Source organism: Allocatelliglobosispora scoriae, assembly GCF_014204945.1.
Taxonomy (GTDB): Bacteria; Actinomycetota; Actinomycetes; order Mycobacteriales; family Micromonosporaceae; genus Allocatelliglobosispora; species Allocatelliglobosispora scoriae.
In genome coordinates this window covers 1,194,154-1,308,391 of record NZ_JACHMN010000001.1, presented here as the reverse complement: position 1 = coordinate 1,308,391, position 114,238 = coordinate 1,194,154, and the positions used below count along the sequence as shown (strand labels likewise).

At 70.8% G+C, this 114,238-nt stretch carries 101 protein-coding genes and 3 pseudogenes (2 of these 104 running past the window's edge); 54 read left to right on the top strand and 50 right to left on the bottom strand.

Annotated features, from left to right (window positions below; genetic code table 11):
* Positions 1-214, top strand: partial view of a family 43 glycosylhydrolase gene (locus F4553_RS05855; RefSeq protein ID WP_184833008.1) — the final stretch only. Its footprint begins 1,790 nt before the window's first position; 214 of the gene's 2,004 nt are visible here — the last part of the coding sequence; the start codon falls outside the window, past its left edge; the stop codon is at positions 212-214.
* 100 nt (positions 215-314) lie between these two features.
* Here the strand turns inward: F4553_RS05855 and F4553_RS42260 are convergent, their stop codons facing one another.
* Entirely contained in the window at positions 315-1,097 is a 783-nt protein-coding gene (locus tag F4553_RS42260; RefSeq protein WP_312875101.1) for a response regulator, read from the bottom strand.
* A 115-nt stretch (positions 1,098-1,212) separates the two neighbouring features.
* Here F4553_RS42260 and F4553_RS05845 point away from each other — a divergent pair, with 115 nt between their 5' ends.
* The 3 genes from F4553_RS05845 (at position 1,213) to F4553_RS05835 (ending at position 3,654) form a co-directional block, all read left to right on the top strand.
* On the top strand, positions 1,213-2,826 hold the full coding sequence (locus F4553_RS05845; protein WP_221469704.1) for a sensor histidine kinase: 1,614 nt from the start codon (positions 1,213-1,215) through the stop codon (positions 2,824-2,826).
* A gap of 198 nt (positions 2,827-3,024) precedes the next feature.
* Entirely contained in the window at positions 3,025-3,240 is a 216-nt protein-coding gene (locus F4553_RS05840; RefSeq protein ID WP_184833006.1) for a hypothetical protein, read from the top strand.
* A gap of 201 nt (positions 3,241-3,441) precedes the next feature.
* Positions 3,442-3,654 (top strand): hypothetical protein, encoded by a 213-nt coding sequence (locus tag F4553_RS05835; protein ID WP_184833004.1) that lies wholly within the window; start codon positions 3,442-3,444, stop codon positions 3,652-3,654.
* An 81-nt stretch (positions 3,655-3,735) separates the two neighbouring features.
* On the opposite strand, the gene F4553_RS05830 is transcribed toward F4553_RS05835, so the two are convergent.
* From F4553_RS05830 to F4553_RS05815, 4 genes are all read right to left on the bottom strand, one after another.
* Positions 3,736-5,223, bottom strand: a complete 1,488-nt coding sequence (locus F4553_RS05830) for a thrombospondin type 3 repeat-containing protein (RefSeq protein ID WP_184833002.1) — start codon at positions 5,221-5,223, stop codon at positions 3,736-3,738.
* A gap of 99 nt (positions 5,224-5,322) precedes the next feature.
* Positions 5,323-6,681 (bottom strand): helix-turn-helix transcriptional regulator, encoded by a 1,359-nt coding sequence (locus F4553_RS42255; RefSeq protein WP_184833000.1) that lies wholly within the window; start codon positions 6,679-6,681, stop codon positions 5,323-5,325.
* A gap of 258 nt (positions 6,682-6,939) precedes the next feature.
* A complete protein-coding gene (locus F4553_RS05820) occupies positions 6,940-8,037 on the bottom strand; it encodes a tetratricopeptide repeat protein (protein WP_184832998.1) in 1,098 nt (365 codons plus the stop codon).
* Positions 8,034-9,257 (bottom strand): AAA family ATPase, encoded by a 1,224-nt coding sequence (locus F4553_RS05815; RefSeq protein ID WP_184832996.1) that lies wholly within the window; start codon positions 9,255-9,257, stop codon positions 8,034-8,036. Before F4553_RS05815 ends, F4553_RS05820 begins: the two co-directional genes overlap by 4 nt.
* 115 nt (positions 9,258-9,372) lie before the next feature.
* Between F4553_RS05815 and F4553_RS05810 the strand changes: the two genes are divergently transcribed.
* Entirely contained in the window at positions 9,373-9,882 is a 510-nt protein-coding gene (locus F4553_RS05810) for a hypothetical protein (protein WP_184832994.1), read from the top strand.
* A gap of 19 nt (positions 9,883-9,901) precedes the next feature.
* Here F4553_RS05810 and F4553_RS05805 read toward each other — a convergent pair whose 3' ends face one another.
* Positions 9,902-10,561, bottom strand: a complete 660-nt coding sequence (locus F4553_RS05805; RefSeq protein ID WP_184832992.1) for an RraA family protein — start codon at positions 10,559-10,561, stop codon at positions 9,902-9,904.
* A gap of 134 nt (positions 10,562-10,695) precedes the next feature.
* Positions 10,696-11,319: a hypothetical protein gene (locus tag F4553_RS05800; protein WP_184832990.1), complete on the bottom strand. Its 624-nt coding sequence runs from the start codon at positions 11,317-11,319 to the stop codon at positions 10,696-10,698.
* Positions 11,320-11,396: 77 nt separating this feature from the next.
* Here F4553_RS05800 and F4553_RS05795 point away from each other — a divergent pair, with 77 nt between their 5' ends.
* The gene (locus tag F4553_RS05795; RefSeq protein WP_184832988.1) at positions 11,397-11,735 is read left to right on the top strand and encodes an ArsR/SmtB family transcription factor; all 339 of its coding nucleotides are present in this window, start codon (positions 11,397-11,399) and stop codon (positions 11,733-11,735) included.
* On the top strand, positions 11,732-12,208 hold the full coding sequence (locus F4553_RS05790; protein WP_184832986.1) for an SRPBCC domain-containing protein: 477 nt from the start codon (positions 11,732-11,734) through the stop codon (positions 12,206-12,208). Before F4553_RS05795 ends, F4553_RS05790 begins: the two co-directional genes overlap by 4 nt.
* Positions 12,209-12,217: 9 nt before the next feature.
* Here F4553_RS05790 and F4553_RS05785 read toward each other — a convergent pair whose 3' ends face one another.
* Entirely contained in the window at positions 12,218-13,645 is a 1,428-nt protein-coding gene (locus F4553_RS05785) for an MFS transporter (protein ID WP_184832977.1), read from the bottom strand.
* A gap of 159 nt (positions 13,646-13,804) precedes the next feature.
* On the opposite strand from F4553_RS05785, the gene F4553_RS05780 reads away from it, so the two are divergent.
* The 6 genes from F4553_RS05780 (at position 13,805) to F4553_RS05755 (ending at position 23,559) form a co-directional block, all read left to right on the top strand.
* On the top strand, positions 13,805-15,493 hold the full coding sequence (locus tag F4553_RS05780) for a DEAD/DEAH box helicase (RefSeq protein WP_184832975.1): 1,689 nt from the start codon (positions 13,805-13,807) through the stop codon (positions 15,491-15,493).
* A gap of 523 nt (positions 15,494-16,016) precedes the next feature.
* Complete coding sequence (locus F4553_RS05775; RefSeq protein WP_184832973.1) at positions 16,017-18,125, top strand: family 43 glycosylhydrolase; 2,109 nt, start codon at positions 16,017-16,019, stop codon at positions 18,123-18,125.
* 53 nt (positions 18,126-18,178) lie between these two features.
* Positions 18,179-19,555, top strand: a complete 1,377-nt coding sequence (locus F4553_RS05770) for a glycoside hydrolase family 10 protein (protein ID WP_184832971.1) — start codon at positions 18,179-18,181, stop codon at positions 19,553-19,555.
* Between the two features lie 70 nt (positions 19,556-19,625).
* Entirely contained in the window at positions 19,626-21,029 is a 1,404-nt protein-coding gene (locus F4553_RS05765) for a non-reducing end alpha-L-arabinofuranosidase family hydrolase (RefSeq protein ID WP_184832969.1), read from the top strand.
* A gap of 124 nt (positions 21,030-21,153) precedes the next feature.
* Positions 21,154-22,863 carry a cellulose binding domain-containing protein gene (locus F4553_RS05760; RefSeq protein ID WP_184832967.1) on the top strand — a complete coding sequence of 570 codons (1,710 nt, stop codon included), beginning with the start codon at positions 21,154-21,156 and terminating at the stop codon, positions 22,861-22,863.
* A gap of 156 nt (positions 22,864-23,019) precedes the next feature.
* The gene (locus F4553_RS05755; protein ID WP_184832965.1) at positions 23,020-23,559 is read left to right on the top strand and encodes a hypothetical protein; all 540 of its coding nucleotides are present in this window, start codon (positions 23,020-23,022) and stop codon (positions 23,557-23,559) included.
* A gap of 7 nt (positions 23,560-23,566) precedes the next feature.
* On the opposite strand, the gene F4553_RS05750 is transcribed toward F4553_RS05755, so the two are convergent.
* The 4 genes from F4553_RS05750 to F4553_RS05735 form a co-directional block, all read right to left on the bottom strand.
* Positions 23,567-24,628, bottom strand: a complete 1,062-nt coding sequence (locus tag F4553_RS05750; RefSeq protein WP_184832963.1) for a cobalamin-independent methionine synthase II family protein — start codon at positions 24,626-24,628, stop codon at positions 23,567-23,569.
* Positions 24,629-24,823: 195 nt separating this feature from the next.
* Positions 24,824-25,462 (bottom strand): hypothetical protein, encoded by a 639-nt coding sequence (locus tag F4553_RS05745; protein WP_184832961.1) that lies wholly within the window; start codon positions 25,460-25,462, stop codon positions 24,824-24,826.
* A 70-nt stretch (positions 25,463-25,532) separates the two neighbouring features.
* Entirely contained in the window at positions 25,533-26,444 is a 912-nt protein-coding gene (locus F4553_RS05740) for a permease prefix domain 1-containing protein (RefSeq protein WP_184832959.1), read from the bottom strand.
* Positions 26,441-26,827 carry a PadR family transcriptional regulator gene (locus F4553_RS05735; protein ID WP_312875100.1) on the bottom strand — a complete coding sequence of 129 codons (387 nt, stop codon included), beginning with the start codon at positions 26,825-26,827 and terminating at the stop codon, positions 26,441-26,443. The genes F4553_RS05740 and F4553_RS05735 overlap by 4 nt, the downstream gene beginning before the upstream one ends.
* A gap of 76 nt (positions 26,828-26,903) precedes the next feature.
* Between F4553_RS05735 and F4553_RS05730 the strand changes: the two genes are divergently transcribed.
* From F4553_RS05730 to F4553_RS05720, 3 genes are all read left to right on the top strand, one after another.
* Positions 26,904-27,875: a CPBP family intramembrane glutamic endopeptidase gene (locus F4553_RS05730; protein ID WP_184832957.1), complete on the top strand. Its 972-nt coding sequence runs from the start codon at positions 26,904-26,906 to the stop codon at positions 27,873-27,875.
* Between the two features lie 105 nt (positions 27,876-27,980).
* Positions 27,981-31,592: a GTPase gene (locus F4553_RS05725; RefSeq protein WP_184832955.1), complete on the top strand. Its 3,612-nt coding sequence runs from the start codon at positions 27,981-27,983 to the stop codon at positions 31,590-31,592.
* Complete coding sequence (locus F4553_RS05720) at positions 31,589-33,433, top strand: GTPase (RefSeq protein ID WP_184832946.1); 1,845 nt, start codon at positions 31,589-31,591, stop codon at positions 33,431-33,433. The genes F4553_RS05725 and F4553_RS05720 overlap by 4 nt, the downstream gene beginning before the upstream one ends.
* A gap of 85 nt (positions 33,434-33,518) precedes the next feature.
* On the opposite strand, the gene F4553_RS05715 is transcribed toward F4553_RS05720, so the two are convergent.
* Positions 33,519-34,472 (bottom strand): cyclase family protein, encoded by a 954-nt coding sequence (locus F4553_RS05715; RefSeq protein ID WP_246465828.1) that lies wholly within the window; start codon positions 34,470-34,472, stop codon positions 33,519-33,521.
* A 413-nt stretch (positions 34,473-34,885) separates the two neighbouring features.
* On the opposite strand from F4553_RS05715, the gene F4553_RS05710 reads away from it, so the two are divergent.
* The 3 genes from F4553_RS05710 (at position 34,886) to F4553_RS05700 (ending at position 37,287) form a co-directional block, all read left to right on the top strand.
* Positions 34,886-35,158, top strand: coding sequence for a hypothetical protein (locus F4553_RS05710; RefSeq protein ID WP_184833287.1), 273 nt, complete (start codon positions 34,886-34,888; stop codon positions 35,156-35,158).
* Positions 35,159-35,459: 301 nt separating this feature from the next.
* Positions 35,460-36,251, top strand: a complete 792-nt coding sequence (locus F4553_RS05705) for a response regulator transcription factor (protein ID WP_184833270.1) — start codon at positions 35,460-35,462, stop codon at positions 36,249-36,251.
* On the top strand, positions 36,223-37,287 hold the full coding sequence (locus tag F4553_RS05700; RefSeq protein WP_184832942.1) for a sensor histidine kinase: 1,065 nt from the start codon (positions 36,223-36,225) through the stop codon (positions 37,285-37,287). Before F4553_RS05705 ends, F4553_RS05700 begins: the two co-directional genes overlap by 29 nt.
* A gap of 135 nt (positions 37,288-37,422) precedes the next feature.
* Here F4553_RS05700 and F4553_RS05695 read toward each other — a convergent pair whose 3' ends face one another.
* Positions 37,423-37,911 (bottom strand): MarR family winged helix-turn-helix transcriptional regulator, encoded by a 489-nt coding sequence (locus F4553_RS05695; RefSeq protein ID WP_184832940.1) that lies wholly within the window; start codon positions 37,909-37,911, stop codon positions 37,423-37,425.
* A gap of 75 nt (positions 37,912-37,986) precedes the next feature.
* Between F4553_RS05695 and F4553_RS05690 the strand changes: the two genes are divergently transcribed.
* The 3 genes from F4553_RS05690 to F4553_RS05680 are packed head-to-tail and all read left to right on the top strand — an operon-like array spanning position 37,987 to position 40,188.
* On the top strand, positions 37,987-38,640 hold the full coding sequence (locus tag F4553_RS05690) for a DUF4386 domain-containing protein (protein WP_184832939.1): 654 nt from the start codon (positions 37,987-37,989) through the stop codon (positions 38,638-38,640).
* Between the two features lie 8 nt (positions 38,641-38,648).
* Positions 38,649-39,479, top strand: a complete 831-nt coding sequence (locus F4553_RS05685) for an SDR family NAD(P)-dependent oxidoreductase (protein WP_184832936.1) — start codon at positions 38,649-38,651, stop codon at positions 39,477-39,479.
* A gap of 4 nt (positions 39,480-39,483) precedes the next feature.
* Positions 39,484-40,188, top strand: a complete 705-nt coding sequence (locus tag F4553_RS05680; RefSeq protein WP_184832928.1) for a DUF998 domain-containing protein — start codon at positions 39,484-39,486, stop codon at positions 40,186-40,188.
* An 83-nt stretch (positions 40,189-40,271) separates the two neighbouring features.
* Here the strand turns inward: F4553_RS05680 and F4553_RS05675 are convergent, their stop codons facing one another.
* The 9 genes from F4553_RS05675 to F4553_RS05635 form a co-directional block, all read right to left on the bottom strand.
* A complete protein-coding gene (locus tag F4553_RS05675) occupies positions 40,272-41,711 on the bottom strand; it encodes a glycosyl hydrolase (protein WP_184832926.1) in 1,440 nt (479 codons plus the stop codon).
* A gap of 47 nt (positions 41,712-41,758) precedes the next feature.
* Positions 41,759-43,123, bottom strand: coding sequence for an extracellular catalytic domain type 1 short-chain-length polyhydroxyalkanoate depolymerase (locus F4553_RS05670; protein ID WP_184832924.1), 1,365 nt, complete (start codon positions 43,121-43,123; stop codon positions 41,759-41,761).
* On the bottom strand, positions 43,120-44,472 hold the full coding sequence (locus F4553_RS05665) for a GH1 family beta-glucosidase (protein ID WP_221469703.1): 1,353 nt from the start codon (positions 44,470-44,472) through the stop codon (positions 43,120-43,122). The genes F4553_RS05670 and F4553_RS05665 overlap by 4 nt, the downstream gene beginning before the upstream one ends.
* A 94-nt stretch (positions 44,473-44,566) precedes the next feature.
* Positions 44,567-45,994 carry a glycosyl hydrolase gene (locus tag F4553_RS05660; protein ID WP_184832921.1) on the bottom strand — a complete coding sequence of 476 codons (1,428 nt, stop codon included), beginning with the start codon at positions 45,992-45,994 and terminating at the stop codon, positions 44,567-44,569.
* A 75-nt stretch (positions 45,995-46,069) separates the two neighbouring features.
* A complete protein-coding gene (locus F4553_RS05655) occupies positions 46,070-46,972 on the bottom strand; it encodes an ROK family protein (protein WP_221469702.1) in 903 nt (300 codons plus the stop codon).
* The gene (locus tag F4553_RS05650) at positions 46,969-49,338 is read right to left on the bottom strand and encodes a glycoside hydrolase family 2 protein (protein ID WP_184832919.1); all 2,370 of its coding nucleotides are present in this window, start codon (positions 49,336-49,338) and stop codon (positions 46,969-46,971) included. Before F4553_RS05650 ends, F4553_RS05655 begins: the two co-directional genes overlap by 4 nt.
* A 137-nt stretch (positions 49,339-49,475) precedes the next feature.
* Positions 49,476-50,357, bottom strand: coding sequence for a carbohydrate ABC transporter permease (locus F4553_RS05645; protein WP_184832918.1), 882 nt, complete (start codon positions 50,355-50,357; stop codon positions 49,476-49,478).
* Positions 50,354-51,304, bottom strand: a complete 951-nt coding sequence (locus F4553_RS05640) for a carbohydrate ABC transporter permease (protein ID WP_184832916.1) — start codon at positions 51,302-51,304, stop codon at positions 50,354-50,356. The genes F4553_RS05645 and F4553_RS05640 overlap by 4 nt, the downstream gene beginning before the upstream one ends.
* 101 nt (positions 51,305-51,405) lie before the next feature.
* Positions 51,406-52,725: an ABC transporter substrate-binding protein gene (locus F4553_RS05635; protein WP_184833266.1), complete on the bottom strand. Its 1,320-nt coding sequence runs from the start codon at positions 52,723-52,725 to the stop codon at positions 51,406-51,408.
* A gap of 427 nt (positions 52,726-53,152) precedes the next feature.
* Here F4553_RS05635 and F4553_RS42865 point away from each other — a divergent pair, with 427 nt between their 5' ends.
* The 3 genes and pseudogenes from F4553_RS42865 (at position 53,153) to F4553_RS40670 (ending at position 54,215) form a co-directional block, all read left to right on the top strand.
* A complete protein-coding gene (locus tag F4553_RS42865) occupies positions 53,153-53,413 on the top strand; it encodes a hypothetical protein (protein ID WP_221469701.1) in 261 nt (86 codons plus the stop codon).
* Positions 53,410-53,472: pseudogene (locus F4553_RS43160) on the top strand (hypothetical protein); the annotation flags it as partial. The gene F4553_RS42865 and the pseudogene F4553_RS43160, both read left to right, overlap by 4 nt.
* 416 nt (positions 53,473-53,888) lie before the next feature.
* Complete coding sequence (locus F4553_RS40670) at positions 53,889-54,215, top strand: hypothetical protein (protein ID WP_246465825.1); 327 nt, start codon at positions 53,889-53,891, stop codon at positions 54,213-54,215.
* Between the two features lie 82 nt (positions 54,216-54,297).
* Here F4553_RS40670 and F4553_RS05625 read toward each other — a convergent pair whose 3' ends face one another.
* On the bottom strand, positions 54,298-54,843 hold the full coding sequence (locus F4553_RS05625; protein WP_184832914.1) for an EF-hand domain-containing protein: 546 nt from the start codon (positions 54,841-54,843) through the stop codon (positions 54,298-54,300).
* 236 nt (positions 54,844-55,079) lie between these two features.
* Between F4553_RS05625 and F4553_RS05620 the strand changes: the two genes are divergently transcribed.
* The 3 genes from F4553_RS05620 to F4553_RS05610 are packed head-to-tail and all read left to right on the top strand — an operon-like array spanning position 55,080 to position 56,694.
* Positions 55,080-55,919 (top strand): AfsR/SARP family transcriptional regulator, encoded by an 840-nt coding sequence (locus tag F4553_RS05620; RefSeq protein WP_184832912.1) that lies wholly within the window; start codon positions 55,080-55,082, stop codon positions 55,917-55,919.
* Complete coding sequence (locus F4553_RS05615; protein WP_184832910.1) at positions 55,898-56,305, top strand: MaoC family dehydratase; 408 nt, start codon at positions 55,898-55,900, stop codon at positions 56,303-56,305. The genes F4553_RS05620 and F4553_RS05615 overlap by 22 nt, the downstream gene beginning before the upstream one ends.
* A complete protein-coding gene (locus tag F4553_RS05610; RefSeq protein WP_184832908.1) occupies positions 56,302-56,694 on the top strand; it encodes a carboxymuconolactone decarboxylase family protein in 393 nt (130 codons plus the stop codon). The genes F4553_RS05615 and F4553_RS05610 overlap by 4 nt, the downstream gene beginning before the upstream one ends.
* Here F4553_RS05610 and F4553_RS05605 read toward each other — a convergent pair.
* From F4553_RS05605 to F4553_RS05570, 8 genes are read right to left on the bottom strand one after another with little or no spacing between them, the layout of a single operon-like run.
* Complete coding sequence (locus F4553_RS05605; RefSeq protein WP_184832906.1) at positions 56,684-57,652, bottom strand: zinc-binding dehydrogenase; 969 nt, start codon at positions 57,650-57,652, stop codon at positions 56,684-56,686. The two genes, F4553_RS05610 and F4553_RS05605, sit on opposite strands and share 11 nt — an antisense overlap.
* Before the next feature lie 26 nt (positions 57,653-57,678).
* A complete protein-coding gene (locus F4553_RS05600; protein WP_184832904.1) occupies positions 57,679-58,386 on the bottom strand; it encodes an SDR family oxidoreductase in 708 nt (235 codons plus the stop codon).
* Entirely contained in the window at positions 58,383-59,162 is a 780-nt protein-coding gene (locus F4553_RS05595) for a polyketide synthase (RefSeq protein ID WP_184832902.1), read from the bottom strand. The genes F4553_RS05600 and F4553_RS05595 overlap by 4 nt, the downstream gene beginning before the upstream one ends.
* Positions 59,159-59,908 (bottom strand): enoyl-CoA hydratase-related protein, encoded by a 750-nt coding sequence (locus tag F4553_RS05590; protein WP_184832900.1) that lies wholly within the window; start codon positions 59,906-59,908, stop codon positions 59,159-59,161. Before F4553_RS05590 ends, F4553_RS05595 begins: the two co-directional genes overlap by 4 nt.
* Complete coding sequence (locus F4553_RS05585) at positions 59,905-61,152, bottom strand: hydroxymethylglutaryl-CoA synthase family protein (RefSeq protein WP_184832898.1); 1,248 nt, start codon at positions 61,150-61,152, stop codon at positions 59,905-59,907. Before F4553_RS05585 ends, F4553_RS05590 begins: the two co-directional genes overlap by 4 nt.
* The gene (locus F4553_RS05580; protein WP_184832897.1) at positions 61,145-62,392 is read right to left on the bottom strand and encodes a beta-ketoacyl synthase N-terminal-like domain-containing protein; all 1,248 of its coding nucleotides are present in this window, start codon (positions 62,390-62,392) and stop codon (positions 61,145-61,147) included. The genes F4553_RS05585 and F4553_RS05580 overlap by 8 nt, the downstream gene beginning before the upstream one ends.
* A complete protein-coding gene (locus F4553_RS05575; protein WP_184832895.1) occupies positions 62,389-62,901 on the bottom strand; it encodes a phosphopantetheine-binding protein in 513 nt (170 codons plus the stop codon). The genes F4553_RS05580 and F4553_RS05575 overlap by 4 nt, the downstream gene beginning before the upstream one ends.
* Complete coding sequence (locus F4553_RS05570) at positions 62,891-64,324, bottom strand: beta-ketoacyl [acyl carrier protein] synthase domain-containing protein (RefSeq protein ID WP_184832893.1); 1,434 nt, start codon at positions 64,322-64,324, stop codon at positions 62,891-62,893. Before F4553_RS05570 ends, F4553_RS05575 begins: the two co-directional genes overlap by 11 nt.
* A 221-nt stretch (positions 64,325-64,545) precedes the next feature.
* Here F4553_RS05570 and F4553_RS05565 point away from each other — a divergent pair, with 221 nt between their 5' ends.
* From F4553_RS05565 to F4553_RS05525, 9 genes are all read left to right on the top strand, one after another.
* Entirely contained in the window at positions 64,546-64,971 is a 426-nt protein-coding gene (locus F4553_RS05565) for a CBS domain-containing protein (RefSeq protein ID WP_246466119.1), read from the top strand.
* 49 nt (positions 64,972-65,020) lie between these two features.
* A complete protein-coding gene (locus tag F4553_RS05560; protein WP_184832883.1) occupies positions 65,021-68,800 on the top strand; it encodes an FHA domain-containing protein in 3,780 nt (1,259 codons plus the stop codon).
* Between the two features lie 110 nt (positions 68,801-68,910).
* Entirely contained in the window at positions 68,911-69,309 is a 399-nt protein-coding gene (locus F4553_RS05555) for an SRPBCC family protein (protein WP_184832876.1), read from the top strand.
* A 69-nt stretch (positions 69,310-69,378) separates the two neighbouring features.
* Positions 69,379-70,266, top strand: a complete 888-nt coding sequence (locus F4553_RS05550) for a hypothetical protein (RefSeq protein ID WP_184832874.1) — start codon at positions 69,379-69,381, stop codon at positions 70,264-70,266.
* Between the two features lie 130 nt (positions 70,267-70,396).
* A complete protein-coding gene (locus tag F4553_RS05545; RefSeq protein ID WP_221469699.1) occupies positions 70,397-71,701 on the top strand; it encodes an aminotransferase class I/II-fold pyridoxal phosphate-dependent enzyme in 1,305 nt (434 codons plus the stop codon).
* Between the two features lie 117 nt (positions 71,702-71,818).
* On the top strand, positions 71,819-73,123 hold the full coding sequence (locus tag F4553_RS05540) for an FNR domain-containing protein (RefSeq protein WP_184832872.1): 1,305 nt from the start codon (positions 71,819-71,821) through the stop codon (positions 73,121-73,123).
* A 108-nt stretch (positions 73,124-73,231) separates the two neighbouring features.
* On the top strand, positions 73,232-74,137 hold the full coding sequence (locus F4553_RS05535; RefSeq protein WP_184832870.1) for an ABC transporter ATP-binding protein: 906 nt from the start codon (positions 73,232-73,234) through the stop codon (positions 74,135-74,137).
* Positions 74,134-75,087 (top strand): ABC transporter permease family protein, encoded by a 954-nt coding sequence (locus F4553_RS05530; RefSeq protein WP_184832867.1) that lies wholly within the window; start codon positions 74,134-74,136, stop codon positions 75,085-75,087. Before F4553_RS05535 ends, F4553_RS05530 begins: the two co-directional genes overlap by 4 nt.
* A 46-nt stretch (positions 75,088-75,133) precedes the next feature.
* On the top strand, positions 75,134-75,700 hold the full coding sequence (locus F4553_RS05525) for a GNAT family N-acetyltransferase (RefSeq protein WP_246465824.1): 567 nt from the start codon (positions 75,134-75,136) through the stop codon (positions 75,698-75,700).
* A gap of 9 nt (positions 75,701-75,709) precedes the next feature.
* Here F4553_RS05525 and F4553_RS05520 read toward each other — a convergent pair whose 3' ends face one another.
* The gene (locus F4553_RS05520; protein ID WP_312875099.1) at positions 75,710-76,930 is read right to left on the bottom strand and encodes an MFS transporter; all 1,221 of its coding nucleotides are present in this window, start codon (positions 76,928-76,930) and stop codon (positions 75,710-75,712) included.
* 181 nt (positions 76,931-77,111) lie between these two features.
* Here F4553_RS05520 and F4553_RS05515 point away from each other — a divergent pair, with 181 nt between their 5' ends.
* From F4553_RS05515 to F4553_RS05505, 3 genes are all read left to right on the top strand, one after another.
* A complete protein-coding gene (locus F4553_RS05515; RefSeq protein ID WP_184832863.1) occupies positions 77,112-77,549 on the top strand; it encodes a GyrI-like domain-containing protein in 438 nt (145 codons plus the stop codon).
* Between the two features lie 114 nt (positions 77,550-77,663).
* Positions 77,664-79,097: a serine/threonine-protein kinase gene (locus F4553_RS05510; RefSeq protein WP_184832861.1), complete on the top strand. Its 1,434-nt coding sequence runs from the start codon at positions 77,664-77,666 to the stop codon at positions 79,095-79,097.
* On the top strand, positions 79,094-80,293 hold the full coding sequence (locus F4553_RS05505; protein WP_184832859.1) for an acyltransferase family protein: 1,200 nt from the start codon (positions 79,094-79,096) through the stop codon (positions 80,291-80,293). Before F4553_RS05510 ends, F4553_RS05505 begins: the two co-directional genes overlap by 4 nt.
* 104 nt (positions 80,294-80,397) lie before the next feature.
* Here F4553_RS05505 and F4553_RS05500 read toward each other — a convergent pair whose 3' ends face one another.
* A complete protein-coding gene (locus F4553_RS05500) occupies positions 80,398-81,306 on the bottom strand; it encodes an alpha/beta fold hydrolase (protein ID WP_184832857.1) in 909 nt (302 codons plus the stop codon).
* 205 nt (positions 81,307-81,511) lie between these two features.
* Here F4553_RS05500 and F4553_RS05495 point away from each other — a divergent pair, with 205 nt between their 5' ends.
* Positions 81,512-82,201, top strand: a complete 690-nt coding sequence (locus F4553_RS05495) for a Clp protease N-terminal domain-containing protein (RefSeq protein ID WP_184832855.1) — start codon at positions 81,512-81,514, stop codon at positions 82,199-82,201.
* Positions 82,202-82,247: 46 nt separating this feature from the next.
* A complete protein-coding gene (locus F4553_RS05490; protein WP_184832854.1) occupies positions 82,248-82,706 on the top strand; it encodes a hypothetical protein in 459 nt (152 codons plus the stop codon).
* A gap of 45 nt (positions 82,707-82,751) precedes the next feature.
* On the opposite strand, the gene F4553_RS05485 is transcribed toward F4553_RS05490, so the two are convergent.
* Together F4553_RS05485 and F4553_RS05480 are read right to left on the bottom strand one after the other, a co-directional pair.
* Positions 82,752-83,831, bottom strand: coding sequence for a hypothetical protein (locus F4553_RS05485; protein WP_184832852.1), 1,080 nt, complete (start codon positions 83,829-83,831; stop codon positions 82,752-82,754).
* A gap of 16 nt (positions 83,832-83,847) precedes the next feature.
* Positions 83,848-84,915 carry a hypothetical protein gene (locus F4553_RS05480; RefSeq protein ID WP_184832850.1) on the bottom strand — a complete coding sequence of 356 codons (1,068 nt, stop codon included), beginning with the start codon at positions 84,913-84,915 and terminating at the stop codon, positions 83,848-83,850.
* A gap of 300 nt (positions 84,916-85,215) precedes the next feature.
* On the opposite strand from F4553_RS05480, the pseudogene F4553_RS40665 reads away from it, so the two are divergent.
* Positions 85,216-85,728, top strand: a pseudogene (locus tag F4553_RS40665) (SigE family RNA polymerase sigma factor); the annotation flags it as partial.
* Between the two features lie 1,225 nt (positions 85,729-86,953).
* On the opposite strand, the gene F4553_RS05470 reads toward F4553_RS40665, so the two are convergent.
* Positions 86,954-87,430: a macro domain-containing protein gene (locus F4553_RS05470; RefSeq protein WP_184832846.1), complete on the bottom strand. Its 477-nt coding sequence runs from the start codon at positions 87,428-87,430 to the stop codon at positions 86,954-86,956.
* 71 nt (positions 87,431-87,501) lie between these two features.
* Between F4553_RS05470 and F4553_RS42860 the strand changes: the two are divergent.
* Both F4553_RS42860 and F4553_RS05460 read left to right on the top strand, forming a co-directional pair.
* A pseudogene (locus F4553_RS42860) lies at positions 87,502-88,392 on the top strand (ATP-grasp domain-containing protein).
* 193 nt (positions 88,393-88,585) lie between these two features.
* Positions 88,586-90,481 carry an ABC transporter ATP-binding protein gene (locus F4553_RS05460; RefSeq protein WP_312875113.1) on the top strand — a complete coding sequence of 632 codons (1,896 nt, stop codon included), beginning with the start codon at positions 88,586-88,588 and terminating at the stop codon, positions 90,479-90,481.
* Here the strand turns inward: F4553_RS05460 and F4553_RS05455 are convergent.
* Positions 90,463-91,779, bottom strand: coding sequence for a TolB family protein (locus F4553_RS05455; protein WP_184832844.1), 1,317 nt, complete (start codon positions 91,777-91,779; stop codon positions 90,463-90,465). The genes F4553_RS05460 and F4553_RS05455 overlap by 19 nt on opposite strands.
* Entirely contained in the window at positions 91,776-92,291 is a 516-nt protein-coding gene (locus tag F4553_RS05450; protein WP_312875098.1) for a SigE family RNA polymerase sigma factor, read from the bottom strand. The genes F4553_RS05455 and F4553_RS05450 overlap by 4 nt, the downstream gene beginning before the upstream one ends.
* 149 nt (positions 92,292-92,440) lie before the next feature.
* On the opposite strand from F4553_RS05450, the gene F4553_RS05445 reads away from it, so the two are divergent.
* From F4553_RS05445 to F4553_RS05430, 4 genes are all read left to right on the top strand, one after another.
* Positions 92,441-93,625 (top strand): alpha/beta hydrolase family protein, encoded by a 1,185-nt coding sequence (locus tag F4553_RS05445; RefSeq protein ID WP_184832842.1) that lies wholly within the window; start codon positions 92,441-92,443, stop codon positions 93,623-93,625.
* Positions 93,626-93,692: 67 nt separating this feature from the next.
* Complete coding sequence (locus F4553_RS05440) at positions 93,693-94,880, top strand: sensor histidine kinase (RefSeq protein ID WP_184832840.1); 1,188 nt, start codon at positions 93,693-93,695, stop codon at positions 94,878-94,880.
* Positions 94,877-95,491 carry a response regulator transcription factor gene (locus F4553_RS05435; protein WP_184832838.1) on the top strand — a complete coding sequence of 205 codons (615 nt, stop codon included), beginning with the start codon at positions 94,877-94,879 and terminating at the stop codon, positions 95,489-95,491. The genes F4553_RS05440 and F4553_RS05435 overlap by 4 nt, the downstream gene beginning before the upstream one ends.
* Positions 95,492-95,705: 214 nt before the next feature.
* A complete protein-coding gene (locus F4553_RS05430) occupies positions 95,706-96,080 on the top strand; it encodes a hypothetical protein (RefSeq protein ID WP_184832836.1) in 375 nt (124 codons plus the stop codon).
* Between the two features lie 95 nt (positions 96,081-96,175).
* On the opposite strand, the gene F4553_RS05425 is transcribed toward F4553_RS05430, so the two are convergent.
* The 3 genes from F4553_RS05425 to F4553_RS05415 form a co-directional block, all read right to left on the bottom strand.
* A complete protein-coding gene (locus F4553_RS05425) occupies positions 96,176-96,637 on the bottom strand; it encodes a hypothetical protein (RefSeq protein WP_184832834.1) in 462 nt (153 codons plus the stop codon).
* Between the two features lie 70 nt (positions 96,638-96,707).
* Positions 96,708-97,916 carry a hypothetical protein gene (locus F4553_RS05420; RefSeq protein WP_184832832.1) on the bottom strand — a complete coding sequence of 403 codons (1,209 nt, stop codon included), beginning with the start codon at positions 97,914-97,916 and terminating at the stop codon, positions 96,708-96,710.
* Positions 97,913-98,749 carry an alpha/beta fold hydrolase gene (locus tag F4553_RS05415; protein WP_184832830.1) on the bottom strand — a complete coding sequence of 279 codons (837 nt, stop codon included), beginning with the start codon at positions 98,747-98,749 and terminating at the stop codon, positions 97,913-97,915. Before F4553_RS05415 ends, F4553_RS05420 begins: the two co-directional genes overlap by 4 nt.
* 111 nt (positions 98,750-98,860) lie before the next feature.
* Between F4553_RS05415 and lexA the strand changes: the two genes are divergently transcribed.
* Positions 98,861-99,505: a transcriptional repressor LexA gene (gene lexA, locus F4553_RS05410; protein WP_184833259.1), complete on the top strand. Its 645-nt coding sequence runs from the start codon at positions 98,861-98,863 to the stop codon at positions 99,503-99,505.
* Between the two features lie 89 nt (positions 99,506-99,594).
* Positions 99,595-102,678: a VWD domain-containing protein gene (locus F4553_RS05405; protein WP_184832827.1), complete on the top strand. Its 3,084-nt coding sequence runs from the start codon at positions 99,595-99,597 to the stop codon at positions 102,676-102,678.
* A 57-nt stretch (positions 102,679-102,735) separates the two neighbouring features.
* Here the strand turns inward: F4553_RS05405 and sigJ are convergent, their stop codons facing one another.
* A complete protein-coding gene (sigJ, locus tag F4553_RS05400) occupies positions 102,736-103,608 on the bottom strand; it encodes an RNA polymerase sigma factor SigJ (RefSeq protein ID WP_184832825.1) in 873 nt (290 codons plus the stop codon).
* A gap of 78 nt (positions 103,609-103,686) precedes the next feature.
* Between sigJ and F4553_RS05395 the strand changes: the two genes are divergently transcribed.
* Positions 103,687-104,115 (top strand): DUF6220 domain-containing protein, encoded by a 429-nt coding sequence (locus F4553_RS05395; RefSeq protein ID WP_184832823.1) that lies wholly within the window; start codon positions 103,687-103,689, stop codon positions 104,113-104,115.
* A gap of 9 nt (positions 104,116-104,124) precedes the next feature.
* Positions 104,125-105,192 carry a hypothetical protein gene (locus F4553_RS05390; protein ID WP_184832821.1) on the top strand — a complete coding sequence of 356 codons (1,068 nt, stop codon included), beginning with the start codon at positions 104,125-104,127 and terminating at the stop codon, positions 105,190-105,192.
* A gap of 7 nt (positions 105,193-105,199) precedes the next feature.
* Here the strand turns inward: F4553_RS05390 and F4553_RS05385 are convergent, their stop codons facing one another.
* The 3 genes from F4553_RS05385 to F4553_RS05375 all read right to left on the bottom strand — a co-directional run bounded on the left by F4553_RS05385 (position 105,200) and on the right by F4553_RS05375 (position 107,970).
* The gene (locus F4553_RS05385; RefSeq protein ID WP_184832819.1) at positions 105,200-105,619 is read right to left on the bottom strand and encodes a hypothetical protein; all 420 of its coding nucleotides are present in this window, start codon (positions 105,617-105,619) and stop codon (positions 105,200-105,202) included.
* 59 nt (positions 105,620-105,678) lie between these two features.
* Positions 105,679-106,464, bottom strand: coding sequence for an aminotransferase class IV (locus F4553_RS05380; RefSeq protein WP_184832817.1), 786 nt, complete (start codon positions 106,462-106,464; stop codon positions 105,679-105,681).
* Positions 106,465-106,551: 87 nt separating this feature from the next.
* Positions 106,552-107,970 (bottom strand): WGR domain-containing protein, encoded by a 1,419-nt coding sequence (locus tag F4553_RS05375; protein WP_184832809.1) that lies wholly within the window; start codon positions 107,968-107,970, stop codon positions 106,552-106,554.
* Positions 107,971-108,384: 414 nt separating this feature from the next.
* Here F4553_RS05375 and F4553_RS05370 point away from each other — a divergent pair, with 414 nt between their 5' ends.
* Positions 108,385-109,113 (top strand): hypothetical protein, encoded by a 729-nt coding sequence (locus F4553_RS05370; protein ID WP_184832807.1) that lies wholly within the window; start codon positions 108,385-108,387, stop codon positions 109,111-109,113.
* Between the two features lie 99 nt (positions 109,114-109,212).
* Here the strand turns inward: F4553_RS05370 and F4553_RS05365 are convergent, their stop codons facing one another.
* The 4 genes from F4553_RS05365 to F4553_RS05350 all read right to left on the bottom strand — a co-directional run.
* Positions 109,213-110,124 carry a hypothetical protein gene (locus tag F4553_RS05365; RefSeq protein ID WP_184832805.1) on the bottom strand — a complete coding sequence of 304 codons (912 nt, stop codon included), beginning with the start codon at positions 110,122-110,124 and terminating at the stop codon, positions 109,213-109,215.
* Positions 110,105-110,956 (bottom strand): glycoside hydrolase family 16 protein, encoded by an 852-nt coding sequence (locus F4553_RS05360; RefSeq protein ID WP_184832803.1) that lies wholly within the window; start codon positions 110,954-110,956, stop codon positions 110,105-110,107. The genes F4553_RS05365 and F4553_RS05360 overlap by 20 nt, the downstream gene beginning before the upstream one ends.
* Positions 110,957-110,995: 39 nt before the next feature.
* The gene (locus F4553_RS05355; RefSeq protein ID WP_246466104.1) at positions 110,996-112,867 is read right to left on the bottom strand and encodes a glycosyltransferase; all 1,872 of its coding nucleotides are present in this window, start codon (positions 112,865-112,867) and stop codon (positions 110,996-110,998) included.
* 169 nt (positions 112,868-113,036) lie between these two features.
* On the bottom strand, positions 113,037-114,238 hold the 3' portion of the coding sequence (locus tag F4553_RS05350; protein WP_184832793.1) for an RICIN domain-containing protein. It continues 646 nt past the right edge of the window; the window shows 1,202 of its 1,848 coding nt (coding positions 647-1,848); its start codon lies off the right edge, out of view — the gene reads right to left on this strand; it ends in the stop codon at positions 113,037-113,039.

Genomic DNA, 114,238 nt, shown 5'->3' with positions numbered 1-114,238 from the left:
CGACTTCCGGGTGGAGGTGTCGAGCAACGGCAGCACGTGGTCGACGGCGACCGTCCGCACGGGCTACCCGGCCCCGGCCGGGGCCGCGCCGCAGCGGATCGGGTTCGGTGCTCAGAGCGCGCGGTATCTCCGGGTGACCGGCACCAGCCTGCGCAACACCAACCCGAACGACCCGACCTACCGGATGCAGTTCGCGGAGCTGGAGGTCTACTGACAGGCCCCGATGCGGCAGTGTGCGGCCGTGGCGCCCGGCAGGGCGCCACGGCCGCCCTGTCGGCTCCGGAGGAGCTATGCCGATCCGGCGGAAGGGCGGCTCACCGTTCTTCCTGGCGTCCGGGTTCGGCACCGGCCGCGGAGGGCGGGGTGGCGGTGCTGAGGAAGAACGCGTCGATGCTCTGGACCGTGCTGAGGAAGTCGTCGAGGCTGACGGGTTTGGTGACGTAGGCGTTGGCGTGCTCGCGGTAGGCGCCGTTGATGTCGTCCGGGGCGGTGGAGGTGGTGAGGACGACGACGGGGATCGTCGAGAGGCTGGGGTCGTGCTTGAGGACGGCGAGGACCTCGCGGCCGTTCATCCGCGGCATGTTCAGGTCCAGCACGATCAGGTCGGGGCGCGGTGACGTGTCGTCGCGGAGGAACTCGAGGGCCGAAATGCCGTCGTCGGCGCGGTGGACGGTGCGGGTCATGCCGTGTTCGATGAGGGCTTCCTCGATGAGCATGGCGTCGGCGTCGTCGTCCTCGATCAGTAGCACTGTGTAGGTGTGGGTGAGGTCGGCGATCACGGGGTCGGCTCCTTCAGCGCTGGTGTGGGCAGGTCGGGCGAAGACGAGGCCGGGCCAGCGTCGGCGGGCGCCTTGGCGGGTCATGCGGCAGGCGGCGCCGATCTGGGCGTAGTTGGCCCCGGCCGCTGCGGCATCGGCGGCGGCCTGCCGGATGTGCATGCCGACGGCGGTCTGGACTTCGAACAGGACCGCGAGCCGGTCCAGAGCCTGCTGCGGGTGCGGGTCGTCAGGGTCGGCGAGCCGGTCGACGAGCTCGGTGAGGACGGCCGCGGCCCGGGTACCCGGCTCGGCAATGGCGCCTGAAGGCTCGTCGATCACGGCCACCACCTTAGGCCCACCGACCCCCAGCGACAACAACTGTTGTCGCGGGTAAGCTCCGCTGGGTTTGTGGCGAACGGCCACGAGCCCCGACTCTCTCCGCACCGGAGCCGCTGTGACACCCCGACAGGCCGCGCCAGAATCCGCTGACCGCCGGCTGCCGCGTACCGGCAGCTGGACCACCCGGCGCTGGCTCGCCGCGGGCATGACCGGCGCGCTGGTGGTGCTGATCGGGCTCTCCCTCCTGGCCGTCTGGTACTTCTCCTACGCCACCACGATCAGCAACCAGCTCAACAGCCGCAGCAACCCCGCGCTGATCGCGGCGGTCCAGCTGGAGAACTCCCTGATCAACCAGGAGACGGGGGTACGCGGGTACGCGATCACCGGGCAGGCCGACTTCCTCGAGCCCTACTCCAGCGGCCGCAGGCAGCAGGACACGGCCGTGGCGCAGCTGCGGACCCTCACCGCCGGCGATCAAGCCGCGACCGCCGATCTGGACCTGGTGATCGAGCTCGCCGAGCGGTGGCGACACGACGTCGCCCAGCCCATCGTCACCGCTCCGGCCGGCCGGCCTGTGCCGCTGCCCGCAGCCCTCACCGACACGGGGAAGCAGGAGTTCGACGCGCTGCGTGCGGCGGTGACCCTCCAGCAGGAGCACCTGCGTCAGCAGCAGGCTGCGGCGAGCGGCGACCTGCGCCAGGCCAGGGTCTTGCGGACCTGGCTGTTCACCGCGATCGGCCTGGCGATCATCGCCCTGGCGGCCCTCGTCTACCTCGGCCTGCGCCGCGGTATCAACGCTCCGTTGGAGAGCCTGTCCCGGCAGCTGCGGCTCGTCTCCGCGGGCGACTTCACCCATCCCATCGCCACCGGCGGCCCCGCGGATCTGCGATCGGTGGCAGCCGAGGTCGAGGCGATGCGTCGCAGGCTCGTCGACGAGCTCGCGGTCAGCCACGCCGCCGAGCAGGCGAAAGATGCCTATGCCGCCGATCTCGCCCGGTCCAACTCCGAGCTGGAGCAGTTCGCCTACGTCGCCTCCCACGATCTGCAGGAGCCGCTGCGGAAGGTCGCGTCCTTCTGCCAGCTGCTGCAGCGGCGGTACGCCGACCAGCTCGACGACCGTGCCAACCAGTACATCGAGTTCGCGGTCGACGGCGCGACCCGGATGCAGACCCTCATCAACGACCTGCTGGCGTTCTCCCGTGTCGGCCGCCTGCACGACGCCTACACCCCGGTCGACCTCGAACAGATCTGGCAGCACACGACGGCTGCGCTGAGCATCGCGGTCAACGATGCCGGCGCCGACCTGCGCCACGATCCGCTGCCGGTTGTCGACGGCGACCCCACCCAGCTGGGCATGCTCCTGCAGAACCTGCTCTCCAACGCCGTGAAGTTCCGGGCACCCGACCGGGTTCCCGTCGTTTCCCTGACCGTGGAGCCCGACACCGATCCCGGCATGTGGCGGTTCGTTTTCGCCGACAACGGCATCGGCATCGGCAGCGAGTACGCCGACCGGATCTTCGTCATCTTCCAGCGCCTGCACAACCGCGACGCCTATCCCGGAAACGGCATCGGCCTGGCGTTGTGCAAGAAGATCGTCGAGTACCACGGCGGCACCATCACACTCGACACCACGGCGGAAACCGGCACCCGGTTCGCCTTCACCCTGCCCCGCCACCAGGGGGCCGAGCTGCCGGAACCGGCGGTCGTCCCTGATGCCGAAGCCTCGTGAGCCCATGACCTGCTCCTTCCGGGAGGAGTAGGGGCAATGTCAAATTTATGACAACTGCCTTTTATGGTGCGTTTATGGGTGATTTGTTGAGTTGTGGCCGATGAATCACTGCTAGGGGGCCTGCGAAGGGCCAGTGACGACGACCTGTACCGACGACTGCTGCTCCATCACCACACCCCGCCGCCCCGGGAGCCCGCGGTGGACTACGCCTACCGGTGCGATCTGTGGGCGATGGCCGAGGCGGCGATCCGCGGTGAGATCGTTCGTCGTCGAGCGCCCCCGCCGGCGTGGTGGCCGATCCGGGAGGCCGGCTCCAGGCGTTCCCGGCGGCTTGTGCTTGCGGCGCTGGCCTACCTGGGCCTGCTCGTACTGCTGGCCGTGGCGGCCGCTGCGGTGGGCCGCTCGCATGTGTGACGGTCGCGTCATGGGTGTGCGACGGACTCGCGCACGTGCGTTAGTACAATGTAATGATATGGATGGATAGACTGCCCGGTGATCGTCATCGCCGCCGCGGAACTGTCGCGGCCCTGCTCAGCGGGGTCTGCCCCCACGTGAGCGCCGGAAGGCGGGAGTGCTCGTTCGCCCGATGTTCATGTCGGCGAGTTACGAATAGCCATGTCTATGTGGGGCTGGTGGCTCGTCAGTTTCGTGGCCATAGGGCTGGCGATCTTCGGGTACATCCGGATCGCGACGATGCGGGACCGCCGGAGCGAGCTGCGTCACGATGAGTTCCGTCGAGCGGGCGACGAGGAGCCCGTCGGTCCGGACGAGGCGTTCAAGCGCGGGCTCGGCAAGAATTCGTGGATGCCGCCACCCAGCGGCGGCTAGGCATGCCGTCGACGAGGTGACACGGAGGGAACCACGACGGCGGCTCCCTCCGTGTGCGGGCGGTTCAGACCCGAGCTGGTGTCAGCCGCCGTAGCAGAACAGGCAGCCGCCGGACGGAATGCTGCCGCCCGGCTGCCCCGGCTGGGGCAGGTCCGGCCGCCGCTCGGGCTGTGCCGTCGCGACCCGGTCCGGCTCGCCGAGCACCGTGAACGTGTCACCGGCGTCGGTGACCAGCATGATCACGCCGAGGTTGGGGAACTTCGGGTCGCGGTCCAGGCCCGGCGCCTGCCAGCCCTGGATGACGTTGACGGCCGCGCCGCGCAGGCGCAGCGTCTTGTCGACCTGCTCCTGGCTGATGAACGCGGGCCCGGCGTAGTCGGACTCGATGTACCCGTGGTCCTTCGGGTCGTCGTCGTCCGGGTCGCCGTGCCCGCCGGGATTGTCGCCGCTCGCGGGCTCCGGATCGATGCCCTCGGCCGGACCGTGGCTCGCGCCGCCGTGGTCACCGGTCGAGGCGCCGCCGTGGGCGGGTGGTTCGCCGCCACCGGGGCCGTCGCCGTGCGGCGGTTGGGTCACGTCCTGGCAGTTGCCGCCGCCGGCATCGCACTGCTTGATGGTCTTGACAGTGCCGGAGCCGTGCTTCGTCGTGGTGGACGTGGTGTGCGTGACCGTGGTGCTGACGACCTTGCCGGAGCTGTTCCGGTTGTACTGGGTGGTATCCGTATAGATCTGCGTGTAATTGGCGTCGCCCACCTGCGACGTCCGGGTGATCGACTCGACCTGGCCGTTCGAGTCGGTGACCATCTCGGTCATCGTCGGGTAGCCGTGGCCGTCCTTGCCGGTGATGGTGGTCTTGCCGCCGATCCCGGCACCGTTCCCATCGGTGAAGGAGGTGTCGGTCTGCCCGGCGGCGTAGGTGGCGATGCCCTTCACCCCGTTGGCATAGGCGATGAGCTGCGCGGGCAGACCGTCGGCTCCCTTGATCCCGGTCACGGTCGACGAGCCGTAGGGCTGGCCGAAGCCGGAGGAGGCGCGGGTGACGGCGAGGCTGCCGACCCGCAGGGGCGGTGTCTGTCCCACCTCGGCGGCCAGGCCGACCCCGATCGTCAGGCCCCGGCCGGGGTTGAGTCCCCACTCGGCGAGCAGCTCGGAGCTGACGCCCATGCGCGCGAGGGCGTCGGCTCGCGTGGCGTAGGCGAAGACGCCGTCGGTGGAGCGGCCGTCCTTCGCCCAGGCGGCCAGGACGTTGGCGGGGATGACGGCGAAGCCGCCCTGACCGGCCTCGAAGGACGGCAGGGTACGGGCGGCGGTGAGCTCCACCAGCAGCGCCATCCCCGGGTGGCTGCGCGCGTCGTAGGGGTCGGTGCCCGCCACGATCTCGTCTGCGTCGCAGACGCCGTCGCCGTCGGAATCGACGACGCGCCAGGCGAGGTAGCAGCCGGTGGGGTCGCACAGGCGCAGGGATTTCAGGACAGGCGCCTCCTCCGGCGCGGCCGACGCCGGGAACCCGGTCAGGGCCGTCGCCAGGAGAAGGAGGGTAGCGGTGATTGCGAGAGTTCTTCGCGACATGCCGGAGACGATCTCAACGGTTCACCGGGCACGCCCGCTCCTGTCGGGATGGCGACGCGTCGCGGTGCGAGAACCCCGGGAGTTCCCTAGGTCGACATGTCATGGACGGACCGCAGGACCCAGGGCCCCGACCAGTTCCGTGCGGTTGCGGACCCCGAGCTTGCGGAAGACGTTGCCGAGGTGGAACTCGACGGTCCTGGCCGAGACGCCGAGCAGCTGCGCGGTCTCCGGGTTGCTGAGACCGCCCGCGACCGCGCGGGCGACGCGGGTCTCGGCGGTGGTGAGTAGAGACGGTGTCGATCCGGGTGCGATCCGGTCGAGTTCGTCGGTCACCCGCGCCAGCAGTCCGGCAGCGCCCATCGACGCGTACGCCGCCGACGCGCTCTCCAGCAGCCGGAACGCGTCGGCCCGGCGGCCGAGGCGGGCGTGCTGGGAGCCGAGCAGCCACGCCATGCGGGCCCGGGACAGCCGCTCCACGGGCTGGTTCAGCCCCGCCAGAGCGGCCTCGAATCCGGCCATCGCGGAGATGTCGGCGGGATCGGAGATCCAGGCCCGCCAGGCGGGCAGGACGGGTGCGCCGGGCCAGGCGAGCGGCGGTTCCGGCAGGTCCGTCAGCAGCGCGGCGGCATCGGCGGCGCGGTCGTGCAGGGCGTAGTGGGTGGCGAGCTCCCAGCGGTGTTCGAAAACGAGCCCCGAGGTCGCGCCGACGTGGGTGGCGACGACGTTCTCCAGCACGCCCAGCCAGGCGTCCTGGTCGCCGGAGGCGAGGTGCAGCGCTGCGGCGCACTCGGTGATGTGAAAGGCGACCCAGCTCGACCCGGCGCGCGCGGCGAGGTCGCGGGTCCGCAGCAGCGCGTCGGCCGCGGCGGGCAGGTCGCCGCAGAGCGCCTCGACCTTCGCCAGCCACGACATCGCCTCCGCCTCGATATCGGTCCGCTCGGCCGCGCGGGCCAGCCGCACCGCCTCCTTCAGCTCGGTACGCCCCCGCAGCAGCCCTCCGCTCCACGCGTCGCCGAGGCCGAGCAGGGCCACCAGCCGGGCCCGCCGGGCGGGTTCGGTGTCGAGGCCGGCGATGAGGTGGGCGTAGCGGGGGCGCACCTCGTGCGGGCGCATCACGGTGAGCGTGCACGTGACGGCGCATTCGAGGAAGAGCGGATCGTCGTGCAGCCGGCGCTGCTCGATGAGCCGGATCGCGGCGTCGAGGTGCCGAGCGGCGTGGGACTGGCGCGTACGCATCGCCACCACTCCGGCGACGGTGTGGAAGAGCGCCTCCGTCTGCGCTCTCGGCGGCTCGGACCGCAGCCCGGCCAAGCGCCGCACGAGCGGTGACAGGGTGTCGGGATCGGCGGTGCGCGACAGTTCGAGGAACGCCTCGGTGGCCAGCCGGGCGGCCGCCACCGGGTCGGCCGTGTGCCGGGCGGCGCTCAGGAGCCGTTCTGCCTCGACGTCGCGGAACACGCCGCACAGCGTAGTTCTGCTCGCCCGCCATGTCGATCTACGCCCGGTCCGCTGCGCCGGCGGGGTCGCCGCCGATCGCCGGCTGGACGTCTGCTTCCCGTTCAGGACGGTTTCACCAGGGTGGTCATCGCGAGCGTCGCCCCGGCGACGACCACCGAGTAGGAGGATCTTCCTGCCGGCTCAACCTGCCTAGGAAGCTTTAGGGAGTGTCGCCTCGACCACGACGATCAGCCTCCGGCCGCGGCGAGGAGGGCGGCGTCAGCGGAGAACGAACAGCCGGAAGCGCCACCGCCGGAAGAAGCCGATGACCGCTGCGACAGCACGGCTGCGCAGTCGCGCTGCGGCGAAGATGACGCACCCGAAGGCAGGCACCGCCGCCGCCCCCGCGATCCCGGTGATGACGGGGTTCATCGCCACCGCGTGCAGGACGAGGGCGCTGGTCGGTGCCGCGACGCACCCGTAGGCGAGGATCCGTCGCTTGGCGTGACGGCTGGGAGCGGCGCGTACCAGGTGTCTCATGCCGGCCGGCAGCCGCCGGTATGCGGTCACCAGACCGATCACCTGCACTGCGGCGAGGACGGCGGCGCCCACGTGGTCTGCGAGGCTGCCCGGCCAGCGCAGCGCGAGCACTGCGGCTGCGGCCCAGGCGAAAGCGGCGTGGTCGGCGCGACGCCATACCCACACGTTCGCCGCGACGGAAGTGTTGTGCTGGAAGAGGGGGTGATGGGGGTTCGCGGCGATGACACTCGCGAGTTGCCGGCCGGCCGCGGCGAGCTTCCCCTGGGCGAGCTGGTTGACGGCCAGGTTGTGTCGGGCGATGGTGTTCTCGGGGTCCAGCGACAACGCGGTCTGCTGGCATTCGCGGGCTCTGCGGTGGTCGGCGACAGCGCTGTAGACCCGTGCCATGGTGATGTGCGCGGAGGGCTGCTCCGGTGCGAGTTCCCGGGCCCGCTTCGCCGCGTCGTGAGCCTCGCGAAGCTCCGCCGTGGTCGTGAACATGAGCAGGGAGTCGGTCAGGGTGGTGTGGGACTGCCACGCGTCGGGCGCGATCCGGACCGCCGTTCTCGCGGCGGCGACGGAGGCGTCGTACTGGAGGCTGTGGCGCAGGGCGATGGCGCGCAGGCGGTGTGCCCAGTCCATCCCGGGTTCGACCGCGATCGCGGCTTCGGCGTGGAGCAGCATCATCGAGTACCGCCCCGGCGCCATGTTCGCGCGAGCCGCCAAACACTGCGCCTCGTAGAGATCGGGCTGCTCCGCCAGTATCCGAGCGAGGATCTCCCGCGCGGCCTCCAGCCTGTCGATCTCCAGCAGGCTCTCTGCCCGTCGGAGATCGTCGATCACGGCAGCGGTGTTCACAGCAGCTTGCGTTTCTTCAGGTACGCGGCGAGGTCGTCGTACAGCCCGCCCTCGTTGGCGAAGAGCGCCACGTTTCGGCTGGTGGCGAACCACGGTGCGGTCGATGGGCGAACCTCGCGCAGCGACCTGTCGAAGTCGCGTTGCTCGATCATGCGGATCTCACCCGTGGTGATCGAGTCGTGCATGGCGTATTCGGCGGCGGTCTCGCACAGATGGGCCAGATCCGCTCCCGAGAAGTCCTCCGTCGCCCCGACGATGCGTTTCAGGTCGATGCCGGCGATGGGCCGGTCCCGCAGGTGGTAGGTGAGGACGGCCTCGCGTGCTGCGGCATCGGGCGGCAGGACCAGCACGACGCGGTCCAGCCGTCCCGGGCGGCGCAGCGCGGCGTCCACGTCCCAGGGCGCGTTCGTGGCGGCCAGGACGAACACGCCCTCGTTGTCGCCGTCCATGCCGTCGAGCTCGGCGAGCAGCTGGTTGACGAGCGTGCGCATGCCGGAGGAGTTCATCTGGGACCGCTTGTGGCCCAGCGCGTCGATCTCGTCGAGGAACAGCACGCAGGGGGCGTTGCGCCGGGCGGCTTCGAACATCTCGTGCAGGTTGCGCTCGGAGTTGCCGATCCACATGTTGAGCACGTCGACGATGGACAGGGTGATGAAACTGGCGCCCATCTCCCCGGCCACCGCCCGGGCCAGGAAGGTCTTGCCGCAGCCGGGCGGGCCGTAGAGCAGCAGGCCGCCGCGCAGGCTCTTGCCGTACATCGCCCGCAGCTTCGGGTTGCGCATCGGGGCGAGGAACGCCATCTCGAGCCGCTTCTTCACCTCGGCCATGCCGCCGACGTCGTCCAGGCGCAGCTGCGAGCGCTCCACGTCGAACGTGCGATCGGCCTCGCCGGTCTCCGGTCCGGTGGCGAACCGGGGGAGGGCGACACCGGCGAGGTCCCGCTCCAGCGCGTTCCAGTCCACGTCGGCGCCCGAGGCGGGCTGGTCGGGTGAGCCGGGGCCCGGATCGAGGTGGGCCGGTGGCGCGATCGCGGTCCTCATCAACGCCTGCGCCGCCGCGTGCTGCGGATCAACGGCGAGGACTCCCGCCGCCTCGCTGATCGCCTCGGCCGATCGGCCGGCCCGCAGGAGCATCTCGGCCAGGTGCACCCGCAACGGAAGATCGTCGGGACGGGCGCGGGCCGCCGCCCGGAGGCTGTCGATCACGGAGGGGTCGCTCATGACGTGCGATTATGCGCGACCACTGCGACAAAGCGGCAACCGGCGTCGGTCTTGACGAGGGCGGACGGGGTGCCGCACACTGCCCGCCGCGGCACCATCGAACAGGGGTTACCGAGTGAAGATCTATGTGACGTCCTACCGGGTGATCGCCAGGGTGCTCGCGGCGTATGCCGTGCTCTTCGCCGTGCTGGGTGTCGTCGTCGCCGCCATCGACCTTCCGGGCCAGGCGGTCGTGTGGGGCCTTTACGCCCTGCTGGTCGCCGGGTTCGTCGTCAGTGCCGTCCGGCTCCTCGCCGTACCGCGGCAGTCCTGGGTGAGCGTCACCCGGGAGGCGGTGACCTGGCGTACCCCCAGGAATCCGCGACGCGCGGTCGCTGCGAGCGGGAGCGTTCCGGTCGCGTCGATCGTGTCCGTCGCGGTCGTCCCCACCGAGGTGGTGCTGGTCAAGAGCCGGCCCATCCGAGCGCACGCCGTCGAGCTCGATCTTCTCGACGGCACGCGCGCCGTCCTGCCGATCTGGTCACCCGCCACGGGCACGATCCCGGCGTTGGCGAACCTGATCGGCGCGCTGCGGGCGGCCTGCCCGCCGCAGGTCACGATCAACACGGATCTCATCGGTTCCTGACGGTCTCGACTCCTGCTGCTCACGCCAGCAGGGCCAGGGATGACGGTTCGCCGCGCAGGAGCGTGTCGACGTGCTGATCGAGGTTGGTGACCTGGCTCAAGGTGGCACCGGCGGTCAGCCGTGCGACCAGTCTGCCTTCGGCGTCCTTCACCGCGGCCGCCCTGGCGAGGAGGTCGTCGACCTGATCGGGGGCGACGACGATGAGCCCCTCCTCGTCGGCGAGGACGATGTCTCCGGGGTTGACCGTCACTCCGCCGCAGGTCACCGGGGTCTGCAGGTCGCCGAGTGCCGACACGGTGCCCGCCATGGGGGTGACGAAGCGGCTGTAGACCGGAAGATCGCACCCGGATATGTACGCCATGTCGCGGTATCCGCCGTCGATGACGATGCCGCCGAGGCCCCGCACCAGCGCTCCTCGGGCGAACAGCTCTCCGGCCAGGGCGATCTCCCGTCCGCCGCCGTCCACCACGATGACATCGCCCGGTGCCGCCGTTTCGACGGCGCGCAGGACCGCGAGGAAGTCATCCCGGCAGCGGACGGTGAACGCCGTACCGCAGATCCGCCGCTGAGCGGACCTGGGGCGGATCGCCGAGCTCATCGTCCGGACGGTTTTGTCGGCGTCGCAGATCGCGGTGGTGTCGACCGCGCGGAACCGCTCGGCCAGATCCTGCATGGACATAACTCAAGATCCTTCCGCGCTGTGAATACGGACGCAATGCAGATTATGTCCGCAACGGAACACGGCGAGCGGGTGCGCGGGGTGAGGGCTCTGCGGGGTGTCACGCCGCTGCTGCGGGCGGCCGCCGCATCGGGTCAGGCGGAGGGGTGGCGCCGCTCGCTGAAAATCGCGACGAAGCAGGCCAGCATCAGCAGGCCGAAGCAGAGCGCCACGATGATGACCGTGACCATGATGCCGCCCGCCGGGCTGAGCTCCTCGGGGACGTCGGCGGCGAGTTTCGGATGCACCCAACCCGCCGGATCGGCCACGACCTCGACCGTCGGACCGACGGTGACGCCGTCGGGGACCTCCAGCAGGCCCGGCAGCACCGTGCCGTCGGGACCGGCCAGCGTGAGGACCCGGTGGTCGCCGTAGCCGGTCGCGGTCTCGTCGCTGCCCACCACGGTCGCGGTGATCCGCTCGCCGCGGGTGCTCAGCACGGCGTCCTGCACGGTGAAGGCCGGGAGCAGCAGGGCGCAGAACGACACGAGAGCGACCGCGGCGGTCCCCAGGACGGACTTCCAGCCCAGCGCCAGCGTGACCGTGATCAGCGAAGCGAGCCACGAGCCGATGGCGGCGAAGAAGAACAGATCCGGGTGGACGACGGCGAGCCTCCCCATGCTGACGACCGCCATGCCGGCTCCGAATATCGCACCCGCCAACAGCAGGTCGCGCCACCGGCTCGGCTGACGGCGGACGGGCTCCTCGACTATCACCATGCAGTCAGGTATAGACGGTCCGCGCCACCGATACTTTGCCCTTGCGCTAAGTATCGCGGCGGACAATACTTAGCCGTGTGGCACAGTATTCTGCACAGCTCGACGATGTGTTCGTGGCTCTGGCCGACCCGACCCGGCGGGGCGTCATCCGGCTGCTGGGGCGCGGTCCGACGAGCGTGGGCGACCTCGCCCGCGAGTTCCCGATGACGCTTCCGTCGTTCATGAAGCACCTGCGGACACTCGAATCCAGCGGGCTGATCCACACGGCCAAGTCCGGTCGGGTGCGGACCTGCGTGCTCGACCGCGAGCGTCTCGCCGTGGTCGACGGCTGGCTCGCGGAGCAGCGCCGGATCTGGGAGGCGCGCACCGACCGCCTCGAACACCTTCTCGCCGACCCTAAGGAGCACCAACCGTGAATCCCGAACTCGACCTGACCCTGCAGCGGCTGATCCGTGCGCCCCGCGCCGCGGTGTGGAGCGCGTGGACCGACCCGGCCCGCTTCGAGAAGTGGTGGCTCCCGGCTCCGACCCTATGCCGGGTCGACCGCTTGGAGGTGCGCCCCGGCGGTGCGCTCGTGACCCGGCTGAGCGACGACGGCACGGAGTTCGTCCCGCACCTCGACGCGTGCTTCCTCGTCGTCGACGAGCTGGAGCGGATCGTCTTCACGAACGCGATCGACAGCGCATGGCGGCCCGCGAACCCGGCCCCGGTCCCGATGACCGCCGAGATCACCATGGCCGACCACCCGGACGGCACGGACTACCGGGTCGTCGTCCGCCACGGTGATCCCGGCGCTCGCGCCCACCACGAGAAGCTCGGCTTCGAGGAGGGATGGGGCTCGGTCACCGAGCAGCTCGCCCGGATCGCCGAGAGCCAGGGCGCGCGATGACGACCGTCGTTACCGAGACCGCTCGGTGCGGCGGCCGGCCGCCACGTCGACGACGGCGACAGCGAGGGCGAGCACGACGAAACCGATCGTGACGAGCAGTCCGTGCCGGAACGCTCGTGCGAAGTCGCCCGACTCCATGATCGCGGCGAAGAAGACGGCGCCGACCGCCGCGATGCCGACCGCCGAGCCGATGCGCTGACCGGTCTGCAGCACCCCGCCCGCGCTGCCGGCACCGGCCACCGGCACCTCGGCCAGCGTCAGGGTCTGGTTCGGTGCGATCACCAGGCCGCTGCCGACACCGGCGATGAGCAGCGGCACCGCGGTGGCCCAGCCGTCGTGGCGGCCCGGCACGAGCTCCACCGCCAGCTCCATCCCGGCGAGGCCGACGATGACCAGGCCCAGGCCGATCGCGATCAGCTTGCGGCCGACGCGGGTGACGACCCGGCCGCCGAGGGACGCCGCAGCGGCCGAGCCGAGGGCGAACGGCACCGTCGCGAGGCCCGCGGCGAGCGCCGAATAGCCCAGCCCTTCCTGGAGGTAGAGGGTGAAGACGAAGAAGACCGCGGTGAAGCCGGCGAAGTAGAGCAGGCCCAGCATCGCGCCGAGCGCGTAGGACCGCCGCCGGAACAACCCCAGGTCCACGACCGGGTCGCGGGTGCGCCCGTAGCGCCGCTCCCAGAAGACGAATCCGATGAGTACGCCCACCCCGGCCACGAGGAGCAGCCATTTCCCGCGTCCGGCCCACTGCCGTTCCTGGATGAGGGGCAGGAGCACCAGCACCACGCCGACGGCGAGCAGGAGCACCCCGACGGGGTCGAAGGTCTGTCGCCGGGCGGCGGTGTCGGCGTGGCTGGGGATGAAGCGGAACGCGAGCACGATCGCGAGGACGCCGATCGGCACGTTGACGTAGAAGACCCAGCGCCAGCCCTCGGCCACCCCGAACGCCTGGATCAGCAGGCCGCCCAGGAGCGGGCCGATCGCCGTGGAGATGCCGATGGTGGCACCGAGCATCCCGAAGGCCCGGCCGCGTTCGGCACCCCGGAACAGCTGCTGGATCAGCCCGCTGATCTGCGGGTTGATCAGTCCGCCCGCCGCGCCCTGGACGAGGCGGGCCACGACGAGCCAGGTGGCGGTCTGGGCCAGCCCGGCGGCGGCGCTGGCGGCGGTGAAGAGCGTGATGCCGGCGACGAAGGCGTTGCGGCGCCCGTGCATGTCGCCGAAGCGCCCGGCGGGTACCAGGACCAGGCCGAAGACGAGCGCGTAGCCGGAGATCACCCACTGCAGGTCGCTCTCGGTGGCGTGCAGTCCGGCCCGGATGGACGGCAGCGCGACGTTGACGATGCTGACGTCGAGCAGCGCCATGAATCCGCCCACGAGGCAGACGCTGAGCGCTCGCCAGCGGCGGGGATCGGGCAGGTAGCCGCCGCCAGCACTCATGATCGGCAGCCTACCGCCGACAGGCGTGCTCTACCCCGTTTGGGCGTGACCCGGCTGGGCGGCTGCGATGATGCAGGGGTGCCTGGCCTAGGCTAGGTCGGCGCCGCCCGTCGTCCGGGTGGTCAACTGTTGTTTCTGCTGGGTAGGAGTTGGTGGCAAATGGTCCCGTCGGAAGAGGCCGTGTCCTTTACCGATGTGGGGCTGCGCTCCGAACTGGTCAAGGCGTTGACGGATCTCGGATACGAGGAGCCGACCCCGATCCAGCGTGAAGCGATACCGCCGATCCTGGCCGGTCGCGACCTGCTCGGCCAGGCGGCCACCGGGACGGGCAAGACCGCGGCGTTCGCGCTGCCCATCCTGCAGTGGCTCACCGTCGAGGACCGGGGGAGCAAACCGGCGGCGCTGGTGCTCGTTCCGACCCGGGAGCTGGCGGAGCAGGTCTCCCAGGCGTTCCACCGGTACGGCCGCGAGCTGGGTGTGCGGGTGCTGCCGATCTACGGCGGCCAGCCGATCGGACGGCAGCTGCAGGCCCTGCAGCGCGGCGTCGACGTCGTCGTCGCCACGCCGGGGCGGGCCCTCGACCACATCAGCCGCGGCACGCTCGATCTCAGCGAGATCGTGACGGTGGTGCTGGACGAGGCCGACGAGATGCTCGACATGGGTTTCGCCGAGGACATCGAGGCGATCTTCGACGAGATCAGCGACGAGCGGCAGACCGTGCTCTTCTCCGCCACCGTGCCCGCGCGCATCGGCGCCATCGCCCGCCGCTACCTGCGCGACCCGGTGCGGATCGAGATGGGCCGCCAGGAGACCCCGCGCGGGGAGGCGCCGAAGGTCCGCCAGAGCGCCTACATGGTCTCCCGGGCGCACAAGCCCGCGGCTCTGGGCCGGATCCTGGACGTCGAGTCGCCGACGGCGGCGATCGTCTTCTGCCGGACCCGCGAAGAGGTGGACCAGCTCACCGAGACTCTCAACGGCCGGGGCTACCGTGCCGAGCCGCTGCACGGCGGGATGAGCCAGGAGCAGCGCGACCGGGTGATGGGGCGGCTGCGCAGCGGCACGGCCGATCTGCTCATCGCCACCGACGTCGCCGCCCGCGGCCTCGACATCGACCTGCTGACCCACGTGGTCAACTACAACGTACCCTCGGCACCCGAGGCGTATGTGCACCGCATCGGCCGGGTCGGGCGGGCCGGCCGCGAAGGTGTGGCGATCACCCTGGCCGAGCCGCGCGAGCACCGCATGCTCAAAGCCATCGAGCAGCTCACCAAGCAGCGATTCGCGATCGAGAAGCTGCCCACGGTCGCCGACCTCCGGACGCGCCGGCTCGAGATGACCCGCGCCGCCCTGCAGGAGAGCCTGCTCGCCGGTGACCGCCTGGAGCAGTTCCGCGTCGTGATCGAGTCGCTGGGCGACGAGTTCGACATCGTCGACATCGCGCTCGCCGCGGTGAAGCTGGCGCACGAGTCCGGTGGCGGCGAGATCGACGAGCAGGAGATCCCCGACCACTCCGAGGAGATCAACCGCAGGCCGCAGCGGTCGGAGCCCGAACGGCGCGCCGGGAAGCGCGCGGGCCGCGGCGACGGCGGCGGCACCACCCGGCTGTTCTTCGGGCTGGGGCGGCGCGCGAACGTACGCCCGCAGGACCTTGTCGGCGCGATCGCCAACGAGGCGGGGCTCAGCGGGCGCAACATCGGGGCGATCGAGATCGCCGACCGTTTCTCCCTGGTCGAGGTCCCCACCGAGGCGGCCGACAAGGTCATCGACGCCCTGCGCAACAGCACCATCAAGGGCAAGCGGGTCACCGTACGCAGGGAAGGCTTCTCGGCCGCCAAGCGTCCCCGGTAGCCCGCCGGCGCATCATGGCACGCGGCGTCGGCAGAGCCGCCATCGGCATCGATTCCACGTGGGGTGGACCGAGCCCGTTGCCGTCCTCGTCTCCGCCGGCACCCCTCGCTGTCCGGGTCGGACTGCACCGCGTACCCCCGGGGGTTGAGGGTCACCGCGGCCGAGACCGCGGCGATGCGACTCCGGAGCGCGGGCGTGGATAACACCGCTGCGGACAGAACTTTCGCCGATTGCTTGTCCGACGAATTCGTCGGGAATTGTTATCTCCTGAATGGAATGCGGGTCGCCGATTCGCCGACGGTGCGGCCGACGCAATTAAATGAGCCGATTCGGCGGATGCCACTTGATAGCGGGGAAACATTCTGGCAATCTCGTCAACATTGATGGGAGCGTTCCCATAATCTCGGGCAGGCGCGTTCGAATCTCGCCACGAGACCCATTTCCCGCCGACCGCGGCGTGAAGCGGACGGGAATGTTAACGCTCACATCTCACGTTGCCGACCCGCACACCTAAGGAGCAGCCATGAAACTCCATCACGAGGCCGGGCCGGCCTCGCCGAAGCGACGTCGACGGCTGTCGCTGGTGGCGGCGCTGGTGACCGCGCTCCTCAGTGGAACGGCGCTGGTAGCGGTCGCCCAGGGCAGTGCCTCGGCGGCAACGGTGGACCCCGCCGTCTGGTACGCCATCGTCAACCGCAACAGCGGCAAAGCCCTCGACATCTGCGGATCGTCGACTGCGGACGGTGGATGCGTCCAGCAGTTCACCCGGTCGGGCGGCACGAACCAGCAGTTCCAGTTCGTGTCCTCGGGCGGCGGCTTCTATCGGATCAAGGCCCGGCATTCGGGGAAGGTGCTCGACGACTACAATTGGTCGACCGCCGACGGGGCGCCGATAAGGCAATGGACCGACGCCAACGGCAACAATCAGCAGTGGTCCCTGGCCGATTCGGCCGGCGGCTATGTGCGGTTCGTCAACCGGCACAGCGGCAAGGCCCTGGAGGTCCAGAACGCCTCCACCGCCGACGGCGGCGCGATCGTCCAGTACGCCGACTGGGGCGGCACCAATCAGCAGTGGCAGCTCGTCCCGGTCGGAACCACGCCCACCCCGACTGCCACGGCGTCGCCGCCGACCGGGTCGCCCTACGCCAATCCGGTGGTGTGGCAGGACTTCGCCGACGGCGACATCATCCGGGTCGGCGACGCGTACTACTACTCGGCCTCGACCATGCACTACTCGCCCGGCGCGCCCATCCTGCGCTCCTACGACCTGGTGCACTGGGAGTACGCGGGTCACTCGGTGCCGAGCCTGGACTTCGGCTCCAACGCCTACAACCTCAGCGGCGGGCGTGCGTACGTGAAGGGGATCTGGGCGTCGGCGTTCAACTACCGCCCCGCCAACAGCACCTACTACTGGATCGGGTGCGTGGAGTTCAACCGCAGCTACGTCTACACCGCGAGCTCCGTCGACGGCACGTGGCAGAAGCGGGCGCAGATCAACAACTGCTACTACGACGCCGGGCTGCTGATCGACGACAACGACACCATGTACGTCGCCTACGGCAACTCCACCATCAGCGTCGCGCAGCTCTCCGCCGACGGTCTCAGCCAGGTCCGTACGCAGCAGGTGTTCACCACGCCGTCCAGCGTCGGCACGCTGGAGGGCGCGCGGTTCTACAAGCGCAACGGCAGCTACTACATCTGGCTCACCCGACCCGCCAACGGGCAGTACGTGCTGAAGTCGTCCAGCCCGTTCGGGCCGTACGAGATGCAGCAGGTGCTGCTCAACCTGCCCGGCCCGATCAGCGGCGGCGGCGTACCCCACCAGGGCGGTCTGGTCCAGACGCAGAACGGCGACTGGTACTACATGGCGTTCGTCGACGCCTACCCCGGCGGGCGCGTCCCGGTCCTGGCTCCGATCACCTGGTCGGCTGCGGGCTGGCCGGTCCTGCAGACCGTCAACGGCACCTGGGGCGCCGCCTACCCGGCGCCGAACATCAGCACCACCAAGACGGTCAAGCCGATGACCGGCGCCGACACGTTCGCCGGCCCGGCACTGGGACCGCAGTGGGAGTGGAACCACAACCCGGACAACTCCAAGTGGTCCTTCAACAGCGGGCTGCGGCTGCAGACCGCCACCGTGACCAACGACCTCTACAACGCCCGCAACACCCTCACCCACCGTATCCAGGGACCGACCTCCACCGCGACGGTCGAGCTCGACCTGTCGGCGATGGCGAACGGCGACCGGGCGGGTCTGGCGATGCTGCGCGACTCGTCCGCCTGGATCGGGATCAAACGCGACAACGGCACGAACCGCGTCGCCATGACCACCGGCCTGACCATGGACGGCAGCTGGAACACCACGGGGACCGGCACCGAAGCGGCGAGCGCCGCGATCTCCGGTACCCGGGTCTGGCTGCGAGCCACCGCCGACATCCGGCCCGGGTCCGGGCGGCAGGCCCGCTTCTCCTACAGCACCGACGGCACGAACTTCACCGCACTCGGTTCCGCGCTGACGCTCACCAACGCGTGGCAGTTCTTCATGGGCTACCGGTACGCGGTCTACACCTACGCCACCCAGGCCCTCGGCGGTGCGGTCACCGTCAAGCGCTTCGAGATGACCTCTCCCTGACCCCCGGTTCCCGCCGGGACCACCGTCCGCTCCCTATCGAAAGGCACCATCCCATGAGAACCCCTAGGCGGCTGCGTGCCGTCCTGCTCCTGGTCCTCGCGACCGTGGCCGCGCTGACGGCGTCGCTGCTGCTGGCGACCACCGCCGAGGCCGCCACGACCCTGGGCGCCTCAGCGGCCCAGACCAACCGCTACTTCGGTGCCGCCGTCGCCGCGGGCAGGCTGGGCGACGCGACCTATGCCGGGATCCTGGACCGCGAGTTCACCATGATCACCCCTGAGAACGAGATGAAGTGGGACGCGACGGAGCCGTCCCAGGGCAGCTTCCGTTACACCTCCGCCGACCAGATCGTCGCCCACGCCCAGGCCCACGGGCAGCGGATGCGCGGTCATGCCCTGGTCTGGCACGCCCAGCAGCCCGGCTGGGCGCAGAACATGTCCGGCAGCGCCCTGCGCAACGCGATGGTCAACCACATCACCCAGGTCGCGACCCACTACCGGGGCAAGATCTACGCCTGGGACGTCGTCAACGAGGCCTTCGCCGACGGCGGCAGCGGCGGCCGCCGCGACTCGAACCTGCAACGCACCGGAAACGACTGGATCGAGGTCGCGTTCCGCACCGCCCGCGCCGCCGACCCCGGCGCCAAGCTCTGCTACAACGACTACAACACCGACGGCGTCAACGCCAAATCCACCGGCATCTACAACATGGTCGCCGACTTCAAGAACCGCGGTGTGCCCATCGACTGCGTCGGGTTCCAGTCCCACCTCACCAACGGCCCGCCCGGCGACTACCAGGCCAACCTGCAGCGCTTCGCCAACCTCGGCGTCGACGTCCAGATCACCGAACTCGACATCGCCGGCTCCGCCCAGGCCACCGGCTACACCACCGTCACCCGTGCCTGCCTCGCCGTCACCCGCTGCACCGGGATCACGGTGTGGGGCATCCGCGACACCGACTCCTGGCGCACCGGCGAGAACCCGCTGCTCTTCGACGGCTCCGGCAACAAGAAGGCCGCCTACACCGCCGTCCTCAACGCCCTCAACAGCGTGCCGCCCACCAGCCCCACCCCGAGCCGCCCGCCGTCGCCGTCGGTGCCTCCGTCGCCGTCCGCTTCGGCTTCGCCGGGCACCCCCGGCGGCTGTACGGCCGGCGTGGTGCTGCAGCCCTGGAGCGGCGGGTTCGTCGCCACCATCCGGGTCACGGCCGGATCAACCGCGATCAGGTCCTGGTCGGTGGCCGTGACACTGCCGTCGGGCGCGACGGTCGTCAACGCCTGGAACGCCGACCGCAGCGGCAACACGGGCTCGGTGCGGTTCACGAACCTGTCCTACAACGGCCAGGTCGCCGCAGGGCAGAGCACGGAGTTCGGTTTCCAGGCCGACGGCAACAGCGGAGCGCTGGCACCGACCTGCACGGCGACCAGTTGACGACGCTGTGTGACCGCTGCTCCCGTATCTGTTCATTCGTGCAGGCGACTGCATCATCAGGAGGTGCTTCATGACTAGGTCTAGATCGATCACCGTCGGTGTGGTGTCGACCGGCATCGCGTTACTGGCGTCGGCGACGGCTTTGGTGGCGTTGCCGGCCGGTGCCGCGACCGCGGGCTGCTCGGTGAATTACGCCGTGTCGTCCCAGTGGTCGGGCGGGTTCGGCGCCAACGTGTCGGTCACGAACCTGGGCGATCCGCTGACGAGTTGGACGTTGACGTGGTCGTTCGGCGCCGGGCAGACCGTGACGCAGGCGTGGAACACGACGCTCACGCAGAGCGGTCCGGCGGTGACGGCGAAGAGCATGAGCTACAACGGCTCGGTCCCCACCAACGGCACGGTGTCGTTCGGCTTCAACGGCTCGTGGGCCGGCAGCAATCCGGCTCCGGCCGGCTTCGCGCTGAACGGCGTGACGTGTACGGGTGGCGTGACGCCGTCGACCTCGGCGAGCGCGTCGCCGTCGACCGTGCCGTCGCCGTCCGTCTCACCGTCGTCTCCGCCCGGTGGGTGCACGTTGCCGTCGTCGTACCGGTGGTCGTCGACGGGTTCGCTCGCGACCCCGAAGTCGGGGTGGGTGTCGTTGAAGGACTTCACCGTCGCCCCCTACAACGGGCGGCAGCTCGTCTACGCCACCACCCACGATTTCGGGTCCGCCTGGGGGTCGATGAACTTCAGCCCCTTCACCACCTGGACCGACATGGCGTCGGCCAGTCAGAACGGCATGTCGTCGGCGACCGTCGCGCCGTCGCTGTTCTACTTCGCGCCCCGCGGCATCTGGGTCCTGACCTACCAGTGGGGACCGACCGCGTTCTCCTACCGCACGTCGTCCGACCCCACCAACCCCAACGGGTGGTCCGCGGCGCAACCCCTGTTCACCGGGAGCATCAGCGGGTCGGGGACCGGACCGATCGACCAGACCATCATCGGCGACAGCACCACCATGTACCTGTTCTTCGCCGGCGACAACGGCAAGATCTACCGCGCCAGCATGCCCATCGGGAACTTCCCCGGCAGCTTCGGCACCACCTACACCACCATCATGACCGATTCGACGAACAACCTGTTCGAAGCACCCCAGGTCTACAAGGTCGCCGGCCAGAACCAGTACCTGATGATCGTCGAAGCGATCGGCGCCAACGGCCGCTACTTCCGGTCCTTCACCGCGACCAGCCTGGGCGGGTCATGGACACCGCAGGCCGCCACCGAGAGCAACCCCTTCGCGGGCAAAGCCAACAGCGGCGCCACCTGGACCAACGACATCAGCCACGGCGAACTCCTACGCACCACCGCCGACCAGACCATGACCATCGACCCCTGCAACCTCCAACTCCTCTACCAAGGCCGCGCCACCAACTCCGGCGGCGACTACGGCCTGCTGCCCTACCGACCCGGCCTCCTCACCCGACAGCGCTGACCCCTCCCCGCACCACCGGACACTCCGGCCTGGCCGCTCCCGCCGGATGGCGGGAGCGGCCAGGCCGAAGGTCCGGCTGACCCAGTCGCGAACCGAGCTTCGGCTGCACCACAGGAGGTCACATATGAACAGATCAAGATCTATCCGTGCCGGTCTGGTCGTGGGCGGGATCGTCACGCTGGTGTCGGCGACCGCTCTCGTCGCGCTGCCGGCCGGTGCCGCCACCACGGGCTGCTCGGTGAATTACGCCGTGTCGTCGCAGTGGCAGGACGGCTTCGGTGCCAACGTCACCATCACCAATCTCGGCGACCCGCTGACGAACTGGACTCTGACCTGGTCCTATGGCGCCGGTCAGACCGTCACCCAGGTCTGGAACGCGACGCTGGCCCAGAGCGGTGCCGCGGTCACCGCCAAGAACCTCAGCTACAACGGCGCCATCGCCACCAACGGCACGGTCTCGTTCGGCTTCAACGGCTCGTGGACCGGCAGCAACCCGGCCCCGACCAGCTTCTCGGTGAACGGTGTGGCCTGCACCGGCGGGACCTCCCCGAGCGCGTCGACGAGCACGTCGCCGAGCACCTCGCCCTCGACCGGACCCTCGACCGGACCGGCGGACATCACGGTGAACAGCGCCACCAGGTACCAGACGATCGACGGGTTCGGGGCCGCGGTGTCGATCTGGGGCGGCGCGTGGTCGACGGCCGAGACGCAGACGCTGGTCGGGCTGGGACCAGACCAGCTCGGGCTGTCGATCGTGCGGACCGGCATCTCGCCGGTCTCCACCGAGTGGCCGACCCAGGTGAATGCCCTGAAGACGGCGAAGTCCTACGGGTCCGGGGTGAAGATCCTCGCGTCGCCGTGGACGGCGCCGGCGGCCTGGAAGACGAACAACAGCCGGGTCAACGGCGGCAAGCTCAAGACCGACTACTACGACGACTACGCGAACCACCTGAACAGCTACGTCCAGTACATGCGCAACCAGGGCGTACCGATCGACGTCACCTCGGTGCAGAACGAACCGGACTGGCACCCGGACTACGACTCGATGGACTGGAGCGGCACCGAACTGCAGACCTTCGCCTGCACCCAGGGCGCGAAGGTGCTGAACACCAGGCTGATGGTCGCCGAGGCGGTGAACCTCAACTACAGCTACACCAACCCGACCCTGAACGACGCGTGTGCCCGCAACAACATCGGCTACATCGGGGGCCACCTCTACGGCACCGAGTCCGCAGGACGCCTGGCGCCGTACGCCCTCGCCGGCCAGTACGGCAAGCCGGTGTGGATGACCGAATGGAACTTCCACGAGGCCGACGGCAGCGGCTCCAACATCTGGGGCAACCCGGCCAACCTGGCGGCCTGGAACGAGACGCTCGACGACATCATGCGTACGGTGCACAAGTCGATGGAGTCCAACTGGAGCGCCTACATCTGGTGGTACGGCAAGCGCTACTACTCCTTCATCGGCGACGGTGAAGCGGCATACGGCACCACCGCGGGTGCTCCGCTGAAGCGCGGGTACGCATTCTCGCAGTTCGCCAAGTACGTCCGCCCCGGTTACCAGCGGATCGCCCTGACCAAGAGCTCCAAGGCCTCGCCGCTGGAGGTCACCGCCTACCAGTCCGACGGGAAGATCACGCTGGTCATCCTCAACCGGTCGGCCGGCGCGGTCAACAACGCCGTGATCCAGGCGCCGCGCAACGTCACGCGGGCCGAGTACTACCTCACCTCGCAGAACGCCAACGCGGCAAGTCAGCCGACCAGCGTGAACGGAGGCCAGGTCACCGTCAGCGTCGCCGCACGCAGCATCTCCACGGTCGTCCTGACCCTCTAGCGTTCCGCCGGGCACGTCGAAGCCGGCCGGGCATGCGTCTGCGCAATGCCCGGCCGGGACGTTCCGTCGGGCGGAACGGCAGCTTGCGGACCCTGAGGACGCGAAACAGTCTGTGGAGGGAATGCAGTTTTCGCATCACTAGCCGACGGAGTCGTCATGCGAGTACGAAGAATATCGGCAGCACTGGCCGCCGCCGCCCTCCTTGCGGGAGGCGTGGCGCTGGTACCGACCGCCGCCTACGCCAGCCTCTCCTCCATCACGTGTGTCGGCACCTCCGAGGTGGCGTACTCGCCTCCGATCACCCCTGCCCTGCAGCTGGTGACGGCGACGGTCGATGCCGACTACAGCGCCTGCGTGGCTGTACTCAGCGGTGCCATCACCTCGGCCACCAGCACCAGCGTCACCTCTACCAGCCAGCGCAGCTGCGCCAACATCCTGGGAGTCTTCACCGCGGCGTTCTCCATCCCGTGGAACACCGGCCAGGTCTCGGCAGGTCCGGCCACCGTCACGACGACCCAGCTCGCCTCCGCGCTACAGGTGGTGAGCGCCGGCACGTTCGCCAGCGGACCCTTCACCGGCAACACCTTCGTCTACACCGTGACCTACGCCAACGTCGACGCGGTGACCGAGTGCCAGAACGGCGGCCTGTCCAGTCTGGACAACGGCCGCGTCCTGCTCCAGGTGACTCCGCTGTAACGGCGCGTCAGAGACCGAGCGCCTGCTCGGCGAGGGCGGTGCCCTCGATGCGGGCCCGCACCTTGGCGAACGCCGTCTCCCGTGAGGTGGAGGTGTCGTCGCCGAAGGGGGAGAAGCCGCAGTCGTCCGTGGTCCCCAGCTGGTCGACGGGGATGTAGCGGGCGGCGAGCAGGACTCGGTCGCGTACCAGCTGCGGGGTTTCGACCGCCGGGTCGATCGGGTCGGTGACGCCGACGAAGATCCTCTGGTCGGCGCCGATGTGCTCGGAGATGATCGCGAGCACCCGCTCCGGCTCCGCCTCGCTCGCGAGTTGGATGAAGAACGAGCCCACGTTCAGCGTGAACAGCGACGGCAGCAGGCCCGCGTAGTCGATGTCGGCGCTGTGCGTGGAGTCCTGGTCCCCGCCGGGGCAGGTGTGCACGCCGATCCTGGCCCGCTCCGCCGCCGAGAAGCGGTCGAGCACGGCGTTGTTCAGTGTCACGAACTGCGCGAGCACGCCGCCCGACGGGTCGAGCTTCAGGGAGAGGCGTCCCTCGGTGAAGTCGAGCTGGACACTCGCCGCTCCTGCGTCGAGCGCGCTGCGGATGTCCTTCTCCGCCTCATCGACGAGGTCGGCGATGAACTGGTCGCGTGAGTAGCCCTCAATGCCGTCCGCCGGATAGAGCAGGCTGAGCGCCGACGGCGCGATGACGGCCTGCTTCACCGGCACGCCGGCGACCGCGAGCGCGGCCCGGGTGTAGTCGCCCGCGTAGGACCCGTAGCGGAACGGGCCCGCCGTCAGTTGGGGGAGCTGGCGGGTGTGCCCGTCCGCGAAAGGGATCACGGCCCCGTCGGGAGCCAGGGACAGCCCCGTCAGCGGATAGGTGGCGAAGCTCGGTTTGCTCTGCTCGCCGTCGGTGACGACGGGCGAACCGGCCTGCTCGAAGCGGGCGATGGTGTCCCGCACCGCCGCGTCGTAGAGGGCGGCCAGCTCAGCGGTGCCAAGGCCGCCGGCGGCGTGGGCCGCCATCCCGGACTGCAGTTCCGGCGTACGCGGGATGCTGCCGATGGGTTCCGTGGGAATGCTCATATTTAGATCTAAAGCATTCAAAATTCTTGATCAATACGAATACATATCAATTAGTATAAAATTGACACGGTGTTCACAGCCCGTTCCTGCAACGAGGGAACAGGCGAAGGGTGACGGGCGGGCGGCTGTCGGATCCGCCCGCCATGACGGGATTGCTGAGCGCGGCCACGGGTACGCCGTCGGCCGCCAGGTGCTTTACCGGAACGCGGGATCGACGAACGCCTCGTCACGGGTGGCGGTGGTCGGGAAGGGGGCGCCGGACTCCTCGTCCCATGCTTCCTCCTCCTCGCTGAGGCGTTCGATGAGGTCGAAGAAGAGCTGCTCGGCCGGGCGCAGACCGGCGACGGTGGCCGTCAGGTCGGCCTCGGTGACGAACCGGGCACCGTGGTCTCCGACCGACAGCACGGCGAGCCAGCCGTCGTCGTCGGGCTTGAACAGGTTGCCGCCGGTCTCGGCCCAGAACATCACGAGGCTCTGCGGCGAATCCGTGTACGCCGCGGTGCCGGCCAGCAGCGTCAGCGCCGTGTGGACATCCCAGCGCTGGTAGCCGAAGTGCAGCAGGTAGACCTCGAGTGCGCCGTCGCGGTGCACGATGACCGTCACCTGGCCCGGGGCTGCGTCCTGCGCCACCCGGGACGCGAAGTACCGCCGCGGCGTCGTCTCCTTCGCCACCTGCCGCCACTCGTCGGTGACCTCCTTGCCGTCCCAGTACCAGCCGCGGAACATCTCCCCGGGGTTAGAGATGGCGCCGGGATCGATGGGGGCGTCGAGCCACTGTTCAAAGCCCTGACGGGTCATCGGTACGCGAGCGGCGATCATGAAGCTGTCCGACATGCCGTACAGGATCTCATGTCCGCCGGCTGTCGCGGTGGCGCCCGAACCGGCCGGGCGCCACCGCATCACGTCAGCGGCTGGGGCCGAACAGCATCCGGGCCAGCATGATCATGAAGGCGGCGAATCCGCCGAGGAAGACCACCCACGACCAGGTCCAGCCGACGGTGAAGCTGATGACGATGTAGACGGCGGCGGTGACGGTCCACAGGACCGCGGTGTAGATGCCGAACCGGGCGGCCGTCTCGGGCTCCTCCTCGAACCGGTTCCTCGGCTGGCGCTGGGTGCGCTGCAGTGCGCGTACCCACGCCTTGTGGCGGTTGGTCTGGGTGGCGCCGAGGAAGGAGAACAGGATGATCGCGGCCACCGCGCCGAGGATGGCGAAGACGATCGCCCACCCGGGGAGCGCACCGACCGCGACGAGTCCGCCGAAACCGAGCCCGTAGACGGCGAGGAACGAGGCGAGGGCGTAGCCGCCGGCCCGGGACGAGGGCATCGGATGGTTGGTCGTGGTCTCCTGGGCGAGGGAGTCGCCGACGATCCAGCCCACACCGCTGGCGGCGATGCCGAGCAGGGCGATCGTGACCCCGATGGGCAGGGGCAGCGCGTCGGAGGCGCCGAGGATCGCGAGGGTGAGCCCGATGGCCACGGCGAGGGCCGCCACGACGATCCCGACGACGAATCGCGGCTTGGGGCGCACCCGGTAGCGCTGGGTGGCGTCGTCCCAGCCTGAGGGTGATGCCGGCGCCGATGTGCCCGGGGGGTCGAGCAGGGCGCGGACGTCGCCGAGCTCATCGATCGCGTGTTGTGCGGCGTCGGCGGGGGAGCGGCCCGCGGCCTCCAGCTCGGCGACGCGGGCCAGGAGGTTGGCCCGGATCTCCTCTTTCAGGTCCTGCGCGTCCGGGGTCATCTCGACTCCGGCGAACGCCGCGTCGAGAAGGCGGTGCAGGCCGCCGCCGACGGGGCGGTGCGTGTCGTCAGTCATGGCGTCGTGTCCTTCACGTCGAGGAGTGCGTCGATGATCCGTCGCGTCGTGATCCAGGCGGCGACGTTGCCCTGGAACACCGCCCGGCCGGCGTCGGTGATGCGGTAGTACTTGCGGCGCCCGCCCTGGGTCTCGTCGCCCCAGTAGGACTCGACCAGGCCGTCCTTCTCCAGGCGCCGGTATGTCGCGTAGAGCGTGGCTTCCTTGATCTCGTGGTCTCCGCCGGTGGCCAGGCGGATCGCCTTGTAGATCTCGAAGCCGTACCGATCGCCGCCGCGCAGGGCGCCGAGCACGATCGTGTCCGTGTGGCCGCGCAGCAGGTCGGCCGCGAAAGCGCTGCTGTCACCCGGCGGCCCGGCCGGGGCAGCCTGATTTTTTATCACGACGATTACTGTATCAGATCAAGTACGTGATGACGTAAGAGTGGTCGGTCGTCTCAGGATGGGCGAGACTGGCCGCATGTCCTCCTCCCTTGACGCCGCGACCGACCTGCCGCCCGCTGCGACCCGGACCGGTGCCGGCGGCGACTCGTACCGAGACGTCGGCGTCTTCCTCGCCATCGTCTTCGCCCTGCCCTGGCTGCTGTGGGTCGTCGAGCAGATCACCGGCGTCCGGATCCTCTTCTTCGCGGCGATGATGTCCGTCGCGGTCGCGACCTTCGTCGCGGTGCGGTGGGTGCGGCGCCCCTCGAGCATTCCCCGCGCGACCGCGCTGGTCCCGGTCCGCCCCGTCGGCCGCCTGCTGCGCTACTGCCTGCTCGCCTTCGGGATCTTCCTGGTCGCGTCGGCGCTGGCGGTGGCGCTCAACGCCGTCACCGGCATCTACCCGGCCGACCTGACCGGCTTCTCCGCGCTGCGCGACGTCTACGCGCCGGAGACCGCCGGGCAGACCGGCTTCCCCTGGGCAATCGCGGCCGGAGCCTTGGCCGCCAACCTCGTCCAGTTCGTCCTGATCCTGCCGCTGGCCTTCTGCGAGGAGTGGGGCTGGCGCGGCTACCTGCTCAACCGCCTGCGGGACAGGATCGGCACCTGGCCCGCGCTGATCACGATCGGCCTGATCTGCGGAGTGTGGCACCTGCCGTTCTGGGTGGGGCCGTGGTTCTCGATGAACGCCGCGCAGCGGCAGACCGTCATCCCGTTCACGATCTTCTGCGTCTTCTTCGGCGTGCTGCTCGGGCTGCTGCGGCTGGCCTCCGGATCGATCTGGCCGGCGGTGGTGGGCCACGCGGTGAACAACACGGTGGTCTTCGGGTTCATCCAGGTGGTGGTCGCCGACAAGGACGCGCAGCCGTCGATCAACGCCTGGCTCACCGGCCTCAGCGGCTGGCAGGGCTGGCTGATCCTGCTGACCGCGATCGGGATCCTCGCAGCCGCGGGCGTCGTGCGCCGCAGCGACCGCGACCGGCTCCCGCCGGTGGTCCGACAGTCCTGACATCAACGGCCGTGGCGGCGTCCCGAGCGCATGTCGCACCCATCCGGAAGACTGGGCGGCACTGCGATGTCGATTCTTGCTCAGGGGAGTGTGGCGGTGCCCGGAATGACCGGACAGGACAGTGGCGCGGAGTTCCAGCGGGCGTGCGCCGCGGCCGTGGCCCAGAGCCGGCCGGTCGCCGCCCGCCTGCGGGAGATGGTGGAGCGGCTGTCGCTCGCGCTGCAGGGCGACCGGCCCGCCGGTCCGGCCGCCGACGAGGTCGGCCTGCTGACCGGCCGCACCGGCGCGACGCTTCGCGGCATGGTCACCGACCAGCTCGCCGAGATCGGCACCTTCAACGTGGTCTTCTTCGGGCGCACCGGCGCCGGCAAAAGCACCCTCATCACCGCGCTCGGCCGGGGCGACGGCACCCTGATCTCGCCGGGCGACAACGACTTCACCACCGAGGTGGGCGCGCTGCTGTGGCAGGGCAGCAGGTTGGTGGACACGCCGGGCACGGGCGGCTGGGGCCGCACGGTCGACGCCGCCGAGCTGCACGAACGTGCCCGGGCGGCGGTCCGCACCGCCGACCTGGTGCTGCTGTGCTTCGACGACACGGTCACGCAGATCACCGAGTTCGCGGAGATCTCCCGGTGGGTCGCCGAGTACGGCAAGCAGGCCATCGCGGTCCTCAACATCAAGAACGCGCTCTGGCGCCAGCCGCCCCGGGTCCCCGACCCGGCGTTCCGCCGCCAGCTCTCCGACGCCGTGGCACAGTCGGCGCTGTGGCTGCAGGGCCAGCTCAGCGAGATCGGCCTGCCGGAGGTCCCGATCGTCGCGGTCAACAGCCGGCGTGCCGCCTTCGCCCGGCTGCCGGAGACCTACGACGGCTACGACGCGGCGACGTTCCGCAAGCACCGGCGCGACTACGGCGTCGACAACCTCATGGCCTGGTCGCACGTGTCCACCCTGGAAGGCCTGATGACCCGGGCGATCACCACCGACGCGGTCGGGTTGCGCCTCGGTTCGCTGAGTCGGCAGCTGGTGTCCGAGGCGTCCGCCGGAGCCCGGGCGCTGACCGATCTGGCTGCGGATCTGCGTTCCCGGGCGGTCATCGTCGAGAAGGCCGTCGCGGAGGTGCTGTGGCTGTTCGGCGATTCCCGGCAGCTGCACCAGGCCGCCGGGGCCCAGCCCTTCTCACCGCAGGCGGCAGCGGTGCTGGCGGATCTTGAGGAGCTCCAGCGGCGCAGCGGCCAGACGATCTTCTCCAGTCGCCCGGGTGTGGTGGTGGACTTCGTGGCCAACCTGCAGATCTCGCACTTCGGCCCGCTGGAGCGCGTCGCCCTGCGCCGGGCCGAGGTGCTGGTGGACGACGCGTACGCGCACAACCGCATGATCGACACGGCGGAGTTCGCGAGCACGGTGTTCCGCCAGGCGGAGATGGAGCAGGCCGTTGCGGCGGTGGCCACCGCCTTCACGACCCACCTGCGGCACCGCCTCGAAGCCGTCGAGGCGAACCTTCGGGTGGACCTCGCACCCACCGGCGCGTCCTTCGACGGCAGCGCGGGCAAGGGGCTGCGGCTCGGCGGCAACGTCGTACGGTACGGCTCGGCGATGGCCGCCGCCGGCACCATCGTCTTTCCGCCGATGGCCCTGGTCGGCATCGTCGGCGACATCATCGGTCGCAGGTTCCGCAAGAAGGGGCTGATCCGCCAGCGCGAATCGAGGGCGGCGGCGCTGGCCCAGGCCCGCACGACCGTGCACGCGCACTTCCTGCAGCTGTCGCAGGAGGTCCGCGAACGGCTGCTGAGGCTCGCCTTCGACCAGGTGGTGGTCTCGATCAGCGAGTTGGTGCGGGCGGCGCTGGCGCTGCGCGAGCAGGAGCGCCGCGCGGTGCACCAGGCGCGCCTGCTGACCGACTTCTGCGCCGAGGTCGGCCCGACCGGCCTCGGCCAGCACGCGGTCGCCACCGCGGTGGCCTCGATCGAGGCCGAGTACGCCGCGACCGGTCGTCCCGGGCGACGCGTCTGGCTCGGCGACGACTGGGTCGACGAGGTGGTCGACGACCGGGGCGGGGACACCGGTCACGACATCGTGCGGCCCTTCCCTGCGGAGCACCGCGTCGTCGCCGCCCGGGTCGCGCAGACGGTGCGCCGGTCCCGTCCGCCCGCGCCCCGGTCAGCCGAGCAGTGGCTCCGCGCATGGTCGAGCGACCCCGACGACCCGGACGCGGAAGCCGCGGTCGCGCAGCTCCGGCTGCTGCACGCCGAACAGGCCCCGCGAGTGGCGGTCATCGGTGACCGCGGCACCGGCAAGACCGCGCTGATCCGGCGGATGGCGCAGCTCACCGGGGCCCGGGTGCACATCGAGCCGGGCCCGACCGGCGAGGTCCACGCCTACCCCTGGGAGGGCGTGACGCTCGTCGACACACCCCCGCTGGGCGCGGACGGGCGCGCCATGGAGGCGGTACGCAACGCCGCCTTCATCTGGTACGTGCTGAGCCCCAACCTCACCGCGACGCCGTACCTGGCCGGCATCCTCGCCGGTGATCCGCAGCAGGGCATGGCGCCGCGGGCCGACCGGGTGGTGTTCGTGATCGGCCACGCCGACGTCATGGGCGCCGATCCGGTCGACTCGCCGGAGGAGTTCGTGCTCCGCTGCCGGCGCAAGGAAGCCGAGCTGCTCAGCGAGGTGCACCGGTTGCAGGGCCCCGGCGACCGTCTCATCAGCTCGGTGCAGGTGGTGTGCCTCGCACCGGACCCGGTCACCGGCTCCGGGTCCCCGGCGGACTGGGACGGCACCGCCGACTTCGCCGACGGTTGGCGTTCGGCCCGGGCCTGGCTGATCCCCTCCGGCATCGACGCGGGCGTGCTGCTCGGAGCCGTCGCACGCATGACCGTGCTCCACACGCAGGCGGCAGCGGCGCAGGCCGACCTCGATGAGGAGACGGCGAGCCTGACGATGCTGCAGGCCGACCTGAGGCTGCGCTGGGAGAACGCGATCGCGCTGCGCGCGGCAGCCGTCGACCGTCTCGACTGGATCATCACCGGTGCCCTGCGTACCCACCTGGACCAGTGGGACAAGGCGCTGGACAAGGAGGAGCAGGCGGCCATCGCGCAGCAGATCCTGAAGATGGACCAGCGACCGGACATGCAGGCCTACATCAACCAGTGGGCCGCGGCCGCCCAGCGTCAGGTCGAGCACTGGGCGCAGGACATGGCGACCTTCGACCCCGGCGGCACCGTGCCGCACCAGCGGGACCCGCGCCTGCGGCTGCAGGCCAGGTTCCTGCAGCGCGCCACCGAGACCGCGCTGGTGGGCAAGGCCGGCAGCGCGGTCTCGGCGCTGGCCAAGCTCAAATCGGTCGGGCGGCTCGCCGGTGAGGGCAGCAAGGTCGCCTCGAGGTTCCTGCGGATCGCGCCGTTCGTGCCGCTGCTCGCCACCACGGCCGAGGACCTCTTCAGCGCCCACTCCCGCAAACGCCGCGAGGGCGAGCGCGAACAGGGAGAGGCCAAGCTGTTCGACGACGCCCGGCGCTGGGTAACACAACTCGTCGAGGCCCATCCGGGCCTGTCGTGGCTTCAGACACAGGGAGAGCTGCTCGGCGAGGCGATCGGCGAGGCCTCGGCGGAGCTGCACCGGGACGCCGAACAGATCGAGCGGATCAAGGCGCGGCTGAGCCGCTACGAACAAGCACGGCAGCTGGCGATCAGGTTACTTGAGGGAGATCACGCATGAGTACGCAACAGGTGCACCGCTTGCGCGAGGCGATCGAGGCCGCCGCCGGACCACAGGCCGTCGCGGACGCCGACACCGCATGGCGCCGGCTCGCCGACTCCGACGCGCTGCGGGTCGTCTTCGTGGGCCCGTGGAGCGCCGGCAAGTCGAGCCTGATCAAGCGGCTGCTGGTGGAGGACGGCACGGCGATCCCCGACTGGCTGACGATCAGCGCCTCCCGCGAGACCTACCAGATCCGCGAAGCCCGCTCGACCAGATTCACCTATGTGGACACTCCTGGTCTCGGCAGCGACGAGCGCAAGCACGACCTCATGGCGCTGTCCTCGGTCGCAGCCACCGACCTGCTCGTGGTGGCGGTGACACCGCAGCTGCTCGGCAGCGACGTGGACCGGCTGGCCGCACTCGTCAACGGGACCGCGATCTCCCCGCACGGCGGCCGGTTCTTCCCTCCCGGCGCCCTCATCGTGGTCATCAGCAAGGCCGACATGGCGGGCGTCGACCCGATCGACGACCTCGACGGCTTCCGGGCCATCGTCGACCGTAAACGGGCTTCGGTGGTGACCGCGCTGGAACGCCACCTCCACGGCGAGCTCCCGCCGATCATCGCGGTCGTGGCGGACCTCGGCGGCCAGTACGCGCGCAACCCCCGGCCGAACCCGGCGGCCTTCGCCGAGGGCGCCGAGTGGGACGGTGTGGCACAGCTGCGCGACCTGCTCGGCGGCTCCGCGGACCAGGTGCAGCGGTTGCGCTCGGCAGCGCAGGTGCGGCACTGGGCCAGGGCCGGGGCCACCGCGCTGGAGCAGGCCACCGCGGCGCTGTCGGAGGCCGAAGCCGCGGTGCGGCGGGTCGACGCGGACCGGTCGCGGGTGCTGGTGCTGGAGGAGGAGCTCGCGGCGGTCGACGCCTCCGCCGCCAGCCGGCTGCGCGACGACATCCGCGACGAGATGCACAGCGTGATCATGCAGGGCAAGACGGACTCCGCGGAGCAGCTGGCCGAGCAGATCAGCGAGCAGCTCAACGCCACCGTCGGGGCATGGCACGCGGAGTCCACCAGCAAACTGGTGGCCCTGGCCAGGCGCGCCCAGATCGAGCTGCACCCGCCGGCGATCGGCGCCGGTGACACCTCGGCCCACATCGAGCAGCTCGTCAGGCACGCCACCGCGGCGGACTCCAGCTCCCCTGAGGTGATGCTCACCGACTTCGTCGCCAAGGGCCTGCTGCTGGCCGACAAGATGCAGGAGCTGCGGCTCGGTATCAAGGCGGCCGATGTGCCGGAGCACCTCAGCCAGTACCAGAGCCTGGTCGACCGCGTGCATCCCGACGTGTACGCCAGAACGCTCACCCTGCTCAACATCGAAGGTGTGCTGACGGACCCGTCCTACGCCCAGGAGCTGACGAACCTGCAGCGGCACGACGGGGTCAGCGACCTGATCAGCTATCTGCGCAAGCCCGGCGGCATCAGCAGCCCGGGCCACGCGGAGCGGCTGAAGAACACCACCAACACGCTGCGCATCGCGGCCGACGCCGCACCGGTGCTGCTGGAGCTGCTCAGGATGCAGCAGCAGGAGAAGGCATCGCTGCACCAACGGGAACGACGGGCGCACCTGCAGGTGCAGGCCGACGGGGCGGCAACCCGGCTGGCCGAGCAGATCCTCGCTGGCGACCAGAGCAGTGCGGGCTGGCGCGGCCAGGTCGCCGAGCTGCGTACCGCGATTCGCTCCAGCGCTCCGGGCGACGACGCCGTGGCGCTCGCCGCGCAGCAGGGCCGGGCGCTCGCCGCCGCGCGGGACCAGCTGGACGCCGTGCTCCGCGACCTGGCGGCCGCCGCGATCGACGGCTGACCAGGTCAGCGCAGCGGCGCCGCCTGTCCCATCGGGCGGGCGGCGCCGGCTCGCGCCGCTACCGGTGCGGGATCTCGACCGCGGGTCAGAACGTGGCGATCGGGTTGACCGGGCTGCCGGAGGTGCCGGCGAAGCGGACGGGCGCGACGGCGAGGTGGAAGTCCCATTGGCCGAGCTCGGCAGCCGTGGTCGCGCACGCCTCCAGGTCGCAGTTGTCGAGCATCCACAGGCCCATCGCGACGAGGCTCACGGCGTGGACCGGCATCAGCACGTCGGGGTACCCCGACGGCTGCACGTCCTGGGGGGTGTCGGCGCCGATCAGCGCGACACCGCGGTCATGCAGCCACGGCAGGCAGGACGCGTGCCAGCCGGCCTGTGTGAAACCGTTGGCCGCACCGGTCTCGTGCCGGGCGCGGCCGAAGCCGGTCCGCAGGAGCACCGCGTCGCCGGGCCGCACCCGGACACCCTGGCGGCGCTCGGCCTCCTCGAGATCGTCGGGGAACACGCCCTGCCCGGGCTCCAGCCACGGCACGTCGCGGACCGCGGCGACGTCGAGCAGGACGCCGCGGGTGACGATGCCGTTCGCCGCCGCGGTGACGGCCGCCCACGCCGATCCGGTCTCGGGGTCGACCAGGTCGTGCGAGCGCCCGTTGTACATCGTGCCGTCCCAGAAGATGTGGCACGGCGAGTCGATGTGGGTGAGGGTGTTGCCGTGGAACGCGATGCCGAGCTGCTCGGAGGAGAAGCCCCAGCGCCGGTCGGCGTGGAAGTGCGCCGGCATGTGCTCGGCACCCGGCATCTCGGCGGCGCACGGGCACGTCGTCGTCGACCGCTCCATGTCCTGCGGGGAGCCGACCTCCCACGCACAGGACACGCTGCGGCCGTGGCGGACCGCCCGCGCCGCTGCCAGCCGGACGTCGTCGGTGATGTGGTTCAGGGTTCCGAGCTGGTCGTCGTCGCCCCACCGCCCCCAGTTCGACAGGGTGTTGAAATACCCGAGCACGTCGTCCTGTGCGGGCATCGGTCGTCCTGCCGTCATCCCAGCATCGACTCCTCCGGTCACGCGGTTCGAGATACCGCAGGTAGGGTATCCCGCCGCCGGTCCGACGGCCGCGATGACCGGTCGATCCGACGACTCGGTTCGGGCCGGCCGCATTCGGTATGGCGGGCGACCCTTGAGGATCGTGACAGTTCCGTCATGGTGGTTGTCATGGGGCACGGGGTTTCCATACGCTCCGAATCACATAGACGTACCTCCACTGCGTTCTGTGACGCGGAGTCGCGGTGCGGCTTTGCTTGTGTCTTTCGACGCAAGGCCGGCTGGGCGGCGTGATCGCCCAGCCGGCGGCTCCACCCTGCTGTGACACGGCATTCCCACTCCGTTCCGAATGCCGTCCGGCCAGCTGCGAGCCGCCCTGAGCGGCGCCATTGCACCGGGGCTGTGAATGCCCTATGGGCGGCCGGGCGGGCGCCGCCCATCGGGACGCGCTGCGCGGTTTCGAGGTCGCACTGCCGGCGCAGGCCGCCCGGCGGATCGCGGCCGACACGGGTGTGCGCTGCGGCCACAGCGACTTCGGCGGCCGGGCGATCTCCGGCTTCGACGCGATCGACGGCGGCATCGCCGATGACGGCAACGGGCACGGACTACGTGGAACGCGCGCAGGCATCGTGCGAGAGCATGACAGTATTGTCATTGATCTTGCGGGGTGTGACGTGGCGCTCTAATCTGGCAACGAATTTAAAATTGACCGAACTGGATATGTCGACTCTTGTCGCGTGCCACCCGATATACAGCGGCTGTGCCGAGGTCCTCGCATCGGCATTGCCGTGGCGCACCCATATGAAAACGTCCTCCCCGACGCGAGTACGGTTGCGCCTGCGGCGGAGTCAATGGCGATCCCATTGGCTCCGCCGAAATTCCGGCTCAAGCGCTCTGCCGAGCGGAGGGAACCGTATGCAGCGGACTGTCGATGTGGTCGAGTTGCCGGTCCTTCGTCATCCGCCGCAGAGTTCGGTTCCCCTGGAGATGCACTTCACGCGTCGGGTGCCGCAGGACGAACGCCCGCTGCCCCCTCGACCGCCGGCGGACGGCGGCGTCTTCGGGCAACCCGGCGGTACCGCTGCCGTCACCGCTCGCGCGCCGGACACCCCCGGTTGTGTCCTCCTCATCGAGGACGACGACCGGATCGCGGACATGGTCTCCCGTACCCTCGCCGCCGAAGGCTATGCCGTGGACCGGGCGCAGACCGGACCAGACGGCCTGCGGATGGCTCTGGACGGTGCCTTCGACCTGGTGATCCTCGATCTCATGCTGCCTGGAATGCCCGGCACGAGCGTTCTCAACCACCTCATGCGACACCGGCCCGACCAGCGGGTTCTCGTCCTGTCTGCGGTCACCGGCGCAGCCACCCGCGTCGCCTGCCTGGAGAGCGGCGCCGCGGATTTCGTCGCCAAGCCGTTCGCGCTGACCGAACTCGTCGCCCGCGTCCGGGCCCGGCTCCGGGCGGCACCTCCGGGACCGGCCCCGGATGTCCTGACGGTGGGACCCGTCCAGCTCGATCTGCGTCAGCACCGTGCCCGCGTCAGCGGGGACCTCATCTCGCTGTCGCCACGGGAGCTGGTCCTGCTGGGCTACCTGATGCGCCGGGCCGGCGAGGTCTGCAGCCGGTCCGAACTGCTCCGCTACGTCTGGAACTCCGAGTTCGATCCCGGCAGCAACATCGTGGATGTCAACATCAAACGGCTCCGCGCGAAGCTCGACCACCCCGACCGGATAGCGACGGTGCGCAGTGTGGGATACCGCTTCGACCCGCACTAGCCGGCTGATCCGGCTCGCCTGGCTGCTCGGGGCCGGCGCCTGCGCCACCGCGATGTATCTGCTGCCCGGCCGTGAGGCCATCCCGTTCCACCTGATCTGGATGGGGCTCTACCTCGTCTACGGGTTCACCGCCTGGCGGCCCCTGGAGATGATGGTCACCGTGGCGGCGACGGCGGCCGTCACCGGGACGATCCTGATCGCGCACGCGGTGCAGGGCGCCATCGACTGGCCGGGAACCGCCGAGGTGCCGCTCAGCGTCGCGGTCACCGCCGTCATCGCGCTCTACCTCCGCCGACGGCACCTCGCCACCGCGGAACTCGCCCGGATCGCCGAGCGTGACCGGCGGCGTGCCGAGATCCGCCACCTCCTGGTCCAGCAGGTCTCCCACGAGCTCCGTACACCGATCACGATCGCCCGGGGCTACACCGAACTCGTCCGGGTCCGGCTCACCGAGCCCGACGGCCTGCGCGACGCGGACATCGTGCTCGACGAGCTCGACAAGCTCAACACCATCGCCGACCGTCTCGTCACCTTCATCCAGATCGACGGGGAATCCACCCCGCAGACCCTCGAGATGCGTCCGGAGCTGGAGCGCATCGTCCGCCGGTGGCAGCCGGCGGCGAAGCGGGAATGGACGGTACGGGCATCGGCCGGACAGATCCATGTCAGCCGCGAGCGCCTGGAGACGGCGCTCGACTGCCTCATCGACAACGCCGTCAAGTTCACCGGGACCGGCGACGCCATCGAGCTCATCGGTGCCATCGCCCCCGACGAATGGACGATCGAGGTCGTCGACACGGGCTGCGGCATGTCGGCCGCCAACGCCTCGGCCCTCGCCACCGGGCAGGCAGTGGAGCGGGGCGCGGCCTCGGGCACCGGGCTGGGGCTGCCCACGGTCCGCACGATCGTCGGGGCCTGGGGCGGCGCCGTCCACCTGCGGTCCGAACCCGGCCGCGGCACCAGCGTGCTGCTGCGCTTCCCCCGCCGGCACGACGACGCTCTCCTCGACAGCGCTATCGCGGACCGCCGACCGTGAGCGCTCCGCATCGTCCGGGGCGGCGATCCCGCAGTGGGCACACGAACAGCGGACGGACGCTCGTGGCGGGCGCGGCCGGAGCGTAGGCGCGCCTCCGGCATGCGTATCCGCCAACCCGGGCGCGGCGCCGGTCGGTTACGTGCCTGAGGGGCGCCGGTATCCGGGGTGGACACCGGCGGTGAGGTTCTGCTGCTGGGCCACGCGCGCGAGCAGCTCCCGCAGGGTGACGCGCTCGTCCGGGGTGAGCGCCGCACACAGGCCGTCGTCGTGGGCCTTGCCGACGGCACCCAGCTGCCGCAGCAGGTGCTGGCCGGCGTCGGTCAGATGCAGGGCGTAGGAACGGCGGTCGGGCTGACCGGTGCGGCGTTCGATCAAGCCGCGGTCCTGCATGGCGTCGACGAGGATGACGAAACGGCTGGGCGGCGTGCCCAGCCGTTTGGCGTATGCCTGCTGGCTGAGCCCTGGCATGACCGAGATCATGCGAAGGAGACCGGCCTGCGCGGGCGTCAGGTCCAGGTCGGCGATGCGCGCGGCGAACAGCTCGGCGGCGTGCGCCCCCAATTGCGCGAGCAGGAAAGCCACCCCGCCCCAGGACCTGCCCGGTCCGTCACCTGCTTCTGGCACCAGCGGATCATACCACTTGAGAAATAATGTACGCCTGTATATCGTAGCCACGCGTACATCAATTAGGGGGTTCTCATGTCTCGACCACAATCCGGCCCGCCGCTGATCATCCCGGCCGTGGCCTTCACCGCCCTGACCATCGCCGGCATCATCACCGCCGCAGGTGTTCCCCGCCCCGACGCGCCCGGCGCCGAGGTGCTCGCCTACCTGCAGGACCACGGTCCCGCGATGCGGCTGTCGGCGTTTCTCGCCCTCGGTGCCGCCGTCCCGCTCGCCATCTGGAGCGCCGCGGCGTACCGGCGGCTGCGAGCGCTGGGCATCACCGCGCCCGGTTCCGCGATCGCCTTGGTCGGCGGGGTGCTCGCCAGCGGATTCGCAGCCCTGTCCGGCCTGATCGGGTGGGCGGCGTCCCGGACGTCGGAGAGCGCACCCCTCGCCTCGGCGCTGCGGGACCTCGCCTTCGTGACCGGCGGACCCGGGTTCGTGGCGTTCTTCGGGCTCCTGCTGGCCGGGGTCGGCGTCCCGATGCTGCTGCTGCGCATATCGCGGCCCGTCGCGATCGCCGGCCTGGTCCTGGCCCTGATCGCCGAGCTGTCGACACTGACCCTGCTGACCCTCGATGCCGCGCCCACCCTGCCGATCGCCCGCTTCGGCGGCATCATCTGGCTGGTCACCGTCAGCCTGCTGCTGCCCACCAGCCGCCGCACCGCGACCGCGAACCCGTCATGATCGCGCTGGTGACCGGCGGGACCGCCGGTATCGGCCGGCAGATCGCCGCGAAGCTCCGCTCCGCCGGACTGACCGTCCTGGTCACCGGCCGCGACCAGCAGCGGGGCGCGGCTGCCGCGGCGGATCTGGGCGCCACCTTCCTATCCGCCGACCATGCGACGATCGCGGGCAACCTCGACCTCGCCCGACGGGTGCGCGAGCTGGCGCCGCGCTTGGATGTCCTGGTCAACAACGTGGGCGGCGCGGCGTTCCCGCAGCGGACCGTCACCGCGGAGGGCCACGAGGCCACCCTCGCCCTCAACTACCTCGGACCGATCGTCCTGACCCGGGCGCTGCTGCCGACACTCACCGCAGACGCCCGTGTGGTCCAGGTCGTGTCGAGCGCCTTCACCATGCACTCCGGCGACCCGTTCACCGAACCGGCCGGTTACACGGCGATCAGCGCCTACGCCCGGGCGAAACAGCTGAACCTGCTCGCCACGCTGAGCCTCGCCCGGCAGCTGACCGGCGACGCCACCGTCAACGCGGTCAACCCGGGTATGGCCTGGACACCCGGCGTGCAGGCGCTCACCCCGCAGTCCGTGCCCGCCTGGCGGTACATCTGGCCGCTGGTCCGGATGATCCAGCGCCGCGCCGCACCGGAGAAGGCCGCCCGCATCCCCGCACTACTCGCCCTGCACCCCGACGGCACCGGCCGGTTCTACGAAAGCGATGGGAAAGCCAAGCCTCTTCCGCAGCGGCTGCTCGACCCCGCGCTGCAAGCCCGTGCCTGGCAGACCGCCGTCGACCTCACCTCACCACCGTCGCCGACCGGCCCCGAACACCCTCGCAAGGAGTGAACCCATGACACCCGAGATCACGTCGCAACGCCGGGAACGCCCACGCCCCGACACCGTCCAGCACCACGGCACCGCCACGCGGCTGTTGCTCGCGGCCGGAATCGTGGGTCCGGTCCTCTTCGTCCTCACCTTCACCGTCGCCGGCTGGCTGCGCCCCGGATACTCGGCCCTGGCCAGCGCGGTCAGCGACTTGGGCGTCGGGAGCACGGCATGGATTCAGAACGCCAACTTCCTGCTGTTCGGCATCCTGCTCATCGCCTTCGCGGCGGGATTCCGGCGCGTGGCGTCCGAGCTCATCGGCGGCCACGCGACCGGGGGAGCCATCCTGATCGCCACCACCGGCATCGGCATGCTGGGAGCCGTCCTGTTCCCGGCCAAGCCTCCGACGGAGATACTCCACTTCCTCCTCGGGTTCCTGATCGTCATCGTCTCCGCGATAGCGGCCGCCTTCTACCTGGGCCGCCAGTTCCGCCGCGTACCCGAATGGCGCGTCCTGGCGCGCTACTCCACCTGGACCGGACTCATCGCGGTCGCCCTGGTGCTCGTCACCTTCGTCGCGCTCAACCCCGCCTCGCCCCTGGAGAAGGCCGGCGTCGGCGGCCTCATCAACCGGATACTCGCGGTCGAAACCTTCGCCTGGTACGCCGTGACCGGATACTGGCTGTGGCGCCACACCAGCCGCGGCCGGGACGCCGGCAAAGCCCGGTAGACAGGGTTTCGGCGGTCGGCGGTCTCGTCGTGGGCACCCGGTGGCGGCAGGACCGTCCTGCCGCCACCGGGTGCCGTCAGCCGCTAGGCGGGGAGGTTCCACTGCTGGTTGGTCTGGGTGTTGCAGGTCCAGATCTGCAGCTTGGTGCCGTCGGCGGTGCCCTGGCCGGTGGCGTCGAGGCACTTGCCGGTCTCCGGGTTGGTCAACCGCTTGGTGGTCGTGTTGTAGCTCCACTGCTGGTGGGTGTTGCCCGCCAGGCAGTCCCAGATCTGGACCTTGGTGCCGTCGGCGTTGATGCCGCCGTTGACGTCCAGGCACTTGCCCAGCGCCCGGATGGTGCCGTCGGTGCCGATCGTCCACGACTGCGCGCCGCTACCGTTGCAGGTCCAGATCTGCACCTGCAGGCCGTTGGCGGTGCCGGCGCTGGGGATGTCCACGCACCGCCCGCTCGGCACGCCGGTGATCGGACCGGTACGCGTCGGCGACGTGCCGACCGGGATCGAGATCTCACCCCGGTTGAGCACGCGCGGGTCGTAGTAGGTCGCCTTCACGCCGTCGTTGGTGTTGTACTCCGGCTTGGTCAGCCAGTCCATCCAGACGCTGAAATACGTCCATCGGGGCTGGGCGGCCATCTGCGCCGGGGTCGGGGTGCGGCCGACCTCGGCGAGGGCGATCGGCTTGCCGTGCGCGATGTTCTGCATCGCGGTGTACCACTCGGTGGACGGGAAATACTGCACCCACACGTCGAGCGTGACGAGGTCGACGTACCCGTCGCCGGGGTAGTAGTCGGCGACGCTCCCGGCACCCCCGGCGAGGTCCTTGACGTTCCAGACCCAGACGATGTTGGTGAATCCCTTGCTGAGCAGGTAGTCGTGGGTGATCTGGAACAGCTTGCGGCTGCCGTTGGGTCCCGGTCGGCCGCCCCACCACGACCACGCCTCGTTCATCTCGTGCGACGGGCGGAACAGCACCGGGATCCCGGCGTCCTTGAGCTGCTGGAAGTACGGCACCGTCTGGTCGAGGCGCCGCTTCCACGAGGTGTTGAGGCCTCCGCCGTCGGTGACGAGCTCGTTCCACTGGGAGTCCGACAGCCGGCTGCCCTTCACCGGCCAGCTGCCGCCCTCGAAGTTGCAGGTGGCGACGAGCGGTGCGCAGGCGTGCCAGGTGATGGCCGGGATGGTGCCCGCCGCCCAGGCCGCCTTGGCCTGGTCGAAGACGCGCTGGCGGTTGTCGATGTCGTTCTGGCTGAAGCCGAAGTCGCCGCCCCACACGCCGGGGTAGAGGCCGGTGATGTCGCGGACCTTGTTGGTCCACTGGACGGGGTTGCTGTTGGGTCCGTCCTGCTGTCCGGAGAGCCAGTTGCGGCCGGTGAGCCCGCTGAAGTAGTTGACGACGTCGGTGCGGGTGACACCCGCCGGTGCGGGTGGCGCAGCGAGGGCGGGTGCCGGACCGGCGGACAGGCCGGCCAGGGTGAGGACGGCCGCCGCCAGGGTGGCCGCGAGCCTGCGGGGTGGAGCGTTCATCGGTGGTTCCCTTTCGCCGAGGGCGCGGCTGGGTCCGTGGACGACAATCAGGCTGCGGGCAGCTGGTAGCGCTGGAAGAACTGCCACATCAGGCTGTTGGCGCTGATCTCGTGAGTGGTGTTGCCGTTGCCGGTCGACGCCTGGGAGGTGCCGGGCCACGTGTGGCCCCCGTCGGAGACCGCGTAGAGCTGCACCTCGGCGCCGTCCCGGCAGCCCAGGTAGGCGATCCGGGACACGTGGGCCGAGACCTGTGTCGTCACCGGCGTTCCGGTGCACCCGTCGAGGGCGGCCCAGCGCTGCTGCGCGACGGGCACCGAGTATTTCCACAGGTCCGAACCGCCGCCGGGGTACGGGTTGGTGGCGTCCTGCTGGCCGTGGAAGGCGATCACCGGCACCGCACGGGCCGGCTGGCACGACAGCGGGTCGGGCCGGGAGGTGTCGGCCGGGTCGGGTCGTCCGGCGCGCAGTCCGGCCACGGGCGCGATCGCCGCGACGGTGTTCGGCCGGGCGCACGCGTACGCCGAGATCATCCGCCCGCCACCGGAGTAGCCGGTGAGGTAGACGCGCCGGGCGTCGGCGCACAGCGTGCCACCGGTCATGGTGGTGATCACCTGGGCGAGGAAGCCCACGTCGTCGCGGCCGGGCGGGTTGCCGACGTTGGGCACGTTCCAGGCGAAGCCGCTGCCGTTGACGAACGCCCCGTTCGGCGCGGCGACGAGGAACTGCCCCGCGTCGGCGGCGCTCTTCATCTCGCTGTAGGCCAGCTGGTTGCTGCCGGTGCCGGAGGTGCCGTGCAGGTTGAGCACCAGCGGCAGACGGCTCCCGGCGCTCGCGCCTGCGGGGACGTAGACGGTGACCTGGTAGGTGGCGCCCGCGAAGGTGACGGGCACGGTGCGTTCACCGGGTCCGAAGGCGCGGGTGCAGCCCGGCGGCGTGGTCGTGCCGGGGAGGTTCCACTGCTGGTTGGTCTGGCTGTTGCAGGTCCAGATCTGCAGCTTGGTGCCGTCGGCGGTGCCCTGTCCGGTGGCGTCGAGGCACTTGCCGGTCTCGGGGTTGATCACGGTCCTCGTCGTGGTGTTGTAGGTCCATCGCTGGTGGGTGTTGCCGGCGAGACAGTCCCAGATCTGGACTTTGGTGCCGTTGGCGTTGATGCCGCCGTTGACATCGAGGCACTTGCCCAGCGCGCGGATGGTCCCGTCGGTGCCGATCGTCCAGGACTGGGCGCCGGTGCCGTTGCAGGTCCAGATCTGGACCTGCAGGCCGTTGGTGGTGGCGGCGCCGGGGATGTCGACGCACCGCCCGCTCGGCACACCGGTGATCGGGCCGACCGGGTCGGCGGCGGCCGCCGGGGCGGCCGGGGTCAGTAATGCTGCGGCGAGCGCCAGCGATACGGCGAAAGTCGTGCGTCTCACGGCGTTTCTCCTTCCGAAGGGACGGCAGCCGCCACCTGCCGGTGGCTGCTGATGATCTGCTGGTAGCGGCGCGCGCTCGCCTTGGGGATGCGCTGCTGGGTGGCGTAGTCGACGCGGACGATCCCGAACCGGGGACCGTATCCGTGGCCCCACTCGAAGTTGTCCAGCAGCGACCAGACGAAGTAGCCGCGTACGTCGGCGCCCTGCTCGACGGCACTGTCCACGGCGGCCACGTGCGCGTCCAGGAACGCGGTGCGGCCGGTGTCGTCGACGAATCCGGCCGCGTCGGGCTCGTCGTCGAACGCCGACCCGTTCTCGGTGACCACCAGCGGCAGCCCGGGATATTCGCGGGCCAGCCTGGTCAGCAGGTCGGTCAGGCCGTCGGCGGTGATCGGCCAGCCCAGCCCGGTGAGCGGGCCGCGGCGGATCTCGCCGTCGGCGTCCAGGGTGGTGTCGAAGTAGTAGTTCACGCCGAGCACGTCGATCGGCGTGGCGACGATCTCCAGGTCGCCGTCGACGACCGGCAGGGTGACACCGCGATCGGCGAGGTCGGCGAGCACGTCGGCCGGGTAGCGGCCGTGGCGCAGCGCGTCGAGGTAGAAGCGGTTGTTGAGCCCGTCGGCCCGCCGGGCGGCCTCGGCGGCGGCCGCGTCGCCGGGTTCGGACCGGACACCGCCGAGGTTCAGGGTGATGCCGAACTCGTGCGGCCGGGTGGCGGCGGCGCGCATCGCGGTGACGGCGAGGCCGTGGCCGAGCAGCAGGTGGTGCGCGGCCGCCATCGCCGCCGGGAAGTCGGTGCGGCCGGGGGCGTGGATGCCGTCGGCGTAGCCGTAGGTCGCGACGCACCACGGCTCGTTGATGGTGGTCCACACGTCCACCCGGTCGGCGAGGGCCGCGAAGACCATGGCCGCGTAGTCGGCGAAGCGGTGGGCGGTGTCGCGGTGCGGCCAGCCGCCGGCGTCCTCGAGCTCCTGCGGCAGGTCCCAGTGGTAGAGCGTCACCCACGGTTCGATGCCGCGGGCCAGCAGCTCGTCGACGAGCCGGTCGTAGAAGCCGATCCCGGCCGGGTTCACCGGCCCGCGCCCGTGCGGCTGGACCCGCGGCCAGGCGACGGAGAACCGGTAGGTGTCGGCGCCGAGCGAGGCGATCAGCGCGACATCGTCGGGCATGCGGCGGTAGTGGTCGCAGGCGAGGTCGGCGGTGCTGCCGTCCCCGATCGCTCCCGGCCGTCGGGCGAAGGCGTCCCAGATCGAGGGGGTACGCCCGTCGGCGCTGGTCGCGCCCTCGATCTGGTACGCCGAGGTGGCCACACCCCACCGGAACGGCCGCAGGGTCGGTTTGGTCGTCATCGTGGGTCCTGTCATCAGCGGGATGTCGTTGGAGGACTCGGGCGGCAGGCGGGCCGCGCCCTGGTGCCGCCTGCCGCCCGAGCGTCTGCCGCCGTCAGGCGGGGAGGTTCCACTGCTGGTTGGTCTGGGTGTTGCAGGTCCAGATCTGCAGCTTGACGCCGTCGGCGGTGCCCTGGCCGGTGGCGTCGAGGCACTTGCCGGTCTCCGGGTTGGTCAACCGCTTGGTGGTCGCGTTGTAGCTCCACTGCTGGTGGGTGTTGCCCGCCAGGCAGTCCCAGATCTGGACCTTGGTGCCGTCGGCGTTGATGCCGCCGTTGACGTCCAGGCACTTGCCCAGCGCCCGGATGGTGCCGTCGGTGCCGATCGTCCACGACTGCGCGCCGCTACCGTTGCAGGTCCAGATCTGCACCTGCAGGCCGTTGGCGGTGCCGGCGCTCGGAATGTCCACGCACCGCCCGCTGCCGACACCGGTGATCGCCCCGGTACGGCTGCCGCCGCCGCCCCCGCCGACGGTGAACTCGCCCCGGTTGAGCACCCGGGCGGCGAAGTAGGACTGCTGCACCGCCGCGTTGTTGTTGTAGGCGGGGTCGGTGAGCCACTCGGCCCACACCATCCACCAGGCCCAGCGCGGCTGCGCGTTCATGACGGCGACGCTGGGGACCCGGCCGACCTCGGCGAGCGCGATCGGCTTACCCCCGGCGATGTTGAGCATCGCCTGGTAGTCGGAGGTGCTCGGTTCCAGCTTGACCCAGACGTCGAGGCTGGCGACGTCGACATAGGACGCGCCGGGCCAGTAGTCGGCGAGCGACCCCATGTTGAGGTCCTTGACGTTCCAGACCCAGACCAGGTTGGTCAGGCCCTGCGTGCCGACGAGGTAGTCGTAGACGATCTGGTAGAGCTTGCGGCTGCCGTTGGCGCCCGGCCGACCGCCCCACCAGGACCAGCCCTCGTTCATCTCGTGGATCGGCCGCCACAGCACCGGCACCCCGGCGTTCTGCAGCTGCCGCAGGTAGGGCACCGCCTCGGCGAGGCGGTTCTTGAAGGCGTTGTTGAGCGAGCTGCCGTTGGTGATCAGCTGGCTCCACTGGGTGTCGTTGAGGTGGCTGAGGATGCCGCCCGAGTCCCAGCCGCAGGTGGTGCCGACGGTGGGCGGGCAGAGGTGCCAGGTGAGCGCGACGACGGAGCCGCCCTGCCACTGCTGGATCGCCTGATTGATCATCGTTTGGCGGGCGTTGACGTCGGCTGCGGCGAAGAGGAAGTCGCCGCCCCACAGGCCGGGCGTCTGCCCGGTGATCGACTGGGCGACCCGGGTGTATTTCGTGGGGTCGGAGTTGGGTTCCCGGTTGTGCTGCCCGGACAGCGTGCTCTGCCCGGAGATGCCGTTGAGGAAGCTGATCAGCTGGGCCCTGGTGGTGGGGCCGAACGACTGGGCAGGGGCCTGCCCGAGGGTCACCACGGCCAGGGTCAGCACCGCCGCCAGGGCGGCGGCGCGTCGCAGGGGACGGAACAGGGGGGTACGCATGTGCGGTGCCTTTCTCGTGCGTCGAGGGGGAGCGGCGCGGCGATCGGGTCGGGGAGGGTTCGTAGGCGGCTCCTTTCAGTTCCCGGTCAGGGCTAAGGCGGCGGCGCCGTAGAGGCCGGCGTGGCGGCCGAGCCCGGTGGACTCGACGCGCAGCCGGCCCAGGAACGGCATCCCGGTGCGGGCGGCGATGGCGGTGCGCAGCTGGTCCAGCAGCGTGTCACCGGCTGCCGCGACACCGCCACCGACGACGACGGTGTCGACGTCGCAGAGTGCCGCGGTGGTCAGCAGGGCCGTGGCCAGCGCGTCGGCAGCTCGGGCGAACGCAGCCACCGCCGGTGGATCGCCGCGGCGGGCGTCGGCGGCGAGCGCCTTGGCGTCCGGTCGGGCGTCGGCGGTCTCCGGTCGCCAGCCGTTGGCCAGCGCCCACCGGGTCATGGCCGGGCCGCTGGCGATCGTCTCGACACAGCCGGTCGCACCGCACGGGCACACCTGGCCGGCCGGATCGACGGTGATGTGTCCGATGTGCCCGGCGTTGCCGGTCGGTCCGAGATAGACGCTGCCGTTCAGGACGAGGCCGCCGCCGATGCCGGTCGACACGACGATGCCGAGCAGCGCACGGGCGTGCTCGGCGTGCCCGCCCCGCCACCACTCGCCCAGCGCCATGCACTGCGCGTCGCCGGCGAGGGCGACCGGTACGCCGTCCAGCAGCGCGGAGACCTCGGCGACGATCGGGAAGTCACGCCAGCCGGGGATGTTGATCGGGCTCACCGTGCCGTCGGCGAGATCGAGCGGCCCGGCCGAGCCGATCCCCGCACCGCGCAGCCCCGGCCTCACCAGCACCTTGACGAGATGGTGCAGGGTCGCCGTGGGGTCGGGGCCGATCGGGAACTCGGCATGGTCGGCGATCGTGCCCGAGCCGTCGATCACGGCACCGGCGAACGTCGTGCCGCCGATGTCGACGGCGAGCACGGCGGTCACGGCCGGGCCTCGTTGACGCAGCGCAGCACCGGATAGGCGAGCAGCTGCTCGGCGGGCAGCTCCCGCGCGGTGGTGATCCGGAAGGTGGCGGTCTCGCCGGGCAGCAGCGTCACCAGCTGCTCGTCGACGGCCGCGTCCGGGTCGAGCCGGTCGGGGAACAGGGCCAGCTCCCGCAGCAGGGTGACGGCGGTGACGGTCACGGTGACGCCGTCGTCGTCGGTGTCGACCTTCGCATCGAACGCGGCCGGCGGATACAGCATCTGCGGGTCCTCGGCGAACATGTGCACCGCGCGTACGCCGTCGAGCTCGGCGGTGAGCAGCTCCCGGGCCGGGTCGGCCGGGACGGCGATCGTGTCCGCGAGCTGGATCTGCAGCACCGATCGCGGCGCCACGGTGACCGTGGCGGTGTCCTTGGCGAGCGGTTGCCCGCCGACGTCGAGCCGGGCCAGGTGAAGCTCACCGGTCCACGGCTCGCTGCAGTCGTTGACCAGGGCGAATCCGCCGTCGTGGAAGGTGATCAGGCGGTCGGCATAGGCGCGGCGCAACGCGTACCACAGGGGTTTGCGCCGGGCGTCGCCGTCGACGGCGGCCCACGAGGTCACCGGCCAGCAGTCGTTGAGCTGCCACACGATCGTGCCCATGCAGTAGGGCATCAGGGCCCGGAAGCGCTGCACCCCGTAGGCGATGGCCCGGGCCTGGTTGAGCTGCGTGTAGTAGTGCCAGTCGTCGAAGTTCTCCGGCTGCGGCAGGTGGTCCCCGAGGCCGCGCAGCAGCTTGGCGTTGCCGTCGGTCGCCTTCTGGTGGTGCATGACGCCGGGGGAGTCCGGGGTGAGCGGCTGGTCGGAGACGGCGGCCCGCAGGGTGGCGTAGGCGGGCGGCCCCTGGAAGCCGAACTCGGCGACGAACCGGGGGGTGTAGGAGTCGTAGAAGGTGTAGTCGCGCTGCCCCCAGACGGTCCAGATGTGGATCGTGCCCGTGGACGGGTCGTGCACGTCGCGGTCCGGCGCGCCGGAGTAGGGGCTGCCGGGCCAGTAGGGCCGGGTCGGGTCGAGCTCGGCGACGACGCGCGGGAGCAGGTCGAAGTAGAACCCGGCGCCCCAGTCCCGGCCGCCCAGCGGCTCGCGCCAGTCCCAGTGCTGGTGGCCCTCGATGTTCTCGTTGTTGCCGCACCAGATCACCAGGCTCGGGTGGCTCATCAGGCGGACCACGTTCTCCCGGGCCTCGGCCGCCACCTCGGCGCGCATCGTGTCGTCCTCGGGGTAGGCGGCGCACGCGAACGGGAAGTCCTGCCAGACGAGCAGCCCCATCGCGTCGGCGAGCGCATAGAAGTCATCGGATTCGTAGAGCCCGCCGCCCCACACCCGCAGCGTGTTCGCCCCGGTGCCGACCGCCTGGTCGAACCGCTCGCGCAGCCGGTCGGTGGTGATCCGGGCGGGGAAGCAGTCGTCGGGGATCCAGTTGAAACCCTTCACGAACACCGGCTCACCGTTGATGATCAGCCGGAAGGCGTCGGTGTCGAGCTCCACGGTCCGGAATCCGATCTCGCGGGTCCACGCGTCGTCGCCGGCGGTGACGGTCAACGGGTAGAGCGGCTGATCGCCGTATCCCCGGGGCCACCACAGCCGCGCGTCGGGTACGTCGAGCCGCAGCGTCGCCTCGGTCTGCCCGGCCGGGAGCACCGCGTGCACCACGGCTCCGGCGACCTCGGCCGTCACCTCGACGGGTGCGTCGGTGACGCGCTCGACGCGGACGTGCACGTCCACCCCGTCGGCGCGGACGGCGGGGCGGACCTCGGCGAGCCGGACCCCGGACCAGGAGTGCAGGCCGACGGGGCGCCAGATGCCCGAGGTGACCAGCGTCGGTCCCCAGTCCCAGCCGAAGTTGCAGGCCATCTTCCGGATGAACTGGTAGGGCTCGTCGTACGGGCCGGGCAGCGCGCCGTACTCGGCCTCCCGTTCGGCGGTGTAGGCGTACGGTGCCCGGAACGCCACCTCGAGGGTGTTGGTGCCCGCGGTGAGCAGGCCGCCGGTGTCGATGCGGTAGCTGCGGTGCATGTTGGCGGTGGTCGCCACCGGGACTCCGTTGAGCCGGACGGTGGCGACGGTGTCCAGACCGTCGAAGACGAGGTCGGTGCGGTCGAATCCCTGCGGCTGCCAGTCGAACTCGGTGCGGTAGCTCCAGTCGGTGCGACCGATCCAGGTCAGCGACGTTTCGTTGTCGTCGCGGTACGGGTCGTCGATGAGCCCGGCCGTGAGCAGGTCGGTGTGCACGCAGCCGGGCACGGCGGCAGGGATGGCGGTGATGTCGCGGGCGCCATCGACGGCGGACAGCGTCCAACCGGTGTGCAGGCGGCGGTGGGTGCTCACGTGTGTGCTCCTTCGGCGGGACTTGCCGATCGACCTGACCTGTCGAGGTGCGGCAGGCGGGCGGTCGGCTGGATAGCAGAATGGGCTGAACCGAGTAAGTGGACAGGCCGAATGGGCCCTGACGGGGGCAGCCGGGGCTACTTGGCGGCGCCCGAGGTGAAGCCGTTGTAGATGAACCGCTGCAACACCAGGAAGATGACGAGCGTCGGCACGATGACCAGCACGGCGCCGGCGGAGATGGTCTCCCAGTGCGCGCCGAACGGCCCCTTGAAGCGGAAGAGCGAGGTGGAGATGGTCCCCAGCTCCGGCGACGGGTTATAGAGGAACGGGATGTAGAAGTCGTTGTAGACGGTGATGCCCTTGATGATCACGACGGTGGCGATGGCCGGCTTGAGCAGCGGCAGGATCACCGAGCGGTAGATCTTGAACGAGTTGGCGCCGTCGAGGCGGGCCGCCTCGTCCAGCGACACCGGGATGCCTCGGATGAACTGCTGGAAGATGTAGATCGCGACGATGTCGGTGCCCATGTAGAGCAGGATCGGCGCCCAGCGCGTGTCGAACAGCCCCATCGCGTCGACCACCTTGAAGGTGGCCACCTGGGTCGTGACCGCCGGGACGAGGGTCGCCATCAGGAACGCGGCCACCACGAGCTTCTTGGCACGAAACGTGAACCGCTCGATCGCGTAAGCGGCCATCGAGCCGATGATGACCGTACCGGTGATGGAGAACAGCAGGATGAAGGCGGTGTTGCCGAAGGCGGCGAGCATCTCGCCCTTGGTGAACGCGGTGGCGTAGTTGTCGAAGTTGAACCAGTTGCCCGGCAGCGACAGGGTGTCGCCGCTCGCCATCTCCTGCTCGGTCTTCAACGAGGTGAACAGGATCGTCACCAGCGGCAGCAGCACCACCACGGAGGCGGCCACCAGCGACAGGTACTTGAGGGTCACCGCGAGCGGGCGCAGGAACACCGCGCGGCGCTCGCGCCGGTCGAAGGCGGCACGGGAGACTGACGGCGCGGTCATGACCGGTCGGCCCTTTCGTCGGGCACCAGGCGGCGCTGCGCCCAGGTGATCAGCAGGATGATGGCGAGCAGCACCACGGCCATGGCCGAGGCGAGCCCCATCTTGTTGAAGTCGAAGGCGAGCTTCACGGTCTGGATGACGAAGGTCTTGCTCTCGCCGAAACCCCTGGTCATGATGAAGGGGATCTCGAAGACCGACAGCGAGCCCGAGATCGACAGGATGACGCTCAGGCCGATGATGGGCCGGATGCTCGGCGCGATGATGCTGCGGAAGACCTGCCATTTCGAGGCGCCGTCGATCTCGGCCGCCTCGTGCAGCTCGGCCGGGATCGACTGCATCGCGCCGAGGAAGAGCACGAAGTTCAATCCGAGGAACCGCCACACCGAGACGCCCGACAGCGACACGTTGACCAGGTCCGGATCGCCGAGCCACAGCTTGTCGGGGTGGGCGCCGACGATGGCCAGCACCGAGTCGAGCGTGCCGTCCTGCTTGAAGAAGTAGAGGAAGACGAAGGCGACAGCCACCCCGTTGATCAGGTAAGGGAAGAAGAGCAGCCCTTTGAACAGGTTCCGGAACCGCGTCTTGAAGGTCAGGATGGTCGCGAAATACAGCGCGACGACGATCTGCAGGACGGCGGCCGCCAGGTAATAGAGGCTGACGAAGAACACCTGGAACAGCTCGGGTCGGGTGAACAGCTCCACATAGTTGTCGGCGCCGACGAAGGTCTTGTCGGGGCTGACCCCGTCCCAGTCGGTGAAGCTGTAGGAGATCATGTTGGCGACCGGGATGTAGGTGAAGGTCACCAGCAGCACCAGGGCCGCCGAGAGGTAGAGCCACGGTGTGAGCTGGCGGCGCCAGCCGGGCCGGTGTCGTGGCGGCGGTGCCGGCGCAGTGCCGGCGGCCGCGGCGGGCAGCCCGGCGGAGTGCCGGGTCTTGAGGTCGGTCATGCGATGTCGGCCCTTCTCGGGTTGCCGGCGGTGCTGGTGGGGACACGGGGCCGGACGCGGGCTGGCTGCGCCCGGCCCCGGTGCCACGGGTGGTGGTGCGGTCAGCCCGCCATCGCGGCGGCGTCGGCCCACTTCTTCGCCAGGTCGGCGAAGATGTCGTCGAGGCTGCCCTTCCCCGCGCCGCGAGCGACGTCGATGATGTGCTGGCGGTACTCGGGCTTGCTGATGCCCACCTCCGATTGGTTGTCGATCTTGCTGACCTTGGCCGAGTCCGCCTGGGACAGGTCGATGAAGGTCACGCCGGCCTCGGTGAACGGCTTGAGAGCGCCGGGAAGCGGCGCTCCCTTGATCGCCGAGATCGCCTGGTTGACCGCGGCGGTGTCGGACTTCTCCAGGATCCAGTCGATCCAGGCCCGTGCGGCGGCCTTGTGGGGCGAGTGGATGTTGACCGCGGACTGGTAGTCCGGGGCGACCACGGAGCAGAACTTGCCGCCGACCTGCGCCGGGAACGGCATGTAGCCGATGCTGTCGGGGTTCTTGCCGGCCTTCTTCGCCGCGTCCTGCATCTGCGCGAGCGACCACGAGCCGAGCCACATCGTGGCGATCTTGCCGGTGGCGAGCAGGCCCTTGGAGTCTTCCCAGTTCGTCGTCGTCGGGTCGCTCTCCGACAGCTTGTTCTTGACGATGTCGTAGAGCAGCTTGTCGCCGGTGTTGAGGTCGCTGCCCGCCGCCCACGGGTTGGCGGTCGGCAGCTTGTCGTTGGCCGCCGCGTCACAGGTCGCCGACCCGATCACCGACGACCAGGAGCTCAGCGGCCAGCCGTCCTTGTAGTTGGTGTAGTACGGCGTCGCGCCGGTCTTGGTCTTGACCGCCTGCAGCGCGTCGAGGAACTCCGCCGGCGTCTTGGGCCACGCGGTCACGCCCGCAGCGGCCCAGACGTCCTTGTTGTAGACGAAGCCGTTGATGAAGGAGAACCCGGCCAGGCCGTAGATCTTGTCGCCGACCTTGCCCTTGCCGATGCCGGCGGCGGTGTACTTGCCGGCCAGGTCGGTCGCGCCGCCGAGGGAGGCGAAGAACTTCGGGTAGTCCGCGGTGACCACCGAGTTGGGAATCAGCAGCACGTCACCGTACTTGTCGGTGTTCATCCGGATCTTGACTTCACCCTCGTAGTCGGTGATGCCCTCGAACTTGACCTTGACGTTCGGGTAGTCCTTGTTGAAGAGGTCGGCGTACTTCTGCATGGTGCCGTCGGTGACCAGGTCGGTGCGGTTGGTGAGGACGGTGATGTCCCCGGAGACCGCGGCCGGATCCGTCGGCGACAGCGCACCGCTGTCATCCGTGGCGGCGTCGCCGCTGCCGGAGCAGCCCGCCACCACCAGTGCCGCCGACAGCAGCACTCCGGCGAGCGCACGTCGTTTCATGTTCACGAAATCCATCTCCTTCAGACGCTCGTGGCGGCGAGCTGCGGCCCGGCGTCTCTGCTCATCAATGCAACTGAACGTACTGAACCGAGTAAGTGAGCAGACTTTACGACCGGGTTACATGCGTGTCAACGGTGGTCGCGTCATCGGCCGGAGCCGTCGACGCTGAAAGCCCACCCCACCAGCAGTTTTCGACGAAAGATCGCCGACTGTGCCGAGCTGGTCCCGCCCGGTGGCGGCTGGTCGACGCTCGGATCCCCTGGGGGCGGTCTCGACTACTGCGCAATCGATTAACCGAGAAAGTTGAGAGTGGTGCGTCGGCCCCGTCAGTGGGGCGCCGTGGCGTCCGACCGCGTCGGCGGGCGCCCGGCTCTACGTCCTGCGCGGAGCTGCGCCCGTCAGCGTCGTCGACACCGCTAGTAACACCGTGATCGACACCCTGCCGGCTCCGGAGGAGCCCGTCCAGATCAAGATCAGCCCCGATGGCGGCAGCGCCTACGTGATCGACGACTACGAGAACAAGCTGTTCCGGATCGACATCGCGGCCGGTCAGGTCACCAACTCGGTGAGGCCGACCCGGCCGACAACACCGCCACGGCCACCACCACCGTCGACAATGCCCTGGGCTGCACCGCCGTCGGCACCGCCGGCAGCGACATCATCGCCGGCACCACGGGCAACGACGTGATCTGCGGGCTCGGCGGCAACGACACCATCACCGCCGGTAACGGCAACGACACCGTCGTCGGCGGCGCGGGCAACGACACCGCCAACCTCGGCAACGGCGACGACTCGTACACCGATCTGCAGGGCACCGACACCGCCAACGGCGGTGACGGCACCGACACCATCAACGTCAAGGACGGGCCGGGGGCGACCGGGCCACCGGTGGAAACGGCAACGACGTCTGCACGGTCGACCCCACCGACATCGTCTCCTGCTGAGAGCGTCCGTCGGCCACGTGGAGAGGAGCCAACAATGATGAAGAGGACCCTGGCGGCGATGACCGCCGTCGTGGTCGCGTCGCTCGGCCTCACCGCAGCACCGGCCCAGGCGGCCACGGTGCAGCTGAGCTGCCTCGGGATGAACAGCGCTGCGTTCGACCCCGGTCTGACGCTGACCGCGAAGCCGACGCACATCACCGCCACCGGCACGCTGTCGGCATGCCTGCCGAACAGCTCGGGCATCACGTCGGGCAGCTACACCGCCTCCGGTACGGGGAGCTCGGCTGCTTCTCGGGCGGACACGCGGGCCAGTTCACGATCACCTGGAACACGTCGGATCAGACCACGATCGCCTTCACCAACACGGTGGCGCTGCGGCCGCTGGGCGAGACCGTCGTGGTCGCGCGGGGATCGGTGGTGTCGGGCACGTTCGTCGGGGCGAGCTACACGGCGACCTTCACGCTCTTCCAGGTGCAGCCGCTGGCGTGCCTCGGGACGGGGGTGACGACGGCTCAGGGCCCGACCACCCTGCTGCTGACGCGGTAGGGCGGTGAGCCGGCCATGGGACGGGCTCCGTCGGTGTCGACGGAGCCCGTCGGCTCGGATCCCGCAGCCTCTCGGGCAGCGGCTACCGGTGCTCTCCGCCGGTCTCGGCGCCCGTCAGCATGGCGTTGGTCCGGGTGTGCGGGTCGTCGGTGGTGTAGAACTCGGCCACGAACTCCGTCCACGCCTCGCGGGGGATGCTGTCGGCCTGGCCGAACAGCCCGTCCAACGCGGCCACCACGCTGGCGATCGGCCATCCGGTGCCCAGCAGCATCGCCGTGAGCTCCGACCGGACGAGCCTGCCGTCATCGTCGAGGTCGCACAGGTCCACGAGCGCGTCGGCCCACGGGCGCACATGGGCGTCGAACCACGCCCGCGTGTGGACGACTCGGGCGTACTCGGCCAGGGACACCACGCCGTCGTTGTCGGCGTCCGCCGCTGTGCGCAGGCCGTCCCACCAGATGACCGCCGCCCTGGTCAGCGCAAGCGCCTTGGGCGAGGCCGGCGCGACACCCAGGGTCCGGACGATCTGCGTGGCGAGCCCGGTGAAATCGTCGCCGCTCAGAACGCCGTCGCCGTCGCCGTCCATCATCGAGAAGCGGGTCCGGAGGCGGTTGTCGCTCGCTGTCATGGCAGTCCTCCCTCATTCGGCCATCGTTCTGCCAGGATGTCGCCGCGCTTCCCGGACGGCAGCTCCGCATTCCGCCACGCGGAACACCGATCGCGGCCGTCGCCCGTCCTGGGGAGCCGCCATGCCGTCGGCCTCCCCGCGCCGGGCGAGATCCCAGCAGGATTGGGCCGCGCCCCCCATTCTTGGGGGCCAATGTATGTTGTGCCGCACGAATTCTCGGCTCCTACGGTCATGGGATGACGATCACCGACGCCGTTTCGCCCACCCTGCCGACCTTCTCCTGTCTCGGGCCCGTGGTTGTCCGCGCCGGTCGGCTGGACTCCGTCCTCATCCGATCGTCGGCGGCGGGGCGCCTGCTGGCGGTCTTCCTCGTCGCCGCCAACCGGCCCATCTCGCGCAGGCAGCTCGTGGACGAGCTGTGGGGTGCCGATCCGCCGCGGACGGCGGAGAACGCACTGCATGTACAGGTCGCGCGGCTGCGGCGCCGGCTGCGCGCCTGGGAGGCACCGGCCAGGATCGAGACAGGCCCCGGCGGGTACGCGTTGCGCATGGCCCCGCAGCACCTGGACATCGAGTGCTTCCTCGGTGAGCTGCGGGTCGCCGACCGGCTGTGCGAAACCGACCCGGCCCAGGCGAGCGCGGCTGCGGCACGGGCGACGGCGATGTGGCGTGGCGAGCCCTTCGAGGGGCTCGACCTGGGCGTGATGGGCCGGGACGCACGGGCTCGCCTCACCGAGTTGCGGCTGCGGGCGTTGAGTCTGCATGCCGTGACGGCGATGGTGTGCGGCCGCGATTCGCTGGTCGACCTGCAGTCGTCGGTGGCGGCGTTCCCGCTGCACGAGGAGTTCGTGCGGATGCTGATGGTCGCCCTCTACCGCGCCGGTCGGCAGGGGGATGCGATCACCGTCTACCGCGACGCCCGCGCGCGGCTGGTGGAGGAGCTCGGCGCCGAGCCGACACCACGACTGGCCGCGACGATGGCCGACATCCTTCGGCACGAGTCCTATCTCGACGATCCGGTGACGATGGGGGTGAATCCGTGGCTTCCGAGCCCGTGCGAGAGGGTGATGAGCTGACCTGGCAGCGGCGCGTCAGCGTGGCCGAGGTGGACGCGTTCGCCGAGCTCGTCGGCGACCATGCAGCGCATCACCGACCGGTGGGCGACCGCCCGCTGGTGGTGCACGGCCTGCTGATGCTGGGCTTCATCTCGCAGCTGTCGGCCCGGTTCGACTACATCGGCCGGGAGCTGACCGCGTCGTTCCTGCGCCCGTGCTTCACCGGAGAGCTGCTCACCGGGCGGATGCGGGTGCAGCGGGTGACCCCGGTCGGCGACCTGGGCTGGGAGGTCGAGCTACGCGGCGAGGTCGTCAACGAGCACCGCCGCCGCGTGTTGGTCGCCACCGGCCGAGGCCTGTCCCCCTACCCCACATCCGACGACCAGAGCAGAGGACGTGCGCGATGACCGATCAGGTGGATGAACGTCGGGAGCGGGGCCTGCGGGTGCTGCAGTCGATGGAGGAACCGCGGGTGGTGCAGGGCTTCCTCGACGCGCTCGGCGGCGCCAGCCCCGACCTGGCCGATCTGCTGCTCGGCTTCGTCTGCGCCGACCTGATCGACCGTCCCGGGCTGTCGGTCCGGGAGAAGGAGCTGATCACGTTGGCGGTGATCGCCGCGCAGGGCGGTGCCGACCGGATGCTCGCCACCCACGTCGGGGCGGCCCGCCACCTCGGGATCAGCGACGAGGACATCCTCGCCGTCTTCATCCACGTGGCCGGCTATGCCGGGTTCCCCCGGGCGATCACGGCCACGCTGGTCGCCGCCGAGGTGCTGCGGGTACCGCCTACCAGCTGAAGACGACCTTGCCGCGGGCTTCGCCGTCGGCCATGCGGCGCATCCCCTCCCGTGCCTGCGCGAAGGGCAGTTCGACGTCGATGTCAGGGCGGATGGCGCGCGACTGCATGAAGGCGATCAGGCGGTGGAGCTCGTCGACGGTGCCGCCGCTGGAGCCGGTGACGGTCAGCTCGCGGTCGAAGATCCGGCCCAGGTAGGCGGGCGGGTTGGCGCCGGTGGTGGCGCCGGTGACGACGATGGTGCCGCCGGGGCGGGCCGCGCGCAGCGACTGTGCCCAGGTCGCCTCGCCGACGCTCTCCATGACCGCGTCGACCGCGTTGGCCGGGACACTGCCGGGCGGGAAGCCGCGGTGCGCGCCGAGCGCCAGTGCGTGGTCGCGCTTGGCCGCGGTGCGCCCGGTGACCCACACCTGGAAGCCGCCGGCGGCGGCGAGGCGGATCAGCGCGCTGGAGACGCCGCCGGTGGCTCCCTGGATGAGTACGGTGTCGCCGGGCCGCAGCCGGGACTTGGTGAACAGCATCCGGTAAGCGGTCAGGAACGTCCCCGCCACGCAGGCGGCCTCGGCGTCGGTGAATCCGCCGGGCCGGTCGACGAGCAGGTGGCGGGGGACCGCGACCCGCTCGGCGAAGGTGCCGGGCAGGGTCTCGCCGATCATCGCCCGTCGCGGGTCGCGAACGGGGTCGTGGCGCCACTGCGGATCGGTGTGCACGCTGGCGAGGATCACCGGTCGGCCGGTGTCGTCGACTCCGGCGGCCTCGCAGCCCAGGATGCGCGGGTAGGCGCCGCCCATCAGGCCTGAGCCGCGCAGCGTCCACAGGTCATGGTGGTTGAGAGCGGCGCTGCGCACCGTCACGACGGCCCACTCCGCGTCGGGGACGACCGGCTCGGGCTGTTCGCCGAAGCCCAGCGCGTCGAGCGGGGCCTGCGGGCAGGCTGTGGTGGCGTAGACGGCGAGCATGGTGACCTCCTGGGAAAGGGGCGCGGTCAGGCGCCCATGCTGAGTCCGCCGTCGACGGCGAGGACCGAGCCGGTCACGTAGGCGGCCTCGTCGGTGGCGAGCCACAGCAGCGGGCCGACGATCTCGGCGGGCTGGGCGGCGCGTCCCAGGGCGATCCGGTCGAGCAGCTGACGGCGCCGCTGCGGGGTCAGCCCGGCGGTCATCTCGGTCTCGACGTAGCCGACCAGGACGACGTTGGCGGTGATGCCGTAGGGGCCGTACTCCAGGGCGATCGATCTGGCCAGCCCGACCAGCCCCGCCTTGGACGCCGCGTAGTGGCTCAGTCCTCGGGCGCCGGTGTGGCCGATGACGGAGGAGACGAAGACGATGCGCCCCCACCGGGACCTGACCATGGCGCCCGCGGCCCGTCGGCTGGCCCGGTAGGCACCGCCGAGGTTCGTGTCGACGGTCGCGGTGAACAGGTCGTCGGTGAGCAGCGGCAGCACGGCGTCGGAGGCGACCCCGGCGGCGCAGACGAGGATCTCGACGGCGCCCTGGTCGTGTTCGACCTGCGTGAACGCGGTGTCGACCTGCTCGGGGTCGCGCACGTCGCAGCGGACCGTGGGCAGGTCCGGTGGCGCCGCCGACCGCCACGCGGTCACCGCCACCCGGTCGCCGCGCTCGGCGAACCGCCGCGCCAGGGCGAGCCCGATGCCCCGGCTGCCGCCCGTGACCAGCACGGACCGGCCGCTCATGACAACGGCCCGCTGGTCTCGGGGTACATGTCCCGCACCCGCGCCTGGACGGAGGGGAGCGCGATCGTCTCGAGCTGGGCCTGGGTCTCCGCGCGGTGGGCCTGCGACGTGGCGGCCCGCAGCTCGGCGGAGACCTGGTGCTTCACCGCTTCCAGGGATCGCCGGGGCGCCTGGGCGATGCGGTGGGCGAGAGCGAGCGCCGTCGGCACCACCTCGGCTTTCGGCACCACTCGCAGCGGTGCGCCGCGGGAGCGCAGTTCCCGTCCGGTGTAGCCGCGTCCGGTGTAGAGCAGCTCGCTGCCGAGGGCGTGGCCGAGCTTGCGCGGCAGCAGCACCGTGGAGCCCATGCCGGGGGTGAAGCCGTACGCCATGAAGATGGTGGAGTAGACCGCTCTCTCGCAGAGCACCGCGGCGTCGGCGTACATGCCGAGGAGGAAGCCGCCGCCGGCCGCCGAGCCCTCCATCGCGGCGACGACGGGCAGGGGACAGTCGATGGGTGCCCGGATGAAGTCCACCGCCGGCACCAGACCCTGCCTGGTGCCGGGGTCGTCGTCGGCGGCGAGCAGCCAGTCGCGGGAGTGCCCGGAGCAGAAGACGCGCGGCGACCCGGCCAGGACGACGACGCGTACGCCGGGGTCCGCCACCGCGGCGGCGACGGCGTCGCGCAGGCCGTCGGTGAGCGGGTCGTCGATGCGGTTGTGCCGGTCGGGATCGTCGAGGGTGATGGTCGCGACGTGGTCGTCGGTGGTGAGGCGGACCGGCCCGAAGGTGATCATGACAGTGCTCCTGCGTCGCGGAGGGCGGAGATGCGGTCGATGACGCCGGGGTCGGCGAACCGGGCCCGCAACGCCGTGGCGGCCTGCGCGGACTCCTCGCCCGTGCCGGTGGCGCGGTCGCGTTTGAGCTCGGCGACGGCGTGGGGGTCGATGTGGCGCAGCACGGTGAGCTGTCGGCGCACGGCGGTGCCGAGGTCGTCGGCGACCAGGTCGGCCAGGCCCAGGGCGGCGGCCTGCACCGCGTCGATGTCCCAGGCCAGCAGGGCCAACAGGTAGGTGCGGTGTGCGCCGAGCCGCCGGACCAGGTGCGGTCCGATCGCCTTGGGGGTGAGGCCGACGATCGCCTCGGTCAGCCGGAATCTCGCGGTGCGTGCGGCGATCACCAGGTCGCAGGCTGCGGCGAGCCCCACACCGCCGCCGGTCGCGCGGCCCTGGACGGCGGCGACGGTGACCAGCGGTGAGCTCGCCAGGCGGGCGAAGACGGCCAGCGGGACCGGGTCGGCGGAGTCGAGCCAGTCCGGCGTGCCGGGCCGGTCGGGCAGGCGCAGCCCGCTGCAGAACCATTCGCCGTCGGCGGTGACGGCGAAGGCCCGGCAGCGCGGGTCGGCCTCGGCGGCGTCCAGCGCGGACAGCAGGGCGGCGGCGGCCGCCCCGTCCAGGAAATGGCGGCCGTCCCCGCGCAGGCGGGCCGTGTGCCAGTGCGGCCCGCGTACGGAGTCCACGATGGACGTGTCGGCGGCGGTCATGGGCGCCCCTTCCACCAGGAGTATTCGCGCCGGTGGCCGCGGATGCCGGCCAGGGTGAGCAGCGGACGCGTGCTGCTCGGGCGGTCCAGGTAGTGCGCGAGCGCGTCGCGGTCGATCACCGCGTCGCGGGCACCGGGCATCACCCGCACGGCGTCGTCGGCGAGCCGGTCGTACTCGCCGACGCTGATCGGGGCCCGGCTGTCGAGGTGGGTGGCGATCCCGGCCGCCCGCGACAGCTCCCCGGCGCCCGCCGGCAGGCGTACCCGCCAAAACTCCGACGCGCAGCCGGAGCCGTAGGCGAACAGCCCCACGCTCGTGTCCGGGGCTCCGGGCGGCAGCGCGTCGCTGGCGCTGGCCAGAGCGAGCAGCGCGGTCGCGGCGTAGATGTTGCCGACCTCGGCGGGGTAGCGCAGGGAGGGCTCCAGGCGGCGGCGGAAGTCGGCTTCGACGGCGGCCGGGTCGCGCAGCCCGAGGGTGCGCTGCAGCGCGCGGTGCGCGCCCTTGACCATGCCGGGAAAGGGCGTGTGCATGGCGAGCTGGTCGAAGTCGTGGTCGAACTCCTTCGACCCGCTGCGGGCGGCGTAGTCGAGGTAGGCCTCGCGCAGGCACTCGATGAAGCACATCAGCGACAGGTCGATGTCCCACAGGTGCTCGTCGGGCGTGGGGCGCAGGAAATCGGCGACATCGAAGGTGTAGAGCCCCGCGACGGCGGGATCGACGACGCAGAGCGCGGGTTCCCGGCCCACGAGGACGGCCACCGCCCCGGCGCCCTGGCTGGGCTCGATGTAGGTGCCCCGGATCAGGACCGGGACATCGGCGGCGATGACGAGCGCGCGGACGCCGGGACGGGCGGCGGCCACGGCGGACGCGGCGAGGTGCAGGCCGGTCACCCCCGCGCTGCACGCCTGCTTGACCTCGATCACCCGGCAGCTGCGGGGCAGCTCCAGGTGGTGGCGGGCCGTGGCGGCGACGGATTTGCTGTAGTCCAGCCCCGACTCGGTGGCGACGACGAGCAGTTCGATGCTCGCCCGCACAGCCGGGTCGAGGCCGTCCAGCAGCGGCCGGGCGGCGTTGACCGCGTAGGTGAGCGTGTCCTCGCAGCCCAGAGCCACGGACTTGTGCCGCATCAGCACGTTGGGCAGGCGCTGCAGATCCAGGCCCCGCTCCTCGAACAGGCTCGGGACCGACAACCGGGCCAGCCCGCAGTACGCGTTGATCGACTCGATGCCGACGGGGTCACTCATCCTGGCCTCCCGGTTGCCTCAGCAGCAGGCAGGCGTTGATGCCGCCGAAGGCCACGCTGTTGGTCATCGCCACGGTGATGGTGTGGTCCTGCGCGACCCGGCCGGCGAAACGCACCGAGGTGGAGAGGGGGTGGGTCAGCCCCCGGTTGGGGTGGACGAAACCGTGCCGCATCTGCAGCAGGGTCGCCACCAGCTCCTGCATTCCCGAACCGCTCAGGCAGTGGCCGGTCAGCGGCTTGGTCGTGTTGACGAGCGGGCCGGGACCGCCGAACACCTCGGCGAGCGCGTCCGCCTCGACCCGGTCGCCCAGCAGCGAACCGGTGGCGTGGGCGTTGACGTAGTCGACCTCGGCGGCGTCCGTCTCGCCCATCGCCAGGGCCGCCCGCATCGCCGCCGCCTGCCCCTCGGCGCTGGGACCGGCACCGCCCGCGCCGTCGAGGCGCTGGCCGTGGCCGATCAGGCGGGCGTAGGCACGGCATCCGGGCCGGGGTGCCTCGATCACGATCGCGGCGGCGCCCTGGCCGTAGACGAAGCCCTGCCGGGCGCTGTCGAAGGGGCGGCACAGCTCGGCCGGCGGCACCCCGGCCTGCGGGGACGCCATCGCTCCGGCCTGCATGAACGCCGCGAACTCCAGCTCCGACAGCTCCGCGAGCGGTGCCACCACCACGCAGGTCCGGACCGTGCCGGCGGCGATCAGGCGGGCGGCGGCGATGACCGCGACGGCGGCGCTCGCCGACGCCGCGCCGACGGTGAGGCCCTCTCCGCGCAGGCCCAGCACCTCGCTGACGACGCCGATCGTGTCGGAGTCGGGGTAGCGCAGCACGTGCGTCGCCCGGGTCTGGCCCGGATCGTCGCGGAACTGCGACCACGCGCCGCTGTGGTAGGCCAGGGCGAGGTTGTTGCCCGCCACCACCAGGGCCGCAGCCGAGATGCGCTCCGGTGACAGGCCCGCGTCGCGGCACGCGGCGAGCGCGACGCAGGCCGCCGTCGTCGCCGGCGGCGCGCAGCGGCGGGTCGCCGCCCGCAGCGCGCCGGCGGCGTCGGGGGCGGCTCTGGCAGCCCACTGCGCGACCGAGAAGTCGGTCAGCCACGCACCCGCGACCGGCGGGTCACCGTCACGGACCGTGATGGCGGTACGCCCCTGCCGCAGCGCCTCGGTGAAGGAGGCCAGGTCGTCGGCGAGCGTGTTCACGACGGCCGCTCCGGTGATCACCACCTGGTGCGGGGAGACCGTCGTCATGAGACGCGTGCCGCGCGCTGGAGCCGGACCACGTCCGCCAGGCCCCGCAGATCGGTGACGGCGGCGAACGCCTCCGCGGGAACGACCACGCCGTACTCCTCGGCGACGCCCAGGGCGATGTCGGCCCGGTCCAGGGAGTCCGCGCCGAGGTCGGCGAGGCTGGCGCCGGGGACGACAGCGCCCGCGTCGACGGTCGGCAGCGCCCGCAGCACGTGCCGGCGCACGGTGGCGAAGACCTCGTCGGCGCTGGTGTCCGAGCTCGCCGAGACCTGCTCGACGAGGTGCGCGGTCAGGGCGGTCACGGTCGGCTTCGCGTAGAGCACCTGGATCACCTCGGTGAGCCCGTACGCCTTGTTGATCTTCGTCACGAGCTCGACGCCGAGGATCGAGTCGAGCCCCAGGTCGGAGAAGTCCTCGTCGTCGTCGATGTCTTCCAGGTCCTCGTAGAGGATCTCCGCGAGGGCGGAGCGGATCATGGTGCGGATCTGGGTCTGCTGGTCATCGGACATCGGTGTGTGTGCTCCTCGTCGGTTCCGGTGGTGTGGTGGGCCGGTTCGTCCGGTCGAACCAGTGGGATCGGTGCCGGAACGGGCGGGGCGCGATGGGCTCGCGTCGGGGCCGGTATCCGGCGGGCGGCTGTTCCAGCAGCACGTGGGCGTTGGAGCCGCCCAGGCCGTAGGAGCTCACCCCGGCTCGCCGAGGCACCGGACCGTCCGGCCACTCGACGATCTCGGCGGCGATCTCGACGGGTGCGCCGCCGGTGTCGATGGCCGGGTTCACCCGCCGCAGCCCGGCGACGGGCGGGATGAGGCCGTGCGCGAGGACCTGGGTCGCCCGGATCAGCCCGACGATGCCGGCGGCACCCTCGAGATGGCCCACATTGGACTTGACCGAGCCGACCCACAGCTTCCCGCCGGGACCGCCCGCCGCCGACGGCATACCGCCGGGATGGCGCCCCAGCGCATCCACCACGCCGTGCACCTCGACCGGGTCGCCCACCGGCGTTCCCGTGCCGTGGGCCTCCAGATAGCCGATGGTCGCCGGGTCGACGCCCGCGCGGGCCGCGGCCCGCAGGATCAGTTCACCCTGGGTGTACGGGTCGGGAGCGGTCGAACCGCCGGCCCGCCCGTCGTGGCTGACCTCGGCACCCCGGATCACCCCGACGATCCGGTCCCCGTCGGCGACCGCGCGGTCCAGGAGCTTGAGCAGCACGCAGCCACCGCCCTCGCCGCGGATGTAGCCGTCGGCGCCCGCGTCGAACGACACCGACTCGCCGCTGGGCGACAGCAGCCGCCCGCGTACCGAGGTGGACAGGCCGAACCCGTTGCAGATGATGTTGGCCGAACCGACGAGCGCCAGCGGCAGGTCGCCCTGGCGCAGCGCGCGCACGGCGAGGACCAGCGCGGTGAGGCTGGCCGAGCAGGCGGTGTCGACCACCATGCTCAGGCCGCGCCAGTCGTAGAAGTAGGAGATCCGGTTGGCGAGGAAGGTGCTGAAGGTGCCCTGCGGGACGCAGCTGTCGCCCCGGCGCGTGAGGAACATCAGCTCCCGGTAGTCGGCGTTGATGCCGCCGGCGAAGACGCCCACGTCGGCACCGCGGAGCTCGTCCGGCGTCACACCCGCGTCCTCCAGGGTCCGCCAGCTCAGCTCCAGCATCAGCCGGTGCTGCGGATCGGTCCACGCCGCGGCCCTCGGCGAGAGCTCGAACAGTTCGGCGTCGAACCGGTCGATGCCGTCGAGGAGGAACCCGTACGGACGCAGCGATGCGGGGAGGTCGTCGGGCCAGCCGGTCAGCCGGTCGTCGGGGATCGGACCCGCCATCCGGCGGCCCTGTGTGGACAGCTGCCACAGCTCCGCGACGCTGTCGGCACCGGCGGTACGGCAGGCCGCACCGATGATCGCGACGGGTGCGGGGGGTGCGGGTTCCGGCATGGCGGCACTCGGCTTTCGCTGGGGGGCTTCCTGCCCACCAACCTCTCCGAACGGCCTGACCGCCAGGCTGACCACATCGCTGACACCGCAGGCCAACCGGGTGCCGCGCGGCGCTGATCGGTTCCTGTACCGGATCCGACATTCGTGGTCGCCGCGTGGCAGATATTGTGCGAGTCGACCGTGGATCGGACCTGGGGAGTGGCGTGCAAGTCGGCGATGTGATGACGGCGTTTCCTGCGTATATACGGCTCGGCGCGACCATCCGGCGGGCTGCCGAGGTGGTCAGTGTGTCGGAGGTCGGCCAGCTGATGGTCCTGGACCATGAGGGCCGGTTCGTCGGATCACTGTCCGAAGAGGACCTGGTGCGGGCCGTGCTGCCCGGTTTCGACGACGTCACCGCCGGCGGCGGCACGCTCGCCGACGCGTTCCGGATCTTCCTGGAGCGGGGCCGCGTCCTCGCCGACCGCGTCGTGGACCCCCTCGTCGTCCGCGACGCGGCGACGGTCCGCTCGACCGACGAGCTCGCCCGTGCGGCGATCGTCATGATCGACCGCGGGATCCGACGGCTTCCCGTCGTCGACGACGGGAAGCTCGTGGGCACGCTGTCCCGGGCCGATCTGTGCCGAGCGGTGATCTACCATTCCTGACCTCCGGCTGATTCTGACTGATCAGCGCACCCGAGAAACCATCGAGCGGGTGTGCGCCCTGCCGACCGTGGTCGGCAGGGAGGGCGCAGCGGTGGCGGTGGACGACCGCAGCGTCTCCCGGCGCCACGCGCAGCTCGAGTTCGTCGGCACCGACCTGGTGATCAGCGATCTCGGCAGCACCAACGGCACCTTCGTGAACGACGAGCGGGTGACGCGCCACGTGCTCGTCCCCGGGGACCGCGTCCGGGTCGGCCGGTACGAGCTGACGTGGATGCTCCTCGACCTGAACTCGACGATCCTCTTCGACGGATCCCAGCCGACCATGCTGCGCCCGGCGGCGAGAACGGACGCGGTCCTCCCGAGCGTGGAGCTGCCGAGCACCTCGCTGCTCAACCTGGTGCCACCGCCGAGCGCGGCGCGGCCGAGCATCGCCGCCCGACGGGTGCTGGAGGCCGCCGAGGCGCACAACCGGCAGGTCGGGCACGAGCTCGACGGATTCCTGTCGCTCGCACACGGATTCCTGCCCGCCGAACCGCCGCTGCTGGCCTTCCCGGACTCGCACCGGGCCTGGGACGAGATGACCGACCGGCTTCCGGAGCTGTTCCGGCGGCTGACGGTACGCCGGGCGTTCGACGCGATGCCGGTGCTCGACGCCAGGCCCGAAGCGCTGCCCGACCGCTACCTGCTGCGCGCGTCGACCCTGCTCGGCGTCTTCGCCCACGCCTATCAGTACATGGCGATCGATCCGCCGACCGCGCTGCCCGACTCGCTGCTGCGACCGTGGACCACGGTCTCGCACCGGCTGGGCAAGAAGACCCCGGCGGTCTCCTACATCGATCTGTTCTTCTACAACTGGCGGCTGCGCGATCCGGCCGGCCCGCGGGCGCTGGACAACATGGACCTGCTCGTGCCGACCTGGAACAACGCGGCCGAGCGGGTGTTCTACCTGGTCACCACCGAATTCGCGATGGGGCTCACCCCGGTCCTGGGCGCCATGCTGAGCGCGCAGGAGGCCGTGGTCGCCGACGACCCGGCCGCCCTGGAGAGCTCGCTGCTGGTGATCCTCGACCGGCTGCAGCACGTCACCCAGGCCATCTACCCGCAGATCGATCCCAACCCCCGCTCGCGATACCCCCTCGACCAGGTGCTGTGGGCCAAGACGGTCGGCACCGCCGGTGTCCCGATCTTCGACGGCGCACCGAGCCCGAGCGGCACCGCGCAACCGCAGATCCACGCGCTGGACGCGTTTCTGGAGCGCCGGGACTACGGCTCGCTGGTCGGGCAGCAGAGCACCTACCTCGCCGGGTTCTTCCCGCGGCACTGGCAGGAGCTGGTGGCGGCGCTGCGCGAGGTGTCGGTGCGCCAGTATGTCGAGGACACCCGCAGCAGCAGTCTGCGCGGCGTCTACAACGCCGTTCTCGACTCCTACGTGGGCGACCGCGGCTGGATGGGACTGCACCGCGTCAAGGCGTACGGCTTCCTCGAGGTGGCGTTCAAGGTCGGCCGGCAGGTGACCACCGGCGCCCGGTTCACCGGCTTGTTCAAGGACCGGACCTGGGACAAGGTCGACGACGAGCTGGCCGTCGTCCGGGAGGAGCGCCGCCCGCCGGTGGGCGCGCCGGTGGTGTTCGGGACCGCCCGTCGGGGCCGGGTCGTGACCGGCGAATCCGGCGCCTGGACCTGCTATCTGGAGATCGACGTCGCCGGGCAGGGCGTGCACCACCTCCCCGGCGACCGGGTCGGTGTGCTGGCCGAGAACGACGACGAGCTGGTGCGCCGGACGGTCGCCGCCCTGCAGGCCACCGGCGACGAGCTGGTGCCGCTCACCCCGAAGTGGCGGGCGGCGGTGGCCTGCCGGGAGGGCTACGGCGAGGTCGACGTGCTGCCGCTGCGGACGCTGGTGCGATTCGCCCGGATCCGGCCGATCGGCCGCGAAGTGGCCAAGCGGCTGGTGAAGCTGACGGCCGTCGGTGCCTGGCAGCGGATCGTGGACGCCCGCATGGAGGACCAGTGGGAGCTGTGGGACACCCTCAACCTGCTCTACGCGGGCGGGTATGACGTCTCCCGGCTCTGGAAGGCCGATGCGAGCGAGAACGACGCGTTCTGCATGGTGGTTCCGCCGGAGCCGTTCCGCCTCTACTCGATCGCGTCCGCCCCGCCGCCCGGCACACCGGCCACCACGCTGCAACTCGTGGTCTCCGGCCTCGACTACACCTCCGCCCGCACACCGTGGTCGTACGCGCAGAAGCGGCAGGGCACGGCGTCGCACTTCCTGCGCCGGGCGAGCCTCGAGGGTCAGCGCGGGCTGTCGCTGCAGATCGTCTCCACACCGCGGTTCCGGCTTCCGGCCGATCCGTCCCGTCCCGTCGTCATGTTCGCGGCCGGCTCCGGGATCGCACCGTTCCTCGGGTTCGTCGCCGCGCGCACCGGAGCCGGCGAGAACCGGCTCTATCTGGGGATCCGGACACCGGAGGAGTTCGTCGAGCGTGCCGACCTGGACGCGGCGGCGGCCTCGGGCCGGCTGGACTTCTCCGTCGCGTTCTCCCAGGCCGATGCCGCCATCGCCTTCAACGGCCAGCGCCACGTCGTGGGGGCCGGGCAGCGACGACGGGTCGACGACATGATCCGCGCCGAAGCGGACGCGCTCTGGGGGCTGCTGCAGCCCATCGAGGAGGGCGGCCGAGGCGCATTCGTCTACGTGTGCGGCAGCTCGCGGTTCGCCGTCTCCGTACTCCAGGCGTTGACCGAGATCGTGCCCGGCGACGGCCGCGAGTTCCTCCGCCAGCTGGTGGCGGACGGGCGTCTCGCCCAGGACGTGTTCACCACCTATCTGGGCCACGCGCAGCAGACGCCCCGCTTCGAGGTCTCGGACCTGGTGCAGCACGACACCCCCGACGCGGGCTACTGGATGGCGATCGGCGGCGCGGTGATCGACGTCAGCGAATTCATCCACCTGCACATCGGCGGGCCGCACCTCGTCCGCAACTACGTCGGGATGGACGCGACCGCGGCCTATCGGAAGGTGCTGCACCACGCGCACGCCGAGATCGACTCCCAGCTGTCGATGTACCAGATCGGCCACCTGCGGCGGCTGCAGTTCGGCGCCCGCTGGGGGGTGGTGCTCACCGAGGACGGCCTGCACTCGCTCCCGCTGGAAGAGCTGTTCCGGACCTGGGTGCGGTTCGTCTACATGCTGGTCTCCATGGGCAATGCGCTGACCGCCGACTACGGGTTCACCGCGTCGGTCAGCACCCTGGGCGAGGACCCCCGGGATCTCACCCCCTTCAAGGCGCAGTACGTCATCGAGGGGCACCGCCGTTTCCTGGTCAGCTACCTGGACGGGCTGGTGCACAACGACCTGCGCACCCTGTGGCAGCTCACGGTCGGCTTCTGCGACCCGCAGCTGGACATCCGTTCCTTCGACGCCGAGCTCGCCGCGATGTCGGCGCAGCCGGACGTCGCCCTGGTGCGGCAATCCGTCTCGGCCGTCAAGGAGCTGCTGCTGGCGGACGACGACCTGCGGCGGGTCACCGCGCTGTGCCGCACCTACGCACACGCCGACGTCCAGCTGCTACGCGACCTGAAGACCGCGGTGCTGGCGGGGATCCGGGCGTTCGAGATCCACGAGGCCGAGGTCGTCGAGCTCGCGGGAGCCACGCTGCTGAACGCGACACGAGAGGCGCTCGCCGCGGTCTCGGCGTATTACCAGCGGCTCGCCGGGCAGACCCGCGGTCACGGCATCACCGCCACCGACGGTGCGGTCGAGGAGGCGATCCCGGTCGACCGGGGCCTGCCCGGCCACGGCGGGCCGCTGCTGCTTCCCGAGTAACGAGGCGGGAGACGTTCCGCCATGGTCCGGTACGCGTACCGGACCATGGCGGAACGGGAAGCGCCCTGGTGTGGCGGGTGCCGTCGGGCGGCGGATGCCACAATTGCGACGTGACGACAGAACACATCACCGTGGCGATCGACCGTTCGGCCGGGGCCGTGTATGCGTACGCCTCCGATCCGGCCCATCTGCCGACGTGGGCCTCGGGCCTGGCCGACACGCCGCTGACACCGCACGACGGGCGCTGGACGGCGAACTCGCCGATGGGCGAGGTGGTGATCGACTTCGCGCCGCACAACGACTTCGGCATCCTCGACCACGATGTCACGCTGCCCTCGGGCGAGGTCGTCTACAACCCGATGCGGGTGCTCGCGGACGGTGGGACGTGCGAGGTCGTCTTCACCGTGCGGCAGCGACAGGGTGTCAGCGACGAGGAGTTCGGCCAGGACCTCGCCGCCGTCCGTCGAGACCTGGAGACCCTGCGCGACATCCTCGAAGCGTCTCCGTAACCGGCCGTTGGCAGGCGGTCGCAGGCCGCGGCTCGCTACCCGGCTGCGTTGTGTTTAATCTCGGCAGGTGTGAATGCGTTCGTGTTCGCGGCTCCGGTCGCACCCGCCGATCCGCCGCTCCTGCTGACGATCGCCGTCTGGTCGACGCTCGTGCTGCTGGTGGTCCTCGGCGCGACCGGTCTGACCTACCAGCAGCGTCACCGGTTCGAGCGGGCCGACCGGCTGGTTCAGCGGCTGACCGAGAGCGAGTATGCCAAGCGGATCCAGGGTCCGGTCGTGGCGCTGATTCTGGCGGCGATGAGCGGCTTCGGCATCAACGTGCTGACCGACCAGGGCTGGCACGGCTACCTGGGATTCCTGCTGGCGATGCCGCTTCCGGTGGCGTACCTGACGTGGTCGGGCATCCGGGCGGTCCGTGCGGACGCGGCCGAGGGCGAGTGGCCGCCCACGGAGATCCCGCCGGGGAACCGAGTGCGGGTACGCGGCACGCTGCGCCGGGCCGTGACCGAGGGCGCCGACCTGGCGACCGCTGACCTCACCGTCCTGCTTCAGGTCGTGGCGACCCTGCTGGAGCAGACCGAGCCCGCCCTGCGTGGGGCGAGCAGGCGCAGCACGGCCCGCTGGCTGCGTGATCATCCGGTCGTGACGTCGCTGGTTCTGAGTTGGGCAGCCGGGACCGTCGGGTGCGTACTGGGGGCTGCCCTGTCCTACGAGGGATCCGGTGGTGCCGGCCGTGTCGCCGTGCCGGCCGGGTTCCTCGCTGTCGTCCTCGCCGCGGCGGTGGGGCTGCTCGCGGTGCTGAGCAGGCACAGCCGTTTCAAGGACGAGCAGTTGGCCGACGAGGTGTCGGGGGCGGCGGGGGAGCTGCGCGGCCGGATCCGGGAACACCTGTTCCTACCCGCCGGAGCCGCCCGGCGCCGGCCGGATCAGGGACGCGACGGGTTCCTCGTGCCGTAGAGCCGGGTGCCGAGCCGGGTCGTACCCGTTCGATGCGGCAGGCGGCGAGTGTTCCGTGTGGCGGAAAGCCGCGTTGCGCCGGTGGCCATGTCCCCTCTTAACTCGGCAGCCCCACCGTTAGGAGAAGCGCATGCCCGCTCCCCTCGAATCCGACGTGCCCTCGGCAGCCCTGACGGGCAGCATGCGTGATTACGCCGCCCCGCGCGGTGCCGGCCTGCAGGACCGTACGGCGGAGTTCTTCGCCTGGCAGGACCTGCGCCGCAAGCACGGCCTGTGGTCCTACGCGCGCTCCACACAGGACGTGCCCGCCACCGTCACAACGGCATGCGAGGACTCCGGCGCACCGATCGGCGGGACCAATTTCGCCAGCCAGGACTATCTGAGCCTGTCCGTCCACCCCGCGATCCGGCAGACGGCGCAGGAGGCGATCGAGCGCTTCGGAGTCCACAGTGCCGGTTCGTCGGCGTTGATGGGAAACACCTCCCACGCGGTGGCACTCGAGCGCAGGATCGCTGATTTTCTCGGTATGCCGGAGGCGATCCTCTTCCCGACCGGCTGGGCCGCGGGGTACGGCGTCATCAAGGGCTTGGTGCGCCCCGCGGACCACCTCGTGATGGACAGCCGGGCACACGCCTGCCTGCAGGAGGGCGCCCGTTCGGCGACCGGCAACGTGCACCACTTCCGTCACAACGACCTGGGCGGGTGCCGGAGCCTGCTGCGGAGCATCCGTGCCGGAGACAGCGCGAACGGCATCATGGTCGTCACCGAGAGCCTCTTCTCCATGGACAGTGACGCACCCGATCTCGCCGCCATGCAGGAGATGTGTCACGAATACAATGCGACGCTGCTGGTCGACGCCGCCCACGATCTGGGCAACATGGGCCCGCGGGGCCGGGGATTCATCGGCGAGCAGGCGATGATCGGCAAGATCGACCTGGTCATGGGTTCCTTCTCCAAGACCTTCGCCTCCAACGGCGGCTTCGTCGCCTGCGCCGATCGCAGCGTCAAGGAGTACCTGCGCTTCTTCAGCCCTCCCTGCACCTTCTCCAACGCGCTGTCGCCGGTGCAGGCGGCCACCGTGCTGAAAGCCTTCGAGATCGTCGAGGATGCGGAGGGCGGGCGGCTGCGCGACCGGCTCATGGCCAACATCACGGCTCTGCGGCACGGGCTGGGGCAGGAGGGCTTCAGCGTCTACGGTGACCCGTCCGCCATCGTCTGCGTGGACCTCGGCCCGGAGGGGCTGGCCCGGTTGGTGAGCCGGCGCCTTCCGGAATTCGGCCTGCTGGCGAATCTCGTGGAGTTCCCCGCCGTACCCATGGGCAAGGCACGCCTGCGGATGCAGGTGATGGCGGACCACACGAGCCAGAACGTGCACGATGCCGTCGCCGCGCTGACATCGGCGGTCCGGTCGGCGAAAGCGGACGACATCCGCTGACGTGTACCCCGTACGGACGACAGGTGCGACAGAACTCTTCCGCGAGCCGGAACAACTCGCCCACGTCCGGCCGGAACGGCTGCATCCTTGCGGGCAGGGGGCGAAAGGAACGCGCGGATGCAGGGCGGAACGGCGGTGCCCGCGGGGGCTGCAGCGGAGGAGCTCTCAGCCGAGCGGGACAGCGTCAGGTCGGCGCCGCGCCGCCGCGTTCGTCGATATCTCAAGCACCCGCGGCTGCGCCCTTACCACCGGCTCGTCGCCCTCGTGGTTCTGGTCAACATGGTGGTGGCGCTGCTGGTCGGCCCGGCCCGGCTCACCGCTGCGGTCATGAGCACTCTCGCATTGGCGAACCTGGTGGCCGCCGTCGTGATCCGGCAGCAGGACATCGTCAACGCTCTCTTCCGGCTGGCGACCGGGGTGCCGAAAGCGTGGCCGTTGTCCTGGCGGTGGGCCGCGGCGAAGGTCTACCACCTCGGTGGCATCCACGTGGGCGCGGCGATCAGCGCTACCTGCTGGCTCACCGCGGCCACGGTTCTCAGCGCGGCTCCGGCGGTGTCGTGGGCGCTGACCGCCGTCGTGATCGCCCTGTGCGTCAGCGCCGCACCGGGGCTTCGGGAACGCCGACACGACTGGTTCGAGAACTCCCACCGCTTCGGCGGATGGATCGCGCTCGCCCTGCTGTCGGCGGTGCAGGTCGCCAACCTCACCGGCCCGGACCCCGGCCGGCTCGCGTGGGTCCAGGCCGGGCTCACCGGCGTCGTCATCGCGGTCGTCGCGCTGCCCTGGCTCAGGCTGCGCCGGGTCGGCGTGGCTGTCGAGCGGGTCTCGGCCCACGCGGCGATCGTCACCTTCGACCGGGCGTTGAAGATCTTTCCGGGATCATGGATGCCGGTGGCCCGGCATCCGCTGGGGCAGTGGCACTCGTTCGCGCACCTTCCGCCCTTGCCCGGCGATGCGCGCAGCCGCATGGTGGTGTCCCGAGCCGGTGACTGGACCGGCGATTTCATCGACGACCCGCCCACCCGCCTGTGGATCCGCGGCATCCCCACCGCCGGCGTCGCCGGTGTCGGCTCGTCCTTCCGACACGTCGTCTACCTGGCGACGGGCAGCGGCATCGGACCGATCCTGCCGCACCTGATCGCCCGCCGGACACCGCTGCGCCTCATCTGGATCACCCGGGCACCCCGCGCGACCTACGGCGATCAGCTGGTCGACGAGGTCCTCGCCGCCGAACCCGGGGCCGTCATCTGGGACACCACCGTCAGGGGCAAACCGGACACGATCGCCCTCGTCCGCGAGACCGTGGCGGCCTGCGGGGCCGAGGCCGTCATCTGCATCTCCAACAAACCCCTGACCGTGGAGATCGTCACCGCCCTCGAACGCTCCGGCATCCCCGTCTGCGGCGCCCTCTGGGACTCCTGACGTTCGCTGGTGCCCTCCGATGGGCCGCCGCGCTGTTCTTGCGCGCGACGAATACCTAGAACTACGATGCATCACGCTGCTATGTATCGAGCAAAGGGGAGCTGGTCGATGGCCGACGACGGCATCGCTGTCAGGGGACTGACCAAGATCTACAAGAACGTGCGCGCGGTGGACGACCTGTCGTTCACCGTCAGCCCGGGCCGGGTCACCGGGTTCCTGGGGCCCAACGGTGCGGGGAAGACGACCACGCTGCGCATGGTGCTGAATCTGGTCCGCCCCACGGCGGGAACCGCGACCATCGGGGGGCAGCGCTACGCCGACCTCACCGATCCCATCCGCAAGGTCGGCGCGCTCCTGGAGGCGTCGGGCGCGCACCGCGGCCGCACCGGCCGCAACCACCTGCGCATGCTGTGCGACGCGGCCGGGATCCCGATCAGCCGGGCCGACGACGTGCTGGCCACGGTGGGGTTGACCCCGGCCGCGGCCCGCAAGTTCAAGGGGTATTCGCTGGGCATGCGCCAGCGGCTGGGCATCGCCGCGGCGCTGCTGGGCGACCCGGACGTGCTCATCCTGGACGAGCCCGCCAACGGTCTGGACCCGGAAGGCATCCGATGGATGCGAGACCTGCTCAAATCGCTCGCCGAGCAGGGCCGCACGGTCCTCGTCTCGAGCCACCTGCTGTCCGAGATGGAGCTCCTCGCCGACGATCTCGTGATCATCGCGGCCGGGAAGCTGGTCCGGCAGGGTCCGGTGGCCGAGATCATCGACTCGGCCGGCAGCGCGCAGATGTTCGTGCGCACGCCCCGTCCGGAGGTGCTCATCGCGGAGCTGGGTGCCGCGGTCACGGCCACGGTCGTCGAGGGCGGAGCGCTGCGGATCGTCGGTGCGGACGGGCCGACGATCGGTGCGGCGGCGATGCGGGTGGGCGCCGAGATCCATGAGCTGACCGTGGAACGGCGCGACCTAGAGAACGTGTTCCTCCAGCTGACGGCCGGAAAGGCAGACATTCGATGACCTCGACACTCCAGGCGCCCCCGGCCGCACCCCGCCCGGTGATCCCACACGTCGGCATCCCGGGACTCCGGCTCGTCCGCAGCGAGATCCGCAAGATGACGACCACCAACGCGTGGTGGCTGTTCGGCATCGCGTCGGTGGTCTTCACCGGGCTCGCACTGTGGATCAACATGACCGAGGCGGCCGAGCACCTCGCCCGGGCGCGCGACACCGCGGCGGTCTTCCGGCCCGGACGCGGCATGAGCGCGGGTGAGATCGCCGCCGCGAAGGCAGAGTTCGCGCAGCTGCACGACCTGCACCTCCAGTCGGTCAACGCGGCCGGCAACATCTTCACCAGCGGCCAGTTCTTCGGCCTGCTCCTCGTGATGCTGCTGGGCACCCTCGTCATCACCAACGAATTCCAGTACCAGACCGCGACGGCCACCTTCCTGACCACGCCGCAGCGAACCCGGGTGGTGTTCGGCAAGCTCCTCGCCGTCCTCGGACTCGGGTTTCTGTTCTGGCTCGTGTCGCGAGCCCTGTCGTTCGCGGCGGGGCTGCTGTTCTTCCACAACCTCGGCCTGACCAACTCCCTGTCCGAGTGGCCGGTCCAGCGGGCGATCATCTTCAACCTGGTCGCCTACCTGCTCTGGGCGCTGCTCGGCTTCGGTCTCGGTACGCTGATCCACAGCCAGATCGGCGCCGTCGTCACCGCGATGGTCATCTATCTCGTGGGATTCGTGGGCGGGATGGGCGTGTTCACCCTCATCCGGGAGAACCTCATCCACGGCGACTGGGTGCTGACCTCCGCCGTCATCATGCCGCCCATCGCCTCGCAGGTCATGGTCTCGCCGGAGAAGCTCTACCCGCAGGCCGCGCCGTGGTGGGCCGGCGTGCTGGTCATGACCGGCTGGTCGCTCATCGCCGGAGCCATCGGCATCATCTCCAACCGCCGCCGCGACATCACCTGACGTGGGACGGGACCGTTTCGTCCGACCCCTCGGGCACACTGAGCCGATGACGTTGACGACTCGGATGCTCACGCCGGAGACCTGGGACGACTTCGCCGCACTCGTCGAGGCCAACAACGGCGTGTGGGGCGGCTGCTGGTGCATGGGATTCCACCCGGAGGGTGTCGGAGCGGGGCACACCCGGGAGGGGAACCGCGAGGCGAAGCTCCGGCACGTGACCCGCGGGACGGTCCACCAGGTGCTCGTCTACGACGGCGACCGCTGTGTCGGCTGGTGCCAGTTCGGTCCGCCGCCGGAGCTTCCCAACATCAAGAACCGCCGCACCTACGACCAGGGGGCAGCCGACCTGCCGGACTGGCGGATCGGCTGCATCTTCACCAACGCGAAGGACCGCGGCAAGGGCGTCGCAGCGGTCGCGGTCGCGGCGGCGCTCGACGAGATCCGGCGGGCCGGCGGCGGCACCGTGGAGGCGTATCCGGAGCAGACCGAGGACCGGCCGGCGCAGCGCGGTGCCTATCTGCACACCGGTCCGGAGGAGCTGTACGCGCGGCACGGGTTCACCCGGGTGCGGAAGATCGCGAAGTGGCGGTGGGTCGTGCGTACCCGGCTGTGACGGCTGCCGTCAGGCGGACCTCGCGGGTTCGGCCGGTGCGCCGACAGGCACTCTGTCGGCCGCCGGGGCAGCGGGGCCGACCAGTCCGGACCGCCAGGCGGCAGCGCCCGCAGCGCAGGCCAGCAGGGCGCAGACCGGCCACAGCGCGTGGGGGACGTGGGAGTAGAGCAGCGCCCCGAGCGGCGCGGCGAGCATGGTGCCGCTGGTCGCGGCGCCGGTGTAGAGGCCCTGGTACTGCCCGGTGAGGTGGGTCGGGGCCCGGTCGAGCACGTGTGCGGTGGCGGTGGTCTTGTAGAGGATCTCGCCGACGGTCAGCACGAGCATCGCCCCGATGGTGATCGCGGCGCTCGCCCCGAACGCGAACAGGCCGGTGCCGACGCCGACGAGGCAGTAGCCGACCGCGATGATCCTCGTCGCGGGCAGCCGGCGCATCGCCATCGCCGCGGGGATCTCCAGCAGCAGGATGAGCCCGGAGCCGATGGAGATGAGGACCGCGTAGAGGGCCATCGGCTGGCCGTGGTCGCGCAGGTAGACCGGCAGCGTGGAGTAGAGCTGGCGGTAGACGACGTCGACGGCCACGATCGCGGGCAGCAGCAGGAGCAGGCCGCGGTCGGCGCGGATGCCGCGCCACAGCCCGGCCGGCTTCTCGACCCCCGGTGCCGTGGCGAGCCGGGTGCTCGCGGGTTCGGCGGGCAGCATCCGGGCGGTCACGGCTCGCACCAGCAGCGTGACGATGCCGTCGATGACGAAGAGCGCGGCGAAGTGGTGCGTGGCGAGCAACGCGCCCAGGGGCGGGCCGATGACGGTGCCGGCGTTGAAGGCGGCGCGGGTGACGGCGATGGCCTTGCGGCGGTCGCCGACGGGCATCGCGAGCGCGACGAGGGCGCCCTGCGAGACGCCGGCGGTGGCGCTGGCATAGCCGAGCAGCGGCATCGTGACGGCGAGCAGCAGCGCCGGTGTCCACGGGACGGCGAGCGTGGTGACACCGGCGACGGTCGACGCGAGGAGCAGCACCCGGCGGTGGCCGAACCGGTCGCCGAACCAGCCGCCGGTGAGGTTGCCGGCGAGCATCCCGGCGCCCAGCCCGCCGCTGATCAGGCCGGCGGTGGTGAGCGGCAGGGCGCGCGGGCCGGTCAGGAACAGGAAGAGGTAGATGAACAGGAACGACCCTGCGGCGTTGACGAACCTGCCGGCGGCGAGGGTCCAGACCAGGCGGGGAATGTCGCGCACGGCACGTCTCCAGGTAGCGGGGGCTTGCGGCCCTACCGTAGAGACTGCTTCGCCGTCGCGCACGGTCTTTTCCATGCCGTCGGGTACGCGGCAGGGGCGGGCGCGGGCCGCTCGGAAACCGGTCGTGACATGCTGTGGACTGATCGTGCTGCCGTGGCCGGTCGAGATGAGGGGCTGCGCTGTGGAGATCGTACGACGGGATCGGCGATCGGTGATCGGGATCGAGGTCGTGGCCGACTTCGATGAGCTGAGCACCGCGGTGCCCGCCGCCTGGACGGAGCTCTTCGCTCGGCGCAACGAGCTGCCGCCGCCGATGGACGGCGCGTTCGTCGAGGTCAGCGCAGAGCTAGGGGAGGGCCGTTACCGCGAGGTCGTCGGCGTGACCGTTCCGCCCGGCACGGCCGTACCCGATGGGATGCACACTGTGGACGTCCCCGCCGGACGCTTCGTCAGCCACCGCCACGACGGGGCGGTCGGCACGATCGCCGACGGTTTCGGCACCATCTACGACTGGGCCGAGCGCAACACCCTGCGGCTGGGCGGTTGGAAGGTCGACCACGGCTACCAACCCGGTTTCTCCCACACCGATCACGAGCTGCTCATCGACGTCCTCGACTGAGGCCCGGCGGACCGCGGCCCGCAGCGCCGTCCGGCACGTGTGCGCCGGGCGACCGCGGGCCGCTATCGTCGGCGGGCAACGGGAAACCGACCACGGCGACGAACGAGGCAGGTCATGCACAGTCCAGGAGCGCTGCTCGGCGGCCGGTACCGGTTGGACGATCGAGTCGGTGCCGGTGGCATGGGCGAGGTGTGGCGGGCGACCGACACGGTGCTCGGCCGGACGGTCGCGGTGAAGGTGGTCCTGCCGTCGCTGCTGCACGACCCCGGCTTCGTCCGCCGGTTCCTCGTCGAGGCACGCGCGATGGCGAGCGTCCGCCACCACGGCGTGGTCATGATCCACGACTACCACGGCGATGCCGACGGCGCCTACCTGGTGATGGAGTATGTCGAGGGCGAGTCGCTGTCGCAGACGCTCGTCCGGCACGGCGGCCGGTTCACCACGCAGTCCGCCCTGGCCCTGATCGTGCAGGCCGCCGAGGCGCTGCAGGCGGTGCACGACAAGGGCATCGTGCACCGGGACGTGAAGCCGGGCAACCTGCTGGTCCGCCTCGACGGCACCGTCGTGCTGACGGACTTCGGCATCGCCCGTACGCAGGACAACACCTCGCTCACCACGCCGGGCGGCATCCTGGGCACACCGTCCTATCTGGCTCCCGAACAGGTCCTCGGCCAACTGGCGAGCCCGCTCAGCGACGTCTACGCGCTGGGCATCGTCGCCTACGAATGCCTGGCCGGGTTCCGCCCGTTCTCGGGGGACAACCCGTTCGCGGTCGCGATGCAGCGGGTGCAGCAGCCACCGCCGCCGCTCGGTCCCGACGTTCCGCCGGCCGTCGCAGCCCTCGTCGAGCGGGCGCTGGCCGTGGATCCCGAACTGCGCTGGCAGTCCGCTGCGGCGCTCGCGGAGGCCGCTCGGAGCGTGCTCGCCGGAGCGCCGCCGGTCGCGGGTGCCCCGGCCGGTCCACCGGCGCCGGCGAGCGCCGAACCGGACCCCGGTCCCGGCGGCGTGCGCCCGCGCAAGCGCCTCCCGGTGCCCGTCGTGGCGGCGTTGGCGGCGATCGTCCTCATCGGGGGCGGGCTGGCCGGCTGGGCACTGTGGGGATCGGACGCATCCACCCGATGGGAGGGGCCGGGCTCCGCCACGACCACCGAGCTCGGCATCCCCGCCGGATACGTGGCGTGCGGCGACGCCGCCTGCCCGCGGACGCCGGAGTGCTGGGGCGGTTTGACCAGGATCAGCGGTGTGGCGCACAAGCCGAGGCGGATCGACTGCGACCAGCCGCACTCCTGGGAGACGTTCGCCGTGGGCAGGCTGCCGGCCGACGCCGAGTTCGTCCGCCAGGACGAGCTGATCGGCCGCCCCGACATCGCCGCGCTCTGCTCCGAGAACGTCCTGGCCGCGCGCAGCCGGGACGGCGTGCAGACCACGGGCTGGCAGCGCGAGCCGTGGCCGATCCAGGTCGACCGGACCACCTGGGTGCTCCACTGCCTGTCCAGCAGACCCGAGGGCGGCGAGACCACCGGCGCGGCCTTCCGGGGGGCCTCATGACGGCGGCGCAGACCGAACCGGTTCCGGCGACACGGTCGCAGCGGCGGCCGGAGCTGGACGCGATCCGCACCCTCGTCGTGGTCGGGCTGGTCTTCTTCCACGCCGCGCTCGTCTTCGACACGCGCGACGACTATTACGTGAAGAACGGCGAGACCACCGACGTCACCATGGTCTTCGCCGGGCTCGGCGTGGTGTGGGCGATGCCGGTGCTCTTCCTCATCGCCGGACTCGGCTCGTGGCATTCGCTGCGGCGGCGCGGCCCGGGCGGCTTCGCGGGCGAGCGGCTGCGGCGGCTCGGCGTACCGCTGCTCTTCGCGACGCTCACGATCATCCCGGTGCCCGTGTGGCTGCGGCTGCGGACCGACCCGGGCTACCACGAGTCCTATCTGGAGTTCCTGCCGAGCTTCTTCGACGTGCACCTGGACCTGGCCGACTTCCCCTTCATCGTGCAAGGCGAGTATTTCGAGACCGGCCACCTGTGGTTCGTGGTGCTGCTGCTCGCGTTCTCGCTGCTCCTGGCACCTCTGGTCCGCTGGGTGCCCCGCGGCCACGGTCGAGGGGCCGTCGACCGGCTCGCGGCGGCCGCGGCACGGCAGCGCGGGGTGGTGCTGCTGCCCGCGGTCCTGTTCGCGCTGATCTGCGCGTTTGTGGGCATGGAGGAGGAGTACGCCGGGTGGAGCCGCTGGGCCTATCTGCTGTTCTTCCTGTCCGGGCTCGTGCTCGCCGCCGACGAGCGCTTCCGGGTGGCGATGCGCCGCGATGCCGTACCCGCCGCGGTGGTGGGTTTGGTCTTCTTCCTGGTCGGCATGCCGGGGTTCCTGATCGCGGGCGACGACCCGTTCACCGACATGACCGCCGTCGCGATGGGCGCCCGCGCGCTCTTCGGCGCGGCGGGATGGTGCTGGCTCGTCGCGATCCTGGGCCTCGCCGATCGGCGCCGGGCACCTCAACGCGACCCGGCGGAGAGCCGTGCGCGGCGGGTCTACGCCTATCTGGCCGTCGCCGCACTGCCGCTCTACATCCTGCACCAACCGATCGTGGTGGCGGTCGCCTACGGCGTGGTCAGGTGGGACGCGCCGATCCTGGCCAAGTACGCGGTGATCGTCGTGGTCTCGCTCGCGCTGACCGTCGCCGCCTACGACCTGCTGGTACGGCGTACGCGGGTGACCCGGTTCCTCTTCGGCATGCGCGGGTAGTCGCGATCGTGCTTGCCCAGGATGATCGCGCTGTTTCCGGGAAGTAAGCCCTACCGGCACCCCCCGAGGGGATTACTTCCCGGAAACAGCGCGATCTTGCGTGGCTAGGGCCGCACCCGCTTCACCAGGGTGCAGGCGTCGAGATGGGCGAAGGCGTCGCTGGCGTAGAAATGGATCATCAGCTCGGCCAGATCCGCGCCGCGCTCCAGGTGCACCATGTGGTCGCTGCCGCCGATGGCGGCGAACCAGCTGTCCTGGCACGCCTCGGCCAGCTCCTGGCAGTGTTCGACGGAGGTGAAGCCGTCGTGCTCGCCGGTCGCGATCAGCGTCGGGACCGACGGTGCGGGCACGAGGGGGATCATCGGCTGGTCCATCAGCCTGCGGGTGTTGGCGATGTACTTCGCCACCTCCTCGGCGGTGGCGGTGGCGCAACTCCGCAGCAGGACGCGCTCGGTCGCCTGGTAGTCCGCCACGTCGTCCTGGCGGGAGCGGTTCATGAACAGTCCCACCGTGGCGGCGGCGAACCGGGGCATGTCGCCTGCACTGAGCAGTCGCAGGCTCGCACGGAGCTGTGTCAGGGCCGTCTCGGGAATACGGGTCATCGCGCCGATGAGCACCATCCGGTGCAGCCGGTCCGGGTAGAGCTGAGCGAAGCGGAAGGCGGTCGCCGAGCCGTGAGAGCCGCCCGCGATGTTGATCCGGTCCAGGCCGAGGTCGTCCAGGAGCCGGCGGAGGGTCTCGGCGAGGTAGTCGATGTCGGCTTCGGGCGGGAGCAGATCGGCCCTGCCCCAACCGGGCGGGTCGACGGCGACGACATCGGCATGGGTGAGGAGCTGCTGCTCCAGCCGGCCCCATGCCTCCTTGCGCTGGAAGGCGCCGCCGATGAGCAGGATCGGCGCGAGCCGTGGCGTGTTCGTGGTGACCACCCGCGACTCGTATCGGTATCCGCCCTGGTGGTGCTCGTAGACGGCGACCCGTCGACCCTGCTCGTCCTCAGTCTCGCTCAGCAACACGGCGGAACGCCCTCAGCTCTCGAACCTGCCGTTTCCGGCAGCGGTGAATGTGCCATGGCGACGCTAAAACGCCCAGATCAGGGCAAAACCAAGAACAACAACCACAAAGATATTTTGGTACGCATTTAGCTCGCTAAATGAAGACCGCCAGGTTGCCGTCAACCCGAGGTTGACGCGGCGCATTCGTCAACCTAAGGTTGACGGTATGACACTCGATGAATTGATCACCCACGTCAAGGAGCGCCACCCCGACGGCACCCCGCTGGACCACCTCGCCGAGGCGGCCTCGGTCGCCGACCACCTGGGCGAGCTCTCCGACCACCTCGTCGGCCACTTCGTCGACCAGGCCCGGCGCAGCGGCGCGTCGTGGACGATGATCGGCCAGAGCATGGGCGTCACGAAGCAGGCGGTCCAGAAGCGCTTCGTGGCCGGCGAGACCGCCATGGACCGCTTCACCAACCGGGCCCAGGTCGTCGTCCTCAAGGCGCAGACCGAGGCCCGCAACCGCGGCCACGCCGAGGTCACCAGCCTGCACCTCGTCGTCGGCCTGCTCGCCGAGTGGGAGGGCCTGGCCGGGAAGGCGATCGAAGCCGCCGGCGTGTCCGACGTGGCGGTGAGCGAGGCGGTCCTGGCGGAGCTCCCACCCTCCGGTGAGCTCAGCATGCGTCCGGCGCCGTTCTCGGCCGGGATGCGCAAGGTGCTCGAGCTGACGGTCCGCGAGGGGCTGCGGCTGGGGCACGGCTACATCGGCACCGAGCACATCCTGCTCGGCCTGCTCGAAGCCGAGGAGGAGCCGGGCGCCCAGCTCCTGGCCGACCTCGGGGTGACCAAGTCGGGCGTCGAGGCGTGGACGCTGCACGCCCTCGACGAGCTGAAGCGCAAGCTGGCCGCCTGAGGGGGTTGGCGGGACGACGGCCGCCCGGGCGGCTATCGTCCGGTGCATGACTCTCACTGACGCCGCGGGTGCCTGGACCGGCACGAACGGCTTCCGGCTGATGCCCGCCGACACCTTCTCGGAGTCCCCGGCCGGTGCGGTCCTGACCGTCGCCGCCGGTGGCGCGATGGTGTCGTTCGCCTACGCCTGGGAGCACCCCGTCGACGGCCCCCAGGACGGGCTGATCACCGTCGCGTCGGCGGGCGAGGACGCGCTCACCGCGCTCTGGGCCGATTCGTGGCACCAGCAGCCGTCCGCGCTGGCGCTCGCGGGCACGTTGCGCGCCGACGGGGTCGCCGAATTCCGGGCGGAGTACGCCGAGGGCTGGTTCTGGCGCATCACCCTCGACGGGTCGCCCGGCGAGTTCCGGATGCAGATGGAGAACGAGATCCCGGCCGAGCTCGCCACCGAGGACAAGCCCGCCGACCCGTACACCGTGATGGGTATGGTCCTGCTCCGTCCCTGAGCCGGCGGCGGCGGTCGCGCCGCCACCACCGGCCCGGGGGTGTCCTCAGACGAGGGAGGACGTGCTCGCCAGGAATCCGGTGGTGGCGGGACCACCGGTGGCGCTGAAACAGTTGACGTTGCGGACGAAGACCGAGGGGCCGCCCGAGACGTTGATCCACGGGTTGCTCATCCCGCAGAAGTTCGAGCTGGTCCCATAGGCCGTGACCTGGACCGTGTTAGGACCGGCCCCGACATTGGGGAAGGTCACGAACGCCAGGCCGGGCGGGCTGGTGATCGGGGCCACCGTGTTGGCGCCGAAGCCGAGCTGGGAGTTGTAGTTGGTCTGAATCGGACCCGGTGCCGGTGTGGCGAAGACGTAGCCGTGGTTGTTGGGCGGCGCGTTGGCGCCGTAGAGCGCCACGGTGAACTGGTAGGTGGCGGTGAATCGGGTGTTGAGCGGCGCGCCGACCGCGTTGAAGCAGTAGACCTGGACCTCCGTCCCGATGGGTACCGAGTTCCAGGAGCCGACCTTGCAGCGTGCGCCGATCTGCGGGTTGACCGCGGTCGCCTGCACTCCGCCCGCGAGGGCGGAGATGCCGGGCAGCAGGCCGGGGAAGGTGACCGTCCACTGGCCGGGCGGACCGCTGACCGAGGTGTTGGCCGCCCCGGTGGAGTTGAACTGGCTCACGATCGAGCCGCTCGCGTTGGAGTCGACGTAGCCGTAGGGCCCGAAGGCGGACCCGCCGGGCGATGAACTGGTGAAGAAGGCGCTGAAGCCGCTCGCCACGAGCGCCCCGCCGGGCTGGTGGCAGCGGATGATCACGAGCTCGTCGGGGCCGGACTGGAACCAGTTCTCGGCCTGGCACCACTTCGGCGTCGTGGCGACGGCGGTGACGTGCACGATTCCGCCGGAGGCACCCTGGCCAGGGAAAGTGACCAGGTAGCGTCCGACGGCAAGTGTGGAGACCGTGGTGGCGGCAGGGAAAGTGCCGTAGGGAACCACGGAGGGAGTCGCGGCTGACTGGTCCCGCAGCACCCAGGCGCGGGCGTCGGGGGTGGCCGCGTGGGCGGGGACCGCCGAGACGGCGGTGGTGAGTGCGATGGCGAGCACCGCGAGTCGGGCGACCCGGGGTGATCTGCTCATGGATGAACCTCCGGTGTCAGATGATGGAGCTGGTGCCGACGAGGAATCCGGAGCCGACCTGGCCGCCGCTCGGCTGGAAGCAGGCGACGACGACGAGCAGGCTGCCGGTGTTGGACCACGGGTTGCGGATGTTGCAGAAGAACGGGTTCTGGCCGTGTGCGGTCACCTGGACCGTGTTCTGGGAGACGCCGATGGCCGGGAAGTTGGCGAACCCGGGAGTGCCCGCGCCGACCCCGTTGCTGCCGACCCCGCTGACGGAGTTGTAGTTGGTGTCGGCGGGACCTCCGTTGGGGAAGGTCAGCACGTAGCCGTGGTTGTTGGGTGGTGACACGGCGCCGTAGAGCGAGACCTGGTACTGGTAGGTGACCGTGAACCGGGTGTTGACCGGGCTGCCGACGGCGTCGAAGCAGAGGACCCGGATGTCCTGCCCGCTCGGGCTCGAGCTCCAACCGCCGACCTTGCAGCGCACGGCGGTTGCCGTGTTGGCGTTGACGGCGGTGACCTGGATGCCGCCGCCGAACGGGTTTCCGATGGCGCTGGTCAGGCCGTTGAACTTGACCGTCCACTGACCCACCGGTCCGGGTCCCGGCGTCGAGGTGTTGACCCCGCCGCTGGAGTTGAACTGGGTGACGATCGAGCCGGTGGCCAGGGAGTCGACGTAGCCGTAGGGCCGCGGGCTGAACGCCACGAACGACGACTTGGTGAAGAAGGCGCTGAAGCTGCTCGCGACGGGTCCTCCGCCGATCTTGTGGCAGCGGATGACGGCCACCTCGCTGGTGCCGGACTGGCTCCAGCTCTCCGCGAGGCACCACTGCGGGGAGTCGGAGACCGCGGTGACGTGGACGATCCCGCCCGGGGCGCCCTGGCCAGGAAAGGTGACCTGGTAGCGGCCGGTGCTGAGGGTGGTGACGGTCGTCGCGGCGGGCCAGGTGCCGCTGGGTGCGACGCTGGCGGTCGTCACGTCCCAGAGGACCCAGCCCTTGACGTCGGGCGTGGCCGCCTGTGCGGGTGCGGCGCCGGTCGCGATCGCGGCCAGCGCCAGCGCGAGGACGGCAAGCCGTGCCGTCCATCGTGGTCGGTTCATGGAATCACCTCTCGGTAAGGGTGTGGTTACCTTGAGGTAATCATCGATGCATATCGATGGACAATGCCATGTCGGCCAGTGGGCGTGCCACTCTGCGCAGGCCGCGTGGGGTCGCCGCCGTCGCCGGTGGCAGCCCCGCGTCCGGCCACATCAGTGGTGTACGGGTGAGACGAAAGCGCTGATCCGCCGACCGCCGAGGGTGGATCCGACCGGACACCGCTCGACGGTCCGAGACGGAACGCGAACGAGTGCCGGACACGGCAGGCAACCATCGGCGGACCGGGAGACGTCCTGATAGTCATGTCGGCATCAACAGGGACTCATCCCGGGGAATTCGAGTCGTTCGTCCGGGCCCGCACCGGGCCCCTGCTGCGGGCGGCGTACTTCCTCACCGGAGACCAGCATCTCGCGGAGGACCTGGTCCAGGCCGCGCTGGCGCGTACCCACCGGTCCTGGGAGAGCCTGCACGCCACCGCGGCCGCCGAGGCCTACACCCGCAGAACAATGTACCACCTGCAGGTCTCGTGGTGGCGTCGGCGCAGGGTGGCCGAGACCCTCACCGGGGAGCTGCCCGTCCACGCGCATCCGGCGGGCGACGTGGCGGACTCGGCGGCGATGCAGGTCACCCTGCGCTCGGTGCTGCTGCGGCTGCCGCCGCGCCAGCGCGCCGTCCTGGTGCTGCGCTTCTTCGAGGACCTCACCGAGGCGCAGGCGGCGCAGGCCCTCGGCGTCACCGTCGGCACCGTCAAGAGCCAGACCGCGAAGGCCCTGGCGAAGCTGCGAACCGCCGCCCCCGAGCTGCGCGACTTCTACTCCGGCGCCTCAGCCGAGGTCAAGCCCGTCGACCTGCACGAGCAGGCGCTCGCCTCGTCGCGCCGGATCGCGTCGCGCCGCACGGCCATCTCGTCGGCGGCCGTCGCGGTGCTGCTGATGGCGGTGACCGTGACGCTCACCCTCCTCATCGGACGGCGCGGCCAGCCGGCGCCCACGACCACGCCCAGCCCGTCGCTCGCGCCGTCGCCGGTGGTGCTGCCCGCACCGCAGCCCGACCGCCCGGACTGGGGCCGCTTCCGCAACGCGACGATCACCGTTCCGGCCTGGGGCGGACCCCGGCGGTCGGAGTGCCACTCCGGGCGGCTCGCGCTCAACGCGCAGGCGGGCTTCGAGGCCGAGGGCAAACTGCCGGTCTGGGTCTCCGAGCAGGTCGAGGTCGACCTCGACGCCGACGGGGTCACCGAGAGCGTGGCGATCCTGCACTGCAGCGAGGGACCGGAGTCGCCCGGGACCGAGGTGGTGGCCTACCGGCTCGGCGCCGACGGGAAGCTGGCGCTCGTCGGGCGGATCATCGGTACCCGGGACGGCTTCGGCATGATCCACCATCTCTCGGTCGCGCCCGACGGGGTGATCGTCGAACTCTCGAAGGACTACACCGACACCGGGCAGCAGAACGTGCCCTTCCAGCGGCGTACCTTCCGGCTCGTCGGCGGAGCCTTCCGCCAGGTCGCGGGTCCGACCTCGTTCGCACCGAACCCGGCTTTCGCGACGCTCGCCGTCCGCACCACCGATCTGAGCCTGCGCCCCGCCGCCGGTGGGAGCTTCGTCGGGCGGCTCACGGTCACGGCCGCGAACACCGGCACCCTGGACGTGTCGTCGCTCGCCCTCCACCTCCGCCTGCCGAGCTGGATCCACCCGGCCGGTCCGGGGTGGACCGGCTGCACCGGCGAGACCACCGGCAGTCCGATCAGCCTCGCCGTGATCTGCCCCATCCCCGGCCCCGAGGCGGGTGGAACCGTCACCGTCGACCTGGTCTTCACCGCGGACCAGTTGCCGGCGGAGCTCAACCCGTCCCCCGAGTACGACTGGCAGTCGCCCTACGGCGTGTCGATCGAGCAACGCCCGCCCTACACCTACGAGCAGGGCTATTACGCCGGCGACGCCGATTTCAGGATCGTCCGCGTTCCCTGACGACGGGAGACCGTGACCGGCTTCTGCTGCCGGTCGGCAGAAACCGGTCACGGTCTCCCGTCGGTGCGCGACATCAGTCGAAGTCGTAGACCGTGACGCGCACATCGCGCTCGCAGAGGGCCGCCACGACGATCGGCTCGATCCGGCTCCAGGTGCCACCGGCGAGGCCGCACCCGATTCTCGGCATGTGCACCGAGGCCCCGAGCTCGATCACCGGACCGGCGAGCGCGTCCAGGCACCGCTGCACCGCGTCGTAACGGATCGGCGGGCCCTTGCTGCCGGTCTTCATGCCGTGCTGACCGATCATGTTGGCGACCCACGTGTCGGGCCTGACCTGGACGAGGCGGGTCGCGCCGAGCCCGAAGTCGTTGCCGGCGCGGCCGCGATGCCACGCACGGAAGTCGCGCTCCGGCTCCGGCCAGCGGTCCGAGATCGCCACGACAAATCCCTTGCCCCAGCCGCCGAGGTCGTTGCAGATGTGCGCGATCACCTTCGGGCCCTTGGCCTGCGGGCTCGTCGCGTCGCCCCGGACGATCGTCAGCGGTCTCACGGCGCCCAGCATGCCAGCGAGGTGCGACAACCCGGTGTCCCTCGCGGCAACCGGCCGCTACGGTCGACGGCATGCTCACCGTTGTGTTCTGTGCCGACCCGCTGCGCCCCGCCCGGGTCGATCCGCACTTCGCGCGGCAGGCCGCCGCAGTGGGCGAGCTGGGCGGCACGGTCGCGCTGATCGACCACGATGCGCTGGTCTCGGGCGACACCCCTGCGGCGGTACGCCGGGTGCCCCGCGACGCAGGCCCGGTCTGGTACCGGGGCTGGATGGTCACCGCCGACGACTACGCCGAGCTCGACACCGCTCTGGCGGCCCGGGGCACGCACCTCGTGACCGGCGCGGACCGGTACCGCGCCGCCCACGAGCTGCCCGGCTGGTACGACGTCTTCGCCGAGGTCACCCCGGAGAGCACCTGGCTGCCGCGACCGCCCGGCCACGCGCTCTCGACCGCCGAGGTCGAGAAGCTGGTCGAGCCGCTCGGCGCCGGACCGGGCATCGTCAAGGACTACGTCAAATCCCGCAAGCACGAGTGGGCCGAGGCCTGCTACCTGCCCGACCTCGCCGATCTCGACGCGGTGGCCCGGGTGATCGGGCGGATGGTGGAGCTGTAGGGCGACACGCTCAGCGGCGGTGTCGTCGTGCGCCGCTTCGAGAGCTTCCGGCGCGGGCCCGACGGCCACACCACCGAGGCCCGGGTCTGGTGGCTCGACGGTGTGCCGGTCCAGGTCGGCGCGCACCCCGACAACCCGGCGCACCTGCCCCCACCCGAACCGGACCTGGACCGGGTCGCACCGCTGGTCCGGGCGCTGCACTGCCGGTGGATCACGACCGACCTCGCCCTGCGCGACGACGGCGTGTGGCGGGTCGTCGAGGTCGGCGACGCGCAGGTGAGCGGAGCGCCCGAGCACGCCGATCCGATGGCCGTCCTGCGGCCACTGGCCGACTTCGCCGGCCACTAGGGCTTGCGCGGCAGGTTAGAGTCAACTGGCAACAGGCATCGCCCATATCACGACCCTTCATTCATCGAAATGGGTCGCTGATCATGGCGATGGGGGGCGAGGCTGTACTCCTGTGCAGCCCGTATCCCTCGAAAGCCTGGAGGATCCCGCCGTGACCGCGACCGACACCACCGCGCCCACGACCAGCCGCCCCGTGGTGCCACCGCCGAACGCCGTGGGGGAGTCCGCCCTGCCGGAGCTGCGGGCGATGTGGTGGGAGACCGGGATGCGCGCCCGCGCCGACGCCGGTCTGCGAGCGGTCTTCGCCGAGATACCCCGGCTCGTCGGCACCGCCCTCGGTATCGCCTGGCGCGCCGACCGGACGCGTACCCTCGTCGTCGCCGCAGCGACCGTCGGCGCCGGTGTGATGGCGGCATTCGGGCTGCTCGCGACGCAGCGGGTGCTGCTGGAGCTCTTCTCGGCCGGGCCGACTCCCGACCGGGTGCTCGCCGCGCTGCCCGCCCTGAGCCTGCTCGCCGGGAGCGCCGCCGTGCGGGCGGGGCTCGGCATCGTCACCGGCTACGCCCAGAACGGGCTGAGTCCCCGCGTCGACCGCGAGGTCGAACGACGCCTGTTCGAGACGACCACCGCCGTGCAGCTGCAGGCGTTCGACGAGGACGCCTTCGCCGACGACATGGAGCGCGCCAGCCGCGGCAGCAGCTCGGTCATCTCCCTCGTGCAGGGTGCGATGAACCTCCTCGCCGGGCTCGCCGGTCTGCTCGCCGTCACCGTCGCCGTCGTGGTGATCCACCCGCTGCTGCTGGTGGCGCTCCTGGTGGCGACCGTGCCCGGTGCGTGGGCCGCGCTCAAGGCCGGGCACCAGCGCTACCAGACCTACATGGCGGGGTCGGTCCGCCGCCGTCGGCTGTGGATCCTGCACCGGCTGATGGCCGAGCGCCCGTCCGCGGCCGAGCTTCGTACCTACGGCCTGCGCAGCTTCCTGCTCGACCTCTACGACAAGGTGATGGGCGTCGAGACCCGCATCCAGCTCGACCTGGCCCGCAGGACCACCACCACGACCGCGATCGGCTCCGTCGTCGGCGGTGCCGCCACCGGTGCGGTCTACCTGCTGCTCGGGGTGCTGCTGCTCAACGGGCACATCCCGCTCGCCGCCGCCGCGACCTGCGTCGTCGCGGTGCAGGCCGCGCAGCGGTCCCTGGCGGCGGCGACGTTCCAGATCGATCGGATCTACGACGAGGGCCAGCACTTCCGCGACTACGACCAGTTCCTCGACCGGGCCACCGCCCACATGCCCCCGGCAGCCGGTTCCGTGGAGGCCGGACCGCTCGCCCAGCTCAGCGTGGACGAGGTGACCCTGACCTACCCCGATCGCGACACCCCGGCCGTCGACAAGGTCAGCCTCGTCATCCGGCAGGGCCAGACCGTCGCCTTCGTCGGCGAGAACGGTTCCGGCAAGACGACCCTCGCCGCGCTCGTCGCCGGGCTGCGCGCCCCCGCGGCCGGCACCATCACCTGGAACGGCCACCCCTATGCCGAGCTGCGCGAACAGAGCATGCAGGCGCGGATCGCGGTCGTCACGCAGGACTACCACCGGTGGCCCTTCAGCGTCGCCACCAACATCGCCCTCGGCGACATCGACACCGACGCCGAGCCCGACCGCATCCACGCCGCGGCGGTCAAGGCGGTCGCGCACGACGTCATCGCCGAACTCCCGCACGGCTACGAGACCCTGCTCGACAAGACCTTCGCCGACGGCCAGGACCTGTCGGGCGGCCAGTGGCAGCGCATCACCGCCGCCCGGGGTTTCTTCCGCGACGCCGATCTGCTCATCATGGACGAGCCGAGCAGCGCCCTGGACCCGCGCGCCGAGCACGCGCTCTTCCAGGCGATCCGGGACCGGCAGGGCCGCCAGACGACGATCCTCATCACGCACCGGCTCGCCAATGTGCGCCACGCCGACCGGATCTACGTGCTGGACCGGGGCCGGCTCGTCGAAGCGGGCAGCCACGACGAGCTGATGGGTTCCGGCGGCCGTTACGCCGAGCTGTTCACACTGCAGGCCGCCGGGTATCAGTCCGCCTCGGTGTGACCGGCCGGAGGCGGCGGATCGGCCGTCGGCCACCGCCGCCTCCGGATCACCACCCCGACCGTGAGCAGCACCATCAGCATCGGCGGCATCAGCATCACCGGTGACAGGAAGGACGGCTTGATCGCCGGTCCGCCCAGCGCCGCGTGTTCCAGCAGATCGCGGGGGATGATCGGGCAGCCTCGGCCGTCGGTGTCCAGGGGGAGCCGGCGCAGTTCCGCACCGGCCACCTCGACGATGCGGCAGTCCTCGACCTCAGGGGTGTTGATGACGAGCACGGGAGCGCCGTCGCGCCAGCCGAGCAGCTCCTCGGGCAGGCCGGTCCGGCCGGTGGTCCGCTCGTCGGTGACCGCCCCGGTCGCCGGGTCGAAGAACTGCAGGTGCCAGCGCACGGCTGCGGCCTCCCCCTCCCCGCACAGCCACCACAGGCACCCCTGCTCGATGCGCAGGAGCACGAGGCTCTTGCCGTCGGGGCTCCAGGCCGCGTCTCCGGCGAGCATCTGCTGATCGGTGAGCTGCAACGCCCGTTCGATCGCCCCCGTCGCCGTGTTCAGAATGAGGATCCGCTGCGGGCCGGTCTCGCGGCCCACCGTGACCGCGACCCGGGTGCCGTCGGGAGAGATCGACCCCCGCCACTGGTCGGCGTCCTCCGTCCGCAGGATGCGCACTTCCCCGGTGGCGACGTCGAGCAGCCCGATGTCATCGGGCTTGGCCGGGTTGTTGATCTGCTCATTGTTGGGGCCGTAGCTGATGACATCGTCGTCGTTGTCGTAGACGACCAGGGCGAACCGGTTGTCGGCCGACCACACCCAGCGACCGAAGGGCAGGGGTCGGGACAGCTCGCGCGTCTGACCGGTCGAGAGATCCAGTAGTGACCGCCGCAGCAGGTAGCGGCCGTCGGGCGAGAGGTAGCCGAGCTCCTCGCCAGGGTTTTTGTAGATCAGCCGGTAGGAGTCGTCGCGTCCGACGACCACCGCCACCGGCTCCAGGTTGAGGCTGTTGTCGCTGAAGAAGACGAGCTTGGCCGGTCCGTTGGCGGAGTCGGCGAACCGGGTCTGCCAGAGATGCGGGTTGGCGACCGCCGTCGGCAGCACCGGCTTGCCGTCACCGGCGGGCTGGTGCGGCTCCCTCCGCTGGAAGGGAAGCCAGACCAGCGCGGCCAGGAGGATCAGGGACGCGGCGGCCGCGCCGATCCGGCGGCGTCGGCGCCGACGGCCGCGCCGCCACAGGTCGTCCGAGATGCGTACGCCGGGAGCCGCCGCCCCGATCTCCGCGAACACGTCGCCCAGCCGACCGGTCATCGCGAGACCTCCTCCAATGCCGCCAGCTCCGGGGCGAGCACCCGCAGCCGGGCCAGCGCGTCGCGTGTCTGGCTCTTGACCGTGCCCACCGAGACACCGAGGACCTGGGCGGCCTGCACCTCCGTGAGGTCCTCGAAGTAGCGCAGCACCAGCACCGCCCGCTGCTTCGGGGCGAGCTTCGCCACGGCGAGCCGCACCGTCAGCGACAGCGCCACCCCGCCGAACACGTCGGGCCCGGCGCCGTCGGGCAGCGACTCGACCGGGACCGCCTCCCGCCGGTGCCGCCGCCACCAGGAGACGTGCTGGTGGTAGAGGACCCGCCGGACGTAGGCGTCCGGGTCGCCCCCGGCGAGGATGCGCTCCCAGCGCGACGCCACCTGCACCAGCGTCTGCTGCACGAGGTCCTCGGCGAGGTGCTGGTCCCCGGTGAGCAGGTAGGCGGTCCGCCCCAGGGTGCCGCCCCGCGCCCGCACGTATTCGCGGAAGGACTCCTCGGCGGCGGGCGTGGTCACGGGCACACTCTTCACACGCTCGGAGCACCGCAAAAGGAGGGGTCCCCGGCCGCACATGACATCCGTCATGGGTCAGGCATGCAGTACGCATCGAAACTGGTGAGTGGTGACACTACCTCCGAGCTGCGCGTTTCCCCAGACTCATGACCATGAGGAGCACAATCGCCGCCGCCGCGGTCCTGACCGTCGGCCTGCTCGCCCCCGCACCGGCCCACGCCGCCGCACCCGCCGAGACGGCGCGGACCGGCGCCGCCACCACCCGGCTCGTCCTTCCGCAGCCCACCGGCCGGGACCGCATCGGCACCGTGTCACTGCACCTGATCGACGGCTCCCGCCCCGACCCGTGGGTCCCCGCACAGCTCAGCCGCGAGATCATGGTGCAGCTCTGGTACCCGGCGGCCGACGTGCGCGGCTATCCCCGAGCGGACTGGGTCTCGCCGGGGCTCGCCGCGGTCATCAACCCGCCCGGCTCGCCGGTGACCCTGCCCGTCACGCACGCCCACACCGGCGCGCCCGCCGCCCGGGGCCGCCATCCCGTCGTGCTCTACTCGCCCGGCTTCGGCGTCGAGCGCACCGCCGGCACCGCGCTCGTCGAGGAACTCGCCAGCCACGGGTATGTCGTCGTCACCATCGACCACACCCACGACGCGCCCCTCGTCGAATTCCCCGGCGGGCGCCTGGAACCGCAGACCCTGCCGGAGCCCGGCGACCCCGACGCGGAGGAGCAGGTCATCGCCACCGCGCTCGCCGCCAGGGTCGCCGACACCCGCTTCACCCTCGACCGGCTCGCCGCGATCAGCCGGGGCCGCAACCCCGACGCGGAGCACCGGCCGCTGCCCCGGGGCCTCAAGGACGCCATGGACCTGTCCAAGGTGGCGATGTTCGGGCACTCCCTCGGCGGGGCGACCGCCGCCCAGGTGATGTACGAGGACCGCCGGGTCCGGGCCGGGATCAACATGGACGGCTCGGTCTCCGGCACGGTCGTCGCGGCGGGGCTGGACCGGCCCTTCCTGCTGCTCGGGTCGGACCAGCACGACAGCGCCGACGACGAGAGCTGGACGGAGCTCTGGTCCCACCTGCGCGGGCCGCGCCGGGAGTTGCAGCTCGACGAGTCCGGGCACATGTCGTTCACCGACTACCAGGTGCTGCTGCCGCAGGCCGGTGTCCCCGCCGCGGACCTGATCCCGGCCTACGGCACGATCGACGGTGCTCGCTCGGTGACGGTGCAGCGGGCGTACGTCCTCGCCTTCATCGACCGCTACCTGCGCCGCAGTGGGGGGCAACTGCTCGACCGGCCGTCGCCGAGGTTCCCCGAGATGCGGTTCGTCGGCTGATCGGAGCGCTCTAGGCTGGCATCCCCATCGGCGGGATGCCGGCCGACCTCACGGAAAGGGAGGCGCAATGCTGGGATGGTGGCGTTCGCGCAGCCAGGCGGCCCGGGTGGACCTCTATGTCCGGGCGTCGTTCTACAGCAACTTCGCGCTGGTGCCCGTACTCGCCGGGGGTTCGATCCGGTTCGACCACGACGGACCCGCCGCGTGGGCCGCGGCCGCCCTCACCGCCGGGCATGCCCTGCTCTGCCTGCTGCTGATGCACGCGGGCCTGAACCACTACCTGGGCCGGCGCGGCCGGCCCAACGGCCTGATCGCGGCCGGTGGCGCCTCGACGGCCGCCGGGATCGCGCTCGCCTTCGCCCTCTATCCGGATCCGTCGCCGGGGCAGCCGGACGGTCCCGCCACCGCCATCCTGCTCGTCCTCACCCTGTCCTATGTGACCGCGCTTTCGCCCTCGGTCCAGCCGCGCGTGACGATGGCCGTCGGTACCGTCGCCTGCGCGGTCGAGTTCGCGATCTCCGCAGCGCAGGGACTGCCCGACCCGCTCGCACCCTCGGTCGGGCTGGCCGGCCTCATCCTGATCGTGGTCGGCATCTCCCGGATCACGCTGTGGATGCTCGGCGTCGTCTGGGAACTCGACCGCGCCCGGCACGTCCAGGCGAGCCTCGCGGTCGCCGAGGAGCGGCTGCGCTTCGCCCGCGACCTGCACGATGTCGTCGGCCGCAGCCTCTCCGTCGTCGCCCTCAAGTCGGAGCTCGCCGCCCAGCTCGCCAAACGGGGCCGGGGCGAAGCCGTCGACGAGATGCTCGACGTGCGCCGCATCGCCCAGGACTCGCTCGCCGAACTGCGCGCGGTCGTCGGCGGCTACCGCTCCGCCGACCTCGATGTCGAGCTCGCCGGTGCCCGGTCGCTGCTCGCCGCCGCGGGCATCGAGTGCCGGGTGCTCGGCGACAGCGGCGGCCTGCCCGCCGACGTCCAGGGCACCCTCGGCTGGGTCGTCCGCGAGGCGACCACCAACGTGCTGCGCCACAGCGAAGGGCGAACCTGCACCATCACCCTGCACCGCGACGACGGCGAGGTCGTCCTCACCATGGAGAACGACGGCGCATCGGGCGGCGCCGACCGGGTGCGCTTCGGCAGCGGCCTCATCGGCCTCGCCGAACGCATCGCCGCGCTGGGAGGCACCGTGGCCTGCACACACATCGCCGGTACGTTCCGCCTCACCGCACGACTGCCGCAGGAGAGCCCCGCATGACCAGCCCCGTCCGCATCCTGCTCGCCGACGACGAACACCTCATCCGCGGTGCCCTCGCCGCGCTGCTCGGCCTGGAGGACGACCTCGCCGTCGTCGCGCAGGCCGCCACCGGGGCCGAGGCGATCGCCCTGGCCCGCAGCGTCCAGCCCGACGTGGCGATCCTCGACCTGCAGATGCCCGACCTCGACGGGGTCACCGTGGCGCGGACCCTGCACGCGGAGCTGCCGTCGTGCCGCACGATGATCGTGACCAGCCACGGCCTGCCCGGCCACTTGAAGCGGGCGCTCTCGGCCGGGGTGCGGGGATTCCTGCCCAAGACCGTGTCGGCGGAGACTCTGGCGTCGGTCGTGCGTACCGTCCACAGTGGCGGCCGCTATGTGGATCCGCAGCTCGCGGCGGAGGCGATCAGCGCGGGGGAGAGCCCGTTGACGCCGCGCGAGGCGCACGTGCTGGAGCTGGCGGCGTCGGGTGCGCCGGTGGAGGAGATCGCTCAGCGGGCCGCACTGTCGGCGGGCACGGTCCGCAACTACCTCTCGGCCGCGGTGGGCAAGACCGGCGCCGCCAACCGGCACGAGGCAGCGCGGATAGCTCGCGCCCACGGTTGGATCTAAACCCTCCGCGGGTACGCCGACCGCTGGACTCCTAGGTGCGGGTTCCTGCGCGGGCATGGGCGCGCGGGGAAGGTGTGCGGGCAGAGGTTCTGAGCAAGAGGTGTGCGGGCAGAGGTGTGCGGGCGGAATGCAGGTCGGGGCGCGTGGGCAGGATGTATGGCCAGCGGCGTGCGGCAGGGGGCACAAGAGACAAGAGCGCGCCGACGAGTGCGCAGTGGGTGCACCGGCAGTGCGTGCGTGTCTCGGCTGGCGGCTGCTCGCGCTTCATGATCACGCCTTCTTCGGGGAAAAAGGGCTGATCAAGCGCCATGATCACACCGTTTTCCCCAAAGAATGCGTGATCATGGCGGGTGGTGACCGCTCGCGGCGGCTGTGCGGGGGAGATCACGTCTGGTTCGGGGAAGCAGACGTAATCATGCCGCATGATTACGTCTGCTTCCCCGAACCAGACGCGATCATGCCGCTGCCCGCTGCCCGCTGCCCGCTGCCCGCTGCCCGCTGCCCGCTGCCCGCTGCCCGCGGGGTGGGCGCGACACCCTGCATGATCGTGTTGGTTCCGGGAAGTAGGCCCTACCGGGGGCGGGTGTAGGCGTTGTTTCCGGGAAACAGCGCGATCATGCGGGGAGCGCAACGTGGCAGCGGCCCGCAAGCACGGGCCCGACCGTCCATGTTGTCGGCGCGGTTCTAGAGGGACAGCCCGCCCGCTGGTCCGGGTGGCAGCTTGACGATGACGTCCCACAGCGGGCGCGCCTCGTCGGCGGCGGCGCGCACCACCGGATCCGTGGCGTGCAGCAGAGCCAGGTGCCGGCACGCGTGCGCGGCCACCGCGTCGAGGTCGATGACGGCCGGGCTCGGTACGAGTGGATCCTCGCAGGTCACCATCGCATCCACCGGAAGCGCCGTCGTGGCGAGTTCCGGGTGCGGGTCGGGGAGCGCGGCGTAGGTGAGGATCAGGCCGCCGTCGTCATAGCGCCACGACGTCGAGTGCAGCAGGCCGCCCGGCATCCCGGGTTGCAGGCCGGAGAGGTGACGCGCCACCGCGTCGGGGTGCGTGCCGGTGCCGAGTGCGTCCGAGTGGGAGCGATAGCGCAGCGTCCCGTCGTGCTCGGACAGCAGGACCACTTCGACGATGACGGAACCGGACACTCTCGCCAGTATTCTGTTCTTGCCATACATAGGCAATAAGCCGCGCCCGGAAATCCACCGATCCTCGAGGTCATGGCCTCTGCATCGACCACTGCGTGCCGTCGGTGGTGTCCCGCAGCCGGACACCGGCGACGGTGAGTGCTTGGCGGATCGCGTCGGCGGGACCGAACGCACGATCGTCGCGCAGGCGGCCGCGCAGCGCCAGCAACGACTCCACCAGCGGCTGCAGGGACGAGTTGCCGAGGCGGACGATGAGGGCTCGCAGTACCTCCCGGGCCTGGTCGATGCCCTGGTCCTGGTCGGTGTCGGCGGACCAGTCGCGGATGAGCGCCTCCAGGTCGAGGATCGCGCCGACCATGTCGTCGCCGTCCCCGCGGGCGGCGGCGGCGGTGAACCGGACCTCTGCCGCGACGGCCGCCTCGGTCACGGTCATGGGTTGCTCGACGGGTTCCCGGGGTGCCGGGATCGCGATGACTGCGTCGAGCGTGCCGCCGGGACTGATCAGCGCCCGCAGCCCGTCGAGGCTGGTCGCGCTGCCGCTGGGCAGCCGGGTGCTGCTGCCGCCGCGGCGTACCGTCACGCCGCCGCGACCGGTGACGTCGACGCTCCCCGTACGCAGGTCGATGATCATTGCGGTGTGTTCGTCGATGCCGAGGATCGAGGTGCCCTCGGGGAGTTGCCGTTCCATCAGCCGCAGCCGGTGTTCGCCGAGGTAGCAGAAACGGGTGTCGTGGTTGCCGCCCTCGGCGTTGTCGTAGTGCGGGATGATCACCGCCGCGATGCCGGTGAACTGTTCGAAGAGGTTCAACCCGGTGATCCAGCAGGGTTCGTCGCCGGCCTTGTAGATCTCGTAGACGGGGATCGCGTGGGAGCCGAGGGTGAGTGCGGCGGCGCTCGCGAAGACCAGGGTCCGGGTCTGGGCGAGGAGCGCGGGGATCGGGCTGTCCCGCCAGTGCCGCAGCGCGTAGGTCGGCGAACCCGGCCCGGCGAAGATCCATCCCGCGCCGCGCAGGTCGGCGAGGGCCCGTTCGCGCTGGATCGGCGGCAGGTCGTCGCGGCGCCAGGAGACCACCTCGATCGGCCGGCCGACGCTGGCGGCGAAGTAGTCGGTGGCGCGGGCGGAGATGTCGTCGGCGTTGGACTGGAATCCGTAGGGGGTGTCGAGAAGCACGGCACGCCGGTCGCCGACCCGGTCGAGGACCGCCCGATGTGTCTTGATCATCGTGGGTGTGGTCTCGCCGGATCCCATCAGGACCAGCACCTCGGGCCGGTGGGTCATCGCCGGGCCAGGCCGAGCAGGTCGGTGGCGAGTTCCCGGGGTCGCTGGGCGTGCAGATCGTGGTCGCTGTCGGCGTACTCCCGGATGGTGTTGTCGAGCAGCAGATCAGCCGCCGCCGCCACGCGGCGTCGCGTGCGCTCGGCGCGGGCGTGGTCTTGCGGAATGGCCGGGAGCAGCAGTGTGGGCGCGGTGATCCTGGCCAGCCAGGGGCCCGGCGGGTGGTCCCACATGTCGCGCACGATCGCCAGGTGTGCCGGGATCGGCAGCCGCCGCTCGACCGTGCCGTCGGGGAGTTCCCGCAGGCTCGCCACGGTCGCCTCGACGGCCCGGTCCGACCAGTCCGGGTGCGACTGCCGGAGCCGGTCGCGGAGGTCGTCGGCCCGCAGCCCGTGCAGGTCGGCCGGGCGCAGCGCCTCGGCGCACTCGTCCCAGGTGCCGAAGTCCGCGGGCAGGTCGATCCAGCCGCCGTCGACGAGGGCCAGGGCGCCGACCAGCTCCGGCCGGTCGGCGGTGAGCCGCACCGCGACGTTGCCGCCCCACGACTGGCCCGCGACGACGGCACCGGCGAGCAGGTGCGCCTGGATCACCGCGGTGACCGCGCGCGCGGCGGATGCGGTGTCGACGCCGGTCGGTGGCAGCTCGGTGGCGCCGTGTCCGGGCAGGTCGACGGCCCAGACCGGGTGGCCGGCGGCGCTGAGCTCGTCGGCCACCTCGTCCCAGAGCCGGGCGTTGGAGGCGAGGCCGTGGACCAGGACGAAGGGCCGCGTCTGGCCCGGCCAGGTGCGGCAGCTCACGGTGCCTCCGGCGGGGGTTGGTACGCCGACCAGCTCCATCCATCGACGATAGATCCGCGATGGTGGCCTGACCATCCCCGCTGCGGTGACACGCGCCCGGGTCAAATGTCCGGTTAAGAGGCTCTGGTCCGCTATGTTGCCTCAGTGCAGATGAGCGTGGCCGGGTTCGAACCGGGACTCAGCGTGCGGCAGCAGCGCATCCTGGTGACGATCCAGGAGTGGATCGCCAAGCGGGGATACCCGCCGACCCTGCGGGAGATCGGCAAGGAGGTCGGGCTGACGGCCTCCTCGACCGTCTCCTACCACCTCAAGGAGCTGGAGCGCAAAGGCCTGCTGACCCGCGACGCCGGCCGTCCGCGAGCGCTGACGGTCTGCGTACCGGTGGATGACGACGGGATGCCGCAGCCGCCCGCCGAGAAGGCCGTCCGGGTGCCGCTACTCGGCACGATCGCGGCCGGCGGGCCGATCCTCGCCGAGGAGTCGCTGGAGGAGGTGCTGACCCTCTCCCGCGACATCGTCGGCTACGGCACCCTGTTCTCGCTGCGGGTACGCGGTGACTCCATGATCGACGCCGCGATCTGCGACGGCGATGTGGTCGTCGTCCGCCAGCAGCCCACCGCGTACAGCGGGGAGGTCGTGGCGGCGATGATCGACGGCGAGGCGACCGTGAAGGTCTACCGGGCCAGCCGGGGACACGTCCTGCTCATGCCGTGCAACCCCGCCTACGAGCCGATCCCCGGCGACGACGCGGTGGTGCTCGGCAAGGTCGTCACCGTGATCCGCCGCCTGCGATAGCCCGGCCGGCGACACGTCGCTCCACAAACCAGCGACGGGTGGGCGACAGTTGGTGTGAAACGGCACATGGGGGTCCTACAGTCCCCGCCATGAAGATGATCGCGAGACTGGCGGGCACAGCCGCCGTCCTGGCAACGATGTTGTTGGTGGCATGGCCCGGTGCGGCGTCCGCCGCCGCGGATGGCGGCCTCGGGCTCGACCTCCGCACCGCCCAGCCGTCGTTCGCCCAGGATGAGCTCATCCGCCTGACCCTCGCGGTGACCAACGGCACCGGCGCCGAGTGCGGCCTGGCCAAGGCCGCCGAGGGCACCGTGCAGGTCCTCTCGGTCCGCAAGGACGGCCAGGAGCTCTTCCCGGTGCTGGGCCGCAGCTTCTACCTCGACGGCATCGACAACGCCATCGCCGACAGCACAGCGTCGGCGGCACCCGGTGCCACGGTGGACGTCGCCTTGACCAGCGTGCGGGTCCACGACGGCGATGCGCCCGGCAGCGTCGTGGTGCGCTCGGTGACCGCCTCCCCCGACGGCGGCGGCCTGGACGCGCTGTGGCCGGTCGGTGCGACGGGCGACTACGAGCTCACCGCCGCCTACGCCATCCCGGCGATCGGCGGAGCGGTCACCCCGTGCAGCGGCGGCACCGTGATGCGGACGGTGAAGTTCACCGTGGGCGAGCCGAAGGGCGGCATCCCGTGGCTGTGGATCGGCGCCGGGGTCGGCGTACTCGTCCTGATCGTGCTGGTCGTCGTCGTGCTGCTGCGCAAGCGCAAGCCGGCGGCGGCCGTGGCGGTGGCTCTGGTCCTGCTCGGCCTCTCCGCGGTCTTCAGCACGCCGGGCCGGCCCGCCTATGCCGATGTGGAGATCGACCCGACGAGGGGCATCCCGGTGCCCAACTTCCAGCCCCAGGTCGAGGCGTGCCTCGCCGGTTTCGCGAAGCCGGGCAACGACCCGTCGGGCCTGCTGCCCCGGCTCAAGGACAAGTCGACGCCGAAGGTCAGCATCATCCCCACCACCGGCGAGTCCCAGGCATTCGAGACACCGCAGGGCCCCGGCGGCAAGGGGTCCTCGTCGGTGGCGTGGAACCCGACGAACACCGACGATTACGGCGACGGCGTGCTGCGTGACCCCTGTGCCTCGCTTTACCACGAGCTCAACCACGCCGACGACATCTCCAAGAACCAGGTGCCCGAGGGCGACTGCGGCGACACCGGCATCAAGAAGGCCGAGGTCAAGGCCACTCTCGCGGAGAACAGGTACCGCCAGGCGCAGAACCCGAAGCTCGACGCCCGCAAAGAGTACAAGGGCAACGTGCTGCCGCCGAGCTATGACGAGTGCAAGAAGCCGACCAAGCCGAAGCCGCCGCAGAAGGGGCCGGTGCGCCTCTGCGAGGGCACCACCGGCGGTGACTGCGCCAGCAACAACGGCGACCCGCACATGATCACCTTCGACCGGGTCTTCTACGACTTCCAGGCCGTCGGCGAGTTCGTCGTGATCAGATCCACCGGCGGCGACGCCCTGGAGGTGCAGTCCCGGCAGGCGGCGATGGGTCCGTCGCGGACGGTCTCGGTCAACTCGGCGCTCGCCTTCCGCCTCGGCGACCACCGCGTCTCCCTCGTCATCGCCAACGCGGTGACCGAGGTACGCATAGACGGCGAGCCCGCCACCCTGGCGCGGGGCGAGAAGAGCCTGCCCGGCGGCGGCACCCTGGTCCGCCGCGAATCCGACCTGCGGACCGCCGACGGTTACGACATCCGCTGGCCGGACGGCTCCGAGGCCGCCGTCGACCAGATCGGCTCCTACGGCTACCGGCTGCTGGTGAAGCTCGCCAAGAGCCGCTCCGGCAAGGTGCAGGGCCTGCTCGGCAACTTCGACGGCGACCCCGACAACGACATCGCCCCGCCGACCGGCGCAGCACTCACCCAGCCGGTGCCGTTCGAGAAGCTCTACCCCGGTTACGCGGACTCGTGGCGGCTGACGCAGGAGGCGTCGCTGTTCACCTACGCCTCGGGCCAGAGCACGCAGACCTTCACCGACAAGGCCTTCCCCGACAAGCCGGTGACGCTGGAGGACCTCGACGCCGCCCGCCGGGCCCAGGCCGAGGAGATCTGCCGCTGGGCGGGTCTGAGCAGCGGCTGGCAGTTCCTGGAGTGTGTCTTCGACGTCGCGGCCACCGGCCGGTCGGAGTTCGCCGCGAGCAGCGCCAGCACCGGCCGGGTCGCCCCGGCCCCGTCGCCGATCAAGGAGAAGCCGATCGCGTCCGGCACGCTGACCGCGGGCACGGACGAGAAGCTGACCTTCGCCGGGCACACCGGTGACCAGGTCTTCGTCGACGTCACCGGTCCCACCATGAGCAACGAGTGCTCGCCCTACGTCCTGCTCGACCCGACGGGCAAGGAGATCGCCAGCGGCTGCAACATCAACGGCGTCGGCTACATCGACCGCACCGAACTCACGATGGACGGGCAGTACTCCGTCACGATCAAGACCAGGGAGAGCGCGAACGCCCGCGCCAACATGCGCGTCTACCTCGCCAAGGACACCGTCGCCGCCATCAAGCCCAACGGCGATCCGGTCACCGCGGTGATCGCGCAGCCCGGTGCCGAGGCCCGCTACACCTTCACCGGCGCCGCCGGTCAGCGGGTCTACGTCGCGGTGCCGGCGAGCACCCTGCCGAACCAGTGCTCGCCGCTGGAGCTGCACGACCGGACGGGCAAGACCCTCGCCTCCGGCTGCGTCATCAACGGGGTCGGCGAGATCGACGGCACGCTGCTGCCCGAGGACGGCACCTACACCGTGGTCGTCGATCCCAACGACCGCACCATCGGCAGCACCGACCTGCAGCTGTTCACGGCGAAGGACCAGACCGCCGAGATCGCCCTGAACGGACAGCCGGTCGTCGCCAACGTCACCCAGCCCGGGCTCGTCCTGCGCTACCGGTTCACCGGCACGGCCGGGTCCTCGGTGACGCTCACCGCGACCGACTCCACCCTGCCGGACCAGTGCTCGCCGCTGGAGCTGCTCGACCCGGCGGGCAAGCTGTTCGCGTCCGGCTGCGTCATCAACGGCAGCGGCGGCATCGCCGCGACGGTCCTGCCGTCGACCGGCACCTACACGATCGTCGTGGACGCCAACGTCGCCGCCATCGGCGTCGCCACCCTCACCCTGCGCAGTTCCTGACAACCAACCCCGGTCGGGGGTACGCGGACCGTCGCGTACCCCCGACCGGGGTTGAATTCATCGCGCCGCCGTCCACGGGCGGAGCTTGTCGGGGTTGCGCACCGCCCACATGCGCCGGATCCGGCCGTCCGCGATGTCGAACGCGATCACCGTCACGGTGACGCCGCCCTGCTGGGCGATGAGGCCGGGCTCGCCGTTGACCGTGCTCTCCAGGATCGTCATGCCGGGCACCCAGGTGACGATGTCGATGGCGTAGCGGGCGATCTGCTCGCTGCCGACGATCGGCCGGAGCACCGTGCTGGCCTGGCCGCCGCCGTCGGCGACCGCCGTGGCGGCCGGGTCGAGCAGCCCGATCAGCGCGCCGATGTCCTTCGCCTCCCACGCCTTCTTGAAGTCCCGGACGATCTCGACCCGCTGGCCCGCCGGAACGGCCGAGGCCTGCAGCGCCCGGATGCGGCGGCGGGCGGAGGAGGCGAGCTGGCGGCAGGCCGCCGGGGTCCGGCCGACGATCTCGGCCACCTCGGCGAACGAGTGGCAGAAGACATCGTGGAGGACGAACGCCACCCGCTCGGCGGGGGTCATCGAGTCGAGCACCACGAGGAAGGCCATGCCGACCGTCTCGTCGAGGGTCACCAGGTCGGCCGGGTCGCCGCCGATCCACCGGGCGCTGTCGGGCAGCGGCTCCGGGACCCATTCGCCCACGTAGCGCTCGCGACGGACCCGGGCCGAGCCGAGCACGTCCAGGCAGATGCGGCCGGCGACCGTCGTCAGCCAGGCGCCGGGCGACTCGATCGCCTCCTGCTGCTGCTCGGACATGGCGTACCAGCGGGCGTAGGTCTCCTGCACCGCGTCCTCGGCGTCGGCCAGCGAACCGAGGAGCCGGTAGGCGAGGTTGGTCAGTTGCCGTCGCTCAGCTGTGATCGGTCCCACCGTGCCTCACACTCCCCGTGGCTGCGTCGTCGGACTAACTGAGAAACCACACCGTCCCTCTACTTCAGGGAGTTCCCGATGCGTAAAGCCTTCGCCGCGCTGGCGGTCCTGCTCACGATCGTCGTCATCGCCGAGTTCTTCTTCGCCGCGAGCGGTGGTTTCAGCTCCGCATCCAAGCATGAGGCGGCCTACCGGCTCCATCACGCGCTGGGCTATGTGACCTTCCTCCTGCCGGTGGCGATGGCGATCGTGGCCGCGTCGGCCCGGCTGCCGCGGCGGCTCATCTGGATGTCCGTCCTGGTCGTCGGGCTGACCTCCGTCCAGGTCGCGATTGCCAAACTCGCCATCGCGATCCGCGACAGCGGTGTCGGCCAGCTCGTCTCCGGGCTGCACGCGGTCAACGGCCTGGTCATGCTGGCGGTGGTCGTGATGATCGTCCACCGGGCGCGGGCGGTGGCGGCCGAGTGGCGGCAAACCGACAACCCGCAGACGTCGAAGATGATCTAAGTTCACTGCATGGGTTACGTCGATCGCTTCGCGGGCCGCCCGGCTGCCTTCCTCGCGGTGCTGGCCGGGCTGCTCGGGGCACTGGTGCTCCCGCCCGCCGCCGCTCACGCCGGGGTCACCTCCGGGTACGCCTACCTGTGGGCCAACCAGCCGACCACCGCGAGCTACGACCCGTCGACGTATTACAGCTTCAACTCCACCGGCGCGGTCAACCACGTGGTCCGCCTCGCCGTCGGCCGATACGAGGTGCAGCTTCCCAACCTCGGCGCCGCCGGCGGGGTGGCGCATGCGACGGCCTACGGCAACACGGGCAACACCTGCCAGATCGGTTTCTGGACCAGGTCGGGCGACACCCTGCTGATGCACGTCAACTGCTTCGCCGGCAGCGCATACGCCGACACCGTCTTCACCGCCGCGTTCGTCAACCGGCCGACGGCGGCGGACTTCACCTACCTCTTCGCCGACCAGCCCACCGCGGCCTCCTACACGCCGACCTCGAGCTACCAGTTCAACTCATCCGGTGCGTCGAACACCATCCAGCGGCTCGGCACGGGCTACTACATGGTGAACGTCAACGGGGTCCGCGGCATCGGCGACGTGCAGATCACCGGGTACGGCGCCAACCTGGCCCGCTGCTCGGTGGGCAGCTTCGCCTCACTCGGCTATCCGCGCTTCGGCGGTGTCGCCTTCGTCCACTGCGTCGACGCGGCGTCCGCTCCCGTCGACGCGAACTTCACGCTCACCACATCGGTCCTCACCGGCTTCCTGGGTCGGGTACCCGCCGCCTACGCCCGGGTGGACCCGCCCGCACCGCTGACGCGGACCACCCCCTACACGCCGACCACCCTGTTCAATTCGACGGGCTCCGGCGTGACGGCGACCCGGACCGGGGTCGGCCGGACGGTGGTGGCGATGCCGGGGCAGCCGCTCATCGGCGGGACGGTGCACGTGACGGCATACAGCTTCGGCACCGAGCGCTGCGGTGTCGCGGCCTGGGGGAGCATCGGCGTGACCGTCCAGTGCTGGCAGGGCTCGGTCGCCTACGACAGCCCCTTCACCGTCGTCTTCCAGGCCTGACGGGGGATCAACCCTGCCGGGGGTCCACGGACCCGGTCCGGCTGGACAGCGCGGCGGCGAGCGCCGCCGGGTCCGCGACGGTGACCGTGGCGCCCGGGTGGCGTATCCCGAAACGCACTCCCATGGCCTGGACGGGCTCGCGGAAGCGCACGCAGACCCCGGCGTCGCGGTTCGTGCCGAAGGTGACGCCCCGGTCGGCGAGCGACAGGTGCGCGCCGATCACCTTCACCCAGAGGTAAGGCCCGGTGACGCTGGCATCGGTGATGTTGGCGCGGGGCGTCTCCAGCCGGAACGGGCCGAACTCGACCCGCAGCAGGTCGTCGTCGACGAGCACCCGGGCCGTCGCCGGGCGGATGCCGACGACCGGCAGGATCACCCCGGCGACCCGGTCGAACGCGAAGGGGAAGATCTGTGCAGATGCCGGCATGACGTCATCCTCTCGACATCAGCGCCATACCCGGGCCGCTTCCAGCAGAAACACCCGACTCAGATCCGGTCCCAGCTGACCGCGTCGTAGTACTTGCAGATCATCGCCAGGAACGTCTCGTCCTCGGCGATCCGCCGGTCGTCGATGCGGTTGACCGGCGCGATGCCCAGCGTGTTGCTGACGAACGCCGCCTGCAGCGACTCGACGTCGGCCGGGCGCAGCGGCCGCCGCCGGACGGGAACCCCCGCCTCCAGCAGCGCCAGCTCCAGCAGCTGCATGGTGATGCCGGCGAGCGCGGGCAGATTCGGCCACAGCACCGCGTCCCCGTCGCGGAAGCCGATGTTGGCGATCGCGGTCTCACTGATCAGCCCGGTGGCGTCGGTGAGCAGCGCGTCGTCGTAGCCGTCGTGTCGGGCCCGGGTGCTGTGGTAGATCTGCCCGAACCCGCCGATGTGCTTCAGGTGAGCGGCCGGGCGCTGGTACTCCACCGATCGCAGGGACTGCGGCCGGTCGTCGAACTCGTGCGGCGGTGTCACCGACACCAGCACCGACACCTCGGCATCGGGTGCGGCCCGGAAGACGACGGCCCGCACCGAGGCGTCCGGGCGCTCGGCTGTCGCGTGCCGGATCCGGTCGCGCACCAGCTCGCCGTCGAGGCCTGCGCCGAACAGCTCCCGGTTGGCCTGATCGAGGCGGCGCAGGTGCAGGGCGAGCCCGCGGACCCGGCCGCTGCGCACCTGCATCGCGGTGAAGTGGCCGTAGTTGACCAGCGCCGGGAACAGCAGGTTCGCGACCGTGGCGGGTTCGCCGTCGATCTCGACATACGGCTGCTGTGCGGCGTTCATGCGGTCACACATTACTGATGCCGCCGCCGGTGTCGGGGCACGCCACTCGCGGCGTACCCCGACATGGCGGCGGTGACCGGCGACGGCCTAGACGAGGCGGCGGATGTCGCCGAAGGCGCGGTAGAAGCCGCCGCGGCCCGCCTCGCGGACCTCCGTGACCAGGTATCGGGCCTTCGGCTCGCGGATGCCCTTGGGGAACTGGACCTGCCAGTCGCGGTGGTAGCCCTCCGAGACGACCCGGATGCGCAGCCGCCCGTTCTCCTCGACGCACTCCAGCACGATGCCGTCGCCGACCTCGCTCGTCACCTCGACCGTCGTCGCGGGCACGAGCTCCTGCATCGCGGCGGCCTTGATGTCGCGGACCTGGGGGACGGTGCCCTGCTCGGCGGCGTGGATCGCGGCCTCGGTCGCGTCGATGCAGGCCAGCGAGCCGTCGGTGGTGACGATGTAGAGCCGCTCCTGGTGGTATTGCATGGAGAACGCCGAGCCGCAGCCGGTGTCGAGCTTCCAGAGCCGGGCGCCGGTGCTGTCGAAGCAGTAGACCGAGGAGCTGCTGTCGCCCGCGAAGACGTAGCGTCCGTCGGGCGCCGTGGCGCAGGAGAAGACCGCCGCGTCGCAGTGGAAGACCGTCTGCTGGCGACCGTCCTTGCCGAGCTGCACCACCTGCCGGGTGGAGGTGCCGGCGAAGAGGGTGTCGCGCTCCTGCCAGCCGAAGAGGACGCCGCCGGTCGGGGTGTGCCAGGTCTGCTGCCCGCTGCGCCAGTCGTAGCCGGTCACGCCCTTGGAGTGGCCGTGGTAGAGGGCGGTGGCGTCGCAGCGCACCATCCAGCCGGAGGTCCCGTTGCCCTTGCGCCGCCACAGGAACTCGTCCTCGTGGTCGATCGCGGCGATCCCGCCGTCGGCGTCGGAGACACCGAGCACCCCGTCGAAGATGTCCAGCCAGTAGATGTCGATGTCGTCGGCGATCCGGTAGGCGAGGCGCGGGATCTTGCCGGAGAGGTCGTAGACGTTGCCGTCGTCGCACCCGGCATAGAGCCAGTCGTCGTCGGCGACGATGCACTTCACGCCGTCGGGGAGCCGGAACTGCTGGATCACCTGCGCGTCGTGGGTCAGCTTCGTGATGGCTCCCGCCTCGTTGCCGACCATGCAGCCGGACTCGTCGACGAAGATGCCGAAGGCCGAGGTGCCGGACTGGTAGCGCCACAGCACCGGCGCACGGCGGGCGGTCGAGCGGGTGCTGACGATCGTGCGGCGCGAGACACCGCGGCGCTGCCGCTGGCCGATGACGGCGGGGGCGTAGCCCTTGCGGACCTTGGCGCCGATCTTCTTGGCCGCCTCGGCGCGTGCCTTCGCGTTGTCGGCGAAGGAACTGCTCGTGGTCGCGCCGGGATCGCCGATGCGTCCATATCGGATGCTCATGGTGGTGCCGTCCACGGTCACCTCGTAGAACTTGTGCGATCCACCGCCCTCTTCGGAGAGCTCGAGGTACGTGGTTTCCTGTGACATGGAAGGACCTTTCGGCGGAGGGTCTTCGGGTGTGCCGGTACAACGTAGCGGCGACCACCGACACGCTCGCCGACGCTCCCGGCTGTGCAGATGCCGCCCTGGCGACCCGGCCGTAGACATGCTTGCCGTTGCGCACAGTAATGCTCGGCGGGGCGCCGCCCACAGGTGTGCGCGGCACTTTGCTCTGCTTACACCGGCGCATCGGCCACTGAATCCGGATATTCCCGGTGTTGCGTGGGTGTAAGCAGAGCAAAGCACCGCGCGCACTCTGCCCACCCTGCGACGTGGGTGGCAGAGAGTAATGAGCGGCGTGAGCGGTTGATTCGGCCTATCCGATCGGCGACATGTGGGCATGGAGCCACGCTCTTCTGGGCATACAGTCGACCGTTACGACGACCAGGGGGAGTTACATATATGACCATCAGGCACACAGGCCTGCGGGCAACGGCCGCCGCGGCGATGCTGCTGGCTTTCGTCGCCGGCTGCGACGGCACGGTGGATCCGAGCGCGTCGGCGTCGGCGACGGCGAAGCCGTCGGTCACCGCCTCGGCCGTTCCGTCGGCGAAGCCGTCGACCAGCGCGAGCGCGTCGGCGAGTGCCTCGCCGTCGGCCTCGCCGAGCTCCTCGCTCCCGCCGGGGATGCCGGGCGGGACCGTCAACTACAGCGTCACCGACTGGTCGATCCCGTCGGGCGCGCCGATCGAGCTCGGTTCGAGCCTCGGCCAGTTCCCGTCCGCGACTCTGGAGTCGATCGAGATCGGCAAGCACCCGGAGGGCAAGCCCGCCTTCACCCGGGTGTCGTTCCGGTTCAAGGACGCGCTGCCGTCGTGCCGCCTGCTCTACGTGCGTGAGTTCAAGGGCGCCGACGACAAGTCGGTGCTGGTGGAGGGCAACTCGAAGCTCGCCGCCACCTTCTTCACCGCCGGCGGTCCGGCCACCGGTTCGGTGACGCCGACCGGTGACGGCAAGCCGGTCGTCGCGGGCCTGGTCGAGGTCGAGGACTTCGAGGGCTACCTCGGTTACGGTCTCGGCCTGCAGACCGCTGCCCAGAGCGACCAGGTCCGCCTGGTCCGCTGCGGCCACCTGCAGTACACCGACACCCGCCCCGCGCCCTACGTCGTCTTCGTCGACATCCAGGGCTGACAGCACGCCGCAGCGGGGCGCCATCACACACGATGGCGCCCCGCTTCTTCAGTACCAACTCTTGAAGAGTTGCGGCGATCTTGACGCGGAGGTGGCTGGTCAGCGGGGGCGGTGCCGCTGCCGGGGCGGCAGGGCGGGGAACGCGTCCCAGGCCGGCCAGGCGCGGCAATTGTGGTTGTTCGCCAGCAGGCCCCAGTGGCCCTCGAAGTCGTCCCAGGTCTTGCCGTCGTTGTCGATGCCCTCGTGAACGATGACGGGGGGCAGGGGACGGTGGGAGGTGAAGGTCATCCACGCGCGCCAGAACGCCGCCTGGTTCTCCCGGGTGAACGGCCCGGTGGTGAGCAGTCTCGGATGGGTCCCCTGGCCGGGGATCCCGGCCTCCCGGATGAGCACCGGCCGGTCCAGCTTCTTCGCGGTGGCCGCCGCCACCCGGGCGGTCCACGCCACCATGCGTGCCGGATCGGTCAGATCCGTGTCCCAGATGGCGTGGACCATCGGTGAGACGAAGTCGCCGATCGCGGTGAAGGCCGGGTGCTCCGGCGATTCCAGGTAGCGCCACCAGGGCTCGGTCGAGGTGGTCTCGATCTCGATCCGGCCGAGCAGCCGCCGCAGGAGCCGCCGGGCGGCGACCACGTCGCTCTCGGCGTAGCGGTGCTGGAGCAGGCCCTCGGAGCCGATCGCGACCGCCATGGTCAGCTCCTCGCCGTGCCGCCGGATCAGGCGGGCCGCCCGGTGGATCTCCAGCCGGGACCGCGGCCGGTGGATCGTCAGCAGGACCGCCGAGTAGCCGAGCGTGACCGCCGCCTGCACCACTCGCGCGGAGGCTCGCGAGGTGTCGTAGAGGACGAGTCCGTCGAACTTCTCCCGCAGCCGCCGCAGCTGCGCCAGCAGCAGGTCGTCGGCGATCGGCCCGCGGCTGTCCGAGGTCGCGACGTAGACGACCATGCGGCTGCCGGTGTCGAGGAAATACTCCTGGAAGCGGGTCTGCGAGCTACGGTCCTCGGGCCTCATCGGAGCACTCCGGGTCGGCGGCTGCCGAGGTGAAGACCCGGACGTAGTCCACCGTCAGGCGTTGCGGGAAGACCGTGCTGTGGTCGGGGTCGCCCGGCCACCGGCCGCCGACGGCGAGGTTGAGGACCATGAAGAAGGGACGGTCGAAGACCCACTTGCGCCCCGCAAGATCCCCGGGGGTACGCCGGGCGTAGCGCACCCCGTCCGCCGACCAGCTGATCGAGGTGGGCGTCCAGTCGACGGCGAACACGTGGAAGCGCGGCTTCGAGGGCGTGTGCCGGCGCGACACGGCGTGCTCGGCGGTGAGGCTCCGCCCGCCGGAGTAACCGGGCCCGTGCAGGCCGCCGAAGATTCGGTGCGCCCGGTGCCCCAGGCTCTCCATGATGTCGATCTCGCCGCTGTGCGGCCAGCGGTCCGCGCGCCGCAGCGGAGCCCGGGTGTCCTCCGCGAGCAGCCAGAACGCGGGCCAGATCCCCATGCCGTGCGGCAGCGCGATCCGTGCCTCGAAGCGGCCGTAGGTCTGGGCGAAGGTGCCCGCCGTGGTCAGCCGTGCCGACGTGTAGGCCCATCGGGGTCCTCGCCGGGAGCCGGGGATCTCGTCCCGGTGCGCCGAGATGACGAGGTTGCCCCGGCCGTCGAGACAGGCGTTGCGGGGTTCGGCGGTGTAGTGCTGGCGTTCCCGGTTGCCCCATCCACCGCCGCCGAGCTCGAACACCCAGCGGGTCGGATCCGGCGGCGATCCGGCCGGCCCGTCGAACTCGTCGGCCCAGACCGGCGCCGGGTTCGCCACCGCGGTGAGCACCGGCGATGCGCTGGTAGTGCCTGACGACATGAGGGGGATCGTATCGCTGCTCGTCGCGTTCGCGGTGCATCATCGCGTACCCACCCGGGTGTGTGCGTCTGGCGCGGCCTGCCGCGGCAGCGGTGCGAGCAGGCTGGCCGCGGCGACCCGGCGCCGGACGGACAGCTCGGCGCGCACGGCCTGCATCGGCGCCAGCAGCAGGCTCCACGCCTGGGCGAGGAACAGCACCGCCAGGACCGTCAGCAGCGCACGGCCGTCGGCGGCGGCGAGGACCCCCACGCCGATCGCCAGCCAGAGCCCGGCCATGGCGAGCTCGACCCGGGTCGAGCGCAGCGCCTGGGGCAGCGAGCCGCTGTCGTCGAACTTCCCGGTCCGGCCCCATCGCCGACGTCGGCCGGCCCAGCCGTAGAGCCCGGCCGTCCAGACCACCCACCCCAGGGAGCGGCTGCTCAGCGCGGCGATCGCGGCGGCGCCGAAGGACGGGCTCACCCGGGACCAGAAGACCCGCATGCCGGTGGCGGTCATCGCGAGCCGGCCGATTCCGATGGCGATCAGCGGCAGTACCGGCAGGGCCGGTACGTCGGTGCCGGCGGCCATGACGATCGCCGTTGCGGCGAGCGCCCAGATCCCGAGCCCTTTCACGCCCCGGACGAGTTCGTGCCAGCCGTGGTGCATGACGATGAGCCGCTGCGGGAGGCTGAACGCGGCGGAGCCGGCCGCGCGGCTGCCGGGTAGGAGCATCCGCCAGTGCGTCAGCACCTCCTGTACGGGCCCGCGGGTCCAGCGGTGCCGTTGGTTGGCGTAGTCGGCGAAGTGCCGCGGGATCAGGCCCCGGCCGAGCGCGAGGTCGAAGTAGACGGCACTGTGGCCGGCGGCGTGCAGCCGGATCGACAGTTCGGAGTCCTCGGTGACGCACTCCTCGGACCAGCCGCCGACCTGCTGCAGCGCGGCCCGCCGGATGACGCACATCGTCCCGATCGACATGGCGACCCGCCACTCGCTGCGGCTGACGAGATAAGTGGAGCTGGCGATGCGGTACTCCCAGTAGAGCCCGGCGAGGTAGGGGTCGCCGGTCCAGTCGCGGTAGTCCTGGCGGGTCTGGAGGTGAGCCAGGCGCGGGTCGTCGAAGTAGCCGACGGTGGCGCTGAGGAAGTCTTTCTCGACCTGGTAGTCGGAGTCCACCACCGCGATCAGGACGGCGTCCGGGTCGGTGTGCGCGAGCGCGAAGTTGAGCGCCCCGCCCTTGGCACCGGTCAGCGGCGCCACGTGGAAGAACCGGAAGCGTGGTCCGAGCTCCCGGCAGCAGGCTTCGAGCGGGCGCCAGAGCGCCTCGTCCGGGGTGTTGTTGTCGATGACCAGGACCTCGAAGCTGTCGTACTCCTGAGCGGCCAGGCTGCGCAGGCAGCCGATGACCACGTCGGGCGGCTCGGCGTAGCACGGGACATGCACGCTGACCATGACGCCGGTGGAGCGGTGGGCATCGGGCGACAGCACACGGGGCAGGTCCCAGCGATCGCGGCTGATCACTTCCTGATAGAGGTAGTTGTGGATCATCCGCCAGGGGAGTTCGAGCGCGGCGAGCAGGAGCCACACCGCCGCCAGGACACCCGCCGCCGGTGACAGCCCGGCGGTGGCGGTGAACCAGGCCAGCCAGGCGAGCTCCGCGATGCCGAAGGCCCACATCGACGTGATGCTCGCCAGACCGGTGGGGTGCAGCCACGGCAGCGCGGCGCCGACCGACAGGACGACGGCGTACCAGGCCATCAGGACGACCAGACCCAGGACCGCGGATCCGGACAGGACGGTCGCGGCAGCCCCGGCGGTGGCCGAGCAGAGCCAGAGGGCGGCCCACTCGTGCTTCGGCGGGCGAAGCGTGGGCCGCAGGCAGAGCAGGAGGGTCGCCGTGACGCAAGCCGCGACCGTCGACATCAGGAATGTCATCGCCACGCTATGGGTCCTCCTCAGTCGCTCGCCGCGGATCGGCACGCGCTCTGGGAGCAGAACACTTGGTCGATGAGGTTGTACATGAAGCGTTCCGTGTGGCGGAACGCGATCATCGCGCGTGGTGTTGCGGACCGTGGCGGGCCACGGTCCGCAACACCACGCGGGCCTACGCGGGGAGGGTCCAGCGCTGGTTGGTGGCGCCGGTGCAGTCCCAGATCTGCAGTGGTGTGCCGTCGGCGGAGCTGACGTTCGTGGCGTCGAGGCAGCGGTTGGCACTCACCGAGACGAGGGTGCCGCCGGTCGCGGTCCACCGCTGGTTGGTGTCGGCGGTGCAGTCCCAGATCTGGATCCTGGTCCCGTTGGCAGTCCCGCGGTCCACCACGTCCAGGCACTTGCCCAGGGCCCGCAGCGTGCCGTCGGCGCCCCGGGTCCACTGCTGCGCGGCGGAGCCGTTACAGGTCCACAGCTGCACCCGGGTGCCGTTGGCGGAGCTGCCGCCGGTCACGTCGGCGCACTTGCCGCCGAAGCCGACCAGGGCCCCGGTGCCGCCGGGCGGCGGCGGTGAGGCCGACGGGCTGGTCGGCGGGGTGACCGTACCCGGCCAGGTGAAGGTCGCCATGGCACCGGCGGGCAGGTTGTAGCCGAACGACGAGCCGCCGTAGGAGACCTGGAAGTTCTGCGCCCCGCCGGTGTTGATCGCGACGAGCACGACCGTGCCGTCCGGGTTGCGGAACGCGACGTTCTGCACCCCGCCCGAGCCGTAGCCGGTCGAGTCGATGCGTACCGCGCCCGGCTTGACGAACTTGCTCAGGTGCCCCAGGACGTAGTACTCCGCGTTGTAGGTGACGCTGCCGCCGTTGATCGTGGTGACGCCCATGCAGTTGGTGCAGCTGCCGATGACCGGGCCGTGGTTGGCGTTGAGCGCGATGTTCCAGGTGGTCACGGTCTTGGCCCAGTTGCGGACCGACCCGACGGCGAGATTGGTGCCCTGCCACAGCAGCGAGTCGGCGAAGGTGTTGCCCGACTCGATCCCGGAGCACTCGGTGAAGAAGACGTCCTTGTTCGGGTACGCGTTGTGCACCGGCGTCTGCGCGCTCGGGTCACCGCCGTAGCAGTGCCAGGCGGTTCCGGCCACGTACTGTGCCGCGGAGCTGCTCAGCACGCTGGTGGCGTAGGACGGCTGGTCCCAGTTGTGGTCCCAGGCGAGGATCTTCGTGCCGAGCCCGGCCGCCGAGAGCTTCGGGCCGAGCGCGCTGATGATGGTCGACTGCTGGGCGGCGCTCATCAGCATGCCAGGGTAGCCGGGCGGGGAGAACTGCGGCTCGTTCTGCACGCTGAGGTAGCCGATCGGCACCCCGGCCGCCTGGT

What these genes read in the sequence shown, in the direction of transcription:
- F4553_RS05835 (WP_184833004.1), top strand. Translation starts at nt 3,442, where the DNA reads ATGTCTATGTGGGGCTGGTGGCTCGTCAGTTTCGTGGCCATAGGGCTG.
- F4553_RS05830 (WP_184833002.1), bottom strand. Translation starts at nt 5,223, where the DNA reads ATGTCGCGAAGAACTCTCGCAATCACCGCTACCCTCCTTCTCCTGGCG.
- F4553_RS05815 (WP_184832996.1), bottom strand. Translation starts at nt 9,257, where the DNA reads ATGAGCGACCCCTCCGTGATCGACAGCCTCCGGGCGGCGGCCCGCGCC.
- F4553_RS05805 (WP_184832992.1), bottom strand. Translation starts at nt 10,561, where the DNA reads ATGTCCATGCAGGATCTGGCCGAGCGGTTCCGCGCGGTCGACACCACC.
- F4553_RS05800 (WP_184832990.1), bottom strand. Translation starts at nt 11,319, where the DNA reads ATGGTGATAGTCGAGGAGCCCGTCCGCCGTCAGCCGAGCCGGTGGCGC.
- F4553_RS05785 (WP_184832977.1), bottom strand. Translation starts at nt 13,645, where the DNA reads ATGAGTGCTGGCGGCGGCTACCTGCCCGATCCCCGCCGCTGGCGAGCG.
- F4553_RS05780 (WP_184832975.1), top strand. Translation starts at nt 13,805, where the DNA reads ATGGTCCCGTCGGAAGAGGCCGTGTCCTTTACCGATGTGGGGCTGCGC.
- F4553_RS05775 (WP_184832973.1), top strand. Translation starts at nt 16,017, where the DNA reads ATGAAACTCCATCACGAGGCCGGGCCGGCCTCGCCGAAGCGACGTCGA.
- F4553_RS05770 (WP_184832971.1), top strand. Translation starts at nt 18,179, where the DNA reads ATGAGAACCCCTAGGCGGCTGCGTGCCGTCCTGCTCCTGGTCCTCGCG.
- F4553_RS05765 (WP_184832969.1), top strand. Translation starts at nt 19,626, where the DNA reads ATGACTAGGTCTAGATCGATCACCGTCGGTGTGGTGTCGACCGGCATC.
- F4553_RS05760 (WP_184832967.1), top strand. Translation starts at nt 21,154, where the DNA reads ATGAACAGATCAAGATCTATCCGTGCCGGTCTGGTCGTGGGCGGGATC.
- F4553_RS05755 (WP_184832965.1), top strand. Translation starts at nt 23,020, where the DNA reads ATGCGAGTACGAAGAATATCGGCAGCACTGGCCGCCGCCGCCCTCCTT.
- F4553_RS05750 (WP_184832963.1), bottom strand. Translation starts at nt 24,628, where the DNA reads ATGAGCATTCCCACGGAACCCATCGGCAGCATCCCGCGTACGCCGGAA.
- F4553_RS05745 (WP_184832961.1), bottom strand. Translation starts at nt 25,462, where the DNA reads ATGTCGGACAGCTTCATGATCGCCGCTCGCGTACCGATGACCCGTCAG.
- F4553_RS05740 (WP_184832959.1), bottom strand. Translation starts at nt 26,444, where the DNA reads ATGACTGACGACACGCACCGCCCCGTCGGCGGCGGCCTGCACCGCCTT.
- F4553_RS05730 (WP_184832957.1), top strand. Translation starts at nt 26,904, where the DNA reads ATGTCCTCCTCCCTTGACGCCGCGACCGACCTGCCGCCCGCTGCGACC.
- F4553_RS05725 (WP_184832955.1), top strand. Translation starts at nt 27,981, where the DNA reads ATGACCGGACAGGACAGTGGCGCGGAGTTCCAGCGGGCGTGCGCCGCG.
- F4553_RS05720 (WP_184832946.1), top strand. Translation starts at nt 31,589, where the DNA reads ATGAGTACGCAACAGGTGCACCGCTTGCGCGAGGCGATCGAGGCCGCC.
- F4553_RS05715 (WP_246465828.1), bottom strand. Translation starts at nt 34,472, where the DNA reads ATGACGGCAGGACGACCGATGCCCGCACAGGACGACGTGCTCGGGTAT.
- F4553_RS05710 (WP_184833287.1), top strand. Translation starts at nt 34,886, where the DNA reads ATGGGCGGCCGGGCGGGCGCCGCCCATCGGGACGCGCTGCGCGGTTTC.
- F4553_RS05705 (WP_184833270.1), top strand. Translation starts at nt 35,460, where the DNA reads ATGCACTTCACGCGTCGGGTGCCGCAGGACGAACGCCCGCTGCCCCCT.
- F4553_RS05690 (WP_184832939.1), top strand. Translation starts at nt 37,987, where the DNA reads ATGTCTCGACCACAATCCGGCCCGCCGCTGATCATCCCGGCCGTGGCC.
- F4553_RS05680 (WP_184832928.1), top strand. Translation starts at nt 39,484, where the DNA reads ATGACACCCGAGATCACGTCGCAACGCCGGGAACGCCCACGCCCCGAC.
- F4553_RS05675 (WP_184832926.1), bottom strand. Translation starts at nt 41,711, where the DNA reads ATGAACGCTCCACCCCGCAGGCTCGCGGCCACCCTGGCGGCGGCCGTC.
- F4553_RS05665 (WP_221469703.1), bottom strand. Translation starts at nt 44,472, where the DNA reads ATGACGACCAAACCGACCCTGCGGCCGTTCCGGTGGGGTGTGGCCACC.
- F4553_RS05660 (WP_184832921.1), bottom strand. Translation starts at nt 45,994, where the DNA reads ATGCGTACCCCCCTGTTCCGTCCCCTGCGACGCGCCGCCGCCCTGGCG.
- F4553_RS05645 (WP_184832918.1), bottom strand. Translation starts at nt 50,357, where the DNA reads ATGACCGCGCCGTCAGTCTCCCGTGCCGCCTTCGACCGGCGCGAGCGC.
- F4553_RS05640 (WP_184832916.1), bottom strand. Translation starts at nt 51,304, where the DNA reads ATGACCGACCTCAAGACCCGGCACTCCGCCGGGCTGCCCGCCGCGGCC.
- F4553_RS05635 (WP_184833266.1), bottom strand. Translation starts at nt 52,725, where the DNA reads ATGAAACGACGTGCGCTCGCCGGAGTGCTGCTGTCGGCGGCACTGGTG.
- F4553_RS40670 (WP_246465825.1), top strand. Translation starts at nt 53,889, where the DNA reads ATGCCTGCCGAACAGCTCGGGCATCACGTCGGGCAGCTACACCGCCTC.
- F4553_RS05625 (WP_184832914.1), bottom strand. Translation starts at nt 54,843, where the DNA reads ATGACAGCGAGCGACAACCGCCTCCGGACCCGCTTCTCGATGATGGAC.
- F4553_RS05620 (WP_184832912.1), top strand. Translation starts at nt 55,080, where the DNA reads ATGACGATCACCGACGCCGTTTCGCCCACCCTGCCGACCTTCTCCTGT.
- F4553_RS05610 (WP_184832908.1), top strand. Translation starts at nt 56,302, where the DNA reads ATGACCGATCAGGTGGATGAACGTCGGGAGCGGGGCCTGCGGGTGCTG.
- F4553_RS05605 (WP_184832906.1), bottom strand. Translation starts at nt 57,652, where the DNA reads ATGCTCGCCGTCTACGCCACCACAGCCTGCCCGCAGGCCCCGCTCGAC.
- F4553_RS05600 (WP_184832904.1), bottom strand. Translation starts at nt 58,386, where the DNA reads ATGAGCGGCCGGTCCGTGCTGGTCACGGGCGGCAGCCGGGGCATCGGG.
- F4553_RS05595 (WP_184832902.1), bottom strand. Translation starts at nt 59,162, where the DNA reads ATGATCACCTTCGGGCCGGTCCGCCTCACCACCGACGACCACGTCGCG.
- F4553_RS05590 (WP_184832900.1), bottom strand. Translation starts at nt 59,908, where the DNA reads ATGACCGCCGCCGACACGTCCATCGTGGACTCCGTACGCGGGCCGCAC.
- F4553_RS05585 (WP_184832898.1), bottom strand. Translation starts at nt 61,152, where the DNA reads ATGAGTGACCCCGTCGGCATCGAGTCGATCAACGCGTACTGCGGGCTG.
- F4553_RS05580 (WP_184832897.1), bottom strand. Translation starts at nt 62,392, where the DNA reads ATGACGACGGTCTCCCCGCACCAGGTGGTGATCACCGGAGCGGCCGTC.
- F4553_RS05575 (WP_184832895.1), bottom strand. Translation starts at nt 62,901, where the DNA reads ATGTCCGATGACCAGCAGACCCAGATCCGCACCATGATCCGCTCCGCC.
- F4553_RS05570 (WP_184832893.1), bottom strand. Translation starts at nt 64,324, where the DNA reads ATGCCGGAACCCGCACCCCCCGCACCCGTCGCGATCATCGGTGCGGCC.
- F4553_RS05565 (WP_246466119.1), top strand. Translation starts at nt 64,546, where the DNA reads ATGACGGCGTTTCCTGCGTATATACGGCTCGGCGCGACCATCCGGCGG.
- F4553_RS05545 (WP_221469699.1), top strand. Translation starts at nt 70,397, where the DNA reads ATGCCCGCTCCCCTCGAATCCGACGTGCCCTCGGCAGCCCTGACGGGC.
- F4553_RS05540 (WP_184832872.1), top strand. Translation starts at nt 71,819, where the DNA reads ATGCAGGGCGGAACGGCGGTGCCCGCGGGGGCTGCAGCGGAGGAGCTC.
- F4553_RS05535 (WP_184832870.1), top strand. Translation starts at nt 73,232, where the DNA reads ATGGCCGACGACGGCATCGCTGTCAGGGGACTGACCAAGATCTACAAG.
- F4553_RS05530 (WP_184832867.1), top strand. Translation starts at nt 74,134, where the DNA reads ATGACCTCGACACTCCAGGCGCCCCCGGCCGCACCCCGCCCGGTGATC.
- F4553_RS05525 (WP_246465824.1), top strand. Translation starts at nt 75,134, where the DNA reads ATGACGTTGACGACTCGGATGCTCACGCCGGAGACCTGGGACGACTTC.
- F4553_RS05510 (WP_184832861.1), top strand. Translation starts at nt 77,664, where the DNA reads ATGCACAGTCCAGGAGCGCTGCTCGGCGGCCGGTACCGGTTGGACGAT.
- F4553_RS05505 (WP_184832859.1), top strand. Translation starts at nt 79,094, where the DNA reads ATGACGGCGGCGCAGACCGAACCGGTTCCGGCGACACGGTCGCAGCGG.
- F4553_RS05495 (WP_184832855.1), top strand. Translation starts at nt 81,512, where the DNA reads ATGACACTCGATGAATTGATCACCCACGTCAAGGAGCGCCACCCCGAC.
- F4553_RS05490 (WP_184832854.1), top strand. Translation starts at nt 82,248, where the DNA reads ATGACTCTCACTGACGCCGCGGGTGCCTGGACCGGCACGAACGGCTTC.
- F4553_RS05485 (WP_184832852.1), bottom strand. Translation starts at nt 83,831, where the DNA reads ATGAGCAGATCACCCCGGGTCGCCCGACTCGCGGTGCTCGCCATCGCA.
- F4553_RS05480 (WP_184832850.1), bottom strand. Translation starts at nt 84,915, where the DNA reads ATGAACCGACCACGATGGACGGCACGGCTTGCCGTCCTCGCGCTGGCG.
- F4553_RS05455 (WP_184832844.1), bottom strand. Translation starts at nt 91,779, where the DNA reads ATGACCGGTCGGCTGGGCGACGTGTTCGCGGAGATCGGGGCGGCGGCT.
- F4553_RS05445 (WP_184832842.1), top strand. Translation starts at nt 92,441, where the DNA reads ATGAGGAGCACAATCGCCGCCGCCGCGGTCCTGACCGTCGGCCTGCTC.
- F4553_RS05440 (WP_184832840.1), top strand. Translation starts at nt 93,693, where the DNA reads ATGCTGGGATGGTGGCGTTCGCGCAGCCAGGCGGCCCGGGTGGACCTC.
- F4553_RS05435 (WP_184832838.1), top strand. Translation starts at nt 94,877, where the DNA reads ATGACCAGCCCCGTCCGCATCCTGCTCGCCGACGACGAACACCTCATC.
- F4553_RS05420 (WP_184832832.1), bottom strand. Translation starts at nt 97,916, where the DNA reads ATGACCCACCGGCCCGAGGTGCTGGTCCTGATGGGATCCGGCGAGACC.
- F4553_RS05415 (WP_184832830.1), bottom strand. Translation starts at nt 98,749, where the DNA reads ATGGAGCTGGTCGGCGTACCAACCCCCGCCGGAGGCACCGTGAGCTGC.
- lexA (WP_184833259.1), top strand. Translation starts at nt 98,861, where the DNA reads ATGAGCGTGGCCGGGTTCGAACCGGGACTCAGCGTGCGGCAGCAGCGC.
- F4553_RS05405 (WP_184832827.1), top strand. Translation starts at nt 99,595, where the DNA reads ATGAAGATGATCGCGAGACTGGCGGGCACAGCCGCCGTCCTGGCAACG.
- F4553_RS05395 (WP_184832823.1), top strand. Translation starts at nt 103,687, where the DNA reads ATGCGTAAAGCCTTCGCCGCGCTGGCGGTCCTGCTCACGATCGTCGTC.
- F4553_RS05390 (WP_184832821.1), top strand. Translation starts at nt 104,125, where the DNA reads ATGGGTTACGTCGATCGCTTCGCGGGCCGCCCGGCTGCCTTCCTCGCG.
- F4553_RS05385 (WP_184832819.1), bottom strand. Translation starts at nt 105,619, where the DNA reads ATGCCGGCATCTGCACAGATCTTCCCCTTCGCGTTCGACCGGGTCGCC.
- F4553_RS05380 (WP_184832817.1), bottom strand. Translation starts at nt 106,464, where the DNA reads ATGAACGCCGCACAGCAGCCGTATGTCGAGATCGACGGCGAACCCGCC.
- F4553_RS05375 (WP_184832809.1), bottom strand. Translation starts at nt 107,970, where the DNA reads ATGTCACAGGAAACCACGTACCTCGAGCTCTCCGAAGAGGGCGGTGGA.
- F4553_RS05370 (WP_184832807.1), top strand. Translation starts at nt 108,385, where the DNA reads ATGACCATCAGGCACACAGGCCTGCGGGCAACGGCCGCCGCGGCGATG.
- F4553_RS05365 (WP_184832805.1), bottom strand. Translation starts at nt 110,124, where the DNA reads ATGAGGCCCGAGGACCGTAGCTCGCAGACCCGCTTCCAGGAGTATTTC.
- F4553_RS05360 (WP_184832803.1), bottom strand. Translation starts at nt 110,956, where the DNA reads ATGTCGTCAGGCACTACCAGCGCATCGCCGGTGCTCACCGCGGTGGCG.
- F4553_RS05355 (WP_246466104.1), bottom strand. Translation starts at nt 112,867, where the DNA reads ATGACATTCCTGATGTCGACGGTCGCGGCTTGCGTCACGGCGACCCTC.